The 113,209-nt window shown below is 58.7% G+C and carries 111 protein-coding genes, 5 tRNA genes and 3 rRNA genes (2 of these 119 only partly in view); 62 read left to right on the plus strand and 57 right to left on the minus strand.

Annotated elements, in window-relative coordinates:
• Positions 1-327 carry the end of a zinc-binding alcohol dehydrogenase family protein gene (locus tag AR456_RS18885; RefSeq protein WP_021817737.1) on the plus strand. 741 nt of this gene lie to the left of the window's left edge, so only the last 327 of its 1,068 coding nucleotides appear in the window; the start codon falls outside the window, past its left edge; the stop codon is at positions 325-327.
• 150 nt (positions 328-477) lie between these two features.
• Positions 478-702: a hypothetical protein gene (locus AR456_RS18890; protein WP_021817736.1), complete on the plus strand. Its 225-nt coding sequence runs from the start codon at positions 478-480 to the stop codon at positions 700-702.
• A 297-nt stretch (positions 703-999) separates the two neighbouring features.
• Here the strand turns inward: AR456_RS18890 and AR456_RS18895 are convergent, their stop codons facing one another.
• Positions 1,000-1,860, minus strand: coding sequence for a LysR family transcriptional regulator (locus AR456_RS18895; RefSeq protein WP_021817735.1), 861 nt, complete (start codon positions 1,858-1,860; stop codon positions 1,000-1,002).
• A 158-nt stretch (positions 1,861-2,018) separates the two neighbouring features.
• Between AR456_RS18895 and AR456_RS18900 the strand changes: the two genes are divergently transcribed.
• Both AR456_RS18900 and AR456_RS18905 read left to right on the plus strand, forming a co-directional pair.
• The gene (locus tag AR456_RS18900; protein WP_021817734.1) at positions 2,019-2,603 is read left to right on the plus strand and encodes an isochorismatase family protein; all 585 of its coding nucleotides are present in this window, start codon (positions 2,019-2,021) and stop codon (positions 2,601-2,603) included.
• Positions 2,604-2,646: 43 nt separating this feature from the next.
• Entirely contained in the window at positions 2,647-3,258 is a 612-nt protein-coding gene (locus AR456_RS18905; RefSeq protein WP_021817733.1) for a glutathione S-transferase family protein, read from the plus strand.
• Between the two features lie 335 nt (positions 3,259-3,593).
• Here the strand turns inward: AR456_RS18905 and AR456_RS18910 are convergent, their stop codons facing one another.
• The 26 genes from AR456_RS18910 to AR456_RS19030 all read right to left on the minus strand — a co-directional run bounded on the left by AR456_RS18910 (position 3,594) and on the right by AR456_RS19030 (position 24,717).
• Positions 3,594-3,869, minus strand: coding sequence for a hypothetical protein (locus AR456_RS18910; RefSeq protein ID WP_021817732.1), 276 nt, complete (start codon positions 3,867-3,869; stop codon positions 3,594-3,596).
• Between the two features lie 163 nt (positions 3,870-4,032).
• Positions 4,033-4,587, minus strand: a complete 555-nt coding sequence (locus AR456_RS18915) for an STY4534 family ICE replication protein (RefSeq protein ID WP_021817731.1) — start codon at positions 4,585-4,587, stop codon at positions 4,033-4,035.
• 850 nt (positions 4,588-5,437) lie between these two features.
• The gene (locus AR456_RS18920; RefSeq protein ID WP_021817730.1) at positions 5,438-7,483 is read right to left on the minus strand and encodes a DNA topoisomerase III; all 2,046 of its coding nucleotides are present in this window, start codon (positions 7,481-7,483) and stop codon (positions 5,438-5,440) included.
• 109 nt (positions 7,484-7,592) lie between these two features.
• Complete coding sequence (locus AR456_RS21845) at positions 7,593-7,814, minus strand: TraR/DksA C4-type zinc finger protein (RefSeq protein ID WP_031207164.1); 222 nt, start codon at positions 7,812-7,814, stop codon at positions 7,593-7,595.
• 38 nt (positions 7,815-7,852) lie between these two features.
• Complete coding sequence (locus AR456_RS18925) at positions 7,853-8,425, minus strand: hypothetical protein (protein WP_021817729.1); 573 nt, start codon at positions 8,423-8,425, stop codon at positions 7,853-7,855.
• Between the two features lie 53 nt (positions 8,426-8,478).
• Positions 8,479-9,066, minus strand: coding sequence for a PH domain-containing protein (locus AR456_RS18930; RefSeq protein WP_021817728.1), 588 nt, complete (start codon positions 9,064-9,066; stop codon positions 8,479-8,481).
• 89 nt (positions 9,067-9,155) lie between these two features.
• Positions 9,156-9,656, minus strand: coding sequence for a single-stranded DNA-binding protein (locus AR456_RS18935; protein WP_021817727.1), 501 nt, complete (start codon positions 9,654-9,656; stop codon positions 9,156-9,158).
• Positions 9,657-9,771: 115 nt separating this feature from the next.
• Positions 9,772-10,224, minus strand: coding sequence for a DUF3158 family protein (locus AR456_RS18940; protein WP_021817726.1), 453 nt, complete (start codon positions 10,222-10,224; stop codon positions 9,772-9,774).
• Between the two features lie 243 nt (positions 10,225-10,467).
• Complete coding sequence (locus tag AR456_RS18945; protein WP_021817725.1) at positions 10,468-11,229, minus strand: PFL_4669 family integrating conjugative element protein; 762 nt, start codon at positions 11,227-11,229, stop codon at positions 10,468-10,470.
• Positions 11,230-11,324: 95 nt separating this feature from the next.
• Positions 11,325-12,581: an STY4528 family pathogenicity island replication protein gene (locus AR456_RS18950; protein WP_021817724.1), complete on the minus strand. Its 1,257-nt coding sequence runs from the start codon at positions 12,579-12,581 to the stop codon at positions 11,325-11,327.
• Positions 12,581-13,192 (minus strand): DUF2857 domain-containing protein, encoded by a 612-nt coding sequence (locus tag AR456_RS18955; protein WP_021817723.1) that lies wholly within the window; start codon positions 13,190-13,192, stop codon positions 12,581-12,583. The genes AR456_RS18950 and AR456_RS18955 overlap by 1 nt, the downstream gene beginning before the upstream one ends.
• On the minus strand, positions 13,189-15,228 hold the full coding sequence (locus tag AR456_RS18960; RefSeq protein ID WP_021817722.1) for a ParB family protein: 2,040 nt from the start codon (positions 15,226-15,228) through the stop codon (positions 13,189-13,191). The genes AR456_RS18955 and AR456_RS18960 overlap by 4 nt, the downstream gene beginning before the upstream one ends.
• Positions 15,225-15,731: a hypothetical protein gene (locus AR456_RS18965; protein WP_021817721.1), complete on the minus strand. Its 507-nt coding sequence runs from the start codon at positions 15,729-15,731 to the stop codon at positions 15,225-15,227. Before AR456_RS18965 ends, AR456_RS18960 begins: the two co-directional genes overlap by 4 nt.
• Positions 15,724-16,431, minus strand: coding sequence for a DUF2786 domain-containing protein (locus AR456_RS18970; RefSeq protein WP_021817720.1), 708 nt, complete (start codon positions 16,429-16,431; stop codon positions 15,724-15,726). Before AR456_RS18970 ends, AR456_RS18965 begins: the two co-directional genes overlap by 8 nt.
• Positions 16,428-16,649, minus strand: coding sequence for a type II toxin-antitoxin system HicA family toxin (locus tag AR456_RS18975; protein WP_021817719.1), 222 nt, complete (start codon positions 16,647-16,649; stop codon positions 16,428-16,430). Before AR456_RS18975 ends, AR456_RS18970 begins: the two co-directional genes overlap by 4 nt.
• Positions 16,642-16,842: a hypothetical protein gene (locus AR456_RS18980; protein WP_021817718.1), complete on the minus strand. Its 201-nt coding sequence runs from the start codon at positions 16,840-16,842 to the stop codon at positions 16,642-16,644. The genes AR456_RS18975 and AR456_RS18980 overlap by 8 nt, the downstream gene beginning before the upstream one ends.
• A complete protein-coding gene (locus tag AR456_RS18985; RefSeq protein WP_021817717.1) occupies positions 16,842-17,621 on the minus strand; it encodes a hypothetical protein in 780 nt (259 codons plus the stop codon). Before AR456_RS18985 ends, AR456_RS18980 begins: the two co-directional genes overlap by 1 nt.
• Entirely contained in the window at positions 17,618-19,027 is a 1,410-nt protein-coding gene (gene dnaB, locus AR456_RS18990; protein WP_021817716.1) for a replicative DNA helicase, read from the minus strand. Before dnaB ends, AR456_RS18985 begins: the two co-directional genes overlap by 4 nt.
• Entirely contained in the window at positions 19,017-19,907 is an 891-nt protein-coding gene (locus AR456_RS18995) for a ParA family protein (RefSeq protein WP_021817715.1), read from the minus strand. Before AR456_RS18995 ends, dnaB begins: the two co-directional genes overlap by 11 nt.
• Positions 19,908-20,048: 141 nt before the next feature.
• Positions 20,049-20,124 (minus strand) — tRNA-Thr (locus AR456_RS19000).
• Positions 20,125-20,196: 72 nt separating this feature from the next.
• A tRNA-Gln gene (locus tag AR456_RS19005) sits at positions 20,197-20,271 on the minus strand.
• A 7-nt stretch (positions 20,272-20,278) separates the two neighbouring features.
• Positions 20,279-20,354 (minus strand) — tRNA-Phe (locus AR456_RS19010).
• A gap of 95 nt (positions 20,355-20,449) precedes the next feature.
• Positions 20,450-20,722: an oxidative damage protection protein gene (locus tag AR456_RS19015; RefSeq protein ID WP_021819011.1), complete on the minus strand. Its 273-nt coding sequence runs from the start codon at positions 20,720-20,722 to the stop codon at positions 20,450-20,452.
• A gap of 28 nt (positions 20,723-20,750) precedes the next feature.
• A complete protein-coding gene (gene mutY / locus AR456_RS19020; RefSeq protein WP_021819012.1) occupies positions 20,751-21,854 on the minus strand; it encodes an A/G-specific adenine glycosylase in 1,104 nt (367 codons plus the stop codon).
• A gap of 98 nt (positions 21,855-21,952) precedes the next feature.
• Positions 21,953-24,274: an AsmA family protein gene (locus tag AR456_RS19025; protein ID WP_021819013.1), complete on the minus strand. Its 2,322-nt coding sequence runs from the start codon at positions 24,272-24,274 to the stop codon at positions 21,953-21,955.
• Positions 24,271-24,717: an acetyl-CoA sensor PanZ family protein gene (locus AR456_RS19030; RefSeq protein ID WP_021819014.1), complete on the minus strand. Its 447-nt coding sequence runs from the start codon at positions 24,715-24,717 to the stop codon at positions 24,271-24,273. The genes AR456_RS19025 and AR456_RS19030 overlap by 4 nt, the downstream gene beginning before the upstream one ends.
• Positions 24,718-24,935: 218 nt before the next feature.
• Between AR456_RS19030 and hisB the strand changes: the two genes are divergently transcribed.
• From hisB to AR456_RS19055, 5 genes are all read left to right on the plus strand, one after another.
• On the plus strand, positions 24,936-25,529 hold the full coding sequence (gene hisB, locus AR456_RS19035) for an imidazoleglycerol-phosphate dehydratase HisB (RefSeq protein WP_021819015.1): 594 nt from the start codon (positions 24,936-24,938) through the stop codon (positions 25,527-25,529).
• 83 nt (positions 25,530-25,612) lie between these two features.
• Complete coding sequence (gene hisH / locus AR456_RS19040; protein ID WP_021819016.1) at positions 25,613-26,251, plus strand: imidazole glycerol phosphate synthase subunit HisH; 639 nt, start codon at positions 25,613-25,615, stop codon at positions 26,249-26,251.
• Positions 26,252-26,346: 95 nt separating this feature from the next.
• On the plus strand, positions 26,347-27,090 hold the full coding sequence (gene hisA, locus AR456_RS19045; protein ID WP_021819017.1) for a 1-(5-phosphoribosyl)-5-[(5-phosphoribosylamino)methylideneamino]imidazole-4-carboxamide isomerase: 744 nt from the start codon (positions 26,347-26,349) through the stop codon (positions 27,088-27,090).
• Positions 27,091-27,103: 13 nt separating this feature from the next.
• Positions 27,104-27,877: an imidazole glycerol phosphate synthase subunit HisF gene (hisF, locus tag AR456_RS19050; protein ID WP_021819018.1), complete on the plus strand. Its 774-nt coding sequence runs from the start codon at positions 27,104-27,106 to the stop codon at positions 27,875-27,877.
• Between the two features lie 26 nt (positions 27,878-27,903).
• A complete protein-coding gene (locus AR456_RS19055) occupies positions 27,904-28,410 on the plus strand; it encodes a hypothetical protein (RefSeq protein ID WP_021819019.1) in 507 nt (168 codons plus the stop codon).
• Positions 28,411-28,422: 12 nt separating this feature from the next.
• Here the strand turns inward: AR456_RS19055 and AR456_RS19060 are convergent, their stop codons facing one another.
• Together AR456_RS19060 and AR456_RS19065 are read right to left on the minus strand one after the other, a co-directional pair.
• Positions 28,423-29,007 (minus strand): YjaG family protein, encoded by a 585-nt coding sequence (locus AR456_RS19060; protein WP_021819020.1) that lies wholly within the window; start codon positions 29,005-29,007, stop codon positions 28,423-28,425.
• A 79-nt stretch (positions 29,008-29,086) separates the two neighbouring features.
• Positions 29,087-29,380: an MGMT family protein gene (locus AR456_RS19065; protein WP_021819021.1), complete on the minus strand. Its 294-nt coding sequence runs from the start codon at positions 29,378-29,380 to the stop codon at positions 29,087-29,089.
• A 55-nt stretch (positions 29,381-29,435) separates the two neighbouring features.
• Here AR456_RS19065 and AR456_RS19070 point away from each other — a divergent pair, with 55 nt between their 5' ends.
• Positions 29,436-30,143 (plus strand): type 1 glutamine amidotransferase, encoded by a 708-nt coding sequence (locus AR456_RS19070; protein ID WP_021819022.1) that lies wholly within the window; start codon positions 29,436-29,438, stop codon positions 30,141-30,143.
• Here AR456_RS19070 and mnmH read toward each other — a convergent pair.
• The 5 genes from mnmH to AR456_RS19095 form a co-directional block, all read right to left on the minus strand.
• Positions 30,113-31,249: a tRNA 2-selenouridine(34) synthase MnmH gene (mnmH, locus tag AR456_RS19075; protein ID WP_021819023.1), complete on the minus strand. Its 1,137-nt coding sequence runs from the start codon at positions 31,247-31,249 to the stop codon at positions 30,113-30,115. The two genes, AR456_RS19070 and mnmH, sit on opposite strands and share 31 nt — an antisense overlap.
• On the minus strand, positions 31,246-32,283 hold the full coding sequence (selD, locus tag AR456_RS19080; protein WP_021819024.1) for a selenide, water dikinase SelD: 1,038 nt from the start codon (positions 32,281-32,283) through the stop codon (positions 31,246-31,248). The genes mnmH and selD overlap by 4 nt, the downstream gene beginning before the upstream one ends.
• 79 nt (positions 32,284-32,362) lie before the next feature.
• Positions 32,363-33,733 (minus strand): DNA repair protein RadA, encoded by a 1,371-nt coding sequence (gene radA / locus AR456_RS19085; RefSeq protein WP_021819025.1) that lies wholly within the window; start codon positions 33,731-33,733, stop codon positions 32,363-32,365.
• A 218-nt stretch (positions 33,734-33,951) separates the two neighbouring features.
• Positions 33,952-34,404, minus strand: a complete 453-nt coding sequence (locus AR456_RS19090; RefSeq protein ID WP_021819026.1) for a copper resistance protein NlpE N-terminal domain-containing protein — start codon at positions 34,402-34,404, stop codon at positions 33,952-33,954.
• A 91-nt stretch (positions 34,405-34,495) separates the two neighbouring features.
• Positions 34,496-35,392, minus strand: a complete 897-nt coding sequence (locus AR456_RS19095; protein WP_021819027.1) for an AEC family transporter — start codon at positions 35,390-35,392, stop codon at positions 34,496-34,498.
• A gap of 172 nt (positions 35,393-35,564) precedes the next feature.
• Between AR456_RS19095 and hisC the strand changes: the two genes are divergently transcribed.
• The 3 genes from hisC to AR456_RS19110 all read left to right on the plus strand — a co-directional run bounded on the left by hisC (position 35,565) and on the right by AR456_RS19110 (position 38,168).
• Positions 35,565-36,620, plus strand: coding sequence for a histidinol-phosphate transaminase (gene hisC, locus AR456_RS19100; RefSeq protein WP_021819028.1), 1,056 nt, complete (start codon positions 35,565-35,567; stop codon positions 36,618-36,620).
• A 62-nt stretch (positions 36,621-36,682) separates the two neighbouring features.
• On the plus strand, positions 36,683-37,087 hold the full coding sequence (gloA2, locus tag AR456_RS19105; RefSeq protein WP_021819029.1) for an SMU1112c/YaeR family gloxylase I-like metalloprotein: 405 nt from the start codon (positions 36,683-36,685) through the stop codon (positions 37,085-37,087).
• A 103-nt stretch (positions 37,088-37,190) separates the two neighbouring features.
• A complete protein-coding gene (locus tag AR456_RS19110) occupies positions 37,191-38,168 on the plus strand; it encodes a 2-hydroxyacid dehydrogenase (protein WP_021819030.1) in 978 nt (325 codons plus the stop codon).
• Positions 38,169-38,174: 6 nt separating this feature from the next.
• Here the strand turns inward: AR456_RS19110 and AR456_RS19115 are convergent, their stop codons facing one another.
• Entirely contained in the window at positions 38,175-38,882 is a 708-nt protein-coding gene (locus AR456_RS19115; protein WP_021819031.1) for an ArsR/SmtB family transcription factor, read from the minus strand.
• A 79-nt stretch (positions 38,883-38,961) separates the two neighbouring features.
• On the opposite strand from AR456_RS19115, the gene AR456_RS19120 reads away from it, so the two are divergent.
• Positions 38,962-40,179, plus strand: a complete 1,218-nt coding sequence (locus tag AR456_RS19120) for a cytochrome P450 (RefSeq protein ID WP_021819032.1) — start codon at positions 38,962-38,964, stop codon at positions 40,177-40,179.
• Entirely contained in the window at positions 40,176-40,520 is a 345-nt protein-coding gene (locus tag AR456_RS19125) for an antibiotic biosynthesis monooxygenase family protein (protein ID WP_021819033.1), read from the plus strand. The genes AR456_RS19120 and AR456_RS19125 overlap by 4 nt, the downstream gene beginning before the upstream one ends.
• Before the next feature lie 544 nt (positions 40,521-41,064).
• Here the strand turns inward: AR456_RS19125 and rrf are convergent.
• The 6 genes from rrf to tyrS all read right to left on the minus strand — a co-directional run bounded on the left by rrf (position 41,065) and on the right by tyrS (position 48,387).
• Positions 41,065-41,180, minus strand: a 5S ribosomal RNA gene (rrf, locus tag AR456_RS19130).
• A 93-nt stretch (positions 41,181-41,273) separates the two neighbouring features.
• A 23S ribosomal RNA gene (locus AR456_RS19135) occupies positions 41,274-44,174 on the minus strand.
• Positions 44,175-44,578: 404 nt separating this feature from the next.
• Positions 44,579-44,654: transfer RNA gene (locus AR456_RS19140), tRNA-Ala, on the minus strand.
• A gap of 94 nt (positions 44,655-44,748) precedes the next feature.
• A tRNA-Ile gene (locus AR456_RS19145) sits at positions 44,749-44,825 on the minus strand.
• A gap of 178 nt (positions 44,826-45,003) precedes the next feature.
• Positions 45,004-46,543: ribosomal RNA gene (locus tag AR456_RS19150) — 16S ribosomal RNA — on the minus strand.
• The 16S, 23S and 5S rRNA genes sit together here with 2 tRNA genes alongside, the layout of an rRNA operon.
• 644 nt (positions 46,544-47,187) lie before the next feature.
• The gene (gene tyrS / locus AR456_RS19155; protein WP_021819201.1) at positions 47,188-48,387 is read right to left on the minus strand and encodes a tyrosine--tRNA ligase; all 1,200 of its coding nucleotides are present in this window, start codon (positions 48,385-48,387) and stop codon (positions 47,188-47,190) included.
• Positions 48,388-48,536: 149 nt separating this feature from the next.
• Here tyrS and AR456_RS19160 point away from each other — a divergent pair, with 149 nt between their 5' ends.
• The 8 genes from AR456_RS19160 (at position 48,537) to AR456_RS19195 (ending at position 55,779) form a co-directional block, all read left to right on the plus strand.
• Complete coding sequence (locus AR456_RS19160; protein ID WP_021819202.1) at positions 48,537-49,667, plus strand: anhydro-N-acetylmuramic acid kinase; 1,131 nt, start codon at positions 48,537-48,539, stop codon at positions 49,665-49,667.
• A 158-nt stretch (positions 49,668-49,825) separates the two neighbouring features.
• The gene (locus AR456_RS19165; RefSeq protein ID WP_021819203.1) at positions 49,826-50,521 is read left to right on the plus strand and encodes a YggS family pyridoxal phosphate-dependent enzyme; all 696 of its coding nucleotides are present in this window, start codon (positions 49,826-49,828) and stop codon (positions 50,519-50,521) included.
• Positions 50,522-50,607: 86 nt separating this feature from the next.
• Positions 50,608-51,432, plus strand: coding sequence for a pyrroline-5-carboxylate reductase (gene proC, locus AR456_RS19170; protein ID WP_021819204.1), 825 nt, complete (start codon positions 50,608-50,610; stop codon positions 51,430-51,432).
• 20 nt (positions 51,433-51,452) lie between these two features.
• Positions 51,453-52,052 (plus strand): YggT family protein, encoded by a 600-nt coding sequence (locus tag AR456_RS19175; RefSeq protein WP_021819205.1) that lies wholly within the window; start codon positions 51,453-51,455, stop codon positions 52,050-52,052.
• A gap of 81 nt (positions 52,053-52,133) precedes the next feature.
• Positions 52,134-53,315, plus strand: a complete 1,182-nt coding sequence (gene metX / locus AR456_RS19180) for a homoserine O-succinyltransferase MetX (RefSeq protein ID WP_021819206.1) — start codon at positions 52,134-52,136, stop codon at positions 53,313-53,315.
• The gene (metW, locus tag AR456_RS19185; protein ID WP_021819207.1) at positions 53,305-53,901 is read left to right on the plus strand and encodes a methionine biosynthesis protein MetW; all 597 of its coding nucleotides are present in this window, start codon (positions 53,305-53,307) and stop codon (positions 53,899-53,901) included. The genes metX and metW overlap by 11 nt, the downstream gene beginning before the upstream one ends.
• A gap of 128 nt (positions 53,902-54,029) precedes the next feature.
• Positions 54,030-54,464, plus strand: coding sequence for a DUF4426 domain-containing protein (locus AR456_RS19190; RefSeq protein WP_021819208.1), 435 nt, complete (start codon positions 54,030-54,032; stop codon positions 54,462-54,464).
• Positions 54,454-55,779, plus strand: a complete 1,326-nt coding sequence (locus AR456_RS19195) for a hypothetical protein (RefSeq protein WP_162148481.1) — start codon at positions 54,454-54,456, stop codon at positions 55,777-55,779. Before AR456_RS19190 ends, AR456_RS19195 begins: the two co-directional genes overlap by 11 nt.
• Positions 55,780-55,817: 38 nt before the next feature.
• Here the strand turns inward: AR456_RS19195 and sfsA are convergent, their stop codons facing one another.
• Both sfsA and AR456_RS19205 read right to left on the minus strand, forming a co-directional pair.
• The gene (gene sfsA / locus AR456_RS19200) at positions 55,818-56,561 is read right to left on the minus strand and encodes a DNA/RNA nuclease SfsA (RefSeq protein WP_021819210.1); all 744 of its coding nucleotides are present in this window, start codon (positions 56,559-56,561) and stop codon (positions 55,818-55,820) included.
• A gap of 8 nt (positions 56,562-56,569) precedes the next feature.
• A complete protein-coding gene (locus AR456_RS19205; RefSeq protein WP_021819211.1) occupies positions 56,570-57,733 on the minus strand; it encodes an aminotransferase class I/II-fold pyridoxal phosphate-dependent enzyme in 1,164 nt (387 codons plus the stop codon).
• Positions 57,734-57,970: 237 nt separating this feature from the next.
• On the opposite strand from AR456_RS19205, the gene dksA reads away from it, so the two are divergent.
• The 8 genes from dksA (at position 57,971) to AR456_RS19245 (ending at position 66,047) form a co-directional block, all read left to right on the plus strand.
• Positions 57,971-58,408, plus strand: a complete 438-nt coding sequence (gene dksA / locus AR456_RS19210; RefSeq protein WP_021819212.1) for an RNA polymerase-binding protein DksA — start codon at positions 57,971-57,973, stop codon at positions 58,406-58,408.
• A gap of 90 nt (positions 58,409-58,498) precedes the next feature.
• Entirely contained in the window at positions 58,499-59,437 is a 939-nt protein-coding gene (gluQRS, locus tag AR456_RS19215) for a tRNA glutamyl-Q(34) synthetase GluQRS (protein WP_021819213.1), read from the plus strand.
• Between the two features lie 108 nt (positions 59,438-59,545).
• On the plus strand, positions 59,546-60,946 hold the full coding sequence (locus AR456_RS19220) for a sigma-54-dependent transcriptional regulator (RefSeq protein WP_021819214.1): 1,401 nt from the start codon (positions 59,546-59,548) through the stop codon (positions 60,944-60,946).
• 941 nt (positions 60,947-61,887) lie between these two features.
• The gene (gene pcnB, locus AR456_RS19225) at positions 61,888-63,297 is read left to right on the plus strand and encodes a polynucleotide adenylyltransferase PcnB (protein WP_021819215.1); all 1,410 of its coding nucleotides are present in this window, start codon (positions 61,888-61,890) and stop codon (positions 63,295-63,297) included.
• Positions 63,298-63,331: 34 nt separating this feature from the next.
• Complete coding sequence (gene folK, locus AR456_RS19230; protein WP_021819216.1) at positions 63,332-63,832, plus strand: 2-amino-4-hydroxy-6-hydroxymethyldihydropteridine diphosphokinase; 501 nt, start codon at positions 63,332-63,334, stop codon at positions 63,830-63,832.
• 165 nt (positions 63,833-63,997) lie between these two features.
• Positions 63,998-64,795, plus strand: a complete 798-nt coding sequence (gene panB, locus AR456_RS19235; RefSeq protein WP_021819217.1) for a 3-methyl-2-oxobutanoate hydroxymethyltransferase — start codon at positions 63,998-64,000, stop codon at positions 64,793-64,795.
• Between the two features lie 3 nt (positions 64,796-64,798).
• A complete protein-coding gene (gene panC, locus AR456_RS19240) occupies positions 64,799-65,647 on the plus strand; it encodes a pantoate--beta-alanine ligase (RefSeq protein ID WP_021819218.1) in 849 nt (282 codons plus the stop codon).
• A gap of 25 nt (positions 65,648-65,672) precedes the next feature.
• A complete protein-coding gene (locus AR456_RS19245; RefSeq protein WP_021819219.1) occupies positions 65,673-66,047 on the plus strand; it encodes a translation initiation factor Sui1 in 375 nt (124 codons plus the stop codon).
• A 15-nt stretch (positions 66,048-66,062) separates the two neighbouring features.
• On the opposite strand, the gene AR456_RS19250 is transcribed toward AR456_RS19245, so the two are convergent.
• Positions 66,063-66,908 carry an NAD-dependent protein deacetylase gene (locus AR456_RS19250; RefSeq protein ID WP_021819220.1) on the minus strand — a complete coding sequence of 282 codons (846 nt, stop codon included), beginning with the start codon at positions 66,906-66,908 and terminating at the stop codon, positions 66,063-66,065.
• Between the two features lie 103 nt (positions 66,909-67,011).
• Between AR456_RS19250 and AR456_RS19255 the strand changes: the two genes are divergently transcribed.
• The gene (locus AR456_RS19255) at positions 67,012-67,920 is read left to right on the plus strand and encodes a nuclease-related domain-containing protein (protein ID WP_021819221.1); all 909 of its coding nucleotides are present in this window, start codon (positions 67,012-67,014) and stop codon (positions 67,918-67,920) included.
• 13 nt (positions 67,921-67,933) lie between these two features.
• On the opposite strand, the gene AR456_RS19260 is transcribed toward AR456_RS19255, so the two are convergent.
• The 5 genes from AR456_RS19260 to AR456_RS19280 form a co-directional block, all read right to left on the minus strand.
• On the minus strand, positions 67,934-68,731 hold the full coding sequence (locus tag AR456_RS19260) for a ribonuclease T2 family protein (RefSeq protein ID WP_236995585.1): 798 nt from the start codon (positions 68,729-68,731) through the stop codon (positions 67,934-67,936).
• Between the two features lie 103 nt (positions 68,732-68,834).
• Complete coding sequence (locus AR456_RS19265) at positions 68,835-70,172, minus strand: deoxyguanosinetriphosphate triphosphohydrolase (RefSeq protein WP_031207975.1); 1,338 nt, start codon at positions 70,170-70,172, stop codon at positions 68,835-68,837.
• A 218-nt stretch (positions 70,173-70,390) separates the two neighbouring features.
• A complete protein-coding gene (locus AR456_RS19270; protein ID WP_021819224.1) occupies positions 70,391-71,887 on the minus strand; it encodes a tripartite tricarboxylate transporter permease in 1,497 nt (498 codons plus the stop codon).
• A gap of 1 nt (position 71,888) precedes the next feature.
• The gene (locus tag AR456_RS19275; RefSeq protein WP_021819225.1) at positions 71,889-72,374 is read right to left on the minus strand and encodes a tripartite tricarboxylate transporter TctB family protein; all 486 of its coding nucleotides are present in this window, start codon (positions 72,372-72,374) and stop codon (positions 71,889-71,891) included.
• A complete protein-coding gene (locus AR456_RS19280; RefSeq protein ID WP_021819226.1) occupies positions 72,371-73,372 on the minus strand; it encodes a Bug family tripartite tricarboxylate transporter substrate binding protein in 1,002 nt (333 codons plus the stop codon). The genes AR456_RS19275 and AR456_RS19280 overlap by 4 nt, the downstream gene beginning before the upstream one ends.
• Positions 73,373-73,749: 377 nt before the next feature.
• Here AR456_RS19280 and AR456_RS19285 point away from each other — a divergent pair, with 377 nt between their 5' ends.
• A complete protein-coding gene (locus AR456_RS19285) occupies positions 73,750-75,558 on the plus strand; it encodes an aminopeptidase P family protein (RefSeq protein ID WP_021819228.1) in 1,809 nt (602 codons plus the stop codon).
• Positions 75,559-75,720: 162 nt separating this feature from the next.
• Here AR456_RS19285 and ntrC read toward each other — a convergent pair whose 3' ends face one another.
• From ntrC to glnA, 3 genes are all read right to left on the minus strand, one after another.
• The gene (gene ntrC / locus AR456_RS19290; RefSeq protein WP_021819229.1) at positions 75,721-77,127 is read right to left on the minus strand and encodes a nitrogen regulation protein NR(I); all 1,407 of its coding nucleotides are present in this window, start codon (positions 77,125-77,127) and stop codon (positions 75,721-75,723) included.
• Positions 77,120-78,169 carry a nitrogen regulation protein NR(II) gene (gene glnL / locus AR456_RS19295; protein ID WP_031207982.1) on the minus strand — a complete coding sequence of 350 codons (1,050 nt, stop codon included), beginning with the start codon at positions 78,167-78,169 and terminating at the stop codon, positions 77,120-77,122. The genes ntrC and glnL overlap by 8 nt, the downstream gene beginning before the upstream one ends.
• Before the next feature lie 509 nt (positions 78,170-78,678).
• A complete protein-coding gene (gene glnA, locus AR456_RS19300; protein ID WP_021819231.1) occupies positions 78,679-80,085 on the minus strand; it encodes a glutamate--ammonia ligase in 1,407 nt (468 codons plus the stop codon).
• A gap of 515 nt (positions 80,086-80,600) precedes the next feature.
• Between glnA and AR456_RS21390 the strand changes: the two genes are divergently transcribed.
• The 8 genes from AR456_RS21390 (at position 80,601) to AR456_RS19345 (ending at position 89,554) form a co-directional block, all read left to right on the plus strand.
• Positions 80,601-81,155, plus strand: coding sequence for a glycosyltransferase family protein (locus AR456_RS21390; RefSeq protein WP_155829277.1), 555 nt, complete (start codon positions 80,601-80,603; stop codon positions 81,153-81,155).
• A gap of 327 nt (positions 81,156-81,482) precedes the next feature.
• Positions 81,483-83,309 (plus strand): translational GTPase TypA, encoded by a 1,827-nt coding sequence (gene typA / locus AR456_RS19315; protein ID WP_031207983.1) that lies wholly within the window; start codon positions 81,483-81,485, stop codon positions 83,307-83,309.
• Between the two features lie 154 nt (positions 83,310-83,463).
• Positions 83,464-83,766: a hypothetical protein gene (locus AR456_RS19320; RefSeq protein ID WP_021819235.1), complete on the plus strand. Its 303-nt coding sequence runs from the start codon at positions 83,464-83,466 to the stop codon at positions 83,764-83,766.
• Positions 83,767-84,098: 332 nt separating this feature from the next.
• Positions 84,099-85,547, plus strand: coding sequence for a sodium-dependent transporter (locus tag AR456_RS19325; RefSeq protein WP_021819236.1), 1,449 nt, complete (start codon positions 84,099-84,101; stop codon positions 85,545-85,547).
• Between the two features lie 68 nt (positions 85,548-85,615).
• Positions 85,616-86,386 carry an ABC transporter ATP-binding protein gene (locus tag AR456_RS19330; RefSeq protein WP_021819237.1) on the plus strand — a complete coding sequence of 257 codons (771 nt, stop codon included), beginning with the start codon at positions 85,616-85,618 and terminating at the stop codon, positions 86,384-86,386.
• A gap of 115 nt (positions 86,387-86,501) precedes the next feature.
• The gene (locus tag AR456_RS19335; RefSeq protein ID WP_021819238.1) at positions 86,502-87,206 is read left to right on the plus strand and encodes an ABC transporter ATP-binding protein; all 705 of its coding nucleotides are present in this window, start codon (positions 86,502-86,504) and stop codon (positions 87,204-87,206) included.
• A gap of 30 nt (positions 87,207-87,236) precedes the next feature.
• Positions 87,237-88,241, plus strand: a complete 1,005-nt coding sequence (locus AR456_RS19340) for a branched-chain amino acid ABC transporter permease (protein WP_021819239.1) — start codon at positions 87,237-87,239, stop codon at positions 88,239-88,241.
• The gene (locus tag AR456_RS19345) at positions 88,241-89,554 is read left to right on the plus strand and encodes a branched-chain amino acid ABC transporter permease (protein ID WP_021819240.1); all 1,314 of its coding nucleotides are present in this window, start codon (positions 88,241-88,243) and stop codon (positions 89,552-89,554) included. The genes AR456_RS19340 and AR456_RS19345 overlap by 1 nt, the downstream gene beginning before the upstream one ends.
• A 95-nt stretch (positions 89,555-89,649) precedes the next feature.
• On the opposite strand, the gene AR456_RS19350 is transcribed toward AR456_RS19345, so the two are convergent.
• Complete coding sequence (locus AR456_RS19350) at positions 89,650-90,864, minus strand: ABC transporter substrate-binding protein (RefSeq protein ID WP_035588575.1); 1,215 nt, start codon at positions 90,862-90,864, stop codon at positions 89,650-89,652.
• Between the two features lie 274 nt (positions 90,865-91,138).
• On the opposite strand from AR456_RS19350, the gene AR456_RS19355 reads away from it, so the two are divergent.
• From AR456_RS19355 to AR456_RS19365, 3 genes are all read left to right on the plus strand, one after another.
• Positions 91,139-91,906 carry a dienelactone hydrolase family protein gene (locus tag AR456_RS19355; protein ID WP_021819242.1) on the plus strand — a complete coding sequence of 256 codons (768 nt, stop codon included), beginning with the start codon at positions 91,139-91,141 and terminating at the stop codon, positions 91,904-91,906.
• A 233-nt stretch (positions 91,907-92,139) separates the two neighbouring features.
• The gene (locus AR456_RS19360) at positions 92,140-93,399 is read left to right on the plus strand and encodes a dicarboxylate/amino acid:cation symporter (protein WP_021819243.1); all 1,260 of its coding nucleotides are present in this window, start codon (positions 92,140-92,142) and stop codon (positions 93,397-93,399) included.
• A 173-nt stretch (positions 93,400-93,572) separates the two neighbouring features.
• Positions 93,573-94,619 carry a C45 family autoproteolytic acyltransferase/hydolase gene (locus tag AR456_RS19365; protein WP_021819244.1) on the plus strand — a complete coding sequence of 349 codons (1,047 nt, stop codon included), beginning with the start codon at positions 93,573-93,575 and terminating at the stop codon, positions 94,617-94,619.
• On the opposite strand, the gene AR456_RS19370 is transcribed toward AR456_RS19365, so the two are convergent.
• Positions 94,599-94,898 carry a hypothetical protein gene (locus tag AR456_RS19370; protein WP_021819245.1) on the minus strand — a complete coding sequence of 100 codons (300 nt, stop codon included), beginning with the start codon at positions 94,896-94,898 and terminating at the stop codon, positions 94,599-94,601. The genes AR456_RS19365 and AR456_RS19370 overlap by 21 nt on opposite strands.
• Positions 94,899-95,249: 351 nt before the next feature.
• Between AR456_RS19370 and hemP the strand changes: the two genes are divergently transcribed.
• The 7 genes from hemP (at position 95,250) to AR456_RS19405 (ending at position 102,882) form a co-directional block, all read left to right on the plus strand.
• Positions 95,250-95,453, plus strand: a complete 204-nt coding sequence (hemP, locus tag AR456_RS19375; protein ID WP_236995522.1) for a hemin uptake protein HemP — start codon at positions 95,250-95,252, stop codon at positions 95,451-95,453.
• A 77-nt stretch (positions 95,454-95,530) separates the two neighbouring features.
• Complete coding sequence (locus tag AR456_RS19380; RefSeq protein WP_031207993.1) at positions 95,531-97,549, plus strand: TonB-dependent hemoglobin/transferrin/lactoferrin family receptor; 2,019 nt, start codon at positions 95,531-95,533, stop codon at positions 97,547-97,549.
• An 11-nt stretch (positions 97,550-97,560) separates the two neighbouring features.
• Positions 97,561-98,604, plus strand: a complete 1,044-nt coding sequence (locus AR456_RS19385) for a ChuX/HutX family heme-like substrate-binding protein (protein WP_021819248.1) — start codon at positions 97,561-97,563, stop codon at positions 98,602-98,604.
• Complete coding sequence (locus tag AR456_RS19390) at positions 98,601-99,497, plus strand: heme/hemin ABC transporter substrate-binding protein (protein WP_021819249.1); 897 nt, start codon at positions 98,601-98,603, stop codon at positions 99,495-99,497. Before AR456_RS19385 ends, AR456_RS19390 begins: the two co-directional genes overlap by 4 nt.
• Positions 99,494-100,531, plus strand: coding sequence for a FecCD family ABC transporter permease (locus AR456_RS19395; RefSeq protein WP_021819250.1), 1,038 nt, complete (start codon positions 99,494-99,496; stop codon positions 100,529-100,531). Before AR456_RS19390 ends, AR456_RS19395 begins: the two co-directional genes overlap by 4 nt.
• Positions 100,525-101,274: an ATP-binding cassette domain-containing protein gene (locus AR456_RS19400; RefSeq protein ID WP_021819251.1), complete on the plus strand. Its 750-nt coding sequence runs from the start codon at positions 100,525-100,527 to the stop codon at positions 101,272-101,274. The genes AR456_RS19395 and AR456_RS19400 overlap by 7 nt, the downstream gene beginning before the upstream one ends.
• 105 nt (positions 101,275-101,379) lie before the next feature.
• Positions 101,380-102,882 carry a hypothetical protein gene (locus AR456_RS19405; protein ID WP_021819252.1) on the plus strand — a complete coding sequence of 501 codons (1,503 nt, stop codon included), beginning with the start codon at positions 101,380-101,382 and terminating at the stop codon, positions 102,880-102,882.
• A gap of 15 nt (positions 102,883-102,897) precedes the next feature.
• Here AR456_RS19405 and AR456_RS19410 read toward each other — a convergent pair whose 3' ends face one another.
• The gene (locus tag AR456_RS19410; protein WP_021819253.1) at positions 102,898-103,491 is read right to left on the minus strand and encodes a DUF4202 domain-containing protein; all 594 of its coding nucleotides are present in this window, start codon (positions 103,489-103,491) and stop codon (positions 102,898-102,900) included.
• Between the two features lie 253 nt (positions 103,492-103,744).
• Complete coding sequence (locus AR456_RS19415; protein ID WP_021819254.1) at positions 103,745-104,299, minus strand: outer membrane beta-barrel protein; 555 nt, start codon at positions 104,297-104,299, stop codon at positions 103,745-103,747.
• 469 nt (positions 104,300-104,768) lie between these two features.
• Between AR456_RS19415 and AR456_RS19420 the strand changes: the two genes are divergently transcribed.
• The 11 genes from AR456_RS19420 to AR456_RS19470 all read left to right on the plus strand — a co-directional run bounded on the left by AR456_RS19420 (position 104,769) and on the right by AR456_RS19470 (position 113,040).
• On the plus strand, positions 104,769-105,485 hold the full coding sequence (locus tag AR456_RS19420) for a metal ABC transporter ATP-binding protein (protein ID WP_035588578.1): 717 nt from the start codon (positions 104,769-104,771) through the stop codon (positions 105,483-105,485).
• The gene (locus AR456_RS19425) at positions 105,486-106,388 is read left to right on the plus strand and encodes a metal ABC transporter permease (protein WP_021819256.1); all 903 of its coding nucleotides are present in this window, start codon (positions 105,486-105,488) and stop codon (positions 106,386-106,388) included. It abuts the gene before it with no gap.
• Between the two features lie 26 nt (positions 106,389-106,414).
• A complete protein-coding gene (locus AR456_RS19430; RefSeq protein WP_021819257.1) occupies positions 106,415-107,506 on the plus strand; it encodes a metal ABC transporter solute-binding protein, Zn/Mn family in 1,092 nt (363 codons plus the stop codon).
• Between the two features lie 190 nt (positions 107,507-107,696).
• Positions 107,697-108,041 (plus strand): hypothetical protein, encoded by a 345-nt coding sequence (locus tag AR456_RS19435; RefSeq protein WP_021819258.1) that lies wholly within the window; start codon positions 107,697-107,699, stop codon positions 108,039-108,041.
• Between the two features lie 108 nt (positions 108,042-108,149).
• Positions 108,150-108,638, plus strand: coding sequence for a C40 family peptidase (locus AR456_RS19440; RefSeq protein WP_021819259.1), 489 nt, complete (start codon positions 108,150-108,152; stop codon positions 108,636-108,638).
• 230 nt (positions 108,639-108,868) lie between these two features.
• Complete coding sequence (locus AR456_RS19445) at positions 108,869-109,507, plus strand: peroxiredoxin (protein ID WP_021819260.1); 639 nt, start codon at positions 108,869-108,871, stop codon at positions 109,505-109,507.
• 238 nt (positions 109,508-109,745) lie between these two features.
• Complete coding sequence (locus AR456_RS19450) at positions 109,746-110,021, plus strand: hypothetical protein (protein WP_021819262.1); 276 nt, start codon at positions 109,746-109,748, stop codon at positions 110,019-110,021.
• A gap of 312 nt (positions 110,022-110,333) precedes the next feature.
• Positions 110,334-111,158 (plus strand): hydroxyethylthiazole kinase, encoded by an 825-nt coding sequence (gene thiM / locus AR456_RS19455; protein ID WP_236995523.1) that lies wholly within the window; start codon positions 110,334-110,336, stop codon positions 111,156-111,158.
• On the plus strand, positions 111,148-111,795 hold the full coding sequence (thiE, locus tag AR456_RS19460) for a thiamine phosphate synthase (protein ID WP_021819264.1): 648 nt from the start codon (positions 111,148-111,150) through the stop codon (positions 111,793-111,795). The genes thiM and thiE overlap by 11 nt, the downstream gene beginning before the upstream one ends.
• Positions 111,796-111,868: 73 nt before the next feature.
• Positions 111,869-112,186, plus strand: a complete 318-nt coding sequence (locus AR456_RS21190) for a transposase (RefSeq protein ID WP_021818783.1) — start codon at positions 111,869-111,871, stop codon at positions 112,184-112,186.
• An 11-nt stretch (positions 112,187-112,197) separates the two neighbouring features.
• Entirely contained in the window at positions 112,198-113,040 is an 843-nt protein-coding gene (locus AR456_RS19470; protein WP_236995560.1) for an IS3 family transposase, read from the plus strand.
• A gap of 102 nt (positions 113,041-113,142) precedes the next feature.
• On the opposite strand, the gene AR456_RS19475 is transcribed toward AR456_RS19470, so the two are convergent.
• Positions 113,143-113,209: the end of a DMT family transporter gene (locus AR456_RS19475; protein WP_021819266.1), read on the minus strand. 809 nt of this gene lie beyond the right edge of the window; the window shows 67 of its 876 coding nt (coding positions 810-876); its start codon lies beyond the right edge, outside the window; its stop codon occupies positions 113,143-113,145.

The raw sequence follows: 113,209 nt of genomic DNA on the forward strand, positions 1-113,209 counted from the left end.
CAAGGAAGGCTCGCCATCATTACCGACCACGACACGCTGGATGCAGTGCCGTTCAAAGCCAAGAGCGTGTCGCTGCATTGGGAAATGGTGTTCACGCGCCCGCTGTTCGGCACGCCGGACATGGTTGCGCAGCATCGCATCCTCGACGAAGTGACCGCGCTAGTCGATGCCTGCGTGCTGCGCTCGACCGCCAACCGCGTGCTCTATCCCCTCGACGCCGCCCGTTTGCGTGAGGCGCATCGGCTGCTGGAAAACGGCGGCATGACCGGCAAGGTCGTGGTAGCCCGCTCTGCAGACGATGCAGTGAGGGCGGTCGTGGCAGACTAATACAAGAACACTAAGTGATGGAGCTTCGCCATCTTCGCTGCTTCCTGACTGTGGCCAAAGAACTCCATTTCGCCCCCCGCGAGGCGGAGAAGCTGCACATTGACCAGTCGCCACTATCACGGGCAACCTAGGAGCTGGAAGAAGGCCTGAGTGTCCGGACTGCTCGAAGAGCTTTACGATGTGGGATTCGCGCAGTCCGGCGATGTAGGCGACGGCCTGCTGGCAGTGCTCGCTTGTCATGACCCGCTGGTGGTCGCAGTGCTGACCATCCATTCCTGTGTCAGTGCGCGGGCCTGCTCGACGGTCAAAAAAAGGACCGACATCAAGCCTTTCGTGCAAATTACGCAAGGCTTGAAAGCATATACAGCGCAATAAGTTAGCTCTGTTTCGGGCCGATGGGCGAAAGCGCGGCGTTGTGGGCTGAGAGCCACATAAGAGCCTTGAGAAAGCAAGCTGGGTCGCGCTGCAGCGGTGACGATTGCCAAAGACCGCAAGCTTATCCGTAGATCTGAGTCTGCTCCCTCTACAATTGCTGTGAGCGCGCGCATTGAACTGCGCGGTTGGCGAATTGGATTGTTGATCATCGCACGTTTGGGAAGGCAATCGTTCCCGTCCGTATTCCTGCCGCTAATCCCCGGCGGGTCGTTTCGAAGCGGGCACAGCTCGTGCTGCCTACTGTGCCAAGTGCTCTTTCAGATACTCGATGAAGCGCTGGACCTTCGCTGGCAGCAGGCGGGTTTCAGTGAGCGCATGCACTTCAATGGGAGTTGCCTGCCAGTCAGGCAATACCTGCCGAAGGCGCTGGGTGCCCCTCCCTGCGGTATCTGACACGCTCGGCGGCGCGAGCAGCGCGATGCCCAAGCCATCTGCGGCCAGGCGCTGCATCATGCCGACATTGTTGAGATGAAACCTGCCGTCCACGGCGACTTGGCACTTGGCTCCGTCACGCAGCAGTGTCCAATGGGTCTCGTTCGGAAAAAGAAGACATTCATGTTGCGATAGCTCGTCTGGCGTCCCTGGTTCGCCATGTGCATCCAGATAGGACGGCGATGCATAGAGACAGCGCGGCACATGCGCAATCTTGTGGCCGACAAGGTGAGAATCCGTCAGCGCCCCCATGCGGATCGCCACATCGAAAGGTTCCGCGACGAGATCGACGCGGCGCGGCGTCAGATCGAATTCGAACGCGATACCGGGATAACGGTGGCAGAACTCTGGCAGGCGGGGGGTGAGGAACACGATGGCGAAGTCCACCGGCAAGGACACGCGAAGCACACCGCGTGGCTGCGACACCAGTTCGTCGAGCTGTTCGTGTGCCAGCCGCGCTTCCTCGACGATGCCCCGACTGCGCTCGAAATAGAGTTGTCCAGCTTCGGTCAGCTCGATGCGGCGCGTTGTGCGATGCAGCAGACGCAAGCCGATCGCCCTCTCCAATGCCTGTATCCGGCGCGACAGCGTCGAGCTTGGCATGCCCAGTGCCTCTGCCGCGCGGCGAAAGCTCTTAGCTCGAGCCACTTCGACGAACAGGCTCATGTCCCGCAAATGGTCGGTAGCGTGGTTTACTTTCATTGCGCCAAAAATGGGATTCTTAAATGAGATTCTCTATATTTACACCAAATATGATTCATTGGATAGTGTGATCATGGCCGGGTGACACCTCAGAGCCCACCTTGCGTATCTGGAGAATTGCAATGACAGACAACCGTGCTTCCTGGCGTGACGCCGCTGTCCTGCTCATCGACCATCAGGTCGGCACGATGAGCTGGGTGAAATCGATCTCTTTCGAGGAAATGAAGCGCAACGCGCTGATGCTCGCCCAAACCGCTCGCATCCTGAAGTTGCCTGTAGTCCTGACATCTAGCATGGAAGACCATGCCCAAGGTCCGCTGTTGAGCGAACTCGCAGAGATACTGCCCCAGCAGTTCCAGTCGCGCATCCAGCGCGCGGGCATCGTCAATGCCATGCATGACGACCAGTTCGCTGCGGCCGTGAAGGCGACCGGGCGCAGAACGTTCATCGTCGCCGGAGTCACGAATGACGTGTGTACGGTGTTTCCAGTGCTGACCCTGCTGGAGGCTGGCTATGAAGTGCTAGTCGTAGCCGATGCCGGAGGTTCACCCGGCAAGATGGCCGATGAGCTGTCGCTTGATCGGATGCAACATGCGGGTGCCACGCTGTTGGGCACGAATCAGTTGCTGGCAGGTTTGGCGGGGGACTGGTCGACACCGGAAGGTGGCCAGATCGTCGAAGTGATCGGCCAGGCCTTGCAGGCCTGATCGCAGAACGGGCTGGCCGAGCAACACTGGGAGGAATAGAGCCATGAAGCTTTACTACGCGCCTGGCACCTGTGCCGTCGCCTGCTGGATCGCCCTGGAATGGGCCGGTGCCGACTTTGAGGCCGTACGGGCTGACTCTGCTTCGGAGACCTTCCGTCGCATCAACCCGCTGGCCATGGTGCCTGCGCTTGACATCGGTGGGCCACGGGCAATGACACAGGCTGATGCGATTCTGGCGTACATCGCAGAGATGTATCCTGATGCGCAACTCGGCCCAGACGCTGATGCGCAAGGCCGTTTTGAGTTTGCCGAGAGCATGGCTTTCCTGACGGGTGATTTTCACCCCGCGTTCTGGCCTTTCTTCGCGCCACAGCGCTTCACCACGGACCACACACCCCACGCGCTTGACCAGGTTCGCGCAGCATCTTACGTTCGTATCGATCGCGTCATGCAGCATCTCGACCGACTAATCGGGCAAGGTAGCCACGTGTACCGGGAGCGTCGTACCGTCGCCGACGCCTATGCCTACATCATGGTGAGATGGACGGCCAAGCTGCCCAGAACCTGGAAGGATTATCCAAACATTGCACGCTTCCATGTGCGCATGGACCAGGATCCGACCGTACAGGACGTACTGGGCCGTTCGACCGCATGATTTGATTTGTCCCGGCGAGGCATCGTGGCGATCGCGGCTCACAGGGTCGTCTGCGATGTTCAGACCGCTTTGCATTGAGCAGCATTCTTTGCAGCAAGCACGGCACGCAACAAACTCCATAGTGCTCAGACCAACTTGTGCTGGCTACCCCGTGATCCGGTGCCCTTCCTGACCCCTCAATCTCCTGCCATGAAGGCTTCAAGCATGTGCGGAATCAGATCTTCGGCAGCAAGCTGATGGTTCAGATAATCACTCATGGGATCGCTCCAATATGTTGACGGAACCACCCCTCCAGGGCGTGGCCCCGGTTGGGTGATTTGGTTCAGTTGGATGAACTACAGCGGCTCAAGACGATGGAAGAGTTGCCATGAAGGGCGATCAGCAAAGGCTTCCAGGGCCGCTTCGGGCGTCTCGCCACTGAAAGGGCGTGACTGTCGATCAAACGCGATCCATTCAGCGTGCCCATCATCGACTTCGACAGAGTAGGCGCGCCTGATATGACCAATCGGAAGAGCCGGCCAAGCGGGATTGCCCTCATAAATGGCATATGAGACGCGGTAAGCCTCTTCCGCGTGCTCATGGTATTTCGTCACCAGGCAGTAGAGACGCATCAAATTGACTCCATGGTTGAGATGAAGCCATCCCACCGGGGAATGGCCCCGGAAAGGAGAGGAAATGCTAAATCGCGACATGGGTATTTGAGAGGGGTACGAACATCAACCTCCATCCAACCGGGAATGCCCCGGTTGAATGGATGGTTGGAAGTGCAGAGATTCAGTGCATCGCCGGTGAATCAAAGGATCCAGCGGCTTCACCTGAATGGACGGCAGCGTAGCTGCTGGGAACCGGTGATGCCTCGGGGGCACTACTGGACTCCTGAGCGGCTTCGGACTGCTGGTCCTGTGATTCAGCAGCCTCTGCCTGATCATTGTCGCGACGAGGGGCCTGATAGACCATTTCGCCATCGATCTTGATCCAGCTTATGAAGAGCAGACGGGCTTTCAAACTGACGCCTGTTTGCCCAGCACGATCACCTTTTGAGTAGGTGAAAGTGTCGGTCCACAGATCGCCAAGCTTGAAGCTGATCAACACCTTCTTCTTCATGTTGACCGCCTGTTCACACTTCTTGACCAGCTTCTCTGCTTCACGACCGCTTACGCGGCAGTCAAAGCGGGTATAGCTGACGTCATCGGAAGGACCGTTGAGCGCCGCTATGTCGCAGGCCCAGAAAGCGTTACCGCGTTTCGGCGTCACCTCACGAACACGATTGAGGTAGCCGACGCCAGTGATGTGAAGATCGAAGAATTGCTTATCGGTGGAAGTCGTCATGGTGATTCTCCTGGAGTTGAGACATACGAATCCGGGAGATACACCATCCCCATCGGGGAAGTGTTTCCCCGGATGGGTGGTTCGGCAAAGTGCCGAGATTTAGAAGTCTGCATCCAACCCGTCAGGGTGCCGTCTCTCGGGATGCGTTACGGCTTTGGGAGGTGCCCCGAAGGGCAAAGGGCGCTGTTGTTACCGTCAACAGCCAACGTCTGACACCTTTAGGATTGCGCTACTCACGTAATACGTCAACCCTGAAATTCGATCGTCAATCTCAAGCCGGGGCCGCGAGGACTTGCCTCGCCGCCTCGCCTTGGGATTGAGGACCAATACCGCAAGTCGAATCAGCTACCGGATACCGGTGCGGGTAGCGTGTGAAGATTGCCATTATGCCGGCCATCAATCGTCATGCCCCTCGTAGTCATGCGATCGAATCTGCCTCTGCATCCCGTCCCGTTTCATGGCGTTGGACAGGTAGGTTTGTGCGCGGATCCCCGCACAAAGGGAGCCGGGGGGTCAGGCGACCGGCACCGCCAGGGTGAAGCTCAGTCCAACCGGCCAGCAAGAAACCCAGTAGAGGGCATCTTGCTGGCTGGTCAAACCTGACTAAAGGAGGTGGTCGACGACCGGTCGACCTGAAACATAAGGAACCTGGAACCCGATACATGCCAATGTAATGCAAAGAGTCTTTGCGGGTGGGTGCGCGTTTTCGCCAGGTGTTCGCGCTTTGGGATCAGACCCATGGAGAGTCCAAAGGGACCAACTGATAACCGTCAGTTGGCAACGGGGTATGGCCCCAATTATCAAGCAGTGTTGCCATTATGGCAAGGAAGACGCCGGTGACTGCACCATCTCATGATGTACTACCACTGGCCCCCTTTCTGGATCTCGATTTTCGAGCACCCGATTTCCCCTTCTTCTTGCCGATCGCCTTCGTGCCCTTGCACTCGGGATACCGGCTACAGCCCCAGAATGGCCCATCATCCCCGTTCCTCTTGCGCATCTTGGCCTGACACAGCGGACAGCTCTCGCTCGGCATTTCCGGGAGATTCAAGCGGGGTTGCTGGAGCGCCAGGCCGATGAGCTTGTCGAGCAGGACGTTCTGACGTTGCATGAAGTCATCCAGCGACAAGGATCCTTCTTCGACCTGATCCAGCGCCTGCTCCCACAGTGCTGTCATTCCGGGGTTACTGATTTGCGGCGGGAGCGCCGCAATCAATGCCTGCCCCAGCGGAGTGGACACGATCGTGCGCCCCTTCTTGCACAGGAATCCTCGAGCCAGCAGCGTCTCGATGATCCCGGATCGTGTCGCTTCGGTGCCAATGCCCGCGCTCTCACGCAATCGCGCCTTCAGGCGCTCATCCGTCACGAATCGCGCCGCATTGGTCATGGCTGAGATAAGCGTACCTTCCGAGAAGGGCTTCGGGGGTTGTGTCTGACGATCCTTGAGCTGGATCGCCTGCACAGAACAACTCTCCCCCTGACGAAGTGGCGGGAGCGCCTGCGCTCCAGCGGTTTCGTCGTCATCCGCATCACTGTCGTCCTGCCCTTTGCTCTTCCCACGAGGAAACAGCGCTTTCCACCCCTCGACCTGCACCTGTCGACCCGAGGCCACGAAACGCTCCCCGTCCAGATCCAATTGCACGTCGGTCTGATCGTACTCATGCGCAGGAAGAAACTGGGCGAGGTAGTGACGCCGAATGAGCTCATAGACCTGACGTTCGGCTTCGCTCATCCGCGAGATGTCACAGGTGGAGGTGGTGGGGATGATGCCATGGTGAGCCGTTATCTTGCTGTCGTTCCACACACGGCTCTGTAGATTCATATCCAGACGCTCGATGACCGGTGAGAGCGAGGCATCCGAATGCAGGAGCGCCTTCACGACTACCCCGACTTCGGACAGCATCGATGTCGGTAGGTATCGGCAGTCAGTACGAGGATAGGTTGTCGCTTTATGGGTCTCGTAGAGCGACTGCGCGATATCGAGAACCTTCTGCGCCCCGAACCCGAATCGTCGAGAGCACTCCTGCTGCAGCGTGCCGAGGCTCATCACCAGTGGTGCAGCTTCACGTTTCCGTTTGGTCTCGACCGTTACCACGCTCGCCTGTCCGCTCTGCCCTCGCAAGGCTACTGCTTGCGCGGCCTCACGATTGATGCAGCGTCCTTCCTCATCGAGCCAGGAATCGTTGCTCGGTACCCACTTGGCCTGGAAGGCACCACCTTGAGCCTGCAAGTTGGCCAGCACCTCCCAGAAGGGTTTGGGGACGAAATTGGCGATCTCCTGGTCACGCCGGACGACAATCCCCAATACCGGTGTCTGTACCCGGCCCACCGACAGCACGCCATCGAAGCCCTGCTGACGGGCCAGCACCGTGAACGCTCGCGTCAGGTTCATGCCCACCAGCCAATCCGCACGCGAGCGCCCCAGTCCTGCCTGATACAGCGAGACGGTCGATGCTCCGGGACGAATGCTTGCCAGCCCCTTGCGAATCGACGTTTCGTCCAGCGCAGACAACCACAGTCGAGATACCTGCCCCCGGTAGCGACAGGCATCAAGGATCTCACGCCCAATCACTTCTCCCTCGCGGTCTGCATCCGTGGCCACCACCACCTCGCTGCACTGCTTCAGCAGGCCCTGGATGACCTTGAACTGTTTGGCCGCATCCTTGCGTACGACAGTTTTCCACTGGACCGGTCGGATCGGGAGCGAGTCCAACGACCAGCGCTTGAGCGCGGGGTCATAGGCATCAGGAGGAGCTTGCTCGAGCAGGTGGCCGACAGCCCAGGTGACAGTGACGTCATCACCATGAAGGCATCCGTTTCCACGGCGGGTGGCACCCAACACCTTGCCGATGTCACGCGCCTGGTTGGGTTTTTCGCAGAGAAATAATCGAGACATAAATCTGGGCCTCACAAGAAGTATGAGGCCCAGCGTGCAGGGATAGAGCAGTGGAATCAGTCTGAAACGTTAATTACGTCGATGTAAGTACTCGCCATAGTCCTCAAGGTTATCGACGATACTGCATAGAGGCTTTTTCCTGGGTTTCCTGACAGGTCAAGCAAAGCGTTGCCCATGGAGCGGCTTTTCGACGTGCTGCAGGAATTTCGTCTCCACAATCTTCACAGTGAGTATTATCTGAGACTGTATTCACACTTTGCAGTAGACCACCGACACGCATGCTAACCCAGTGGTCAGCAATTTCTGATGCAACATCAGCTTCATCTGCCATAGTGCCAACTCCCTATCCGTTCCGCTTACGATGACTCCTTACTGCAATGCAGCGTTCAATCGCTGCGTCAGAGCAGACTCCATCGCAGCCCCATCATAGGGAATCCGCTTGTCCGCCGGTGCCCAGCTATAGTGGATCCGCGAGCCGGAGCCACTCTTCTCGATTTGAACACGCTGCAGGATGGAGTAGCGGGTGCCGCCAACCGTCTGGCGACCATAGTCCCCGAGGTTGTAGTAGGCACCCGGGGTGCGGTCATGCTTCCAGGCGACATCGCCCATCTGCATTTTTGCAGTGGTACTCTCGGGGCTCTCGAAGTCATTCGGCGAACGGAATCCCATGGACGACTTGATGCGAGCATAGGCGGTATCCACGTCGACGGGGGAATCGATATCGACCGACCCACGCTGACTGCCCAGATTGCTGACATCGACGGTCTCGCCTTGTGCGTTCGTCGCCACCCGTTGCGGCGTTTCGTTGGGGTCGTAGTTCACTGGCTCCCCGGTGAGCGGGTTATTGATGCACGTCACACACACACCCTGAGAGTAGTAATGGTCCTGTGCCGCACACCCTGTCAGGGCCAGTAGCCCTGCAGCTATCAATACACGTTTCATTTCTACATCCTTATTGATTCAGGCATTCAGTCAACCGAGCGAGGCAAGTTGCGTCAGAGCCCCTGAGTTCCTTCGTACTCCCGATATCCAAGTCGCTGGCGTTCTGCAGCATTCAGCCTATGCAGCCAATCACTGAGCCCATATACATTGAGTTGGGCTTCAATTCTGAATTCGGGGTGAGAACGGTCAACCGTATCCAGGATAACGGTGCCAATGCCTAATAGCCGATCCATCAGCGTTCGATTCGATGTGATATCTCGAATCCGCACCAACTCTAGCTGATCTCGACGACGATGTAGAATGCCCCGGGTATATTCCAGACGCTGAGTCGTAAGTGAATAAGTGACCGTTTTCAGAACCAGAAATTTGTATAAAAGCGGAATCAAGCACACAGCCCAGATGAGGCCCAGGAGCAATGCCAGGCGTGCTCCAGGCAAGACCACCAGATCCGGTCGCTGAACCATGGCAAATATCAATAATGCCGTGAATGACATGGCCAGAAGAATCCAGCCTATCGCTGTAGGGATCGCTGCCCTGGTTGAAGGCTTGAACACGGCAACATGATCTTCCTTCTGGTTGCTCGGTGAATCTTTACCTGGTACAGGTCTGCCCTCGTTGGGGTCCATCAGACTTGGGTCCATGACACTCTCTCCCGTGCAACGCTCTAGATAGCTATCTTATGTCTCGGTGCAGAGCTCACCTCTACACCGAGTGTCGTCCTCAATGCTTTCTAGAAATTGGAATCACCTGTCCCGGTCGGGTTATCCCACTCACCGTCTGGCCCAGCGGCCTTGGAATAGGCTCCACTCCGGTTCTGGTTTCCCGGAGCTGGTTGTTGAGCGGGCTGTTGCTGTGCGTTATTGGCAGGTTCAAGTACGACCTGCGAAACTCGGTACGGCAGGATGCCAATACGCACCGCTTGCACCTTGAACTGCGAACGGTCTTCTCCGGTTTCCCGGTCCTTCCACTCGTCGAGCACCATCCGGCCGGACACCATGACGCGCATGCCTTTCTGATAGAGGCGAGCCCAGCTCTCGACGTTGCGGTCCCAGAGTTCCACATTGGCCCAGAATCCGCCGCGGTCGACATTGCCGTTTTCCGTGGGTACTGGATTGTCGAAGCGGACGTTCAAACGCATCACGCCACGCGGTGGCTGATTACCATTGGTAGGGAACATCTTGATCTCTGGATCTGTGCCGATGTTCCCCTCGCCCATGAAATGCGTGCTCATATGGTGAAACTCCTGAATCGAATGAATGTCCGGCCACTCTCCCTATTCAAGGGAAGGGATGTCAGTGGGAAACGTTAATGCAATGCCAGACTTATTCCCGGCTCACTGACAGCATTCAGACCATTGCCTCAATCTCATCAAGGTCCTTGATCAACTTGTTCAGCCGATCCACCTGGCGAGTCGCTGCCGCGATCTTTGCATTGAAGATGGCCCGCTCGGTTTCGATCTCGACCAGTTGACGTTTCATACCCTGCGGAACATCTCCATACTGCAAAACCGCTTCAAGCAAGCGTCGCCCCATTTGGCTCTGCGCTTTATCACGCCACTGCACAGCACGAACTCGTCCTCCGCTGTGACTGTGAGGTTTGAGCCACAGTCCTGCCTGGACCACCGTTCGGTTGTATCGGTTGGCAAAGTCCGCTGCTTCCTGATACAGCCGACGACACTCGACATCCAACTCATCCCTGAAACGGAGAATCTCTCCCTTACCCTTAAAGGGTTTTAAAAGGCCCTTTGCGTACTGATTCAGTGCAAAGTCTTGACGCTGATCCAGTGCAGTCGCAGTCATGGTCGAGTCCTGTAGTCATTACTGAAAAAATCTTGCTGCCCCAGCCACCCTGGTGGAAGTGATTCCGGGGGAATCTCCCGGATCCCACCTTCACGGAGTGATTCCGGGGGAATCACCCCAGCCACCCTGGTGGAAGTGATTCCGGGGGAATCACCCGGATCCCACCTTCCTGGACTGTTTCCGGGGGAAACACCCCAGCCACCCTGGTGGAAGTGATGCCAGTGGCATCACCTGAAGGAGGGTTCAGTCTTTGGTTTCGTCGCTATGGGGCATTATCTGATCGCTATCGAGATCCACACCTTCCAATCCCTCACCATCAGCGGTCGACACTGTTCCATCACGTCGAATCGACGGTGCAAATTCGCTGCGGCGTGTCCCTTCCAGAATGTCCTGAGGCAACTCACCAAACTTCTCCCTGGCCGCTCTGGCCTTGGCGTTGTTCGCCGCGAAGTCATCACGCCCGGCACCGCTGAAGCCAGGAAACTTGACGGGGGCATAGCACAGTGAGCGTATGGCGTGCCCGCCTTGATCCCGAATCATCGACGCACGCTGCTTGTTGCCCAGCAGTCCGATGTGATGGGCCAGCAGCACATCTCGCACAATCCCGTCGTATTCCATCAGCAGCATGACGGCCTGCCAGCCCATCTGGCCTCCGGTGAACACCGGCGTCACGAAGGGTTGCTGACTGACGTTACGACTGACATCCAGCCCCTCGGGGATAGCGTCGAGAACGGTGCTTACCCGTTGTTTGAGCTGCTGCAGCGACTGCCGTGTTTCGTGAACCTTACCCTCGAGCGTCAACAGCCAGCTGTCGGCATAGGGATCATCCTTCGCCGCGGCCTGCTGAATCCGCCCGGTCAGAAACAGAAACTGCTTCAGCCCCACGACCTGAGGTTTGCCACTCTCGACTCCCCGCCCATGCCATGCCAGAACGGCAGGGTAGGTGTGCAGAGTCATTTCAATCCGGCTTCTTAGCTGCCCTACACGGGGCTCTGCACTGGCCATACTTACTCCTGAGTCAATGCACTGGATGGGATCCCATCATCAATGCTTCTCGCATATCACCCCACCGAAAACGTTAAAGGCGATGTCATATGTTTCTAGCTGGGCCGTATCCCCAGACGTTTCAGCATGTTCTCTCGCGCCCTCTGGGTTTCCGCAGAGATCGGTTGAGGATCCTTGTTAACCCGTGAGTCAGCAGATCGGGGGGCAGGTGGGGCATAGGGTTCCTCAGGAGAAGACTGGGTCGATGCCTGTACAGTTTGCCCATTACGCTTGTCAGCAATGCCTCGCCCAAAGTGGGTGACCTGGAATTGGTTCGATGCGGCGCGTTTGGCCAGGGTATGCAGGAATCCCTTGGGGGATTTCACCTTGCCGGCCTCGAGCCGTCCGGCTGCCTCATCAATCACTGCTTGCTGAACATCGTTCGGCAGACCGGTCAACATGACCGCCACCGACTCCCGTTCCTCACTGGTCAACTCGAGTGGCCATGACCAGGTCAGTGGTGACGGGGAATCCTCGCGCGCGGTGGTTTTACATACAGAGTTTGTATAACTACGTACTGTAGTAAGGGCGTTCTCACTGGAAACTGTGCTGTAAGCTGCTGATTCTGGACTGAGTTTCCGCTGGAAACTGGGTGGTTCGTTGCCTGGAAACTGCCCTGGTTTCCTCTGGAAACTGGGTGATATTGCCTGAGTTTTCATAGGAAACTGGGAGTCAGATGCCTGAGTTTCCCCTGGAAACTCGGTCTCCCGTTGTTGTCTGGCACGCTGCTCGATGACGTCCAGCCTCGTCGGGACTTCGAGCACACCACTTTCGGCCAGCTCGTCTCTGACCAGTCGAGCGACAGTGGCCACGGCCTTGTTGCTGTGCTTCATACAGCGAATCACATACTCGATGTAGTCCTGGTCCAGGGACAGTGACTCGGCAGGAGCCAACGGTTCGTCATGCAACACATAGACGTTTCCAATCATGCGCCCATTGGTGGTATTACGCGCCTTCATCCCAAGGGTCATCCAGCGCGTCAGTCGCAGGATCGCAATCACTCGGGCAACGGTCTTGCGCGAGGCTTTCTGACCGGCCCCTGATCGCAGCAGCGGCTCAAGTTCGTCATAGGTCGGAAACGCCGTCGTACGGTCAGAATTCGACAACAAGCGGATCGTCTGCCAACCCAGTATATCGACAGCGCCCAGCCGCTGATCCAGCAGTAAAGCTCGAGGTACTGTTTCATGGGGGTTTCCCATGAAGAGCAGCCCGTCGAGTGAGTCATCCTCAACGGCCGACGCCGAGGCATTATTGCCTCGGCGTTGGGTCAGGGATGATGCCGCGCGCCCGACGAGCGCGTCATAATTCTTCATCACGCCACCCCTGCACGCATCACGCCCTCATCTTCCCCCGGCAGGCTTTCCTGACGTGGTTGCTCCGGCGTCGTCCATTGCTTGATCAGTGTCCAGATCACGGCGAGCGGCAACTCGACTTCCTCTGCCAGTACCAACATGCCTTTGATGTCTTCGGCGGCTGATGGGCTGGACGGATCGTCACTGATGGTCTGCCAGCGGTGCCATGCGTCTACTTCAATAGCCTCTTCCGGCATGGGCAGACGCCCCTGACGACTGGGCACCCCGAGCAGGGTGCGCCGTGCTGAGCAGTCGTTCGGTGTCAGGCCAAAGAAGGTGGCCAACATCTGAACGCTGGCCCCGTGTCGAATACAGTGATCGACGAGACTGTCGCGATCCTGATCACGATCAATTCGCCGAAGCGCAGCCTTGAAGGTGTTGTGATCCAGTTCGAATCGTGCGACCCCAGGAAACTCGTTGATCAGGCTCTCGATCTCACTGGCCCGCAGTCGACTCAGGCGCTGCAGCTCTTCATTGTTGAACCCCAGTGCACGCGCCCGCCGCATATCGCCCTCACGGATCAGCACCAGTGCCTGGTTGAAAAGTGCATGGTTGAGTTGTGGCGTCGTCATTGCGGATCCCCCTCTGCAAGACCTTCACGCAGTACACGAATCAGACGGGTCAGCCAGAACACACGGATGAACAGACCATCCGGCAGGCAGACATCGCTGTCGGTGCCATGGCTGCCAACCAGCTCCCCGAATAATGAGATTTCAGCAGGCAACATCGGGTCGATGTCGCCCTGCAGACCGGCGAGCAACTGCCAGATGAGTTGAGCGCGGCGTCCCGGGTTGTCACCCAGCGGATCGAGTTCATACCCCAGTCCTTCACGAGCGTTGAGTCGGATGGTCTCGGTGGTGCCAGAGACCTCGATGCCAGCCCAATCAGCCAGTGCCTGGACTACTTCACCGATCTGCATCCGAAGATCGCGAGCATTCCGGCGCCAGGCCGGGACGTGCCAGAGATCGGTAATCGGGGCGACAGGGCCGCCCGACATCAGTGGAACGGACTTGAGGGCGGCAGCTTCGAAGTCGATGGCTTCTTCACCATGCTCTTTCGCTTGCCAGTGGCGTAACTGCCGATGTCCTTCACTCTCGTCATAGGGAGAGAGGGTCAGGTCATCGACCAGAGTTTCCTGTTCCTCGAGCGACCGGGTCGGGTGTGGGTTGTGCTCCTGCATGAACCCATCAGAGTCCAGTAGACCACTAAGCTCATCGCCACTGGACTCTCTGGAGCCAGGCGCTTGTGGGGCTACCAGAGGTTTCAGAGATCCTGCCTCGAGTTCGGCATTCCGTTGCTCGAGCTGGGCGAGTTGAGCCCGCATCTCTTTCATCTGGGCGGACTCATCAACCCCACCCGAGGTAGGAACGCCCCGCTCGCTGGCTTTGGGCGTGGGGGTCGGTGACAGATTGGTCTGGCCTTCTTCAAAGGTCAGATCATCCTGGTCGCCATCGCCCTCCCTCTCGCTGTGACCGGTTTCATCGGCATCCTGCGATGCATTTCCAGACGCCAAGGTTTGAGTCGGTGTCGCTGTGGTCTTGCTCCCCTTGCTGGAATCCTCTATCGGCGGATAGAGGTGGCGTTCCTGGGGATGACGCAGCCGCTCCAGCTCACTGTCGACGGTGGTCCATATATCAGATTTCTCTTCCTCACTGGCTGCCCTCGCGTACTTACGTACCGTGAACCAGTTCTTCCATGCCATATCGATCGGGTTGAAGTGCAAGCCGGTATGGTCGTGCAGCATCCCCTTGAGCCTGTCCTCGACGATGTTCCAGCGGAACTCCGTCTGTCCTTCATGATCGAGTTGGGCCATCTCGTCGTGCCATGCCTGGGCGAAGTCACCATCGACAACGCTGGTAGCCCACTGCTCACCCTCACCGAGATCATCGGCATGGGCTTCCCAGTAGGCACAGCACCGCTCCCAGCACTCCTCGCAGAACTGACGATACGAGATAAGTTTCTCTACCTGTCCCTTACCCATCCCACTATCCAGTGTCAGTGGAATCGTGGGCAGGAAATGCTCGATGGTGTAGAGCATTTTTGAGATATGGCTTTGGCCGATTGTGTAACCAAGCTCTCTGAGTCTACGGGTGAGCTCTCTCTGCGAAATTTCCTCCCCAAGATTTTCTTCGATCATTCGCTTGGCCTCGGAGATACCCCGTCCCCGCTCGATCCAGCTGAGCTGTCCACGGTTATCGTTTTCGGCCAGATGCCCGGCGAGGACATTGATTTCGCCCTGCCAGGGAATGAAATGGCAGTCCTGGTAGTAGAAGCGCTCTTCACCGGTTTCCTCATGTAATTCCTTGAGGATGGTCAGCCGCGTGTTTCCGCCATCGGAGATCATGTAGCGATCATCCCCCGGACGCTGGGTGACCGTCAGCTTCTGCTTGAGGCCCACTGCCCGGATACTTTCCTTGATCTCGTCGTACTTGGGATTCTGTTGGGTACGCGGATTGCGATCATAGGGACGCAGCTGATCCAGCGTCAGGGTCATCGCCTGCTCGGTCGTCGGTGCCGGCAGCCGATCGGCGGGTTTGGTGCTCAGTTTCGGGCCAGGCTGGGTCAGCTTGGCCGCAATTTGATCAGGTGTGATGGCTGTCTTGCTCATGATGTCCACTCCGGCTGCCGCGAGTCGGAAAACTCAGTCTCGAAAAGACGTTCCAGTTGCTGGTACAGGTGATCCATGCCCTGAACAAGACCGAACAGGACAAGGTCGCTGCGTGCTTCAGGGGGATACCTCTGGCTCAATTCATTCACTCCGCTTCGCAGATCGATCAAGTTGTCGCTGACGATCACCAACAGCTCGATATCACTCAGCTGGTGATACTGGAGCTGCGCCCAGCGCAAGCTGTGGTGCGGCTGCATGTCCAGCTGACTGGTTTGGTCACAAGCCATGTGGAATACCAACCAGGTGTCGGCAAGCAGCGAGCGGAGAGACTCGTTGCGATTGGTTCGTGCCTGGGGATGCTCACCAAACCAGCTGTCCAGCGTTTCAACCCAACTGGCGAAGGGATCGATCAGGCCCAGTGCTAGACATTCACGTCCCATCAGATAACGCTCCATGCCGTGGTCATGTGCTGCTCGCACGGGAAAGTTCAGGATCTCAGCCATGGGTCAGCTCCTCCCGACGTTCCTGCTCCACACCGGAATGAAGTTGAACATGACGTCCTGCCGCAAAGCCCTCGCGAACGGCAGTGAAGTCGTGATGTCGTAGCTTTCCGCGCTGACGAGGTGTCAGAGCTTTCAGATCCCCGCCAAACCGCCTGGCGGTGTATGCCTCCAACACCGCCACCGCCTCCTCCGACATTTCCATCGGGATAATCGACGCGCGTGCGCCCATCACCCATGCCTCGGCATAGGCATCTCCCCGGCGAATCCGGGTAGCACGCTTGATGCGCTTGTTGAGGCCTTGCTGGAACGCCTTGCGATCGCGAATCAGTTGACGCTGCAGAACTTCATAGGCATAGGCGGCAACCTGACTCGCGCCATCTGTCCCCAGGAACCGCCACTGGCCGAGCCAACGAATTAGATGGCTATGCTCATCCAGAGACACGGAGTACACGGCCTGCGTGCCAAATGCGGCGTTGATCAACGTCGCCAGGGCCTCGAGGTAGCGGGGAGGCGTCTTGCCGGCCTGGGCCGAAACGGAATGCTCGGTGACGGATGCAATGGCAACGTCCTGTTCACTCAGGCCGTTGGCTGCCATGAGGCGCTGTGCCTGCCGAAGCGCAATCCCTGCCTCGTGGGCATTGGCACTCTGGGATAAGGCCAGGCACCGCTCGATCTTGCGCATAATGCGATCTGGAATCATGACTCCCTCCTTACGCCAGAGCTTCTCTGCACACGGCGAAGCAGGGCGATGGCATTTCGCTGCGAACGGGCATCGCTTGGTGAGTAGCTGGTGAAGACGGGAGGCATCCCGGGCTTGGTCAACTTGATATGCCCGCCGCGCGTGCGCTCGATATGCCAGTTATGAGCCTCTGCGAAGCGAACAACCTTCTGCAGCCCCTTGCCATACTGTTTAGCCATGACGCACCTCCTTGAGCAGAAGGTGGCTGTTGGCCACCTGATCCATGAACAGGTCGAGCTGTCCTTCCAGCACCTGAATCAACTGCTGCTTCTGGGCTTGGAGTGCATGGATATCCTTCTCCAGCTGACGATATTCGGCACGACGCTCAGCCAGCATGTCATCCAACTGTTGAAGCTGTGTCCTGGGTGTCATCAGGCTTCCTCCCGTTGCGCAATGAGCTCCTCGAGGCGCAGCCCCCATACCATTTCCGCCAGTTGGGGAGACCAGGGCTCGATAGGATCCACTAGGGGCTCGACTCCCTCGAGGCAGGGCCACTCCTGTGGTGACTCGGGAAGGAGATCACGGCGCTCGGTGGCGAGCAGCTGCAGGTCGGCTTGCTTGACGCTGTTTGGCATCACCGGATCCACGCCAAAGCGCTTGGCAATGGCTACCCAGACTCGTTGCTCGATGAGGCGATACGCCGGTAACAGAGTCTTGAGCGGGGAGATCATGTCCCCGATGTAGGCTTCCGTCGCGTCGTGTAACAGGGCAGCAAGAGCGTCCTCAGCCGGAACGAGCTGGCTGGCCAGTACGCAGTGCTGGGCGACACTGTAGAATTGGCAGGTGTGGCCATTGAATCGCGGGATTCTCGACAGTGCCTGGGCGATGTCCTGGTCATCAACCAGCCGCCAGGATGGGTAGGTGAGCGATTGAGAGATGCCGGATCCGGTCAGGATCGTAGGCGAGGTATCAAGGATACCGCCCAGTTCCTTCTCCGACTGCCGCCGCTCTATCGCGTCAATGGCCTGATCACGCAGAGCACGTGCATCGTATCGGCCTTCATTATTCGGCTCAGCGACAATCCCCAGCATTTCCGTGATGCGATGTAGAGCCGTTTCGGCGCTCGACAACCGCTTAGCCTCACTCTCTGGAAGTTGAATGACACTCCGTGCCTGATCGCGTATAGCGCGTATAGATTCGATCGGTTTCATGACCAGCCTCCTTGCGTCTGCTTCCACTCCAGCGATTCAAAGCGTGTCTGGGCACCCAGAAATGCCAGATGGACGACACCCGTAGGACCATTACGCTGTTTGCCGATGATGAACTCGGCCAACCCCTTCACATCGGGGTTTTCCGGCTGGTAGACCTCATCCCGATAGACAAACCCGATCACATCCGCATCCTGCTCGATCGCTCCCGAGTCACGTAGGTCCGCCATGCAGGGGCGCTTGTTGGGACGATTCTCGAGGGTGCGGTTCAACTGAGAGAGTGCGATGACCGGACACTGCAGGTCCTTGGCCATCGCCTTGAGGATCCGCGAGATCGTCGAGATCTCGTTGTTACGGTTCTCGCAGCCAGGCTCGCTGAGCAGTTGGAGATAATCGATCAGGATCAGCGCCGGTTTGCCGTGGCGGCGCATCAAACGGCGGGCGCGTGATTTGAGTGACGTGGCGGAAATGCCACTGGAGTCATCGATGAACAGACGATCCTCGAACTCGAGGATGCGATTGGTAGCCGCGGTCAGCTTTTCCCAACCACCATCGTCCAACTCCCCGGAGCGCAGCTGACTCGCGTCCAATCGACCGATGCTGGACATGAGGCGCAGCATCAACTGCTCCTCGGGCATTTCCAGCGAGAAGACGAACACGGGTGAGTCAGCCAGCTCTGCACGGTCGGCGGTGGCAATCAGCGCATTTTCGACCAGGTTCATGCCCAGGGTGGTCTTGCCCATCGAGGGACGTCCGGCGATGACAATCAGATCAGAGCTCTGCCAACCACACGTCAGGTCATCGAGATCCTTATAGCCAGTCGGCGTACCGGTGATGCCATCCTTGGCATTGAACGCGCGATCGATGGTGTCGATTGCCGATGACAGCGCGGAGCGAATTCCCGCAGATTGAGATTGGCGATCTTCGGCCAGCTCGAACAGCTGACGCTCGGCCGCTTCGATTATCGCCTTGCTGAGGTGGTTACCCTCAAGCGCCTGCTGACTGAGGTCACGCCCCATGCAGGAGAGCTGTCGGCGGAGCTGATGCTCGCGCACGATGTCGGCATACGCCGCGATGTTGGTCGCCGACGGCGTGTTGCGAGCAATTTCCGCCAGGAAGGCCAGCCCACCCATGGACTCAAGGTTCCCGTCGCGCTCCAGAAGCTCCGAGATCGTCACCACATCCATCGGCTTCTCGCCCTGGGCGAGTTCGCGCATGGCCTTGAAGATCAGGCGATGGGGATAGTAGTAGAACGCCTCGGCATCAACGATTTCGCAGATGTCGTCCCACTTGCTGTTATCCAGCATGAGTGCACCGAGCGTCGACTGTTCCGCTTCGATACTGTGCGGTGGGACGAGTCCCATGGCTTCAACGTCATCAGGCGCGAGGGTTTGGGTTTCAGTGAACATGACCCACCCCCGATTTACCTGACCCCGGCCTGCCCTGGGGCTTGGACGCACCAACTGCGCGAATAGCATCGGCCCATTCGGGATAGAGATCGGCAGCAATGGCCTTGATCTGATCGGCACAGGCCGGAGCCTTACGGCCAGAGGGCTTGCGAGGCTCGACGCGATGCACCGGCAGGCTTTGAAGCGCTGCCGAGCGATACGCAGAGAGATTGACCAACGGCGTGTCGAGCACACGAATGCCATGATCCTCGACTTCGGCGTACATGCTGCGGATGCTGTCCGAAATATCGCGGGCATCCTTCAGCTGGTCAGTCATCTTGTTGAGAAGGATCGAGACGGGAGGGACTTCGAAGCGGGTGTACTGCGTGAGCTCGCGCATCTCGTTGAGCATGCCCTGTGTGCCGCGCACGAACTCACGGGCAGTCAGCAACTCGGGGACGATGGGCGATACGAGATGATCAGCAGCGAGAACAGCCATCTCGAGCAGGATGGAGCGAGCTCCCTGAGTATCGATGAGGATGGCGTCGTAGCGATCTGAGAAGCGGTCGAGTAACCCGATCAGGCGGAACCGGCCATTGGGGGCGTTGAGCAACAGCTGCTGCAACTGATTCCGATAGTCGTTGGAGACCACGATATCGAGATTGGGAATCGCGGTCTTGGATATGATCTGGTCGAGATCCACCAGATCTGTCGCGAGCAGCTCGTACACTCCGCCGGGTGCAGGCTGGGACAGCTCATAATAGGAGGAAAGGGTAGGCTGGGAGTCCAGGTCAATGAGGAGCACCCTGAACCCGGCATCAGCCAGCAGGCCGCCCAGGTTGGCCGTTGAGGTCGTCTTGCCGACGCCGCCCTTGGAACAAACTGTTGCAGAAACACGCATTTAGCTGCACCTCATCCAAATTGAAAGGAATGAGTGCAAGACTGAGCGCTAGGCCGAAGGAGAGATTTTACAAGCACAATCGCCGCCCTAGAAGGCGGCGATGATGTAAAGCAAGCTTTTGATTTTCAACCATCGAGTAGATGGTGCCGACACCAGGAGTCGAACCCGGGACCTACTGATTACAAGTCAGTTGCTCTACCAACTGAGCTATGTCGGCTCTACTCGACCTATAGGTCACTTGCTGCTTTGGCGTTTCACACTTCGCGCTACGCCGAAAAGAGAGTTGGCGTGGCTGGGGTAGGAGGACTCGAACCTCCGAATGCCGATACCAAAAACCGGTGCCTTACCACTTGGCTATACCCCAGCATAGTTGGTGGCCAGAGACGGAATCGAACCGCCGACACGGGGATTTTCAATCCCCTGCTCTACCAACTGAGCTATCTGGCCCCTTGCCAACGCGACGTATTAAACCGTAACACCCGCCTTCCGTCAACCCTTTTTCTTTCAAAAAGATGGAGCTGGGATGACAGGCCCGGCGCGAGTCACTGATCGCGGGGCACGTACCCTTCTGCCTGGTCGGTAGCCTCGTTATCCAGAAAGCGCTCCATCTGCTCCATCAGGTATTCGCGTGATGCGGGCTCAAGCATGTTGAGGTGCTTCTCGTTGATCAAACGTGTCTGAAGCGCCTGCCACTCTTCCCAAGCCTGACGGGATACCGTCGCCTGGATCTCCTGCCCCTTCTTGCCGGGCAGGGGCGGGAACGGTAAGGCGTCCATCTCCTTCTGATACTTGCGACAGAAAACGGTCTGGCTCATGGGGCGAGCTCCTTGTTGAAGCGGATAATCAAGGTCCTTCAGGTGGACTCAGGGTAAAGGGCGTCAGCGCCTGCAGCAATTTCTTCACCGGAGCGGCAAGGCCAACGGAGTCTGGAGACGACGGGGCATACCAGCGCCAGCCTTCTGCCACGCTATCCAAACGCTCAACACGCGCCGGAACAGGTGTAATCTCGAGGCGGAAGTGACTGAATACATGTGTGAAGCTGGCCTGGGGCTCGCTACGCCTGGCGGCTGGCGCGTGCTGGTCAAGCCACAGTGCCATATCTCGATCCGTATCGAACTGGGGAAGGCTCCAGAGGCCGCCCCAGAGGCCTGAGGATGGTCGCTGCTCCAGCAGTACTCTGCCTTCGTCGTCACGCAGCACCAGCATACGCGTAGTGCGCACTGGTGTGGCCTTTTTCGGCTTCGATTCCGGGAAACGACGCTGCTCTCCTCGAGCACGCGCGACGCAGACATCCTCGAATGGACAGTGGTCACAATCGGGTTGGCCACGGCGACACAAGGTTGCCCCCAGGTCCATCATCGCCTGAGTAAAGTCGACAACCCGCTGATCCGGGGTGAAGTGCTCGGCAAGACTCCAGAGTTCACGCTCCACTGCGGGTCGTCCCGGCCAACCCTCGACCGCCTGTAGACGCGTCAGTACACGCTTGACGTTACCGTCGAGAATTACCGCGCGCTGCCCTGTACTCTGCGCAATGATCGCGCCAGCCGTGGAACGGCCGATACCCGGCAGAGACGCCATCGCCTCCTGGCTCTCGACGGGAAAGCGACCCTCGTGCTCCGCCATGACCACCTGAGCAGCCTTGTGCAGGTTCCGGCCACGAGCGTAGTAACCGAGACCTGTCCACAGGTGCAGAACCTCGTCCTGGCTGGCACCTGCAAGGCTGGCAACGTCGGGAAAGCGCGCCATGAAGCGCTCGAAGTAGGGAATCACTGTCGCGACCTGGGTCTGCTGCAACATGATTTCCGATACCCACACTCGATAGGGGGTACGGTCCTGCTGCCAGGGTAGGTCATGACGACCGTAGCGGTCATACCATTCCAGCAACCGTTTAGAGAAGATTTCACGCTCCAGAACGGGCGTAGTCACTGCCGTAGCGTCAAGGTCCATTGCTTTCATTATCAGTTGGTTATTGGCCAGATATTGGTTTCATGCACATAAAAAAGCGCCGACACGGTGGTCGGCGCAGGGACTGGCTTACTTGATGCTCAATTGAATAGACCACGCAGAGCATCACGAAGTTCCTCACCAGCTTCATCTCCGAGATGTTTATTGATTTCCTTGCCCAGGCGCTCATCCACTTCTTCCTGCAACTGGCCTCGGGCTTCATCCCCTGCCAGCTCGCTCAGATTGCGGCTGAAGGCGCGTACGTCAAAAGAGCACCATTCACTACTGTCGGAGTCCAGGCTGCCTTCACAACGCGCCGGGAACGCCACACGCTGCAGACGCGGATTGACCTTGCAGGCCGCATCAGCGGTATCGAGGAAGCGTGCGGCACCTTTGGCTTCAAAGGCTCTGGTCGCCAGTTCGAGGCGTCCCTCGCCGGTCATTTCGATCCCCGGCAGGGTAATCAACAGGTCCTCGTTATGGGCAACGCCATCACGAATCTGGAAGGTACCGCGAATCTCGTCAAAACGAGTATCCTCGGCCCACTCACGGGTGGCCTGTTCGCCTTCGAAGCGCGCCACCACAGAGCACAACTGCTGAGAGATATTGTTGCCGGGGATACTGCCATCGTTGACTTTGGCATCGATTGTGCCATTGAGGTTGTTCAGCAACGCATCGCGGCTGTTGCCGTGCGACGTCAAATCACCTTGCGCATCGAGTGAGCCAACCATCGGCGCCGGGTCTTCTCCCAGCGACACCAACAGCGCATCAAGCCGTACTCCTTGCACCCTGGGAGCCAACTGCCATTCCATCGGAGAAGTGCTCGCATCCAGCTGGCCATCGGCCTGCAGGCGCCCTTCATGGAAGCCCGCGTCGAAGCTGGACAGACGGTGCTTGCCATCCTCACCTTGAAGTTCGAGCGCTACATCCTGGAATTGCTGGCCGCCCAGCGTCAGCTCGCTCAGTTTCAAGGCCACTGTTTCATCGAGCTGTGCCAGCCAACTGGCAGGGAGCAGCGCAGGCGCCTCCTCCTGCGCCACGGCAGCGGTGATGCCCGGCAGTGAAGCGCTGGCCTTCTGTGCATCATCCGACGGTAGATACTGATCGAGATCCAGTTGGTCGCCCTCCAGGGCGATATCCACTCGCTGGCCATCGAAGCGAGCTCCGGCATTGCCGGAGAAAGTGCTGTCATCCAGCACGAGTGTCAGCCCATCGAGGCGGAGCTGTTCGAGATCACCACTTACCGGAGTGGTCAGGGAAACGTCGGAGAGCGAGGAAGTACCTGCCATGCTCGGCAGTACATGCAATCGATCCAGCCAGGGGCGCAGAGACATCTGTTCAAGGCGCAACTGGCCTTCGTACTGCGGCGCTGTCGCCAGCTCTCGCAACGTGAGATTGCCCTTGAGCGACAGACTGTCCGGTCCCGTCAGGGTAACGTCGCGCAGTTGAGCGGTATGGTCAGCGAGGCTCGACTCCAGCTCGAAGCCCAGCGACAACGGCAAGCGCTTGTCGCCAATACGCGGGTCAAGCAGGCTGACATCCAACTTGCTGGGGGCCATGTGCAGACGCTGCTGAGTGAGGTCGAGGACCAGTTCGTCGCTACTCAGCGTGGCCTGCTGACTCTCACTGATACCGGCCATCTGGGTGTTGGTCTCGAGTACCATCTTGCTCAGCACGTGGCGCTGATCGGCCAGCCCCAGCTGCACCTGACTGTTGAATTTGATATCGCTGTGCAGCGCGGTAACACGATCACCTTCCAGCTTGTCGAAGCGCTTGAGCGAGAAAGTGGCCGATAGAGGGAACGCTGTGGCTGGATTGACGTTACTGCCGGAGACCTTGAGTGACTCCGCCAGCCATTCCTGATCAGCCTGATGATCCACCAGCCTCAGGGTGCTGTTGGTCGCCTCGACACTGGCGATGTTCAGCGCCACCGACAGTCCTCCGCTATCATCCAGGTTGGGACCCGCACTGGCTGGTGCCAGAGCCTTCTCGGCATCGGGACCTCGTCCCTCCAGGCGTTCCAGCAGACTTTCCCAGTTACCTTCTCCGTCGGCATTGCGCACCAGATTCAGAGAAACACCATCCAGTGTCAGCCCATCAATGGCGATCTCGCCTTTCAGCAACGGTGTAAAGGCGAGGCTGACCGAAGCATGACCGAAGGATGCAAAGGGTACCGCGTCGTCCGGCTGCTCCGGCAGCCAGGCTTCGGCCTCGGCCACACTGACACCAATACGTGGATAGAAGGACCAGGACAGAGCGCCCTCGAGCGCCAGTTCGAGGCCAGTATGTTCCTTGACCACCTCCACCAACCGTGGCTTCAGATCCTCGGGGTTGAAGAAAGTGGTGACATACACCACCGCTCCTACGGTCACGAGCGCCAACACACCAACCACTGCCAACAAGGTTCTCACAAGACGTTTCATTGACCGCTGTCTCCTGACAGGTCGAGTTGAAAGTAGTCGCCATCACGGGTCAGGCAATATCCCAACCGCTGCAGCAGCATCTGGTCCGCGAGTTCCAGTTGTGATGCCGGTACCCTGAGCACCAGGCCAAACTGGCTGGCTTCAGCACTAACCAGCGCCAACAACCGCGAACCGATCCCGCGCCGCCGTGCAGTCTTGCGCACACACAAGTCAAGCAAGCGCCAGCCTTGCTCATCAGGTGATACTGCCACAGCCCCGAGCAATCGGTCGTTGAATTGCGCCGCCCAGAAGAAACCTTGACTGAGATGAGTCAGGATATAGGCTCCAGGAGGCATCTGAATGCGCTCCTCGGGGGCATCACTATAGATGCGGGCCAGATCGATGCGCACCTGCTCATCGGCATCCCAGATATCCTGATCAATGCGATAGAGGGTCACCGGCATGGGCAATCTCCCTGACGTTCCGGTTACGGATGACAGCGTGACACCTGTCCCGAGAATTGTCGCGGCCCAGAACTACATGAATGGCCGCGTGAATGGCCGCATTGTAGCGAATCGGGCCGCCGATTCTCTATAATGGATGCCTTGTGTGCGTCATACACCAACAAGCAGCATACGGCTCTCAGCCCTATTTCGATATGCGCCAAGGCGCAGGAGACGACATGTCCGAGCGTATTGCCACGGTCAGCCGTGACACCAGCGAGACCCAGATCACTGTGACCCTGAATCTCGACGGTCAGGGTCACCTCAACGGTGAAACTGGCGTCCCTTTCTTCGATCATATGCTCGATCAGGTCGCTCGCCACGGTATGATCGACCTTGATCTCAAGGTCAATGGCGACCTACACATCGACGATCACCACACCGTCGAGGACCTGGGCATCACCCTCGGTCAGGCCTTCGACAAGGCCATCGGCGACAAGCGCGGCATCGTGCGTTACGGTCATGCCTATGTGCCGCTCGACGAGGCGCTGTCACGTGTGGTGCTCGATTTTTCAGGACGCCCGGGGCTATCGATGAACGTCGAGTTCACTCGTGCCACCATTGGTCGTTTTGACACTCAATTGTTCTGGGAATTCTTCCAGGGGTTCGTCAATCACGCTCGCGTGACACTACACATCGACAACCTCAAGGGGTTCAATGCCCACCATCAGGCCGAAACCATCTTCAAGGCGTTTGGTCGCGCCCTGCGTATGGCTGCCGCTGAAGACCCCCGCATGGCCGGCAAGATGCCCTCTACCAAGGGTAGCCTCTAGTATCGCAACCAGGTATATGCCATGAGTGGACATTTCCCCGCAGCAAAGCGCCAACAACGCTGCCCGAGTAGAAGGAGCATTCCATGACCATCGCCGTCATCGACTACGGGATGGGCAATCTGCATTCCGTCGCCAAGGCCCTTGAGCACGTGACTCATGAGAACGTCATGATCACGCGAGACGCCCGCTCGATCCAGGGAGCCACACGCCTGGTCCTGCCCGGCCAGGGTGCCATGCGCGATTGCATGGGAGAATTGGAGCGCACCGAGCTGACCGGTCTGGTACTCGAGCTGCTCAAGGAACAGTCCAAACCGCTGCTGGGCATCTGCGTCGGTCAACAGATGCTGATGGATCGCAGCGATGAAAATGGAGGCATTGACTGCCTCGGCTTTCTCGCTGGCCAGGTCAAGCGCTTCCCTGCCGACATGCTCGATGGCGATGCTCGCCTGAAGGTGCCGCATATGGGTTGGAACCTTGTGCGTCAGCCGCAATCACACCCCTTATGGGATGGAATTGACCAGGATGAGCACTTCTATTTCGTGCACAGCTACTATGTGGCCGCCGAGCACCAGGCCAATGTTTTCGGCACGACCGACTACGGCAGTATCACGGCTCATGTAGCCACCGGCAGTGACGCCACCTTTGCCGTGCAGTTCCATCCGGAAAAGAGCTCACGCGCGGGCTTGCGTCTGCTCGAGAATTTCGTGCACTGGACACCCTGAACGTCCAGGCACCGCCGCCACGCAAGCTACACGACTATTATCATAATCAGGGCGCTGTTGATGCAAAGCAGGCCTATGGGTCCCGAGGACACAACATGCTGGTAATCCCCGCCATCGATCTCAAGGACGGCAAGTGCGTCCGTCTCAAGCAAGGCCGCATGGAAGACGCCACCACCTACGGTGATGACCCCGTTGCCATGGCGGCACGCTGGGTTGAGGCCGGTGCACGCCGCCTGCATCTGGTTGACCTCAACGGCGCTTTCGAAGGCCGCCCGGTCAACGGAGAGGCGGTCACCGCCATCGCCCGCCAATATCCAGACCTGCCGATCCAGATTGGCGGCGGCATTCGCAACGCCGAAACCATCGAACACTACCTCGCAGCAGGGGTTTCACACGTCATCATCGGCACCAAGGCGGTCAAGGAACCCCAGTTCGTCACCGAGATGTGCCGTGCATTTCCCGGTCATGTGATCGTCGGCCTCGATGCCCACTCCGGTCGCGTGGCCACCGATGGCTGGGCTGAGGTCTCCGAGGTACTGGCCGTGGATCTGGCCAGGCGCTTTGCCGATGACGGCGTTTCCAGCATCGTCTACACCGATATCGCCCGCGACGGCATGATGAACGGCGTCAATGTCGAAGCCACTGCTGAACTGGCTCGCGAGGGAGGGTTACCGGTCATTGCCTCCGGCGGTGTGACCAACCTCGACGATTTGCGGGCATTGATCGCCGCTGGCGAACCCGGCATTCTCGGCGCCATCACTGGTCGCGCCATCTATGAAGGCAGTCTGGACGTGGCCGAGGGCCAGCGTCTGTGTGACGAGCTGACCCAGCAGTCGTAACCCGAGGGATACCATGGCACTTTCCAAGCGCATCATCCCCTGTCTCGATGTCGACGCCGGTCGTGTCGTCAAGGGTGTCAACTTTGTCGGCATCCGCGACGCCGGTGATCCGGTCGAGATCGCCCAGCGCTACAACCAGCAGGGCGCCGACGAGATCACCTTTCTCGATATCACCGCCAGTCACGAGGGCCGCGATACCACGGTAGAGATGGTCGAGCGTATTGCCGGTGAAGTCTTTATCCCACTAACCGTGGGTGGCGGTATCCGTACCTGTGACGATATTCGCACCATGCTCAATGCCGGTGCTGACAAGGTATCGATCAATACTGCAGCGGTGACCAACCCGGAGTTCGTGCGCGAAGCCGCCGAGCGCTTCGGCAGTCAGTGCATCGTGGTAGCCATTGATGCCAAGCGAGTCAGTGCTGACGATGAGGCGCCACGCTGGGAAATATTCACCCATGGCGGACGCCGCCCCACAGGGCTGGATGCCGTAGAGTGGGCGCGCAAGATGGTTGACTATGGTGCCGGCGAATTGCTGCTGACCAGCATGGACCGTGACGGCACCAAGGCCGGATTCGACCTCGGCGTGACTCGAGCCATCAGTGATGCGGTCAGCGTGCCAGTCATCGCATCAGGCGGTGTCGGCAACCTCGATCACCTGGTGGAAGGGGTGACCGAAGGCCACGCCGATGCGGTCCTTGCCGCCAGTATCTTCCACTTCGCCGAGTACACGATTCCCGAGGCCAAACGATATATGGCAGAACGCGGAATCGAAATGCGCCTGTGAAGAGTCATCAGCCAATCAGGGAATTCATGCAGTCACCATGGAAGGCATCGGCCAGCATCCTCATGGCATTGGCGCTGGCTCCTGCCAGCGCCAATGCGTCATCATCGTGGCCACCCTCGACGGAGCTGGATCATGTGTTGGTACAGACCAGCCTCTATACCCGTCACTATGAGCCAGACCCGGAGCACAACAACCACCAGAGCCTGGTCAGCGTGGAGCTGCATAATCCCCAGCGCTGGCTCACGGGAGCCGGATGGTTCAAGAACTCCTATGACCAGCCCACCTGGTACTGGTATGCCGGTCGCGAGTTTCCCTTGTGGCGACCCACCGAGAACACTCTGGTACGCGGCAAGCTGACTGGCGGTCTGTTACGCGGTTACAAGGATGAGTATCGCGACAAGATCCCCTTCAACCACTCCGGTATCGCCCCCGCGATACTGCCCAGCATCGGCGTACAATGGGGCCGCATGGAGTCGGACTTGATCCTGTTTGGCTCCGCAGGCCTGATGGTCACTGGCGGTATGAGCTTCTAAGCTGGGACAGAATCAATCCAGAGTTAACCCAAGATTGCTGATGCCCCCGTTGCGCCCCAATTTGCGCAATGCCTTGATGTCCTCACGCTGGAAGTCGCCTTCGACGCCTTCCAGCACCGCATCCTGGAAGTCATTCTCGTCCTCCATCAGCGGATGTTGCTTGACCATTCTTGCCAGTGTCTCGCCATCTTCTTCACCCTCGGTAAGCTCGATGAAGGCACGCACCGCGGCTCTTGATACCCGGCTGACCTCAAGCACCGCGTCCGGAGCCTCGCCACGCAAGGTATCGAGGATCGCTGATATTGCCACCACTGCATCTGTCGCACGGCGTGCGCCAAAGCTATCGTCTTCCGCCGGAGGCTCCATCTCGGCAAGCTTCTCCACCTGACGCTCGAAATCGATCTTCGCCCCCTTGACCAGCAACTGCTCCCACACCAGGTCGAGAATGGCGCGTATTCCGCCAGGGTCACCCTGGCCGGTGGTATCGTTGTACAGTGCGTAGTTGGGCAGCATGCGTTCCGTCAGCGCCGCCATGAAGGCCTGCTGGCGGGACAGTGACAACGCTTGCAGGCGTTCGTGAAATCCACGCTTGGTCATGACAGTACCTGTTTTATGGAAAAGCCTGTTTTCGAAGAAGTCTGTGCCTGGGAAAACCTGTCCTCGCAAACGGCAGCCCTCAGGGCCAGAAACGTTCTGCGGCGATGCGTCCGCGCTGATCGAAGACAACGCCCTCATCCATCAGCAGCCGGCGCTGTTCATCGGCACCACCGTGGTCGGCGAGTTTTCGCGACGCGGTAACGACGCGAAACCAGGGTAACTCATGGCCATCCGGCAGCTCGCGCAGGGCTCTGGCCACCATTCTGGCACTCGCACCATCGGTCATCCGGGCGATACGGCCATAGCTGGTGACCCGTCCCTGCGGTATCGCCGCGATGATGGTCAGGATCTGTTCTCGGACAAGAGAATTCATGTAACCTTTCGCTATTGCAGCATTTTCACTCGGGCCGGCCTGGATGCCGCCTGACATGACACGCGAGGCCCATATGCATATTCACATGCTTCAGCATCAACCTCATCAGGGCCCTGCACGCATCGCCGACTGGCTGACCAGCATGGGTCACAGCTACACCATCTTCCACCTTCACCAGAGAGAGCTGGTACCACGCATCAGTGACTGTGATGCTCTGATCGTACTCGATGATCACGAGGACAACGAACAGCAGTCCTGGTCGCGTGCCGAGCGCAAGCTGATCGACCAGGCACTGGACGGTCAGAAACCACTGCTGGGCATCGGCACAGGGGCATTACGCATTGCCGAGCTGCTCGGCGCTCCTGTCGGCCATGGCACCAATGCCGAAGTCGGCTGGCAGCATATCAACCTCGCCAGCGATAGTTCCTTTGACCTTCCCGACGACTTTACTGCGCTGCTGTGGCATCGGCAGGTCTTCGGGCTTCCCGATGATGCCCTGCCACTGGGTGGCAGTGAAACCAGTCCGGTGCTGGGCTTTGCCTGGGACGCGGGGCGAGTGGTCGGTCTGGCCTGCCAACTACACCATCATCGCCAGAGCCTCGCCGCGCAGGTGGAATCAGTACCGGCACCAGCAGGATATGACGACAGTCCGTGGGTGCAGTCCTCCGAAGCCATTCTCGCCGAGGCCCATCACGTCGACGAACTCGCACCGTTGCTCGATCGTGTGCTCAGTCAGTGGCTACGCACCGCAGCTGCGACCTGACCCCGAACTTCAGGCTGGCAATGCTCATCACTCCATTGGCGAGCAGCCACCAGGCAGCTGTCCCAGTCTCCGACATGCAGAAAATGCTGCTCTGCATGTTTCTCGAGCTGGTAACGATACATGGGGTCATAGTATTCGGTGAGTAGTGGCGCCAGCCAGGCTTCATGGGCCTGGCGGTTGCCGCGCTCATGCTCACGGAAGGCAAGCTGCTGCAGGCGATTCAGGCGCGCCAGCCGCTCACTGCCCAGACGTTTCCGGAGCCTTCCCAATGCACTGGAAAGCTGCTTGCGCATCAGGGTCCAGCCCAGCCAGTCACCAAACTGCTGGCGGTAGATGGTCCACAGGTCGTCGATATAATCCTTGTGAATCTGCTGCAGTCGCCAATCCAGCGGCATCTCGACCCGAATTCGAGGCGCGCGTTCCATGGCCCGCCAGAATGTCAGGGGAATGTTGGAGCTGCCGATCTGGCGCGACTCATCCTCGACCACCAGCGGCCCAGATAGCGACAACAGACGCTGCCCCATGTCATGCTCGAAATCGATCTGTGCCGGCGCGACCAGTGGATGACGACCGAAGGCCGAGCCCTTGTGTCGAGCACAGCCTTCCAGATCCAGGCCGCCGTCCAGGGTCTGAACCAACGATGTCTTGGCACATCCGGTCAAACCGCCCACCACCAACAACGGCTGAGCGGCGGCTGCATCGATATGCGCCAGCAGCCCCTGGCGCATGGCCTTCCAGCCCCCCTGGATGCGTGGTCGTTCGATACCGCTATCCAGCAGCCACTGTTGAGCGATCTGCGAGCGCAGCCCACCCCGGAAGCAATAGATGATGGCATCTGGAGTCTTCTCCAACTGCTCGCGCCAGGCAGCAACCCGCGCAGCCTTGATCTCTCCGCTGACCAGCGACTCACCGAGGCGGATCGCTGACGCCTGGCCATGCTCCTTGTAAGCGATACCGACTCGACGCCGCTCCTCGTTCTCCATCAAAGGAAGGTTGATGGCACCCGGTAGACCACCCTGTGCGAACTCAACCGGAGCCCGGACATCGATCAGTGGGTGCCCTTCCCGCAACAGCGCGAGATCCGCAGGAACCAGCGGTAGACTCATCCATGCACCTCGATGAGCGCCTTGCCGTCGGCCTTGACCACTTCGCCGAAGGGGGCCAGCGCTATGCCATGCTCGCGGCCGATACGCTCGACATCATCCTGCCAGGAAGGGTGTACCGAGAGCAGCAGACCACCGGAAGTCTGTGGGTCACACAGCCACTGCCAGTGGGCATCGTCCATCGGCGGCAGGCTAGCGCCCAGCGCCTGGCGATTACGCCGCGTGCCCCCCGGCACCGCACCCTGACGACGATAAGCCTCGGCTTCGGCAAGGCGCGGTAGGCGACGGAAATCGACCCGAGCCGCTACGCCACTGGCCGCACAGACCTCACTCAGATGCCCGGCAAGACCGAAGCCGGTGACATCAGTCATGGCGTGCACCCCTTCGACTCTAGCCATCGCAGCGCCAATACGGTTGGAAATCAGCATGGTCTCGCGCGCCAGACCTTGATGGCCGGCTTCCAGCAATCCCTGCTTTTCTGCGGTCGTCAGCAGGCCAACCCCCAACGGCTTGGTCAGATAGAGCAGATCGCCGGGCATGGCGCCCTTGTTGAGTTTGAGATGCTTGAGTTCCACCAGTCCGTTGACCGACAGGCCAAAGATCGGCTCCGGCGCATCAATCGAGTGCCCACCAGCCAACGCCAGCCCCAGCTCACGACACACCGCCTGAGCACCTGCCACTACGTCACCGGCCACCTCGGGCCCAAGCTTGTCCAGCGGCCAACCGAGGATAGCCAATGCCATCACCGGATCGCCGCCCATGGCGTAGACATCACTGATAGCGTTGGTTGCCGCGATACGTCCGAAATCGAAGGGATCATCGACAATCGGCATGAAGAAGTCGGTGGTCGAAATCATGCCGCGGCCATCGCCCAGATCGAATACCGCAGCGTCCTCACGGCCCTGATTACCGACAATCAAGCTGGAATGGCTCGCCCCAGGACCGGCCTTGGCGAGAATGCTGTCGAGAACATCGGGAGCAATCTTGCAACCACAACCGGCACCATGGCTGTATTGCGTCAGGCGGATCGCGCTCATGAAAATCTCCTTGCAGTGATTGTCGCCATTCTACACCAGCGAGGCCGTCCGAGCGGCGTGTCCGACGCGGTCTCGTGATCTACAGTGCGTCCAGTGCATCCGCCAGCTTGTCCACCGCCACCACATCCATGCCTGCGGGCGTCGTCTTGGGAACATTGCCGCGTGGCACAATGGCACGTGTGAAACCATGCTTGGCCGCCTCGATGATCCGCTCCTGACCACTGGGTACCGGACGGATCTCACCGGACAGCCCCACCTCACCGAACACCACCAGCTCACGCGCCAGCGGTCGTCCCTGAAGACTGGAGACCACTGCCAGCAACACCGCGAGGTCAGCACTGGTCTCCAGCACCTTGACGCCGCCCACCACGTTGAGGAACACATCCTGATCCCCGGTGAACAGGCCACCATGACGGTGCAGCACCGCCAACAGCATCGACAGCCGGTTGGTATCCAGACCTACTGCGATGCGACGCGGATTGCCCAGAGCCGACTCATCGAGCAGCGCCTGGACCTCGACCAGAATCGGCCGAGTCCCTTCCCAGACCACCATCACCAGGCTGCCCGGAGCCTGCTCCTGCTGGCGCGACAGAAAGATAGCGCTCGGGTTCTTCACTTCCTTCATGCCATGTTCGAGCATGGCGAACACACCCAACTCGTTGACCGCCCCAAAGCGATTCTTCTGGCCGCGTAGGGTCCGAAAGCGTGAGTCCGCGCCCCCTTCAAGCAGCAGCGACGCATCGATCATGTGTTCCAGCACCTTGGGGCCGGCCAGAGTGCCATCCTTGGTGACGTGCCCCACCAGCAGCAACACCGTGTTGCTCTGCTTGGCAAAGCGGGTCAGCGCTGCCGCAGATTCGCGCACCTGAGCCACACCACCAGGCGCCGAGGAAATATCTTCCAGGTGCATGGTCTGGATGGAATCAATGACCAGAATTTCCGGGCGCTCACGCTCGGCGACGGCAAGAATGGTTTCGACACTGGTCTCGGCCAGCATCTTGAGCCCCTGGGTCGGCAACTGCAGGCGGTGGGCACGCATGGCGACCTGTGACAGCGATTCCTCACCGGTGACATACAGCACACGACGCTGCTGCGCCAGTTTGCAGGCCGTCTGCAGCAACAACGTCGACTTGCCGGCACCGGGGTTGCCGCCCAGCAGTACAGCAGAGCCAGGCACCAGACCACCACCGAGGACACGATCGAACTCCGCAAACGTCGACGACAGGCGCGGCACCTCGGAAAGGTCGACATTGGCGAGATCAACTACCTCGCGTGACAGACTGCCGCTATAACCTGCCCGTGTAGTGGCGGCTCCAGATCCATGTGAGGCTGCCGACAACCGTACCTCGCTCAGAGTGTTCCACTCCTGGCAGCTGGTGCACTGGCCCTGCCACTTACGATATTCCGCACCACACTCGGTACAGACGAAGGCGTTCCTGGCCTTGGCCATCGACAGGTTTCTCCTGGACTGGTAACTGGAATTGGACGCTTGAGTACGAGCCCCTCGTTGCCGAAAGGCTGGCCCGGGACATCAGTCGTTTCAAGCCTACACTGTCCCCCTGCTGCGTCCAGTGCGACTCTCCCTACAGGGGTAGATACCCGCGCCCCAGACCCGAAAAGACACAGGGCGGCCCGCTGGGCCGCCCTGTGTCTGATCTGCGCCGGGAATTACTGGCGAGTCAGTTGCAACATGCTGTTGTTCTGGAAACGACGACGCTGCGGATCGATCAGCTCCAGAGTCTGCGGATCAAGGCGCAGGAAGTAATAGGTCTGACCTTCTCCACTCGGAGTCAGCTCGTAGACCGTCGCATCGGGGTTGTCCGCTGAACCAGTGAGCACTTCCCAGTTACCGCTATACGTCTCGGTCGGCGGGTTCTGCGGATGGTTACGATAGGCTGCGGATAGGTCGAAAGTACGATCCGTAGCCGAGCTCTGCTCTTCGCCTTCCATGGCAACGGTCAAATCAATACCGTCACAATTACGGCACGGCAGTGTTCCCTTGTAGGTCACGGCACTGGCTTCCATGGCCTCACCAGTGCTGGCCGTATCGCTCGGGCCAGACGCACAGCCTGCCAAAAGGGCGAGCATGGCCGATCCAGCCAGCAATGTCCTGAGTTGCATACGAGTCCTCCTAACCATTGAGCATGGAGCCGCGCATTACGGCAGCCTGGCGGACAGCATAACCTTCCTGTCGGCTCTCGCCCAGCCCCGACTATCCGATGGATGGCATCACATGCGCGAAAATCAGCCCCAATACCACCGGCATGATGATCAAACTACCCAGGTTGCCGATCAGCACCAGCGACGCCACCGATTGTGGTTGCTGGCGGTACTGCTCCGCGACCAGGTAATTGAGCACCGCCGGAGGCAAGGCGGCAAATACCCAGAGTGAGGCTGCCTTGAGGCCCTCAAGCTCGAATATCATGACCAGAGGCCATGCCAGCACCAGCCCCGACAACGGGCAGAGCACAGCACCCAGCAATCCTGTCTTCCAGTCACCGAAATCAATATCGAGCATCCGCACGCCCAACGCAAACAGCAGCAGTGGGATACAGACACCACCCAGCATGTGCAACGCCTCCAGCAACCAACCCGGCAAGGCGATACCGCTGAGGTTGACCACCAGCCCGGCAAAGCTGGCCAGCAGAATCGGCATCCGCAGCAGCCGCCACAGCGGAGTATGCGGGCTGAGCATCTTCACGCCCAGCGAGAAATGCAGCAGCATCTCGACAATGAACAACACGATGGCCGCCGGTAGCGCCTGCTCCCCGAAGGCAAGCACCAGCAGTGGAACTCCCATGTTGCCGGAATTGTTGAACATCATCGGTGGCACGAAAGTTCCTGGCTCGAGTTTGAGCCACTTCACCACCGGCCACACCAGCAGCCCTGAACCCAGCACGATGATGGCTGCCGACAACGCCAACAAACCATATTCCGCCAACGGCGCCTGACCGTCGGCCAGCACCGCAAATACCAGCAGCGGCACGAACAATTCCATGTTCAGGGTATTGAGACTGCGAATATCCGGGCGACGGAAATAGCCATACAGGGTACCGGCACCGGAAATCAGGAATACCGGCAGCAGGGTGGCGAGAATCTTGGCGATCATCCAGTGACTCACTTGTTATTGAAAAGCATTTTCTTGAAGCCAAATTCCGGCAACGTAAGAAGAAAAATCAATTGGTTATGCAGGCACAATATGTCGATGACTTGCGCCCTGCAGCAGCGCACGTCACCATGCCGATAGACAGACTTCCCCCACCCCCTGCAAGCGAGTGCCCATGAGCAAGTTGTGGAGTCCCGCCGTACGGGAGCTGACGCCCTATGTCCCGGGCGAGCAGCCTCGTGAACGGTTGATCAAGCTGAATACCAACGAGAACCCCTACCCACCATCGCCTGGCGTCGAGAAGGTGTTGCGTGAATTCAGTGCCGACCACCTGCGCCTCTACCCGGACCCCACATCCACGGCACTACGCCAGGCACTCGCGCGGACGCTGGATACCGAGGTTGAGCGGGTATTCGTCGGCAATGGGTCGGATGAAGTCCTTGCGCTGGCCTTTCAGGCCTTCTTTCGCCAGCAGAAACCACTGGCTATTCCGGACATATCCTACAGCTTCTATCCAGTTTACTGTCGCATGTACGGCATCGATAGTCAGGTCCACCCTCTCGATGAACGCTGGCAAGTCAATCTCGAGGCTCTGAGTGCCGATAGCGGCGGTGTGGTCTTCGCCAATCCCAATGCCCCCACCGGCCACGGCCACGGCCGTGAAGCCATTGCCGCGCTGCTCGACAAGGTCACCGATCGTGTGGTTCTGGTTGATGAGGCCTATGTCGACTTCGGTGGTGAAAGCGCGGTGCCGCTGGTGGAGCGTTATCCCAACCTGCTGGTTACCGGCACCTTCTCCAAATCACGCAGCCTCGCGGGACTGCGTCTTGGCTATGCGGTCGGCTCACCGGAGCTTATCGAAGGCATGGTTCGGGTCAAGGACTCGTTCAATTCCTATCCCGTGGATGCGCTCGCCAGCGCCATTGGTATTGCAGCACTGGAAGACGAGGATTACTTCAACGCCACACGCCAGGCCGTGATGGCTACCCGTGAGCGCGCACGGCTGCGCCTGACCGAGCTGGGCTTCCAGGTGTTGCCATCGCAGACCAACTTCCTGCTGGCCACTCACTCCGATCAAGACGTGGCACAGCTGTTCGTCGAACTGCGCGAGCGAGGCATTCTGGTGCGCCACTTCAATACCGAGGCATTGCGGGATTACCTGCGCATCACTGTCGGTACCGATGATGAAATGGACAGTTTGATCGAGGTCCTCACGGAACTCCTGCCCTGATCACGACCCCATCAACCGGGGGAGTCCACCAACTCCCCCGGGAACTGACAGCTGGAGTATTCATGACATCCCCTTTGCCTCTAAGCCATATCCATCACGTGGCTCTGATTACCGCGGACTATCTACGCTCTCGGCATTTCTATGTGGAAATCCTCGGCGCCAATGTTCTCAACGAGGTCTATCGTGAGGAGCGTGACAGCTACAAGCTCGACCTGGCGCTCCCTGGCGGCATACAACTGGAGCTGTTCTCCTTTCCGTCTCCACCTCCTCGCCCCAGTTATCCTGAAGCCTGTGGCCTGCGACATCTCGCACTGGCCACGACAGATCTGGATCGTTGCGTCGAACTGTTGGCCTCACGAGGTGTTGAGCTGGAGCCGATTCGCACCGATGAGTTCACCGGTGCACGCTTCACCTTCTTCGCCGACCCCGATGGCACCCCCATCGAGCTCTATGCGACAACACCCTGACTCAGCACATGAACAAACGATCAGCGCTGACCTGAATTCACCGAGCTGTGGTATCCAGTAACCGGTAACGAGATCTCTCAAAGCCATCACCGGGGCGATAATCATGATCAAGGTGGGATTCTTCAGTTCGCAGAAGTACGAGCGCGCCTTCTTTCCGCAGCAGGCCCGCGCTGACGTCAATATTACCCATTTCGAACAGACGCTGACGCCGCGCACGGTCACGCTATGCCAGGGCCTCGATGCGGTCTGCGTGTTCGTCAACGACGAGCTCAACCGCACCGTGCTGGAGCGCCTGGCCGTGGTCGGTGTGCGTCTGGTGGCACTGCGCTGTGCGGGGTTCAACAATGTTGACCTGGAGACCGCGCGGCGACTGGGCATCCAGGTCTGTCGAGTGCCAGCCTATAGCCCCGAAGCTGTCGCTGAGCATTGCGTAGCGCTGATCCTGACCCTGAGCCGCAGGACCCACAAGGCCTACAATCGTGTGCGAGAGGACAATTTCGATCTCAATGGCTTGCTGGGCTTCAACCTGTACGGCAAGACCGCCGGCATCATCGGTGGTGGCCAGATCGGCCGAGCTCTGGCGAAGATACTGGTAGGGTTTGGTTGCCGTGTACTGGTCAGCGATACTCAGCCACAGCAAGGGGATTTCGAACAGGTCGAGCTGGCCCAGCTACTCGCGGAAAGCGATATCATCTCTCTGCATTGCCCGTTGAACGATGCCACCTTCCACCTCATCGGTGAGGCGCAGTTCGCGCAGATGAAGGACGGTGTGATGTTGATCAACACCAGCCGCGGCGCACTTATCGATACCCACGCCTGTATCGAGGCCCTCAAGAGCCGTAAGCTTGGCTACCTGGGCCTCGACGTCTACGAACAGGAATCGGAGCTGTTCTTTCGCGACCTGAGCGACAGCATCCAGTTGGATGATGTCTTCGCCCGCTTGATCAGCTTTCCCAATGTGCTGGTTACCGGTCACCAGGGCTTCTTTACCCGCGAAGCGCTGCAGGAAATTGCCAACACCACCCTCGACAGCCTCGAGGCCTTTGCCGAGGGCCGTCCACTGGACAACAAGGCTCTCTAGAATTCGCTACTGCCACTCACGCGTATCACACCCCAGATGACGGGCGAAGGCCTGCCGCCCTGCTCGAGTTACGCTGAGCCCCCGCCCCTCCAGGTCACGCCTCATCCACTGGCGTTTGATTGCCATATCCAGTATCGCTGCCCCCAACGCACCGCCGAGATGCATGCGACGCATACTCCAGTCCAGGCAGGGATACGCGAATTTTCGTCTTGCCTCGCGCAACCGCGGTACATCAATACCCAACTCGGCCAGGCCACGCTCACCGCATTCACCAAGGCAATAATCCTGCCCCTGCTGCTCACGCCACCAGCCCAACTGCACTCCTGCATCATGGATATCCACGGCAACACGTCCGGCCATATGGTCATAGCAGGTGCGCGCCAGGCGCAGGCGTGACGGCGCGTTGGAAGTAAAGGTTGGACGCTGATCCTGCCCAATGACCATCAACCCCTCCAGCACCGTTGCCACCCGGCGATCCGCCAGCGAATAGTAGCGGTGTCGCCCCTGCACATGCAGATTCACCAATGTCAGCGACTTTAGTCTGGCGAGGTGGGCACTCGCGGTTGAGGGGCTGACCTCGGCAATTGCCGCCAGCTCGGTGCTGGTACGAGCATGCCCATCCATCAGCGCGCACAGCATTCTGGTGCGTGCCGGTTCAGCAATGGCTGCCGCGACTTTCGAGACACCGATATCGCCAGACTCTATTGCATCCATATTTCGCTCCACATCGAAGTGTGCAGGTCACAAACCCAGTATACCTGGGGCATCGTCATTCACCACCGAGGATATGCACATGATGCCAATGGATGCCCCCGGTCATGCCAACCCCTATCCGTGGTACGCCAGCCTCCGCCAGCAAGGCGACCTGATATATCACCGGCCCAGCCGCTGCTGGACAGGAACTACTGCCCATGCCGTGACCATGCTACTCACCCATTCCCAGAGCCGAGTTCGCCCCCTCGATCAGCCCACTCCCCCGCCACTGGGACAAGGGCCAGCAGCGATACTCTTCTCGCTGTTGATGCGCATGAATGAGGGTCTCGATCATCGGTGCCCACGACAGGCACTGGCACCATCGCTTCAAGATTGTTCAGCCCTGGAAATCAGTAGGGAAACTCGTCGAGTCTGCACTGCAGTACTGGAAGCAGATGGCCACCTCGAGCTGGACAGAGCAATGTTCCATGTACCAGTAGCCGTGGTCGCTCGCCTGCTCGGAGTCCGCCCGAATCTCGGTCATCGGCTACCGACACTCACCGCAGACCTGGCCGCAGGCATGGCGATGGAAGCCGACGGCCCTGCGATTCAGCGTGCTCACCTGGCGGCTCAGGAACTGATGTGGATATTTACGCAGCAGTTGAGCACTCAACAGGAGCCCGAGCCACTCATCCGACCCGATACCAATCGGGAAGCTGGCTCCCGTATCGCTACACCAAAGATGGCAGCCAACCTGGCCGGGCTTCTGCTGCAAAGCCACGAAGCAACAGCAGGGCTCGTCGGCAATACCCTGGTCACTCTGGCACAGCGTCCAGCGCTGCTGAAGCGAGTGCGACAAGGGCATGTAGCATTGGGAGAAGTAGTGGATGAAGTGGCCCGTTTCGACGCGCCAATACAGCTCACACGGCGCTTTATTGCCGAGGAGTGTGAACTGTTGGGAAACAGGCTCCGCAGCGGAGACACTGTCATTCTGTTGCTGGCATCCGCCAATCGCGATAGTGAAGCCAATGAGGACGGTGAACGCTTTATCCTCGGGCGGACGGAACGCCGCTGTTTCAGTTTTGGTATTGGCCCTCATCAATGTCCCGGTGAGAGCGTTGCCACAATCATCGCGACGACTACCGCGCAACTGCTGCTCCAGTTCGGCAGGATCCAGCCGGAGCAGCTGCAGTGGCACTACCAGGCCTCACCCAATGCCCGTATCCCGTTATTCCGTCAATCTCACCGTCTGGTGTCCGCGAGACAGGCGCACCAGGCGCCGGTGACACCATCCCACACTTCTCAGGAGGCGCCATGATCGCCGTCATCTTCGAGGCACAACCGCACCCCCAGCGCCGACAGCAGTACTTCGATATTGCCGCCGAGCTGAAGCCGCTGTTGAGTGAGATCGATGGTTTCATTTCCATCGAACGTTTCGAGAGCCTGACATCCCCCGGCAAGGTGCTGTCATTGTCGTTCTGGCGTGACGAGCAAGCCATTCAACAATGGCGTTGTCTGGAACAGCATCGAGCAGCGCAGAATCAGGGGCGAAGAAGAGTCTTCACCGACTACCGGCTGCGAGTCGCTCAAGTGCTACGCGACTATGGACTTGCACAGCGCGACCAGGCACCACCGGACAGTCGGCAGATACATGAGTAGAGCCTGCTATGGCAGGAGCACTCCTACGCAGACATCGGAAATATCCGATGGCGGCCCCCTCATCAAGAAAGTAATGTGTCCCGCGATGAGTCTCTGTTTTAGCCCCGGCCTGTGCCGGGGCTTTTTTCATCCATATTCCGTCCCTCTGGCGCACTTCGGATGCACCGGAGCAGGTCTCCAAGAGCTACGAGCTACGAGCTACGAGCTACGAGCTACGAGCTACGAGCTACGAGCTACGAGCTACGAGCTACGAGCAGCATGGTGATCGCCATGCTGCAATGCCAACCCCGGATACGAAGAACCCCGATCATCTCTCGATAATCGGGGTTCTTCGTGAGTACGGTTTGCTGTATCAATGCATGCTCTCACATGGGGGTGAGACCACCCGGGGGTTCGCAGCACGGCTGCGAGGGTGGGCGAACGCCGCGAGGCTTGCCTCGTGGCCGGACCGCGCTTGCGCGGCCCCACCTATAAAAAGCGGGGTCTCCCCATGGATGCGAAAAACCCCGATCATCTCTCGATAATCGGGGTCCTTCTAATAAATGCCTGACGATGACCTACTCTCACATGGGGAGACCCCACACTACCATCGGCGCTGAGCGGTTTCACTACTGAGTTCGGCAAGGGATCAGGTGGTTCACACTCGCTATGGTCGTCAGGCGAAAAGGGTGTAGATCATGCCGATCTGATACGTCTCGTCGTATCCGTCAATGTCCTGTCGTGCGTCATCGACCAAAACCACTTGGGTGTTATATGGTCAAGCCTCACGGACCATTAGTACCGGTTAGCTCAACGCCTTGCAGCGCTTCCACACCCGGCCTATCAACCAGCTGGTCTTGCTGGGTCCTTCAGGAGGCTCAAGGCCTCAGGGAGATCTCATCTTGAAGGGGGCTTCCCGCTTAGATGCTTTCAGCGGTTATCCCGTCCGTACATAGCTACCCGGCGATGCCACTGGCGTGACAACCGGAACACCAGAGGTACGTCCACTCCGGTCCTCTCGTACTAGGAGCAGCACTTCTCAAATCTCCAACGCCCACGGCAGATAGGGACCGAACTGTCTCACGACGTTCTAAACCCAGCTCGCGTACCACTTTAAATGGCGAACAGCCATACCCTTGGGACCGACTTCAGCCCCAGGATGTGATGAGCCGACATCGAGGTGCCAAACACCGCCGTCGATGTGAACTCTTGGGCGGTATCAGCCTGTTATCCCCGGAGTACCTTTTATCCGTTGAGCGATGGCCCTTCCATACAGAACCACCGGATCACTAGAACCTACTTTCGTACCTGCTCGACGTGTCTGTCTCGCAGTCAAGCACCCTTATGCTCTTGCACTCAATGCACGATTTCCAACCGTGCTGAGGGTACCTTCGTGCTCCTCCGTTACTCTTTGGGAGGAGACCGCCCCAGTCAAACTACCCACCACACACGGTCCTCGAACCGGATAACGGTCCTGAGTTAGAACGCCAATGATGCCAGGCTGGTATTTCAAGGTTGGCTCCACCCCATCTAGCGACAGGGTTTCAAAGCCTCCCAGCTATCCTACACAGGCAACATCAGCGTCCAGTGTGAAGCTGTAGTAAAGGTTCACGGGGTCTTTCCGTCTAGCCGCGGGTACACAGCATCTTCACTGCGATTTCAATTTCACTGAGTCTCGGGTGGAGACAGCGTGGCCATCATTACGCCATTCGTGCAGGTCGGAACTTACCCGACAAGGAATTTCGCTACCTTAGGACCGTTATAGTTACGGCCGCCGTTTACCGGGGCTTCGATCAGGAGCTTCGGCGAACCTAACACCATCACTTAACCTTCCGGCACCGGGCAGGCGTCACACCCTATACGTCCGCTTGCGCGTTTGCAGAGTGCTGTGTTTTTAATAAACAGTTGCAGCCACCTGGTATCTTCGACCGCTTCGGGCTCCGGAAGCAAGTTCCTTCACCCTGATGCGGCGTGCCTTCTCCCGAAGTTACGGCACCATTTTGCCTAGTTCCTTCACCCGAGTTCTCTCAAGCGCCTTGGTATTCTCTACCTGACCACCTGTGTCGGTTTGGGGTACGGTCCCACAGTATCTGAAGCTTAGAGGCTTTTCCTGGAAGCGTGGCATCGATGACTTCCTGACCGTAGTCAGTTCGTCTCGCTTCTCGGCCTTCTCCATGAAGAGAGTGATCCGGATTTACCTGAATCACTGGCCTACAAGCTTTCACCAGGACAACCAACGCCTGGCTCACCTAGCCTTCTTCGTCCCCCCATCGCAATACTGTGAGGTACGGGAATATTGACCCGTTTCCCATCGACTACGCCTTTCGGCCTCGCCTTAGGGGCCGACTCACTCTGCTCCGATTAGCGTCGAACAGAAACCCTTGGTCTTCCGGCGGGGGAGTTTTTCACTCCCCTTGTCGTTACTCATGTCAGCATTCGCACTCGTGATACCTCCAGCAGACTTCTCAATCCACCTTCATCGGCTTACACGACGCTCCTCTACCGCTCGCCATTCGGCGAACCCGTAGCTTCGGCACCTGGTTTGAGCCCCGTTACATCTTCCGCGCAGGCCGACTCGACTAGTGAGCTATTACGCTTTCTTTAAAGGATGGCTGCTTCTAAGCCAACCTCCTAGCTGTCTAAGCCTTCCCACATCGTTTCCCACTTAACCAGGATTTCGGGGCCTTAGCTGACGGTCTGGGTTGTTTCCCTTTTCACAACGGACGTTAGCACCCGCTGTGTGTCTCCCACGCTTGCACTCACCGGTATTCGGAGTTTGCCTCGGGTTGGTAAGTCGGGATGACCCCCTAGCCGAAACAGTGCTCTACCCCCGGCGGTGATACGTGAGGCGCTACCTAAATAGCTTTCGAGGAGAACCAGCTATCTCCGGGCTTGATTAGCCTTTCACTCCGATCCACAAGTCATCCAAATCTTTTTCAACAGATCCTGGTTCGGTCCTCCAGTTGATGTTACTCAACCTTCAACCTGCTCATGGATAGATCGCCCGGTTTCGGGTCTATTTCCAGCGACTGGTCGCCCAGTTAAGACTCGGTTTCCCTACGCCTCCCCTATACGGTTAAGCTCGCCACTGAAAATAAGTCGCTGACCCATTATACAAAAGGTACGCGGTCACAGAACGAGTCTGCTCCCACTGCTTGTACGCATACGGTTTCAGGATCTATTTCACTCCCCTCTCCGGGGTTCTTTTCGCCTTTCCCTCACGGTACTGGTTCACTATCGGTCAGTCAGGAGTATTTAGCCTTGGAGGATGGTCCCCCCATGTTCAGTCAAGGTTTCACGTGCCTCGACCTACTCGATTTCACAACACTCGGGTTTCGGTTACGGGGCTATCACCCACTATGGCCAGACTTCCCAGTCTGTTCACCTACCGGTCGTGTTGCTTAAGGGCTGGTCCCCGGTCGCTCGCCGCTACTGGGGGAATCTCGGTTGATTTCTTTTCCTCGGGGTACTTAGATGTTTCAGTTCCCCCGGTTCGCCTCCCAACACCTATGTATTCAGTGTGGGATACCCAACTTGTGTTGGGTGGGTTTCCCCATTCAGAAATGTCCGGGTCACAGGTTGTTTGCCACCTCGCCGAACCTTATCGCAGGCTTCCACGTCTTTCATCGCCTCTGACTGCCTAGGCATCCACCGTATGCGCTTCATCGCTTGACCATATAACCCCAAGGGGTCTGTCAATCGATGATGCACGACAATTGCCGGATACGCTTGAGACGTATCACTTGCCCTTTTCCGAAGAAAAGGGACTTGTCAGCATGATCTACATTGTTAAAGAGCAATAGAGCCGAAACTCTAAGTGGTAGGCTTTATGCAAAGCACACAACTTAGAATTCACTACAATGACTGTTGATCAGGTAAATCTTTCTGTCGCACGACGAAGATTCACGACGTTTATTTTCATAAACGAGTGAGGCTTCAACACGGCGATCAGGAAGATTTTGGTGGAGCCAAGCGGGATCGAAGTCGTGCGCGACCCCGGCGCGACCTCCTGCGTGCAAGGCAGGCGCTCTCCCAGCTAAACTCTTCACCCCAACAGAATGTTACTTCTGATGGAAATTTGGTGGAGCCAAGCGGGATCGAACCGCTGACCTCCTGCGTGCAAGGCAGGCGCTCTCCCAGCTGAGCTATGGCCCCATGGGCAAGGGTAATTTCGTTGAAGACCAGGCGCAGCGATACGCCGCATAGCTCACTATGCAAGCATCGGTGCAACGCAGTATTTCGACGAAATTGGTGGGTCTGGGCAGATTTGAACTGCCGACCTCACCCTTATCAGGGGTGCGCTCTAACCAACTGAGCTACAGACCCGGCACCTTGATGATCACCAAGCCTGCTTTCGTGTCGGCTTGCCGACCTTACCCTCCTTTCCATACAAGGTCAGGGGGGCACGCTCCAACCAACCGAGCTACAGACCCAAACAATCATTGCTCTATCTTGATCAGGTAATTCATTGTGAGCACTTACCGACAGTCAGTGACTTGTCGATTAAGGAGGTGATCCAGCCGCAGGTTCCCCTACGGCTACCTTGTTACGACTTCACCCCAGTCATGAACCACACCGTGGTGATCGCTCCCCCGAAGGTTAAGCTAACCACTTCTGGTGCAGTCCACTCCCATGGTGTGACGGGCGGTGTGTACAAGGCCCGGGAACGTATTCACCGTGACATTCTGATTCACGATTACTAGCGATTCCGACTTCACGGAGTCGAGTTGCAGACTCCGATCCGGACTGAGACCGGCTTTTCGGGATTAGCTCCACCTCGCGGCTTCGCAACCCTTTGTACCGGCCATTGTAGCACGTGTGTAGCCCTACCCGTAAGGGCCATGATGACTTGACGTCGTCCCCACCTTCCTCCGGTTTGTCACCGGCAGTCTCCCTAGAGTTCCCGACCGAATCGCTGGCAAATAGGGACAAGGGTTGCGCTCGTTACGGGACTTAACCCAACATTTCACAACACGAGCTGACGACAGCCATGCAGCACCTGTCTGAGAGTTCCCGAAGGCACCAATCCATCTCTGGAAAGTTCTCTCGATGTCAAGGGTAGGTAAGGTTCTTCGCGTTGCATCGAATTAAACCACATGCTCCACCGCTTGTGCGGGCCCCCGTCAATTCATTTGAGTTTTAACCTTGCGGCCGTACTCCCCAGGCGGTCGACTTATCGCGTTAACTGCGCCACAAAGCTCTCAAGGAGCCCAACGGCTAGTCGACATCGTTTACGGCGTGGACTACCAGGGTATCTAATCCTGTTTGCTACCCACGCTTTCGCACCTCAGTGTCAGTGTCAGTCCAGAAGGCCGCCTTCGCCACTGGTATTCCTCCCGATCTCTACGCATTTCACCGCTACACCGGGAATTCTACCTTCCTCTCCTGCACTCTAGCCTGACAGTTCCGGATGCCGTTCCCAGGTTGAGCCCGGGGCTTTCACAACCGGCTTATCAAGCCACCTACGCGCGCTTTACGCCCAGTAATTCCGATTAACGCTCGCACCCTCCGTATTACCGCGGCTGCTGGCACGGAGTTAGCCGGTGCTTCTTCTGTGAGTGATGTCTTTCCTCCAGAGTATTAATCCAGAGGCGTTCTTCCTCACTGAAAGTGCTTTACAACCCGAAAGCCTTCTTCACACACGCGGCATGGCTGGATCAGGCTTTCGCCCATTGTCCAATATTCCCCACTGCTGCCTCCCGTAGGAGTTCGGGCCGTGTCTCAGTCCCGATGTGGCTGATCATCCTCTCAGACCAGCTACGGATCGTCGCCTTGGTAGGCCATTACCCCACCAACAAGCTAATCCGACATAGGCTCATCCGATAGCGCAAGGTCCGAAGATCCCCTGCTTTCTCCCGTAGGACGTATGCGGTATTAGCCTGAGTTTCCCCAGGTTATCCCCCACTATCGGGCAGATTCCTATGCATTACTCACCCGTCCGCCGCTCGACGCCTGGAAGCAAGCTTCCATCGTTTCCGCTCGACTTGCATGTGTTAGGCCTGCCGCCAGCGTTCAATCTGAGCCATGATCAAACTCTTCAGTTGAAAAATCTGATAGTGCATTGGCTGCACCAAACCTGGCTCAAGGTTCAAACGTTCTCAAAAAGATCCTAAGACCTTTGACGAGTCGCTTGCCTTGATATTTCAGTGACTACATCACTGACTCATCGGCAAGCGCCCACATGAATTACCTGATCAATTTTTTAAAGAGCGGCTCCGGACTCTCGAAGAGTGGAGCGTCTCGCTGTCTTGCGACTTACTTCGCTGACCTTGAAGACCGAAGCGAAGTGCCCTGCGAGGAAGGCGTATTCTACAGAACCGGTGGATTTCGTCAACCTCTTTTTTCCGTTCGATCCTGATGCCCACTGGACAACCAGGCCTCGAACCCGAGGTGCGATCCGTGATCGCTCGATGCGACTGAGTGATCCCGATTCGATGGAGGCGCATTCTACCGAATCCGGTGAGAATGTCAAGCAGCGATTTTCAAAAAGTCTTTTCAAATCAGCTACTTCTACCCCTCTTCACCGCTTGCGACGTTTGCTCGTCGCCAGCAGCGGATGCGTACTTTACGGATTTGGACCGAGGTCTGCAAGAGGCTTCTGTAAAAAAGTTTCAGAAACTTCCGAAAGCCACGAACGATGGGCGGCGAGCACCGCAGAGCCGCCCTCTTTCCTCTTGCAGCTCGTAGCTTATTTAACCATCACTCGGGCGTAGCGCTTCTTGCCCGCCTGAATAACGTAGCTCTGACCAGCAGTCAGCATATGATCCTTGGCAATCACTACACCATCGACCTTGACCCGACCGTTACCCAGCATGTCCTTGGCCTGGGCACTATTGTTGGCCAGGCCTGACCGATTGAGCACTGCAGCGATGGGGGCCTGTTCGGCACCTTCGAAGTCGACCTCCACTTCCGGCAGGTCTTCCGGAAGCTCACCCTCGGCCAGCTGGTTGCCAGCGCTGCGGTGAGCATTCTCGGCAGCGTCTTCGCCGTGGTAACGAGCAATCAGTTCGCGCGCCAGTTCCATCTTGATATCACGAGGGTTGTCACCACGCCCGATGCGCTGCTTGAGGTCCTCGATCTCGTCATTGCCCTTGAGCGACAGCAGTTCGAAGTAACGCCACATCAAGGAGTCCGGCATCGAGACCAGCTTGTTGAACATCACACCCGGGGCATCGTCGACACCTATATAGTTGCCCAACGACTTGGACATCTTCTGCACACCGTCGAGACCTTCGAGCAATGGCATAGTAATGACAACCTGCGCCTCCTGACCAAAGTGCTTCTGCACCTCACGCCCCATCAACAGGTTGAACTTCTGATCGGTGCCGCCCAGCTCCACGTCGGCTTCCAGCGCCACGGAGTCATAGCCCTGGACCAGCGGATAGAGAAACTCATGCAACGATATCGGCTGACTACTTCTATAGCGCTTCTCGAAGTCGTCGCGCTCAAGCATACGCGCCACGGTCGTCTGACCAGCCAATTCAATCATGTCAGCGGCACTCATCTTCGAGAACCACTCGGCGTTGAAGCGCACTTCGGTCTTGTCGGGATCGAGGATCTTGAACACCTGCTCCCTGTAGGTCTGGGCATTGGCCTTGACCTCTTCCTCGGTCAACGGTTTGCGGGTGACATTCTTACCGGTGGGGTCACCAATACGGCCGGTAAAGTCTCCGATCAGGAAGATCACTTGATGACCAAGGTCCTGAAACTGACGCATTTTAGTCAACAGCACGCTGTGACCGAGGTGCAAGTCAGGCGCGGTGGGGTCGAAGCCCGCCTTGATACGCAGTTTGCGCCCGGACTCGAGCTTCTTCTTCAGCTCGTCCTCGAGCAGAATTTCGTGGGTTCCGCGCTGAATCAGCGCCAGGGCATCAGCCACATCAGTCATGGTATTCACTCCAGTCCTTGCAGGCACAGCCCGGCAGGGTCACGCCGATCGCCGAGACGAAGGAGCAGCGCGAACAGAGCAGGCTGGGGCATATAAAGAATGGCCGGGATGTTACCATGAACTTTTCCCTCGGTTGAAAGGGCAGCCTCATGCAGCGCTATATCGGTCTCATGTCAGGAACCAGTCTGGATGGCATCGATGCCGCCCTGGTCAGCTTCGACGATTTCGGCACGCCCTGGCTTGAAGCGACCCACGGCGAAGAACTGCCCGCTGAACTGCGCCGGATACTGTGGCAACTCTGTCACCAGAATGAAGTGGCATTTGCCGACCTGGCCTATGCAGAGGAAGCATTCAGCCAGTGCCAGGCGCATGCGGTAGAAGTACTGCTGGAACACCGGTCGCTAAGCCCAGACCAGATCACCGCCATTGGCAGCCATGGGCAAACCATCGAGCATGCGCCCTACGGTCATGACGGTGGCCCCGCCTATACCCTTCAACTGGACAATCCCAGCCGCCTTGCTGAATTGACCGGCTGTTGCGTGGTCGCGGACTTTCGCCGCCGCGACCTTGCCGCCGGAGGCCAGGCCGCGCCGCTGGCACCTATATTCCATCAGGCGGTCTTCAGCCAACATGGCAACTGGCGTGCAGTGCTGAATCTTGGCGGCTTTGCCAATCTGACCCTGTTGCCTCCCAGCGAAGCTTCTTCCTCCGCACTCGGGTTCGATACCGGCCCGGCCAACGCTCTACTCGATGCCTGGCACGAGCGTCACCGCAAGGGTCGCTTCGACGCTGATGGCGCCTGGGCAGCCGGCGGCCATGTCGACCAGGCATTACTCGCCCGACTACTGAGCGAACCCTTCTTCCATCTACCGCCACCGCGTAGCACCGGCCGTGAGCTATTCCACCTCGATTGGCTGCAGCGCTCCTTGAGCGGCGATGAATCTCCTCAGGATGTGCAGGCCACCCTGGCCGAGTTGACGGCGGTGAGTATCGCTATGGGGCTCAAGATGGCCAGCGAACAAATGGACGCTCCCCCGCAACTGGAGTTGATCCCCTGTGGTGGCGGTGCGCGCAACCGTGACTTACTGCGCCGTCTGAGCAACCAGCTCCCTGACGCCAACCTGCTGGATAGTGAAAGCCTCGGCTGGCCTGCCGATTGGCTGGAAGCTGCTGCTTTTGCCTGGCTGGCTCGCCAACGGCTACTGGAGCATCCCGGGAACTTGCCTACAGTAACCGGCGCAGCAGGCCCTAGAGTGCTGGGAGGAGTCTACGCCAGCTAACCATTGGCCCGAGGAGAGTAGCCTCTGGACACCCTCCTCGGGGCAGACCTCGGTTTACTTTGCCGACAGTCCTGTCTGTTCGGTAATATCCTATCGTTTCTCGACCTGTCCCTGGTCTCAGGGAAGCAGGCAAGCTTGACCAAAGGACACCCAGGCCGATGACCACCATGATCGCCGATGCTCTGACATCTGCCCGGCAGCGCCTCTCGCGCGCATTGCAGGATGCTGGACGCAACTCGGATGACGCGTCCCTGCTGGCAGTGAGCAAGACCAAGCCTGCCGAGCTGGTGCGTGAGGCCTGGCAGAATGGGCAACGCGAGTTCGGCGAGAACTACGTTCAGGAAGCGCTCGACAAGCAACAGCAGCTCAGTGATCTCGACGACATCATCTGGCATTTCATTGGCCCATTGCAGTCGAACAAGACTCGCGAGGTCGCCAATCATTTTCACTGGGTCCATAGCGTCAATCGCGAGAAGATCGCTCGCCGCCTCTCCGACCAGCGCGAGGATTCACTGGGCCCACTGCAGGTCTGTCTGCAGGTCAATATCAGCGGCGAGTCTTCCAAGTCAGGGGTGAGTCTTGACGAGCTGCCACAGCTGGCTGAACTGGTTACCTCGCTACCACGTCTGGAGCTGCGGGGCTTGATGGCGATCCCTGCTCCCTGCGACGATCCGCAGCGCCAACGTGAGCCCTTCGCTATCCTGCGTGGTGCACTGGAGCAGTTGCGCTCGACACTGCCGCACGCTCAACTCGACACACTGTCAATGGGCATGAGCGGTGATCTCGAAGCCGCAGTGTTCGAGGGTGCCACCATGGTTCGCCTGGGAACTGCTATCTTCGGCGCCCGCCACTAACAATTCGATCGCCACATGAAACTCGACCACCACAGGCAATCCGCCCGCCAACGGGCGCCGACGAACTGAAAGGAAAGGAGCCCAGCATGGCCAGCAACGTAACCTTCATTGGCGCCGGCAATATGGCCGGCGCGATCATGGCCGGCATGGTCCAGAGCGGCTACCCCGCCGCATCCATAACCGCCACAGCAACTCGTGAGTCGACACTCCAGCCTCTGCACGAAAAGTTGGGGATCAATACCAGTACCGATAATCTGGCCGCCATCGCCGTCGCCGATGTCGTTGTACTATCGGTCAAGCCCCAGATCATGCGCCAGGTCTGTGAGAGTCTCCGCGATACGATTCAAGGATCACGCCCGCTGATCATTTCCATCGCTGCCGGGCTTTCGGCGGAATCTCTGGAACATTGGCTGGGCGGTGACCTACCGGTGATCCGCTGTATGCCCAACACGCCTTCGCTGGTGGGGGCCGGTGCTTGCGGACTGTTTGCCAATGCCAATGTCAACGGCACGCAGCGCGAGCTGGCTACTCAACTGATGGAAAGCGTCGGCATTGCGGCCTGGGTCGAGGAGGAGTCGCTTATTGATGCTGTCACTGCAGTTTCAGGCAGTGCACCGGCCTACTTCTTCCTGATGTTCGAGGCCATGGAAGAAGCCGGTGTAAAGCTGGGGCTGGATGCAGAGACTGCACGACGGCTGGCCATGCAGACTGCCTTGGGTGCGGCCACCATGGCCCTGCACAGCGACAAGTCGCCAGCAGACCTTAAACGCAATGTAATGTCACCAGGCGGTACCACAGAAAGGGCAGTTGCCCATCTGGAACAGGCCGGGCTGCGTGACACTCTGGATGGGGCCATGCAGGCCTGCGCCAATCGGGCTCGCGAAATGTCTGCCGAACTCGGCAAGAGTTAATCAACGACGGAGGAGCCCACATGGGCAGTCACCTGGGAAACACCGGCCTCGACCTGGTCAACACGCTGGTCAATATCTACCTGTTCCTGATGATGCTGCGTTTTCTGCTACAGGCTTCACAGGCAGACTATTACAATCCTCTGAGCCAGTCAGTGGTGAAAATCACCCAGCCTGTCGTGCGTCCTTTCCAGAGCGTACTGGGTCCCGTGATGGGGCGCTTTGATCTCGCGACATTGGCCGCCGGATTTGTACTCAAGGTGCTGGTCATGGTGGCGCTACTGCAGCTGGCCGGTGCCGGCATGCCGCGTATCGACAGCCTGGCGATTGCAGGCGTCACCTTCCTGGCCAGCACCATCCTCGACATCTATTTCTACGCGCTGATCATCATGATCATCCTCAGTTGGGTGGCGCCGCGAGCCAGTCATCCCGGGGCATTGCTGGTCATGCAACTGGTGGAACCGATCATGTCACCGGTGCGTCGCATCATCCCACCGCTGGGTATGCTGGACCTGTCACCGATCGTGGTGTTCATCGGCATCAACCTGATCGATGGTATTGTGGTCGGATCGCTGATCCGCACGGTGGCCTCAGGTACACCAGCGCTACTGGCGGTATTTTGACACCTCTCAGGCCCATCGCCACCGAGAGCCAAGACAACATTCAATGACAACATTGAACTCTGACTGGACGAATACAGACTGATGCCCGAGCAGCCTCGCGATTCGGTTGGTCTGGTGAGGCCGCAGAAGGCCCACTTCGACGACCCTCTGCCCCTGGCCTGCGGCAGAACGTTGCCGGCCTATGACCTTGTCTATGAGACCTACGGCACGCTCAACGCCGAGCGCAGTAATGCCGTACTCATCTGTCATGCATTGTCCGGCCATCACCACGCCGCCGGCTACCACGACGAGGGTGATCGCAAACCTGGCTGGTGGGATGCGCATATCGGCCCGGGCAAGTCCATCGACACCGAGCGTTTCTTCGTTGTCTCACTCAACAACCTGGGGGGCTGTCACGGCTCCACCGGCCCATCGAGCATCAACCCCGAGAGCGGCCGCCTCTGGGGACCGGACTTCCCGATGGTGACAGTTGTCGATTGGGTCGACAGCCAGGCTCGCCTGGCGGACCACCTGGGGATCGAGCGTTTTGCTGCGGTGATCGGTGGCAGTCTTGGTGGCATGCAGGCACTGCAGTGGACGCTGTCCTATCCACAACGCGTTGCCAATGCTGCTGTCATCGCGGCGACACCCAAGCTGTCGGCACAGAATATCGCTTTCAACGAAGTGGCACGCCAGGCGATTCGCTCCGACACCGAGTTTCATGCTGGCCACTATGCCAATCACGACACTCTACCGCGCCAGGGGCTGAAACTGGCGCGCATGGTGGGGCATATCACCTACCTGTCCGAAGACGCGATGGGCACCAAGTTCGGCCGCGACCTGCGCAGTGATGACCTCAACTTCGGTTTTGGCGTCGAATTCCAGGTCGAGTCCTATCTGCGCTATCAAGGAGATACCTTTTCCAACTCCTTTGATGCCAATACCTATCTGTTGATGACCAAGGCGCTGGATTACTTCGACCCTGCAGCCGAGCACCAGGGCGATCTATCCATGGCGCTCGCGCCAGCCCAGTGTCCGTTCCTGGTGGTGAGCTTCACTACGGATTGGCGCTTCCCGCCATTGCGCTCACGCGAGTTGGTCAATGCACTGATTCGCGCAGGAAAATCCGTAAGCTATGCCAATATCGAGTCTCCTCATGGGCACGACGCTTTCTTGATGCCCGAGCCACGTTATCAGGACGTCTTTGCCGGCTTCATGCGCCGTGTTGCGGATGACCTTGGCCTGTCAGCCATATCGACCGAGGAAACCGCCCATGCGCTCTGATCTGACACTGATACATCAATGGGTGCCAGCCAACTCTCGCGTGCTCGATCTGGGTTGCGGCGACGGCACCCTGCTGCATTCTCTGGCCCGCGACAAGAACGTGCAGGGCTACGGGCTGGAAATCGACCCGGATGGCATCACCGCTTGCATCCGCAAGGGAGTCAGCGTTATCGAACAGAACCTCGACGAAGGCCTTGCCAACTTCGAGGATGACGCTTGTGACCTGGTGATCATGACCCAGGCGCTACAGGCACTGCGGCGCCCGGATCGTATGCTTGACGAGATGCTACGCGTAGCGAGGGAGTGCATCATTACCTTCCCCAACTTCGCCTACTGGCGGCACCGCGTACATTTAGGAATGCGCGGCTATATGCCAGTGTCGAAGTCACTGCCACACGCCTGGTACGATACACCCAATATCCACCTATCGACGTTCAATGACTTCGAGGCGTTATGCCGTGACAAGGGCCTGACCATTGTTGACCGGGCCGTAGGTATCAAGAATCACGAAGGGCGGCTGATGTCACGACTATGGCCGAACCTGTTTGGTGAAATCGCGATCTTTCGTGTCACTCGCCAGGACTGAGTACCGCACAGGAGAATGGTGGCAGATGCACGGCAGCAAACTTGAGAGGCACCAGCATGACATTCTTCCGCGGGCCTGATCCTGCAGTAACTGGTGTCACGTCACCGCAAGGCAGGAGGCGATGCCCATTGGCACGGGGTCTCCTCCCTGGCCTGCTACTGTTGTTGCTTGTCAGCGCCGCTGCTTCTGCCCAGCAGTCAGAGCGTGCAGGTTCCAGTGAGATCCATTACAACGCCATCGAGACGACCTTCATTCCAGAAGAAGTCTCCGCACGCCTCGGACTTGAGCGTGCCCCAGGGCTAGGCATGGTGACAATCAGCGTACTCAACGCCCATGGCGAGTCCCGCAATGTCGCGGTCAATGGCAATCTGAGTACATTGACGGGGTCACCGCAGCCACTGGCGTTTCGCCGTGTTCGCGAGGCCAGTGGAGGTGTCTCGTCGATTGCTACCTTTCCGATAGACTACACTGGTCCAATGCGCTTCCGTCTCGATGTGCAGCTGGAGCGCAATGCGGCTCCCCACTCTGTCAGCTTTATCCAGCGGTTCTATCGTGACGAATAATGCGTCAACAGCAGTCGTGTGCGCGGACCTGGCAGACGCGCTCAATGCCTGTGCCGACGGTACTCTGGCAGGGCTCAAGACCCTGGCTATGCAAGCCCTGCCCGGCCTGGTGGCGGTGACACAACAGTATGTCGAAGCGCACGAGGAAGTTGAAGATATCGTCCACGACACACTTTATCTTGCCTGGCAGAATGCCTGGCGTTTCGATGCAGCGGAGGAGCTACCGGGCCACTGGCTGATGCATATCCTTGGCAATCGTCTGAACAGCCAACTCAGCGCCCCATACCGCGAAGCCTTCGATCCCGAGGCATCCGGGTATAACCACCTGGAGCCTGTCGAACTACCGCCGCCGATGGAGCGCCATGAAACGCTGGCCACTCACCGGCTATGGAACCTTGCCGAATGCCTGACGCCCGGTAAGGTCAGCGATCGGTTGAGAACACGTCTGACCGAAGCATTCGAGGTGCTGTCAGTACAGTCTCAGATGCCACTGACGCCCAGCGGCGAAAACGCTGATCCCAGACTGTTTGACCCGATTCTGGCACCGCGCATGCGCCTGTCACGCCTTTCCCTACGTACCAAACAGCATGTCGACCAGTATGTAGTACAGCCGCTTGCCAACTCGATGCTGACCATCTGGATGCATCAGCTACCTGGCGCGCAACACATCGAACGATGGGGGCTCCCGCGGCATAGTGTTGAAGCGCGTTTCCAGCAGGCACTGGATATCGAAGTTACGCCCCGCGACCTGGTACGCAACATGAACTATCCGCGCTCCTTCCCCGACCGGCGAGTTCGGCATGGTATCAACAAACGACTGTTGTGGGACGGAGACTGGGATCAGCGCCTGGAGTACTTCCGTGCCAGTCGACGTATGCACTTCATCACCGATATCTGGGAACACCGTCGCAATCTATGCAACAGCCGCAGCTACCATCAATTGGCAGAGCGTCTTGCACACGGCAACCCAATCGCTTCGCACTCCGATGGCATCATGCTGGATCGCCCCGAACGGATCCATGCCTATCTGCGTCGATATGTGCTGTATATGGAGTCAATGGCCTGCTTTGGTTTCGACAACCAGCTGGGAAAGGACCCACTGGCTGCAGCGGTCGACCGCAACGGCGGGCTGGTAAAGATCAACAAGGGACTACACCGCCTGGCCATGGCTCAGGTGTTGGGTATACCGCGCATCACCATTCGTGTACGCGGCATCCACCATCTCTGGTGGCAACAGGTCACCGCCGGCACGACTGGCATCGCGGCCATGGAACGCATGCTCGCAGCCCTGCCGAATTGCCCCCCCTCTCGCTAGACTCTCGCTGGATCACCCAGCAAGGAACACCAGCCACCTCAGGCACCATCGGGAATCTGTACAGCTAGTTCAGGACCCATACGGATGCGGGCCGGAGCGGATGCGGCATCACGGTCGACCTCGATACCACAGGCCATCACTTCAACCCCCTGGCCCACTACTCGCGCCAGCGTTTCGCTATAGGCAGGGTCGATGTGTGCGGCGGGCGCTACATCGGCAATGCCTTCGTGGGCAACCAGAAACAGCAGCACTGCTCGATTACCTTGCGCGACCAATTCGGCAAGACACTCCAGGTGCTTGCGACCACGCACGCTTACCGCATCAGGGAAATAGCCGTGACCATCGGCCTCACGTAACGTGACCTGCTTGACCTCCACGTAGCAACGTCCGCGATCCTCATCTTCCAGGCAGAAGTCGAGTCGCGACTCTCCAGCCTTCACTTCACGCGCCAGACGTGCATAGCCTCGCAACGCCTCCGGCGCCCGTGCGCCACCCAATGCTTCCTCGACAATGCGATTGGCGCGCCCGGTATGCACCGAGGCCAACGCAAGGCTGCCATCCGGCTGCTCCAGCTCGACCAACTCCCAGGTCCACTGGAGCTTGCGGGCCGGGTTATCACTGGCCGCCAACCATACCCGGCTGCCCGGCACATTCACGGCACGCATTGAACCGGTATTGGGGCAGTGCGCCACCACCTCACGTCCATCATCCAGGCGGACATCGGCGAAGAAACGCTTGTAGCGCTGCAGCAGGGTACCGCTGACCAGTTGTGGATAATCCATGCTGTAACTTACCCCTGCTCGGCGATAAAGCGCTGCAGACGCTCGAGGGCTTCCTCGAGGCGCGGCACCGAAGTGGTGAAGGCTATGCGAACATGATGCTCGCCCCCCTGAACAGCAAAATCGGTCCCCGGGGTAATCGCCACATTGTGCTGCTCCAGCAATCGGCGGCAGAAGACTTCGCTGTCGGTGCTCAGAGCCGAGATATCCAACCACACATAGAAGGCTCCCTGAGGCGCCAGAGTTGGAGCAAGCCCTAGCCTTGCAAGGCCTTCGAGCAAGGCATTGCGACGCGCCTCCAGCTCCTTGCGGCGAGCCTCGAGTAACTCTCGACACTCCGGGGTGAACGCCGCCAGCGCAGCGTACTGGGCCGGAGTCGACGGCGCCAGGAACATGTTCTGTGCCAGGCGCGTCAATGGCTCCACAGCCTCCTCAGGGGCCAATAGCCAGCCCAGCCGCCAACCCGTCATGCCGAAGTACTTGGAGAAACTGTTGACGACAAAGGCGCTATCGCTCATCGAAGCCACCGACAGCGGCGCCATACCAAAGTTGAGTCCCTGGTAGATCTCATCGACCAGCAGATGCCCACCTCGCGCCTTGACGCTGTTGACCACCTTACCCAACTCATCAGCCGCGAGAACGTGCCCGGTAGGGTTGGAAGGAGAGGCCAGCATCGCCAGGCGTGTGTCATCCTGCCAATGCTGCTCGATCAGTTCGGCGGTGAGCTGCCAACCACTTTCCGCGCTGACCGACACCGCATCCACACTGGCACCCGCCAGCGCCATGAAATGGCGATTGCATGGGTAATTGGGATCGGCCATCAACACGCGATCCCCCGCGCCCACCAGCAATTGACTGGCCAGCATCAGGGCGCCAGAGGCTCCCGGAGTCACAATGATGCGCTGCGGATCAACCTCGGCGGAGAAATGCTGGCGATAGTGACCGGCGATGGCCTCACGCAGAGGAGCAATCCCGGTGGCGGGAGTGTAACGTGTCCGGCCTTGAGCGAGCGCCTGTTGAGCTGCCGCAACAACAGAAGGCGGCGAGGCAAAGTCTGGTTCGCCCACCTCAAGATGGATCACATCATGGCCCTCGGATTCGCGCTGCTGGGCCATTTCCAGCAAGCTCATGACACGAAAGGGGGCAACGCCCTCCACTCTTGCATTCCAGGCCATCACCTTCTCCAGAGACGGATGATATAAATCAATATAACCAACACCTTAACGTATTCTACTACCCCCGACACCGGGTAACCTTCCAAGCTAAGACTTTTGTGGGGTTAACGTAGACAAGACGCACATAGGTATTGCATTACGGCTAAAATTTCGCTAAACAAGCTTCCCTTTGGCGTGAGATACCTTGGCCTTGTGTGGGGTATTGATCAGCAGTCACTAAAGTAATGAGGCAGTCCCATGCCAGTAGCAGAAAAGAAGCCGGAAGCGCCCCGGAAATTCACCCCGTATGAACCGGCTGTGGGTGAAGAATACATGAACGAGAAGCAGCTTGAGCACTTCCGGCAGATCCTGCTGGGCTGGAAGCAGGAGCTGATGGAGGAAGTCGATCGCACCGTTCGCCACCTCCAGGAAGAAGCCAATAACTATGCTGACCCGGCTGACCGGGCCACTCAGGAAGAAGGTTTCAGTCTTGAGCTGCGCACACGCGACCGCGAGCGCAAGCTGCTGAAGAAGATCAACGAGACCCTCGAGATGATCGACGAGGACGACTACGGCTTCTGTGAAGCCTGCGGCGTGGAAATCGGTATCCGCCGCCTCGAAGCTCGCCCAACCGCCACCCTGTGTGTGGACTGCAAGACCCTTGCTGAACTCAAGGAAAAGCAACTGGGCGGCTGATCACCGTCATCAGGTAACCCACCTGACCGCACTGCACTTCACGGGCACCCCTGGGTGCCCGTTTGCGACTTCAGGAGACACCGCACCACAATGACCGTGCCCCACGGCCGCTTTGCCCCGACTCCCTCCGGCCCTCTGCACGCAGGGTCTCTGCTTGCCGCACTGGCCAGCTACCTGGATGCACGTAGTGCAGGCGGCCGTTGGAGTGTGCGCATCGAGGATGTGGACCCCCCACGCTGCCCAAAAGGCACCAGCGCGACCATCCTCCGCCAGCTTGAAGCCTTTGGCCTGCACTGGGATGGTGAAGTCAGCTATCAAAGCCTTCATCACGACGCCTATCAGGCCGCACTGCAGCGTCTGGTCGACCGGGGCCTCGCCTATCCCTGCAGTTGCTCACGCAAGGACTGGAACGAGTACGCTGTCTACCCGGGTTGGTGCCGTAAAGGAGTGTGCCGCCCGGAATCGCCTGTCGCCTGGCGCCTGCGCAGCGACCTGGGGCCCCGTCCGGTCATCTGGCACGACCGTGTTCATGGTCCGCAGCGTCATGATCCAGCAGCGCTGGGTGATGTGGTGCTGAAACGCAAGGATGCATTATGGGCCTATCAGTTGGCCGTGGTAGTGGATGATGCCGGCCAGAGCATCACCGATGTGGTACGCGGTACCGACCTGCTGGATAACACTCCCTGGCAGATTCAACTGCAACAGGCGCTTGGTTATGCCACACCGCGCTATCTGCATTTGCCGCTGGTGATGGGGGGCGATGGTCAGAAGTTGTCAAAACAGAATCTGGCCAAACCGCTACCGACCGACCCCGCCGCGATTCGTAACATGCTTCATGCGGCACTTCAGGCACTTGGCCAGACGCCAGCAGCCGAACTGCTGGGTGCCGAGGTTGGTGTCCAACTCAGGGAAGCCATTCGCTACTGGAATCCTCTTGCAGTGACCACGACGCCCTTGAGTCCAGCGCAGTTGGGCATTGAGGAGCCGCCAGAATCCGTCAGCGTCCAATCACCTGGGTCTTGTGACTGAACTGCAGGCATGACTGGCCTAACCCATCGTTGCAGAGCATCATGGCAATATCGAGGGAGCGGCCAGGGGCACGGAGTGACGCCGCCACCAGATACAACCGGGGGCAAGATGTCTGTTCACACCAGTCGAATACTGATTGTTGATGATGACCCCATCAGTCGTAGCAACATAAAACGTCTGCTGGAGCGCCACGAACATGACGTGGTGGAAGCGGACTGCGTGGATGAGGCTAGCCAGCATGACCTCGATAGCTTCGACCTGGTTATCAGTGACCTGAGCCTACCCGACGAGCCCGGCACTGTGCTGGTGCAGCTCGCCCGCCCCATACCGGTATTGATCACCACCAGCCATGCCAGCATGCGTTCGGCGGTCGATGCCCTGAAGCTTGGCGCTGTGGACTATGTGGCCAAGCCTCCTGACCCGGATGAACTACTGGAAACGGTGTCACGCATACTCCATCAACAGGCCGCCCGCCATAGCAAACCACCCGCAATCGCCGATGACGGTGGCAGCCGTCGCACCATGATTGGCAATTGCCCAGCCATGCAGGTGGTCTATACCCGCATTCGCAAGACCGCCCCGGCAAATGTCACCGTCCTCATCCAGGGAGAATCCGGGACCGGCAAGGAACTGGTGGCCAAAGCGCTGCATCAGCAAAGCGGACGCGCTCATCGTTCGCTGATCTGCGTCAACTGTGCCGCCATCCCGGAAACCTTGATCGAGTCCGAACTCTTCGGCCACGAGAGAGGGGCATTCACAGGTGCAACCACCACCCGTACCGGTCTTGTAGAAGCTGCGGATGGCGGCACCCTGTTTCTCGATGAAATCGGCGAACTTCCACTGGACGCCCAGGCCCGGCTGCTGCGCGTACTACAGGAAGGTGAGATTCGGCGCATAGGCTCAGTGGATACCCGCCACGTGGACGTACGTCTGATCGCTGCCACACATCGTGACCTACGAGCCTTATCACGCAGTGGCGAGTTTCGACTCGATCTCTACTACCGCCTCAATGTCATGCAGATCGACCTGCCACCGCTGCGCGAGCGGGATGAAGACATTCTTGAGATTGCTGATGTGCTGCTGCAGAAGGCCTGCCAGCGTCATGGCCGCGAACAGTTACAGTTGTCCAGAGCCACCCGCCAGCACATTCGCGACTATCCATGGCCCGGCAACGTCCGTGAACTGGAGAATGCACTGGAGCGCGGCGTGATTCTTGCTGAAGGCCACCTGATTCACCCAGACGATCTGGGTATCAGTCCAGCTCCTGCGTCACGTATCATCCCGTCTGCGACAGGCATGGCCAGCAGCAACGAGCCAGCGCGCGACAATGACAACGAAGAAGACCTCTCACTCGAAGACTACTTCCAGCATTTCGTGCTTGAGCATCAGGATCAGATGAGTGAAACAGAACTGGCACACAAGCTTGGCATCTCGCGCAAGTGCTTGTGGGAAAGGCGTCAACGTCTTGGGATACCGAGGCGCAAGCCACCGCGTCGCAACACGCAATAGCCGCTCCCCGCCAACGTCTCGGCAATACTCAATACGCCTGATGGGCGGCTCGATCGCAGTTCCCTGCCAGAGATCCGCCCCCGAAAACTCCCCCTCCTTTGGTTCATACGACCATGGTGCAAGTGCCTGTAATCCGAAATACAGGCATTGTAGGCCCTGCACGCCAGCTCCCTGTCTTGCACCAGTTGTTACCATCTCACACAGCCGGTGCTCCAGATTGGGTAGCAAGAGGTAACACAAATGCCCCGGCTGCTTGCTTCACCCCAAACACAACGAGGCAAGCAGCTGAAATAAAAGAAAAAAATCAAAGTAGGCACGAGAACTGCAGTTAGTCTTGGCAAGAACAACAAATTCCGGAGATCGCGGGCAGTCAACAACAACAATATCTGATAACCGCGATCAGACCTGACTGAACAACAAGAACAAGAACAGTGCAGGTCACATGACTGCACACCCAGCGCCGACAACAACAATAAGCGGCAGGTGTGGCTCCTTCGTCGAACAATAACAATACGACGAAGCCGGTGTACCAGGACGCGACGCGCCAGAAGCGACCGACCAACAACATCAACAAGGTCGCTGGAGCGCACTCCCGGCAACAATGCCAATAATCCGGGAGGAGGCATGTTACCCCATGCCGTCGTGGTTGGATTATTGTTTTGAATACGAGACGGTCGCCCTCAGAAGCGCCAATAAAGACAAGAACACCGCTTGCCTGATCTCTCTTGGTGACTGTGGTGCGTATTCAAGGCGATGCGCCATCACGAAGAAGAATCAGCAGCACGGACGCTGCAACCTGCTTTGACGGGGGAGGCCAGAATTGGTCTCCCCCTTCTCATGTCTGGCTCTTTCATGAGACCTTCTATCCGGATGCGCTTTGCAAGGCGTAAGGCGTCCGCTACACTCATCACCTTTCCGTAGCCGCGAGTCGATATCGCCGCATGATCAAAGGATTTACCCGCTTTCTACAAAGCCCCAGCGAGCACTTTCGTTCTCTGTTCGGGCCGCAGGAAGCAGCAGCTGGCCCTCCGACACCTCGCGTCATTCATCGCGACGAACACCCGATATCGCGCAGTCAGTTCAGTGACGCTGCGCTCAAGGTACTGTATCGCCTGCACAATTCTGGCTATGATGCTTTTCTGGTGGGTGGCTGTTTGCGCGACTCCCTGCTGGGCATGACGCCCAAGGATTTTGATGTCGCCACCAATGCCACCCCCGAACAGGTCAAGCAGCTGTTTCGCAATTCACGAATCATCGGACGTCGTTTCCGCATTGTTCACGTGCGCTTCGGTCGTGAAGTGATCGAGGTCACCACCTTCCGTGGCAAACCCAGCGACGATCATGCTGACCATATTGCCGCTCAGTCCGATGCCGGCCTGCTGCTGCGCGACAACGTGTGGGGCAATATCGAGGAAGATGCGCTTCGTCGGGACTTCACCATCAATGCGCTGTACTACAGCATTGCCGACTTCAGCATTCATGACTTTGCCGGCGGCCTCGACGATATCGAGTCGCGGACCCTGCGCCTGATCGGTGATCCGGCAACTCGCTACAGGGAAGACCCGGTACGCATGCTGCGGGCGATTCGCTTCGCCGCCAAGCTGGACTTCAATCTCGCGCCGGCAACCGAAGCACCGATTCACGATCTCGCACCACTGCTGCTGCAGATTCCACCAGCACGCCTGTTCGATGAACTGCTCAAGCTGTTCCTCTCCGGTGACGGTCTGGCAACCTACCGACTGCTGCGTGAGTACGGCCTGTTTGCCATGCTGTTTCCGGAAGCTGACGAGTGTATCGATGAACTGCCCTGGTTCGAGAGCCTCATCGAGCAGGCGCTGACCAGTACCGACCAACGCATTCGTGACGACCGCCCCGTGACTCCGGCATTCCTGCTGGCCGCGTTCATGTGGGGACCAGTACAACGCCGTCAAGCCGATATCGAGGCCGATGGCATGCCTTCGGTACCTGCGCTGCAAGCCGCCGCACAGCAGGTGATCAGCCGCGAGCTGAAGCATGTTTCGATTCCCAAACGCTTCAGCATGCCGATGCGCGATATCTGGGATCTGCAGCAGCGTCTTCCGCAGCGCCGCGGAAAACGCGCTTTCCAGACACGGGAACACCCCCGTTTTCGTGCCGCCTATGATTTTCTGTTGCTGCGCGAGGCCGCTGGAGAGCTCGAACCGGGCTTGGGTGACTGGTGGACCGCCTTCCAGCAGGCCGATGATCATGAGCAACGTCGCCTACTGGGAAAAGTCGGCGTAGACCCAGCCAGTAGTCCTGGCCCACGCAAGCGACGCAGGCGTCGGCGCAAGCCTCGCTCGGACTCTTCAACACCACCGAGCTCAGAATAATCCGTCGTGAATCGCCAGCCATGAGCAACCCGCCATGACCGAAGCACGTGCCTGGATCGGGTTGGGCAGTAACCTCTGCTCACCCCACCAGCAAATCCTCGATGCGTTGGCAGAGCTGGACCAGTTGCCCTTATGCCGGCTCGAAATCGCCTCACAACGCTATATCACTCGACCCGTCGGCCCTCAGGACCAGCCGGATTTCGTCAACGCGGTAGCACAGGTTCATACTCGACTGTCGCCACTGGCTCTGCTGGATCAGCTCCAGGCCCTGGAGCAGCGCCATCGACGCGTGCGCCAACGTCATTGGGGACCACGCACCCTCGACCTTGACCTATTGTTGTTCGAGAATCAGGACTGGCATCATCCGCGCTTGACGCTTCCCCACCCTCACATGCACCAGCGCGCCTTTGTGATATTGCCACTGTCCGAGATAGCACCTGAACTTGAGTTGCCGAATGGGCGCCGCGTTGCGGCATTGGCAGCCGAACTCGCCAGGGACCTGGCCAATGACGAGGTACGTCCGGTAACGACCTGAGCGCAGCCAGCGCGACAGGTGCTACCTATCGACACACTTTCATTGATCAGTAACAATCCGTGGTAACAACTTTTCCAATAACACCGTTTTTCGGTAACACCGCCTTCTGTAACACCTGGCGGCGGGCACCATGCCTGCCACACCGTTCAGGAGCAGGAACACGCCATGACCTCCGTAACCTTGAGTTCGCTGAGAGCTCGCAAACAAGCCGGTGACGCATTCAGTTGCCTGACGGCCTACGACGCTTCCTTTGCCGCTGCGGCCGGCCGTGCCGGCATCGATGTACTGCTGGTCGGAGATTCGCTGGGTATGGTCCTGCAAGGCCATGACAGCACCCTACCGGTGACGATCGATGACATCGTCTATCACACCCGTTGCGTGGCACGTGGCAAGGGCGACAGCCTGCTGATGGTTGATCTGCCCTTCATGGGCAATCCGAGTCGCGAGAAGCTGCTCGAGAACGCCGCCGAACTGATGCGAGCCGGTGCCGAACTGGTCAAGGTTGAAGGTGAAGGCTGGATGGCCGACGACATTCGTGAGCTGACTCGCCGTGGCGTACCAATCTGCGCCCATCTCGGCCTCACACCGCAGACTGTCCACCAATTGGGAGGCTACAAGGTACAGGGCCGTGAGTCCGAAGCCGCACAGCGCATCATCGATGACGCCCAATTGCTGGTTGAAGCCGGCGCTTCCGTCATTCTACTCGAATGTGTACCTGCCTCCCTCGGCAAGGCAGTAACCGAGGCTCTGGACGTTCCGGTCATCGGTATCGGTGCCGGCCCCGACACCGATGGTCAGATTCTGGTCATGCACGATGTGCTCGGTGTCACGCATGGACGCACTCCTCGCTTCGTGAAGAACTTCCTCGAAGGTGCCGACGGCATCACTGATGCGTTTCACCGCTATCACGAGGATGTACTCGCCCGGCGCTTCCCTGCTGCCGAACACTGCTTCCAGGACTGACCCATGAATATCCACGCCAGTATTCAGGACCTGCGTGAGGCATTACTGCCCCACCGCCGTGCCGGACGCCGCATCGGGTTGGTGCCCACCATGGGCAACTTGCATCGTGGCCACCTGGCATTGGTGGAAGCTGCACGTGCCCAGTGCGATGTGGTGGTCACCTCGATCTTCGTCAACCCGCTGCAGTTCGGGCCCAACGAGGATCTCGACAACTATCCGCGAACCCTCGATGACGACCTGACCAAACTGCGCGAGGGCGGTTGCGATCTAGTGTTCACCCCAACACCGGCCCTCATGTACCCACGCGGCATGGCAAATCAGACCCTGGTACAGGTTCCCGAAGTCAGCGAAGGCCTTTGCGGGGGCTCGCGTCCGGGCCACTTCGACGGCGTCTCGACGGTGGTGAACATGCTGTTCAACATCGTCCAGCCCGACGTTGCCTGTTTCGGCGAGAAGGATTATCAGCAGCTGGCAGTGATTCGTCGCATGGTCCAGGACTTGCACCTGCCCATCGATATTCTGGGCGTGCCCACGGTACGCGAGGCTTCCGGCCTGGCCCTGTCGTCGCGTAATGGTTATCTGAGTGATGAACAACGCGCCACTGCCGCTCGTCTGCAGGGTACTCTGGCGGAACTGCGTACGGCACTGGAAGCCGGTGCCGATATCGATACGCAACTGCATCAAGGTCTGGAGAGTCTGCGTCGCGCCGGTTTCGAGCCTGACTATCTGGAACTACGTGCCCTTGATCTGAGTAACGTCACGGCGACCACTCATGATGCCATTCTGCTCGCTGCTGCACGACTCGGTACCACACGCCTGATCGACAACCTGGCACTGACGCTTGCGCGCTGAGCGTGGCGTCATTGAGGAGATAACGATGGCTTCGCTCAAGGATCAACTCAGTGGCCTGGTATATTCCACTGAACATGGCGATATCTGTCCCGAATGTCGCGAGCCGCGCGATGCCTGTATTTGTGCCGAGCACGCCGATGCCGAACGCCTCGCCAGCCTCGACGGCATCGTGCGTATCCGGCGCGAAACCAGTGGACGCAAGGGCAAAGGGGTCACAACCATCAGCGGTATACCGCTGGCCGAGGCTGAGTTGAAGGAACTTGCCAAGACGCTGAAGAAGCGCTGTGGTACCGGTGGTGCACTGAAGGACGGCGTGATCGAGATTCAGGGCGATCACCGCGATACGCTCAAGGCGGAACTCGAACGTCAGGGCTTCAAGGTCAAACTGGCGGGTGGCTGATCATCGCCGGCTGGCTCAATCTCCAAGCAGTGTGGGCAACACGTCCTCAGCGGCGGCATCGATCTTCAGGGCAAGCAGGTCATCGGCACGAGTACGACCGCGATTGATACAGGCCACGGGTTGCCCTGCCTTCACACTGGCTCGCACGAAACGAAATCCCGAATAGACCATCAACGACGAGCCAACCACCAGCAACGCCGAGCTCTCCTGCAGTAACCGATGAGCGCTGGCGCTCACCGCTGCCGGCACATTGTCGCCGAAGAACACTACGTCCGGCTTCCAGATACCATCACCACAGCGACCACAACCCGGTACCTCGAAGGACGAGAAGTCCGTCTCCAGGTCGGCGTCACCATCCGGCGCGGCCCGAGCTGGGCTAGCCTTACTACACCAACCGGGATTGCGGAGTGACAGTTCCTCATGCAGAGCGTGGCGCATCTGACGGGCACCGCAGCTCATGCAGATCACTTGATCGGCACGTCCATGCAGGTCCACCACGCGTCCAGCACCAGCTCGTTGGTGCAGCCCATCCACGTTCTGGGTAATGATGCCACTGACCAGCTGCTGACGTTCCAGCTCCGCCAATGCCCAATGAGCAGCATTGGGACGGGCATCCGCCAGGGTACGAAAGCCAATCAGGGCACGCGCCCAATAGCGCTGTCGAGCCATATGGCTAGTCATGAAGGCACGATGCTGAATCGGTGGCGAACGCTTCCAATCACCCTGTTCATCGCGATAGTCAGGGATACCGCTGGCCGTACTGATGCCAGCACCCGTCAACACCGCCAGCGGAGCATGACGCTCGACAAACTCACGCAGGTCCGCGACTATCGAGTGCTGCTGATCCATTTGTTCTGCCATGCACCTCTCCAGTATTGCTCTTTTCCCGCAAAGCGTGGCCCCATGGCCCTGTGGTTGTCTACAATAGTCGCGACCCTAACCCCGATATCGGCAAGGAGTGCCAATGGCCTGGCTCGACTACGTGCTGCCACTGTTCTTCCTCTTTCCGCTCGCCGCGGCTGCCGTGGTAGTAGTGGCTTTGCGTAGCCTGCATGATGCCCGTGTACGCTCTCCCCTCGACGCTCAGCCGATGTGCGAACCAGGGCAGGGCCTACGCGACCGCCTCGACCGTGCCTTTGCCACTCTGTTCCTCAATGCCTCGCTGGGCCCTATCCTGACGCTGGCCCCGTTGGTCTATGGCATGGGCCGCATGGTGTTCTCCGAGCAGCAGAACTGGTTGGAGTGGGCTCTCTACGGCGCCCTATGCACCTTGCTTGCCCTGCTGGTGAGCCTGCGCTTGATTCGAGATTACCAACGCATCCAACGCCTCAAGCTGGGGCTCGCCTGCGAACTGGCCATCGGTCAGGAACTGGAACGCCTGATACGTCCCGAGGCCCATCCCTACTACGTTTTCCATGATGTACCCGCTGACACCTTCATCATCGATCATGTCGCCATCACTCCATATGCCGTGTTCGTGATTGAAGTCCGTGCACGCACTCCTGTCATGGCACCCAGCGGCGAGATTCTCGATAGCGTGACGGTCGAGCACGAACGGCTGCGTTTCCCGGGCTGGAAAGAACGCAAGCCACAACGCAAGGCACGCCAGGCTACCAGTTGGGTACGTGCCTGGCTGAGTCGCGAGCTGGGCCAACAGGTGCCGGTCCACGGCATTCTGGCCCTGCCTGGCTGGAAAGTGGTCAGGGAAGTGCAGAGTGCTGACCTCGATGTGGTCGATGGCGTCGGTCTGGCCGACAGTATCAACCAACTCCGTAGCGGTGCATCGCTGCCCAGCGAAATTCACGACCGACTGATCGTGGCACTGCGCAAGCGTGCTCAGCATGGCGGCTCGCCGCTGGCGAACGACATCTAAGCCTCCATCTGCCTCAGCGGAAGGAGCGTATCTCGATATAGCGCGGGCAACGTCCGTGCGGTTGATCGACAAGGCTGGATGCTGATGGAAAGTCATCGACTCGCTCGGCATCGATGCCGATACGAATCTCGGTAAGAAAACGATCACTGGGCCCTCCGCACTGCAACGAGAGCGCTGAGCCGGTGCCATCTCCAAAGGCATCCTCGAAGGCTGTGATCAATGCATTGCGGCTGACCTCCTCGCCACGGTGCGCGAGCATGAAATCGCCCAGCGCACTGGCATTGACGATTTCCGCCAGTGCTATCGCCCCCTCGAAGAAGTCCTCTTCGTTCACCCCCGTACAGGCACCATGCTTGGCGTACTCGTAACGATCCAGGCAACTGGCGCGACCCGGCATCGAAGCATTCAAGGCATTCTCCAGCTCAGTATCGAACTCGATGGGCGGTCCCATCTCACAGAAACCACCTCGGGGGCGCCGATGCTCGACGAAACAGCCTTCACGATGCCAGGTATCGATATCCAGCCCCTCGTCGATCAGGCGGTCTGGTCGTGACGGCCAGAGGCCATGAATAACGAAGCCGTCATCCGCCGCAGCCATCAACACCGGATCGCGACACTCGCGAGGCGGTTGGCGGCGCGTGGCACAGAACCCGGGGTGCCAGGTCAGCGCCAGGGTATAGCTGTCGAAGTGCTTGCGCTCAAGATCGTCCAGCGCCTGCTGCTGTTCGCGATCTGACAACAGCTGCTGCGCACTGACCAGAGGTGAGCCCAGCAACAGGCCAACCATCAGCACCATGCAGCCACATAGCACTGCTTTCAAGACGCTCCTGTTCAGCCTGAACATGAGTCCTCCCTCCGTGGATGGTAGCCAGCGTGCCAACCGCTCATGGCATTTTCATGACCGTAGCCATGCATTACGACGTCTTGAGCTTACCGCCCATTTCCTGGGCAAGGTCCACTGCATAGTGGTCGGTCATGCCGCCAATGAAGTCGAGCATGCGGCGATAACTGTCATACAGTGACCAGGAAGGCAACGGCGTATTTTCGCCGATCAGCGCCAGCACACGCTGATGCTTGAAGCTCGAGTGGCCAGTGTAGTGCAGCTCATGGGCGGCACCGATGAAGGCCTCAAGCAGGATACCCAAGGTGGTGTAGGCACCGATCTCCAGCTTGGCCTTGCGCGTGTTGCAGAAGATCCGCTTGCGCGCCAGTTCCTTGGCCAGCTTGACCCCCCAGTCCAGGTCCGGGTGACACAGCTCGAGCAGGTCGTCGCGCAAGGTGCCATGCAACAGCTCGTGCTCATGCTCGACAAATACTCGACCGACATCATTTACCGCTCGCTCCATGGCCGCACCACGCAGCGCCGCGATGCGGCGCCGCTGAGACACACCAGCCTCCTGCATCTCGCGGTAATCGGCTGGCTCGCCGCCGGCAATCTGGGTGAGGATCTGGGCGACTTCATCGAAGGCGAGGATATCCATCTCCACACCATCCTCGAGGTCGAGCAGCGCATAGCAGATGTCGTCCGCCGCCTCGACCAGCCACGCCAACGGGTGACGACACCAGCGATGTGGCCCCTGGGGAAGCAACCCCAGGTGATCAGCAACCTGTTCCAGCAGGGCAAGTTCACTCTGATAGCAGCTGAACTTGCCGCTCTGGCCACCATGGCTAGCCGTCCAGGGGTACTTGAGCAGTGTACCGAGCGTTGCAGCGGTAAGGCGCATGCCGCCGCGAAACTGGTTGTATTCAATCTGGGTAACGATACGGAAGCCCTGCGCGTTACCCTCATAGGTCAACAGATCCCTGCGCTCGAGCTCAGACAATCCATCAAGCAATCCGGTACCCCGTACTTCAGCCGATTTGAACCAGTCGCGAATAGCATATTCGCCGGCATGGCCGAAGGGCGGATTACCGATATCGTGCCCAAGACAGGCCGCTTGAACGATCACACCGAGATCCGCCGACGTGATCCCGACCGGTAGCCGATCACCAAGTAACTCTCCAACACTCATACCCAGTGAACGCCCCACACAGCCGACTTCCAGCGAATGAGTCAGACGGGTATGGATATGATCGTTGTCCGCCAGAGGATGAACCTGGGTCTTGCGGCCAAGGCGACGGAAGGAGCCGGAGAAGACGATACGATCATGATCCTTGTGGAAGGGACTACGCCCCACCTCATCACGTGCCGTGCCACGTGTATCATGCAGGCGAACCGGATCCAGCAGTCGCTCCCAGGTCATTGACTTCATCGGCAGCGCTCCTTGTGCAACCAGCCCATCAAAGAACACCATTCTGGCACCCGGTTATACGCTTGACCACAATCGGTCACTACCTGCCACGTGCCAAGACGCCAATACCTGGCCTCTACAGCAGCTGGCACCTGGTAAAAGCCTCTACTCCTGAGTGATCGCTGGCGATGAATCCGGTTGCTGAGGCGCGACTGTCGCTGGTCACCGCAGCGGATAGTTCAACCGAGGCGCCGCCTGAGCAACAGCGAGTACACCAGCCCAGCCACCAATAGTGTCGCGGCAAAGGCATAGATGCCGATGGAGATTCCGCTGTTGATCAGAATGCTCCAGTCTCCACCACTGATCGACATTGCGCGGCGTAGGTTGAACTCCATCTGCCCCCCGAGCAGTAGCCCCAACACCACCGGTACAGTGGGTATCTCCAGTTTGCGCAGTACATAGCCGAGCACACCAAACGCCAGCATCATGTACAGATCGAAGGGGCTATTGTTCAGCGAATAAACGCCAACGAAGGCAATCAATACCACCATCGGCATCAGAAACCACCTCGGAGCCTGCAGCACTCGCGCAAACAGCCCGACCAGCGGCACATTGAGAATCAGCAACATGACATTGCCGATGAACAGCGCCGCCACCAGCCCCCAGACCATGTCCGGTTGCTGGGCAAACAGCAACGGGCCGGGAGTGATATTCATCGACAGCAACAATGCCAACAGAATGGCGGTAGTGCCGCTCCCGGGAATCCCCAGCGACAGCATCGGGATCAATGCGCCCCCGGCTGCGGCATTGTTGCCCGCTTCCGGTGCTGCGACACCGCGTGGATCGCCGTTACCGAAATTACCCTTGCGGCCCAACCAACGCTTCTCGAGCATGTAGGCAAGGAAACTGCCCAGCGACGCCCCGGCACCCGGCAACACGCCTGCCACGAAACCGATTACCGAACCACGGCCGATGGTACCGGCACACGGCAGCGACGCCTTCATTCCCGGCCAGGCGGACCCCAGCCGCATGTGCGGCTTATCAGCATCATGCCGCGTTTCGAGAAACAGCAAACACTCGGAGATCGCAAACAACCCGACCAACGCAACGATGAAGTCGATACCGTCATACAGTTCGTAGGTGCCGAAAGTGAAACGCGCCACTCCCGCCACCGGTTCAACGCCGACGGTGCCCAGTAACAGGCCCAGACAGGCGGCGATAAAGCTCTTGGCAAAACTGCCGCTGGTCACTCCGCCAATGGTCACGAAGGCCAACATGAACAGCGCGAAGTATTCCGCGGGCCCGAACTTGATCGCTACCGCAACCAGCAGCGGCGCAAACAGCGTCAATCCGATGGTGGCCAGAGTCGCTCCGACGAAGGAGGCCACTGCCGACAACCCCAGCGCCTCGCCTCCGCGCCCCTTGAGCGCCATGGGGTAACCATCCAGAGTGGTCATCATCGCCGGTTCATCACCGGGAATATTGAGCACAATCGAGCTGATGCGCCCACCATACATGCAGCCATAGTAGACGCTGACCAGCAGGATCAACGCCGCCGTAGGCGCGAGGCCGAAATTGAAGGCCAGTGGAATCATCAAGGCGACGCCGTTGACGGGCCCCAGGCCGGGCAAGGCACCAATCAGAGTGCCCACCGCGCAACCAATCAACGCCAGCAATAGATGCTCGGGCTGAGTGGCGACGGCAAAGCCATGGGCGAGAAAATCCAGAGTCTCCATATCACTCGCCTCCCAGCCAGGGCATATCCGGTAGCGGAATGCCGAGGGCATACTCGAAAAGCAGATACAGTCCTATGGACAGCCCTATGCCAGCCATCAATGCCTGACGCCAATCGGCACCAAACAATCGCACCAACAGAACGGTTCCCACTAGCGATACCGGTATAAAACCAAACGGCTCCAACAAAGCGGCATATGCAACCAACAACACCAGTACTGCCAGCTGACGCGCCAGTCCGGCCTTGTCTGGCCATCGCTCATTGAAGCCAGGCCTCAACAGCAGATAGCCTGACAGCACCGCCAACGGCACGCTGACCAGGCGTGGAAAGACCCCGGGGCCCACCGGCTGCATGAAGCCAGTGACAAAGGCATGGGAATGCCACCAGGCGGCGACCGCCAGAACCAGCAGCACAGTACCGGCAATGCGATCGCCGACCGGAGCCGACCGGCGATTCTGTTGAGCGTCGGGGTGACCCAGCTCACTCATTGGATAACCCCGATATCACGGGAGATCTCCTCGACGCGATCAATCGACTCCTGCACAAAGTTCGAGAACTCGTCCCCACCACGCCATAGTGGCACCAGTCCGTTCTGCGCTGCGACGTCCTTCCACTCGGAGCTGTCATACAACTGTTGGAGTGTATCGACCATGGCCGCGTAATCCTCATCGGAAACCTCGCCCCCGGTGTAGAACCCGCGCCAGTTGTAGCCGGTCACGTCATACCCCTGTTCGATCGCAGTGGGCAATTCATCGAAAGGCGCCGGTAGCGGTTCCTCGGACAGGACAGCCAGTACCCGAACATCACCGGACTCGATGAAACCGGCCACTTCTCCCAGGTCGGTGGACACCACATCCACATGATTGCCCATCATCTGGGTCACGGCGGGGCCGCCCCCGTCGAACTGCACCCAACGCAGCTGACCGATCTGTTCACTCGCCAGTCCAGCAGCTTCGGCCAGCATCAACGCGCGGATATGGTCCCAACCACCGGCACCGCTGGAGCCAGCCACGGCCAGAGCACTCGGATCTTCGACAATATCCTGGAGGAGTTCTTCGAGGTCCTGATAAGGGCTCTGGTCATCGACCAGAATCACTCCGACATCGGTGCCCAACATACCCAGCCAGCGCATGGTATCGGCATCTCCCGGATAACGCCCTTGCGCGATCTGGGTCATCCCAACGGTACTGGTGGCAACGATCAAGTTACTATCAGCGGCACGCTTGCCGGCGACATTGGAAAATGCCACGGCTCCCACGCCACCGGGCATGTTGGTAACCTGTACAGACCCATCCGTCAGCTCGAGATCCGTCAGCAACTTACCGACGCTACGGCAAGTGAAATCCCAACCACCACCAGGATCAGCAGGTGCGATGCACTCGTCAATAGGTAACGCCAGACCAGGAGTGGAAACCGCGAGCCCCGCGGCCACCAGTGGCAGGCTGAGATAACGCTTGAGATAGCTCCTGGGAAACATAGCTGGCATGTCGTTCTCCTTGTTCCGCTGGTGAGCGGTATTGTTGTGAGGAGCGGAAAGCCTATCGCCGCGGTTGTGATCATGTTGTTTTTCAAACCGCTGATTCAGAGTAGATAATTCCGCAATATATCGCCTACTGCTGTATTCCCCATGAACCTTTCCGCGGACATGCCTTACTGGCTACCAGGGCCAGCTTCATGTGCCTCAAGCGCCGATAGTGAGCTGGTGATGGCGCTGATCTACCGCCACAACGCTGGTGATCCTTGCCGCCCTCCCGATGTTGCTCGTTCCAGTGTTCAAGCGCATGCTGACGCACAACCGTATAATCGACCCCGCGCCACCAATGAAGGCGGCGTCGAAGCCACAGTCTGATCCGGAGTTTGAGCATGTCACCTGCACCTGTAGCAGCCAGCCGTCTCGCAGCCCTGCGTGAAGCCATGCAACGCCATGGCATCGATGCCTGGTGGTTGCCTTCCAGTGATCCCCATCACAGTGAATACCTGCCAGAGCACTGGTCCGGTCGCGAGTGGTTATCAGGCTTCGACGGCTCGGTGGGCACACTGGTGATCACACAGCAGGACGCCGGCGTATGGGTCGACAGCCGTTACTTCGTGCAGGCTGAAACCCAACTGGCCGGTTCTGGCATCGCAATGATGAAGCTGACCCAGGGCCAGGCAGCCGCGCCGATTCAATGGCTGGCAGAGCAGTTGCCTGCTGGCGCCACGATCGGCTACGACGCCCAGGTCGTGTCGCTGGCCCATGCTCGTCAAATGGACGAGATTCTCGGTGGTGCCGGCATCAAGCAACGCGGCGACCTCGACCTCCTCGATGAGATCTGGGGCGAGCGCCCGGCACTGCCTACCGCCAGCATCCAGCCGCATGCTGCTCAGTACCTGGACGAATCCCGCGCCCAGCGCCTGAGCGGAGTGCGTGACGCCATCGCGGAGCATGGCGCCGACTGGCACCTGATTTCGACACTCGACGATATTGCCTGGCTGACCCAACTACGGGGCGCCGACGTCGGCTTCAATCCGGTATTTCTAGCGCACATGCTGATCGGTCGCGACACTGCCACACTATTCGTCGCCCCTGGCAAGATCGACCCAACTCTGAGCGAGGCATTGGCCAGAGACGGCATTCAGATCGCCGACTACAGCGACTGGTCCAGCGCCCTGGCGGCACTGCCGACCAGCCAGAGAATACTGCTCGATCCGGCACGCCTGTCAGTCGGCACTCGCCAGGCACTGCCCGACGCCATGCCGGTGGTCGAGGCCTTCCAGCCCAGCACCCTGGCCAAAGGCTGCAAGACTGACCATGAGCTGAGCTGGGTACGCCAGACCATGGAGATCGATGGTATCGCGCTGTGCCGCTTCTTCGCCTGGTTGGAAAAAAGCCTGGCCGCAGGAGAAAAAGTCACCGAACTGACCATCGACGAGCGTCTTCGTGAACAGCGCCAGCGCGCCGAAAGCTTTTTCTGCGAGAGCTTCAATACCATTGCCGCTTTCAATGCCAATGGTGCCCTGCCTCACTACCATGCCACCGAAGAAGCACATTCGGTGATCGAGGGTGACGGCCTACTGCTGATCGACTCTGGTGGTCAATACTACGGCGGTACCACCGACATCACGCGCATGGTGCCTGTAGGCCAGGTTTCCGCCGCCCAACGCGAGGATTGCAGCCTGGTGCTCAAGGGCATGATTGCCCTGTCTCGTGCGCGCTTCCCGCTGGGGATCGCCGCCCCGCGCCTCGATGCGATTGCCCGTGCGCCGCTATGGGCCACCGGCCGCGACTATGGCCACGGTACCGGCCATGGTGTCGGCTATTTCCTCAACGTCCACGAAGGACCACAGGTGATCAGCTCCGGGGCATCGGTCGCCGCACATACTGCCATGCAGCCGGGCATGATCACCTCCAACGAACCCGGCGTCTATCGTCCCGGCCAGTGGGGCGTGCGCATCGAGAACCTGGTGGCCAACCGCGCCGCTCCCGAGAGTGAGTTCGGCGACTTCCTGGAGTTCGAGACACTGACGCTCTGCCCCATCGATACTCGCTGCCTGGACCTGGCATTGCTGGATGCCGGCGAAATCGAGTGGCTCAACGGCTATCACGCCGAAGTTCGCCAGCGCCTTGCGCCTCATCTCGACGGTGATGCACTGGAGTGGCTGAAGGAACGGACGGAGGCGGTCGACAGGTAAGGGCAAGGAGAAGGTAGAAAAGGGAAGGTAGAAGAGAGAAGACACACCCCAAACCTCGAGTAGCGAACCACGAGGCTACTCCAGTGCTCACAGTCTGGAAACTCGGGGGGGTTGGGGTACTTCTTCCCTCTTCCTTCTTGCTTCTTTTCTCTCGCCTCTCGTTCAATCCTCCGCCAGCGAGGGCAGCAATACCTTGAGCTTTCGGGTCAGGGTATTGCGGCCCCAGCCCAGTAACTCGGCGGCTTCACCCTTGCGGCCTCCGGTGTGCTTGAGCGCTGTCTCGATCAGGATACGCTCGAAGTCGGGTACGGCTTCCTCGAGCAGATGAGTGTGGCCGGCGGCCAGGGCATGATCGGCCCAGTCGCGGAAGGCTTCTCGCCAATCTCCGGTAGCAATACTGCTTTCCCCGCCCAACAACTCCGGCGGTAGATCTTCGACGAGGATCTCACGACCGGATGCCATCACCGTCAGCCAGCGGCAGGTGTTCTCCAACTGCCGTACATTACCGGGCCAGTCGACGCGCGTCAGGTGAGCTTCCGCTTCAGGGGTCAATACCTTGACGTCAGTTGCCAGCTCACGAGCGGCCTCGGCAAGGAAGTGCCGAGTCAGCCGTGGAATGTCCTCACGCCGCTGGGATAGACGCGGTAAGTGAACCCGAATCACATTAAGACGATGGAAAAGATCCTCACGGAAACGTCCGTCGTCGACCAGGGTTTCGAGGTTCTGATGGGTTGCGGCGATGATGCGCACGTCAACCTTGACCGGAGTATGTCCACCGACGCGATAGAATTCGCCATCTGCCAGCACACGCAACAAGCGAGTCTGGGTCTCGGCAGGCATGTCACCAATCTCGTCGAGAAACAGGGTACCGCCATTGGCCTGCTCGAAACGTCCCTGACGCTGCGCCGCAGCACCGGTAAAGGCTCCCTTCTCATGACCGAAGAGTTCCGACTCGATCAAGTCACGGGGAATTGCCGCCATGTTCAGGGCAATGAAGGGCTGCCCTGCACGAGGACTGTGCTGGTGCAGTGCTCGCGCTACACGCTCCTTACCGGTGCCGGACTCACCATTGATCAGCACCGTGATATGCGAATGGGCAAGGCGACCGATGGCTCGGAAGACCTCCTGCATCGCCGGCGCTTCACCGATGATCTCGGTATCCATACCTTCTGGAACAGACACCGGGCGCTGACGCTCGCGAGCATGTGCCACCGCGCGACGTACCAACGCCAGCGCTTCATCGACATCGAACGGCTTTGGCAGGTACTCGAACGCTCCGCCTTGATAGGATGCGACGGCGCTATCCAGATCCGAGTGCGCGGTCATGACAATCACCGGCAGCTCAGGGTGCACCTCCTGTACTCGCGACAACAGATCGAGGCCATCGATCCCGGGCATACGAATATCGGTCACCAGCACATCAGGCGGGTCCTGCAACAAGCGGTCGAGAACACGATCGGCACGATCAATGGTTTCTACATCGAGATCGGGCTGCGCCAGGGCGCGCTCCAGCACCCAGCGAATGGCACGATCATCATCGACGATTACAATGCGTGCAGCATCAGTCATGACGCTTCTCCAGCGGAATCAGCAGTCGGAATTCGGTGCGCCCGGGCTCGGATTCGCACTCGATGAGGCCCTGGTGTTGATGCAGGATCGATTGAGCAATGGACAATCCCAGTCCACTGCCCTCTGCACGGCCTGACACCATGGGGTAGAAAAGGGTTTCGCGCAGCTCCTGCGGAATGCCGGGACCGTTATCGATCACGCTCAGCTCACAGACAAGGCGATGACGGCGGCTGCCAAGGGTAAACTGGCGCCGCGCACGCGTGCGCAGTTGCAGCGTTGGTTGCGGCGTCTCGGACTCGGTGATCGCCTGCACCGCGTTGCGCGCTACATTGAGCACCGCTTGAATCAGTTGTGCTTCATCACCGTGCAGTTCAGGCAGGCTAGGATCGTAGTCGCGCTCCATGGTCACACCGGGCTGCTCGACCAACAGCAACGAACGCACTCGTTCCAGCACACGGTGGATATTGAGTGGCTCATTGCGACTGATGCGATTGGGCCCCAACATCGAATCCACCAGGTCGCGCAGACGATCGACCTCTTCGATGATGATGCGGGTGAACTCCTTCAGTTGAGGCTCACCCTCAAGGTCACGCTCGAGTAGCTGGGCCGCACCACGAATGCCTCCCAGCGGATTCTTGACTTCATGAGCCAACCCTCGCGCCAGCACCTTCATGGTTTCCTGACGCGACTGCAGGGCTTCCTCGCGTGAAATGCGCAGCAGGCGGTCACGCGGCTCCATTTCCAACAGCAATTCGTCTTCCGATAGCGGTGTTACGGTGTAATCAACCGTCATCGGTTCGCCGCCGTTCAGGCAAATTCGGGCTTCGCGCTGAGTATAGGGGTGCAGCGCATCACGTGCCCTGGACAACACCTCCGCGATGTCTTCCTCACCGCCCAGCAACTCGGGCAGGCTGCGACCATCCATGCGCGTCAGACTGATCGCCAACAGTGACTCAGCCGCGGGATTCATCCACGTCAATTTGAGCTCTCTGTCGAGCAACAGTACAGCGGTAGTGAGGTGTTCAGTGATGCCTTGCGTCATGTTGATTCCCGTCAGGTGACAACCCAGCCGACTCATTGCCTTCCATGCCGTGGCCAAGCCTTCAGATGTCACGTCTCTGTAGCGGAGATAACACTGCAAGAAGTGGGCCATGCTTGCCAGAACAGACTCGACGAGCCTTCAAAACCACAACCAGGCGCATCAACACCCCAGACAAGCGCCCTGACCTTCTCTACGGCAGAACACCAGCACGGCGTACAGAGCGTTATACGCACCATCTTAGTGCACTCATATGGTGCAGCGCGAGAGCCACCGTACTGCTCTGGGGCAACAGAACTGTACCTCAGGAGCTGGACCACGCTGACACGGCACCAGTGTCGAGCACCCGTGCTGATACTGGTGACGATCGGCAATGGTCGCGAACACCAGTCGCCAACCCCCTGTCGCTAACCCCTGTCGCTAGCCTCAAACGCAAACCGGCCCCGCCTATCTGGCGGGGCCGGTTTGCAGGACTGTTGCCGCAGAGCGCTCCCTAAAGGAGCGCAAACGGATCAGCAGCTGTAGTACATATCGAACTCGATCGGGTGAGTCGCCATGCGAATACGCTCGACATCCTCGAACTTGAGTTCGATGTAGGCATCGATCATATCGTCGGTGAACACACCACCTTCGGTCAGGAAGGCACGATCCGCATCCAGCGCCGCCAGAGCCTGGTCCAGGCTCTCGGCCACGGTCGGCACGGCCTTGCCTTCTTCCGGAGGCAGGTCATACAGATTCTTGTCCATGGCATCGCCGGGATGAATCTTGTTCTTGATGCCGTCGATACCCGCCATCAGCAGCGCCGCGAAACACAGGTAAGGGTTGGCAGTCGGGTCCGGGAAACGGGCTTCAACACGCTTGGCCTTGGGGCTGGAGGTATACGGAATACGGATGGAGGCAGAGCGGTTACGGGCACTGTAGGCCAGCATAACCGGTGCTTCGAAGCCCGGCACCAGACGCTTGTAGGAGTTGGTCGAGGCATTGGTGAAGGCGTTCAGGGCACGAGCGTGCTTGATCACACCACCGATGTAGTACAGCGCCATGTCCGACAGGCCGGCATACTGGTCGCCAGCGAACTGGTTGACACCATCCTTCCAGAACGACTGGTGGACATGCATGCCACTACCATTATCGCCAACCAGCGGCTTGGGCATGAAAGTCGCGGTCTTGCCATAGGCGTGGGCCACGTTATGCACGACGTACTTCAGGGCCTGAACCTCGTCGGCCTTCTTGACCAGAGTGTTGAAGGCAACACCGATCTCATTCTGCCCCGCGTTGCCCACCTCATGGTGGTGCACTTCGACCTTCTGGCCAACGGCCTCGAGGGTATTACACATCGCGCCACGCATATCGTGGAAGCTGTCGACCGGCGGAACCGGGAAGTAGCCACCCTTGACGCGCGGACGGTGCGCGAGGTTACCACCTTCGATGGTACGGTCGGTCGCCCAGGCACCTTCCTCGGACGAAATCTTGTACATCGCGCCTTCAACGTCGGACTTCCAGTGCACTTCATCAAAGATGAAGAATTCAGGCTCTGGACCAAAGAAGGCGGTATCGCCCAGACCAGCGGACTGCAGGAAGGCCTCGGCACGCTTGGCAATGGAGCGCGGATCACGCTCATAGCCCTGCATGGTCGCTGGCTCGATGATGTCACAGACCAGCACGACGGTGGAATCTTCGGTGAACGGATCCAGGTAAGCAGTACCGTCTTCCGGGCGCAGGATCATGTCGGATTCGTTGATGCCCTTCCAACCGGAAATCGACGAGCCATCGAACATCTGGCCATTCTCGAAAAACTCCTCATCCACGTCACGAGCGGGGATGGTGACATGGTGCTCTTTACCGCGAGTATCTGTGAAGCGCAGATCAACCCACTTCACATCATGTTCTTCAATCAGGGCAAGCGTCTTATCTGACATGTGGTCCTCCACGTTGAACTTGTGTCGTAACTCGAGTCTTGCGACGAATCGGCAATAACATGTCACCGACTCCAGAGTAGGGATATTCCCTGCTTCTTTCGGGGTACTGGAACTGTTGTAGCACGCCCCCGGGCGACTGCCCACGGCGACATGCGCGACACGATGACACTGACAGTCATAATGCAGGCACCATGCCAAGTCTGCACCATCGTGAAGACAATAATCAGCAATTCGATGATTTTCATGAAAAAATTACTATGGCCAAAATTGCTCCACAATGGTTCATATGGCAGATAGGTCCAATTTACGGTGTCGAACACCCGACAATCTGCACCAATATAGTGCCTCGCCCCCTATGTCGCACCAATGTAGTGCTATCGACACTTCCGCGTATTCCGAATGTAAACTATCTCTTGTCGTGCTCTCGACTGGCACCAAACGCAACACAAGGATACACTTCATTACGTAACATCCGATCATCCCGGTGGCCGACCCGGCCAGCTCGGAGCGTCATCTTGAAAACAAGCCTGATCATCGATGCGAGGTCCACGGGAAGTGCGCTTTCCTCGATACTCGCCAGTATTACCCGCCTTTCTTCTGACCATGGCAGAAGCGAGATACTGCTGGTAGACGATGGCGTTCTTGATCAGCACAATCATGACCTGATCGGCAGCGACGTCCGAGTTGTTCGCTGCCGACACACGACACTTGGCCAACGCCTGAATATGGGCGCGTCCCATAGTCAAGGACATATGCTCGGCTTCTGCCAGAATACCCTTGATTCCTGCTGGGTAGCGCGGATGCTGGCTGCAGCAGAGGAACGCGCCGATCTTGCTGAGTGCATGAACTCGATCAACGGCAATCCATTGATCGAAATGCACCCACTACAACGCCGACTGGCCAACTGGCTACGCTGGCACTCTCACCACTCAGCCCGGGCACTGGGGGTAGAGCGAACCTGGTTTGACCGCCTGGGTGGCTTCGACCCGAAGCTGGAAGATGACGCCATGGAGGATCTCGCCATGCGCCTGAAGGCGTGCCGAGCCAATATCGTTACCCAAGGCATATAGCCGAACAGAAAGAATGAACTGACAAGTGGAAAGAAAGAACTGCAGAAAAAACTGCAAGCACCTGCAGATGGCGCTCAAACTCGATACCATGTGACGCTGATTGGTCCGCCCTCACACTTCCCCATATTGACAGAAACGGATGCCTTCGCTACTCGAAGGAGCCAAAAAGCGACCATTCGCGACATTTATCGCGTTTTCAGTTTCCATGTAGTCCGCTGAATCCATTGATAGTTCTGGATTCCCGCAAAAATGAGCCACTATAGAACTGGTAGCCGTAACGGCCCAGGCACTATAATGCTGCCCCAATTTTCCCAGCAGGATCGCGTCGTGATCGAGAATCTTCGCAACATAGCCATCATCGCTCACGTCGACCACGGCAAAACTACCCTGGTCGACAAGCTGCTCAGTCAGTCCGGCACCCTCGACCGCAAGGCCGAAGGTCAAGAGCGGATCATGGACTCCAATGACCAGGAAAAGGAACGTGGCATCACCATCCTGGCCAAGAACACCGCGATCCGCTGGAGCTCTCCTGACGGTCAGGACTACCACATCAATATCGTCGACACCCCCGGGCACGCCGACTTCGGTGGTGAGGTCGAGCGTGTGATGTCGATGGTCGACTCGGTTCTACTGTTGGTCGATGCCGTTGATGGTCCCATGCCGCAGACCCGTTTCGTCACTCAGAAGGCCTTCGACCAGGGCCTGCGCCCGATCGTGGTCGTCAACAAGATTGATCGCCCCGGCGCTCGCCCTGACTGGGTCATCGACCAGATTTTCGACCTGTTCGATAACCTCGGTGCTTCCGATGAGCAGCTCGATTTTCCGATCATCTACTGCTCTGCCCTCAATGGCATCGCTGGTCCCGAGCCTGATCAACTGGCCGAGGACATGTCTCCGATGTTCCAGTCGATCGTCGATATCGTCGAGCCGCCGAAGGTTGAGCTCGATGGCCCGCTGCAGATGCAGATCTCGGCACTGGACTACTCCAGCTATGTCGGCGTTATCGGTCTTGGCCGCATCTCTCGCGGCGCCATGTCGACCAACCAGCAGGTCGTGGTCGTCAACAAGGAAGGCCAGTCTCGCCGTGGCAAGATTGGTCAGGTCATGACCCATATGGGGCTCGAGCGGGTTCCGACCCAGCAGGCCACTGCAGGGGATATCGTCTGCATCACGGGTATTGATGATCTGGCCATCTCGGACACCATCTGTGACCCTGCCGCCGTCGAAGCCCTACCGCCGTTGACTGTCGATGAGCCGACCGTGTCCATGACCTTCCAGGTCAATGACTCTCCCTTCGCCGGCAAGGATGGCAAGTTCGTCACCAGCCGCAATATCAAGGACCGTCTCGATCAGGAGCTGATCCACAACGTTGCACTGCGCGTTGAGCAAGGCGATTCACCGGAGAAGTTCATTGTCTCGGGACGTGGTGAGCTTCACCTCTCGGTATTGATCGAAGGCATGCGTCGTGAAGGCTTCGAGTTGGCCGTTGGCCGCCCTGAAGTCATCATCCGTGAAATCGACGGTCAGAAGCAGGAGCCGTACGAAGAAGTCATCATCGACTGCGAGGAGCAGCACCAAGGCTCGATCATGGAAGAGCTCGGCTACCGCAAGGGTGAGCTCAAGAACATGAACCCGGATGGCAAGGGACGCGTGCGTCTCGACTTCATCATCCCGGCACGCGGTCTGATCGGCTTCCGTGGTCAGTTCCTGACCCTGACATCCGGTACCGGCATCCTTACCAGCCGCTTTGTTCACTATGGCGCCCTGCGTCCCGAGGCATCCATCGAGCGTCGCAACGGAGTGCTGGTGTCCATGGTTCCCGGCAAGGCCCTGGCCTATGCACTGTATGCCCTGCAGGAGCGTGGCAAGCTGATCATCGATCACGGCACCGAGGTCTACGAAGGCATGCTGGTTGGCATCAACAACCGTGCCAACGATATGGTCGTCAATCCGACCAAGGGCAAGAAGCTGGATAACATGCGCGCCTCTGGTAACGATGAAAACATCGTGCTCACGCCGCCGGTCCGCTTCACCCTTGAGCAGGCCATCGAGTTCCTTGATGATGACGAACTGGTCGAGATCACTCCCAACCATATCCGTCTGCGCAAGAAGTTCCTGACCGAGAACGAACGCAAGCGCGCCGGCAAGAAGTAACGCCTCGCTCCCGTCCAGCGTTCCGGTTGCGTTGGACGGGAAGTCTCGTGGGAAGGATGCACGATGCACAGCAACACGTGTGGCTTGGGGCTATGCTTATGACATACTTGGTCATTGACCGAGCCTGATCATTGAAAAACAAGGAGCATCCTGCATGCACAAGCATGTCGAATGGGACGACCCAGGCGCAGACAGCGTCGAGAAGTACTTCGCTGACAAGCCCGACGAGTATCCGACTGCACATATCGGCAGCATCATTGCTGGCCGTTATCACGGCTACTCCGTACGTGTCCGCGTCGAAGCCCGTGTCGAGGATGTCAGTATCGGCAATGTCGTAGCATTGATTTCGGTACGCACTGGCGAGCGTACCAAGAATACCGGAGAGCTGGGCATCGGTGATACGGTGCGTCTCCCTGACAACCTGCGGGCACTTGCTCCTCACGTCGCCGGCAAATAATCCCCTCCGCCCTATCTCGAATCACTGGCCACCCCCTGTGGCCGGTGATCCAGTTGTGCTCTTTCCATGCAGACCTGAGCCGTCTTCACTCAGCCCTGGGGTGCCAGCACCATGCCGGACACCCCGCCCGGCTCTCCCCTCTCGAAAAATCCGACGTCATCACAGCCAATACCACCAGCCCCCTCCGCCAACGAGGGCTTAACGCTCCACGACTAGCCATATAGCGTGCAGTTGTCGCAAAGTGGGGGCATCCGAGTATTGTACCCGGACAATTGGCGAGCCAGACTCAAACAAGAAGGACTGGCACGTTTATCACGCCAACGGACCCAGCAATGAGTACCGATAACGTCTGGACGCACAAGGGCACCTTTCTGCTCGCTGCCGTGGGATCGGCGGTAGGGCTGGGTAACCTATGGCGCTTCCCGTATCTGGTTGGCGAACATGGCGGCGGAGCCTTCATCGCGGTCTATCTCATCTGTATCCTGACCATCGGCACCCCGATTCTGATCGCCGAAATACTGCTTGGGCGCAGCAGTCGGCGAAGTCCGATCATGGGTATGCGCTTTCTGACACGCTGCCACGGTACTTCACGTGGCTGGGAGTCGATTGGCTGGCTGAGTGCCTTTTCAGCGATTCTGGTACTGAGCTTCTACTCAGTGATCAGCGGCTGGGCACTGCATTACCTGGCTGAAATGCTCACAGGCACTCTACGCAACAGTACCAGTACCAGCCTGCAACGGGACTTTGCAGCGCTACTCACCTCTCCGGCTCTACTGACGCTGTATCACACCCTGTTCATCGCCGGTTGCGCGCTTATCGTGGCGCGAGGCATTCACCGGGGCCTGGAAAACGCTCTTCGATTGGTGATGCCACTGCTGTTGGTCATCCTGCTGCTGATTCTGTTCTACGCCAATTCGGTCGGAGACATGTCTGCCGCAGCGCAGTTCATGCTGTCCTTCAACTTCGACCAGTTGAGCCTGACAGGCTGGCTGGAAGCCCTGGGTCAGTCCTTCTTCACCCTGAGCCTCGGTATGGGCGCGATCATGGCCTATGGCGCGTACATGTCCAGCGAGTCATCACTGACGGTGACCGCGCTCAGTATCGCTCTGATCGACACCCTCATCGCGATACTCGCCGGTCTGGCCATCTTCGCGCTGGTGTTCGGAGCAGGCCTGCCCCCTGACGCAGGCCCGGGACTGATGTTCATCTCGCTGCCACTGGCCTTCTCCGCCATGCCTTATGGTGCTCTGCTCGGCAGCCTGTTCTTCGTACTGGTGCTGGGGGCTGCCGCCAGTTCCGCAGTGTCGCTTATCGAGCCGGTCGCTGCCTGGCTGGTCGAACGTTTCGAGCTGGCCCGACCTCTCGCTACCGGCCTGGTGGTGACACTGGCCTGGTTACTGGGGCTGGCCACGGTGTTCAGCTTCAATCTGTGGAAAACCGATAGCCTCTTCCACCAGTGGTTCGGCTCTTCCGCATTCCACGTCTTCGAAATGACCAGTCATGTCACGCTGCCGCTATGTGGGCTACTGACAGCCCTGTTCGCCGGCTGGGCACTAACCCCAACCGAATCGACCAGGGAGATGCATACTCATTCGCACTGGTTGCGCCTGTGGCGACTACTGATCCGCTTCGTCGCCCCCACCGGTGTAGCTTTCGTATTTCTGCGGGCGCTGCCATGGATTGAGGGTTATCTGTTGCCGACATTGGGAGCGATAATCATCGTCGGAGCCTTTGCCGCAAGCCGTATTCTTGCCAGTCCCAGGGGAGCGAGTGGAACATGAATTGACCAACTGATCGGCACCTGGGCACTCACACAACCAACAACAATATTTCAGGACTGATGGACGCTATGACTCCCATAATCGATGTGCGTCATGTCAACAAGGCCTTCGGTGGCCTGCATGTCATCAACGACTGTTCGATTCAGGTCGAACAAGGCTCGGTTACCGGGTTGATCGGCCCCAATGGTGCAGGCAAGTCGACGCTGTTCAATATCATCGCTGGTTCACTGCCACTCGATAGCGGTCAGGTGCTGCTGGACGGTGAGGACATTACCAACCGTCCGGCCAACGAGCTTTTCCACAAGGGCCTGTTACGCACCTTCCAGATCGCTCATGAATTCTCGAACCTGACGGCGCTGGAAAACCTGATGATGGTCCCGCCGAACCAGGCGGGCGAATCGCTCAAGAGTGTCTGGCTTGCGCCACATCGTGTGCGCGAACAGGAAAGCGAGATCAAGCAGCGCGCGCTGGAAGTGATCGAGTTCATCGGTCTCAATCATGTACGTAATGAGTTGGCGGGAAACCTCTCGGGTGGCCAGAAGAAGCTCCTCGAACTGGGCCGAACCATGATGACCGATGCACGTGTGGTACTACTCGATGAGATCGCCGCGGGGGTCAATCGCACTCTGCTCGGCGACCTGGTGGGCAACATTGAGCGTCTTAACCGCGAGCTCGGCTACACCTTCCTGGTGATCGAACACGATATGGATATGATCGCCAGGCTCTGCGACCCGGTCATCGTATTGGCGCAGGGCTCGGTCATGGTTGAAGGTTCGATCGAGGAAATCCAGAACAACCCCGAAGTCATTGAGGCCTATTTCGGAGCCGGAGCCGCCTGAGCCAACCGGCTCCGTTCACAACAAATGACGACTAACGTCACAACAAGGCTAACGTCACAACAACAAGCGGAACCTACCCACGAGGGCGGTTCCCGATAACGCAGAGACAACAACCATGCCTCTACTTGATGCACAGGCCGTGCAAGGTGGCTATGGCGGCATGAACATCCTCAACGGGGTGGACATGACCATCGATGCCAACGAGATCGGCGTTATTGTCGGCCCCAACGGGGCGGGCAAGTCGACCATGCTCAAGGCCATCTTCGGCCTGCTACACGTCACACAAGGAACCATCCTCTTCCATGACCAACCCATCCATAACCTCGCGACCAACCGACTGGTCGAGCTGGGGATGGGCTTCGTCCCTCAGGAACACAATGTGTTCCCGAGCCTGACAGTGAAGGAAAACCTCGAGATGGGCGCCTTTCTCAAGGCATCCAATACTCGACGCATGCTGCAGAATATCTACGAGTTCTTTCCCCCACTTTACGAGAAGCGCCATCAGCCTGCTGGAGAGCTATCCGGCGGACAACGCCAGATGGTGGCGATGGGCCGCGCCTTGATGGCTGAACCGAAGCTACTGCTGCTCGACGAACCCACGGCCGGGTTGTCGCCCAAGTACATGCAGGAAATTTTCGACCGTGTGAAGCAAATCAATGCCACCGGCGTCGGGATCTTGATGGTGGAGCAGAATGCTCGCCAGGCGCTGGGCATCGCCGACAAGGGCTTTGTGCTTGCCGCAGGCCAGAACCGCTTCACCGATACCGGCCAGGCCCTGCTGGCAGATCCGGATGTCGCCCGCAGCTTCCTCGGCGGCTGATGCTGCCCTCCTCTGAGCGGAGATTTCGCCTTGAACGAGTTCGTCTTCTTCATCAACAACGTAGTGATCGCCGGCAGTGTCACCGGCTCGATCTATGCGATTGGCGCGGTGGGCATTACGCTGGTGTTCAGCATCATGCGTTTTGCCCATTTTGCCCACGCCGATATGATGACCTTTGGCGCCTTCATGGTGCTACTACTGACCACCATGTTCCCTGGTGCCGGGGCAGCGTTGGGGATCCCCACGGCGATTATCATGCTGCCACTGGCGATCATACTCACGGCCCTGTTGGCAGTAACCATCGACCGTATCTTCTATCGCCCACTGCGTGCTCATGGCGTCAAGCCGATAGTGATGGTGATTGGGTCGCTGGGAGTGACGTTGATTCTGCAGGGGCTGATTCGCCTGTTCGCCGGCACTGGAGGCCAGAGCCTGTACGTCGATGACCGCAAGGAGATCTTCCGCATCGCCGTGCCCATTGAAGGGGTGAGGATGCCAGTGGTAATCACTGAGCCTCAGCTCTATCTGTTTGCACTGACCATCCTCGCGGTTATCGGCCTGCACCTGTTTCTGTCGCGCTCCCGGCTGGGCAAGGCCATGCGCGCGATGTCCGATAACCCGGACCTGGCCCGCGCCTCCGGTATCAACACCAACATGATTGTTGCCGTCACCTGGATACTCGCGGGCGGCCTGGCCGCGATCGCCGGAACCCTGCTGGCCATGGATGTCACCTTCAAGCCGGACCTGAGCTTCCACATCCTGCTACCGATCTTTGCCGCTGCCATCGTCGGAGGCGTCGGCCAACCGTTTGGTGCCATCGCCGGAGGCTTTGTGGTCGGCTTCGCCGAAACGCTGGCGGTCTTCAACTGGAATGTGCTGCTGCGTCCCTTCCGCGACAGCATGCCGACATGGCTGGAACTGCCCAGCAATCTGGCGTTCGTCGGTACCGAATACAAGATCGTAGTGCCGTTCTTCATTCTCGTCGCCATCCTGGTGTGGCGTCCGACCGGTATCTTCAAGGGCAAGGTGATCTGATGAGCAACCAGAATCTTCACCGCCGCGAGGCAGTCAATGAGACGACCAGCACCTTCCCGTTCCGCGAGCTGATCATGCTGACCGCGGTGGCACTCGCCGTGGGAGCCGTCTTCCTGTTCATGGGGCCGGCCTACAGTACACGCATGATGGTAGAAGCCAGCTGCTACGCCATTCTTGCCCTCGGCCTGACCATTCAATGGGGCTATGGCGGCCAGTTCAATGCGGGTGTCATGGGCTTCGTGGCATTGGGTGGCTTTTCGGCAATGACTTTTACCGTGCCGGTCAATCAGGCCTTCTGGGATAGCGACCTGCCGGGACAACTGGGTATGGCTCTGCTGTGGATCATCATCGCCATCGCGGTGGTCATCGGCGCATCACGCCTGCATCGTATCGGCATTCCCAAACGCCTGCGGACCGTAATCACCGTGGTACTGGGCATCGTGCTGTACATGGTGGCCATCACCCACTTCCGTGAAGTGGCCGATCAGATCGAGAGTCAGGCTGGTTTCATCGGCGGCTTCGGGCTGCCGGTCTGGGTCGGCTGGGTCATCGGTGGCGCGCTGGCCGGAGGGGTCGGCTACTTCATCGGGCATATCTGTCTCGGGCTGCGTAGCGACTACCTCGCTATCGCCACCCTCGGTATTGCCGAGATCATCAAGGCCTTTCTCAAGAATGCCGACTGGCTGACGCGTGGTACTGCGACCGTATCCCCGCTTCCCTGGCCGGTCCCCGGCCCCGCCGAGTTGGGATTCACCCTGGCGAGGGCAGCCTACCTGTCCGTCACCGCGCTGATGATTGTGGCGTTCTTCATCCTACTGCAGCGCGCCCATAACTCCCCCTGGGGCAGGATGATTCGCGCCATTCGTGATAACGAAGTTTCGTCTGCGGCAATGGGCAAGAACATCAACCGCCGCCGTCTCGAGATCTTTGTGCTGGGCTGCATCCTGATCGGCATCGGCGGTGCCGCCCTCGGCAGCTTCAACAGCATCTTCGATCCTCAGGGCTTCCTGCCCCTCAACCATACCTTCCTGGTGCTGGTGATGGTGATTCTCGGCGGTCCCGGTAACAACTTCGGTACCATTCTCGGCGCCGTGGCGGTGTATATCATCTGGGTGATGTCCGAGCCGCTGGCCCTGTGGCTGATGGAGATCATGGCTAACGTCGGCCACAACAACTTCGGCTGGGAATTACCCAGTAACCTCGAAAGCCGCGCCCTCCAGGCCCGGGTACTGGTGATCGGGCTACTGATCACCATCGTGCTGCGTGTCGCACCCAAGGGATTGCTACCGGAGAAGGTCAAGCATCATGGTTGATGTGAAGCTACGAGCGACGAGCTGCACTGTGCAGCTCGTCGCTCGTGAGGTTGATGCCCAATCAGCCCCTTGCTGGGGCTGGCTGGGCTTGTCCATCAGGCATCAGGCTCGACAAAGCCCTTGACGGTAAAGGAGCCGTTCTCGATCACCATTTCCTCGACGACGCCGGGTACATCACCGCTCTCGTCGAAGTCCTGGGTCCCGGCAGCGCCTTCATAGTTGATGTCCTTGCCATCGGCGAGCAAGCCAATGGCCTTCTCCCATTCACCAGGCAAGATTACTTCACCCGGTGGTGACGACACGCTGCGCAGGGCTTCCGACACCCCCTCACGATCGGCGCTGCCGTTCTTCTGGATAGCCAACGCCAGCAGGAAGGCGGCATCGTATGCCTGAGGCGCAAACACCGCGCTGGGATCGTAACCGGCAGCCCTGGCCTGCTCGGCGTAAAGGTCAGTGCCTGGAAGGTCCGGGCTGCCTGGGCGTGTGGCGATCATTCCATCCAGCACATCAGCACCGATTGCCTCGACAATGCTGTCGCTGACCATGCCATCGGCGCCTACATACTGAGTGAAGACACCACTCTCGTAGGCCTGGCGCAGTACGGTCTGTCCAGAAGTGTCAGCGTAGGCCAGAACAACAAGAGTCGGAGCACCGGTGGCGGACAGCGTGCCCAGTTCACCACGGTAACTGGCGCGGTTTTCCTCGTGGGCGAGGTTTTCCAGTACCGAGCCACCACCATCTTCAAAGGCGGCGCTGAAGGCTTCGGAAAGCCCCTTTCCGTAGTCATTGTTGACGTAGGTGACCGCCACTTCCGTGATGTCCTTGTCGAGCAGCAACTTGGCCAGCATCTGCCCCTGATAGGCATCGGACGTCACCGTGCGGAAGACCAGATCGTTGTCGTCGAGCTCAGTCACTGCCGGCGCTGTCGAGGCCGGAGAAACCATGGTTACACCACCGGGAATACCGGCATTGTTGGCTGCCGCGATGGTTGCGCCGGTACAGAGCGCACCGACAATCGCCGTCACCTGCTCAGTGTTGACCATGCGATCGGCCGCGTTGGATGCCGCCGATGCATCGGCGCAGGTGGTATCACCCGTGGGCATCACCAGCTTCTGTCCATCGAGGATTCCGCCTTGCTCGTTGACCTGGGCAGCTGCCAACTCGGCACCATCGAAGATACCCGGCGTCATTGACTCGATACCGCCGGTAAAGCCACCAAGAAAGCCGATCTTCACATCGGCCTGTGCCATCGAACTGACTGCCAACGTCGTCGCCGCTACGGCAGTCACCAGTACGCGCTTTTTCATGATTGTTGGTCTCGCTCTGATTGTACTGAGTCTGAATGTTCTGAGACTGAATGTTCTGAGGTCGTTCTCTGCATGAGTTGTATGTTGCCTCACCCATTAATCTGGAAGGGGAGCGGATAAAACTCAAGTTGGCCCCGCCAACGTTCACATACGCCATCGGCGTGTTCGCGGCGTGTGCGGATTGCTTCCTATACTGCAGAGGATCATCTGTGCAGGAGCCAACAGCGGACCTGCGCAACACTCACGACCCCAGCATTCCCCGCGAAAGGAGGTCCTGATGCGTCCTGCACTCTGCACTGTCACCGCACTGGCAAGTGTTCTCTTTACCGCCAGTAGCCAGGCCGGCGAGAACGTTGACTACCGTGTCGCCGACGAGGATTTCACTGGCTACCTTGCAGCAGCCGAAGGCGAACCACGGGGCACGGTCCTGATCGTTCACGATTGGGATGGGCTGACCGGCTACGAACGTCAACGCGCCGACATGCTGGCTGCAGCAGGCTACGATGCCTTTGCCATCGACCTGTACGGTAGCGGCAATCGCCCAGTGGAAACCGCCGCGAGGAAGGCGGAAACGGCAGCACTCTACGAGGACCGAGAGCGAATGAGAGAGCTGACCCTGGCGGGTCTGGCACAGGCCAGAACCTCGGGAGTAGCCGAACCCACCGTGGTCATGGGCTACTGCTTCGGAGGGGCGGTAATACTCGAACTGGCCCGCTCGGGACTCGCGGACCAGGTAGTCGGCTACGCCACCTTTCATGGTGGACTCGATACCCCGGAGGGACAGAGCTATTCCAGTGGTACTCCCCCTATACTGATTGCCCACGGCGGAGCAGACAGTTCGATCGACATGGACCAGGTCGCTGCATTGTCCAAAGAGCTCGAAGCAGCCGAGGTACCCTATCAAATCGAAGTCTACTCCGGTGCACCTCATGCCTTTACGGTCTTCGGCAGCGACAGGTACCGCGAGCAAGCGGATCAGGCATCCTGGTCAGCCTTCCAGGACCTGCTCATGCAAACCCTTGGGCCAGCCGCACCAGAGGCCTGATCCTCACCGGTACCCCCTGAAATCGCATGCATCGGCCAGCCAGCTCGCGGAGAGAGATCCAAACGGCTCAAGCATGAAAGTTATTGATGGTCATTTTCTGTAGAATGCCCGCCGGCAAACTGCTCGAAGACAGCAAATGAGTCGCTCCAGCGGGGCACTCGTGCGCTTGCTGTCTTCGGTAGTTGGCATGACCTCCCGATCAATAACAGTTCCACCAATTCGGATCTTCCGCCATGACCCAAACTGCTCCTGATCAACGTCCCAACCTGTGGCGGCGTATCCCGCTTTGGCAAAAGATCCTCGTCGGCCTGGTTCTCGGTGTTATCACCGGTAGCGTGATGGGCGAGAACGCGAGCATCTTCAAACCTCTGGGTGATATCTTCATCAACGCCATCAAGATGCTGATCGTGCCGTTGGTGTTCTCTACACTGGTAGTGGGTATAACTGCCATGCGCGACCCACAGAAAATGGGCCGCATCGGTGCACGAACCATTGCGCTGTATCTGCTGACAACGGCTTTCGCGATTTCAATTGGCCTGCTGGCTTCCTGGCTGTTCCAGCCCGGTGTCGGCCTGGACATGACCTTCGAGCCCAATCCTGATGCCGGTCAGGAAGCCCCAAGCCTGGTCGAGATTCTGGTCGGACTGGTGCCGCAGAACCCGATCGACGCCCTGGCGACAGGCAACATTCTGCAGATCATCGTATTTGCCATCGGTCTCGGTATCTCGCTGACCCTGATTGGCGAAAAGGGCGAGCCGGTCGTGCGTGTGTTCGAGAGCTTTGCCGAAGCCATGGTCAAATTGACCAGTCTGGTGATGGCCATTGCTCCCTTCGGTGTCTTTGGCTTGATCGCCCACGTGGCCGGCAGCTACGGACCAGAAGTGTTGCTGCCGCTGGTCAAGGTCATCGGTGTCGCCTATCTGGCGAGTATCCTGCACGTCGTAGTGGTCTACTCGGGGTTCCTGGCCCTGCTCGGCCGTCTCAACCCCGTGCGCTACCTGCAGGGAATTCTCGACGCACTGGTCGTCGCCTATTCCTCGGCATCGTCATCCGGCACCCTGCCGGTCTCACTACGCTGCGCTACCCGCAACCTGGGGGTTTCCGAAGGTGTGGCTGGCTTCGTGCTGCCGGTTGGCGCGACCATCAATATGGACGGTACCGCCATCTACCAGGGCGTGGTTGCAGTATTCATCGCTCAGTTGATCGGTGTCGACCTGAGTCTCGCCGACTACGGCATGATCATTGTCACCGGAACACTGGCCTCGATCGGCACAGCAGGAGTGCCCGGAGCCGGCCTGGTAATGCTGTCCATCGTCATGGCGCAGATTGGTCTGCCACTGGAAGCTCTTGCCGTGGTTGCCGGTATCGACCGCATCCTCGATATGGCACGTACCAGCGTCAATGTTGCAGGTGATCTGATGGTGACCACCCTGGTCGGCAAGAGCGAAGGCGAGCTCGACGAGAAGATCTACAACTCCACACACAAGTCGTAGGCTTTGCGAACGCCACATTCTCGGTAGTGTCCTTCCTCTCTGAGGTTATATGCGCCAGCCTGACGGCTGGCGCATTGCGTTCCACAACGGCCCGCCACCAGGTGGACCGTAGAACTGCTACAGTGACAGTTAGCACCAACGCCGTTGGACGCTTCTGCATAGTGAGGGCCAGCATGCAACTTACCGAGCTTTCGGGCAGTCGTTTCGAGATCGGTCAAGGCCATGCCCGCCAGCACCGTCAGGCGATCATTGCCAGCATCGATGTCTATGACCGGTTGTTCCATGACATGGCCGGCCTGCGCTGGCACGAGGCGAGGCGCGATGCCGAGGCATTTCTGCCGATGATCGAAAAGCGCTTCCCGGAGATCATTGAGGAAATGAGTGGAATGGCTGAGGAAATCGGTGGCGACTTAAGCGATATCCTCACGCTCAACTGCCGCAGTGAAATCTCCCTGACCCGCGCCAGCGGAGGCTGCTCAGCACTATCACTGCTCAACCACGGCCATCAATGGCTGGCCCAGAACTGGGACTGGCGTGCCGACCAGGCCAATCACCTGGTGGCACTGCGCATCAGCGCTCCCGGAGTACCACGCCTGTTGACTATCGGCGAAGCCGGTATGGTAGGCAAGATAGGGCTCAATGAATGCGGGATCGGCGTTGCACTCAATGCCATTCGCTCCGCAACCTGTGGCGAGGGCCTCCCGATACATGTTGCTTTGCGCCGGATTCTGGAGTGCCGCAGCTTCGAGCAGGCCGAGGCAGTTGCCGAAGATGGCGTCTGCGCCCCTGCGCACTTCCTGATTGCCGATGGCGAAGGGCATGCGCAGGGCTATGAAGTCCATTCAGGCACGCCGGGCCGTATTCCGCCTCGTGATGACCTGATCACCCATACCAACCATCTCGTTAGTGATACAGCGACTCATTGGGTCGAGGATTTTCCCAAACCGGATTCCTGGGCACGTCAGGCACGACTGGATTCTCTCGCGGAAAGGCTGCGTGACGAGTGCGGAGAGGAGCTGGTGGCTGCTCGAGTATTCGAATTGCTCGGCGACCATACCGATGGCGAAGAGTCACTCTGCCGTCATTACAATGCTCAGCTACCTGCTGATGAGCAGATGGAAACTCTGTTCAGCGTGGTCATGGACCTCAGCGAGAAAACTCTCTGGCTTCGTCACGACAAACCCTGCCAGATGCATGATTCAATGCGCTTGCATCCTTGATTTACCCTTTCCTCGCCCTTGATTGGGTGGTTCCTGGCAAGTCAGTTCCGGATGGGGCATTTCACCCTTGAGATACTGCTCGGTAGTGAGCAGAAACAGGCGCCGAAACAGTTCGTGGATGGCTTCCTCACGTCGCAGGGCCAATATTTCCGGGTCATTCTCGGCATCCTCGGTCACCTTGGGGTACTCCCAGGCCATGCGCATTGACCCTGAAGATACGTCAAAGATTTCCAGCGTCGGATTGGCACCGTGCAAAGCGGTCTTGATGCGATAGGACATGACAACCTCCTGATGGCAGACCATGGGGACATCCCATATTGGGGTATTCCATCCAAGGGCATTCCGTCTCTAGAGCATTCCGTCTCTGGAGCATTCCATTGAATGACTGGAATCCCATAGAACAAATCAATGATAATCATTGTCATTTGCAATATGGTCGCATATCCCGATGATGTCAAGTTGTGGAAGTCATCGCTTCCGCTGACTACCCCAGGGAGGAGAGGCATTGTTGCGAGGATAAATGGTAGGTGTTATCTTTTGATAATACTTATCAATAACATTTCAAGCAAAGCGGCTTCATCCGAGCGTCGTCACTCGCCCTGGTTCAGCCGTGCTTGATGACATACGCAGATGGATCCTTCTCGCATGGTTACCTCTCCCGATACTCCTCAGCCTTCATCACAGCCCACCAATCACGGGCCACGCCCCAGGTGGCCGACGGTCATTTCGAGTAGCGAACTATTGGGTGATGATGATCAGCTCATCATCGAGCATAACGGCCAGCACTATCGACTGCGCCGCACACGGCAGAACAAACTGATCTTGACGCTCTGACCCTTCACTACCACCACATTTTCAGCCAGCCAGGGCGCCAGCCCAAGCCAGCCAGACAATAGCGGAAGCCAACAGCAATGAAACGCATGCTCCATACTGGCAACTGGCTGGCCCTGGCGCTCGGGTCCACTCTCGCCCCCACAGCCCTTGCCCAGAACGACTCTTCCCCTGACATGGCAGACAGTACCGCGCATAGCGATGTCGAAACCATGCTGGTTACCGAAACACGTCTGCCGGGTGATTTTCAGCGTGCCCCACTGATCATCGACGTCATTACTCGCGATGATCCAGCGCTGGCCACGGCTACACGCTGGGAAGATGTCATCTCCCAGCAACCCGGTGTTCACGTCAGCGGCAGCGGACGGCGCAATGGCCAGTTCGTGAGCATGCGAGGCTTCGACAACCAGGGGGTATTGATTCGCCTCGACGGTGTGCGTCAGGACATTACTACCGGACACCTCGGCAGCTTTTTCATCGACCCCGGGCTGCTCAAGGAAGTACAGATTGCGCGCGGCGCCTTGTCGAGCCTGTACGGCAGCAACGCCATGGGCGGCGTCATCAACCTGACCACCGTCGATGCGGAAGACCTGCTGGCACCCGGCGAGGACAGCGGGGCGCGTGTCTCGGTATCCGCCGCAACGGGCAACCACGAACTTGGTACCAATCTGAGCCTCTTCGGTCGTAGCGGAGAAGGTACCGGCAGTCTGGATGGTCTGGTATCACTGGGCTACAGCGAGTCCGGCGATATTCGCCGGGCCGGTGGGGAAGATGCCGAAGACGATGCGCAACTGGACAGTCTGCTGGCTAGGGGTGGTTGGCAGGTGGCCAATGACCACCGGCTGACAGCCAGTTGGCAACACTACCAGGAAGACAGCCGGCAGCCATCCAACCCTCAGCAGCTTACCGCCTCGGCCAGCAACCCTGAAGTTGACCGCGATGTCACCAGCGACAACGTCCAGATTGCTCACCACTGGACACCGGATGCGGAGACCTCGCTGCAGACTCGCCTGACACTGAGCCGCCAGGACATCGATGACAACGATTCACGAACCCTGACACGCTACGGGCTGCAGAGCGATGGTGTCACACGACTGGATCACGGTTGGCTCAGTCAGACGCTGGTATTCGGCTTCGAGGTCGAACAGGCCGAGCAGAACGCCAGTGCTGGTGCATCAGGCTTCCCCGATGCCGACATCGATACCAGCGCCGTCTATGTCGATGACACCCTGACCGTCGGCCGCTATCTGGCAGATGGCGGGGCCGGTGAGTTCGACCTTGGCCTGGGGCTGCGTTATGACAACTACCAGGCCTCCAATCAGGATGGCGACAACAGCAATCACGATGAGCTGTCACCGCGGCTACGCTTCGCCTGGCGGCCCACCTCAGACTTGATGCTCTACAGCGGGTACGCTGAAGCCTTCCGCGCACCAACGCTGACCGAGCTGTATACCACCGACCGTCACTTCGCAGGCTTCTGCGCCGGCCCATTCTTCTGTGTGCCGGACAACTTCTGGGTGCCCAACCCTGAGCTATCCCCGGAAACCAGCCATACCTGGGAAAGCGGTTTCAACTGGCAACTGGGCGAGCTCTCACTTCGCGGTAGCTACTTCGATACCCATGCGGATGACTTCATCGACACCGAAGTCGACATCCTTGCCGGCACCACTCAAGCGATCAACGTCTCCCGTGCTCACCTGTGGGGCTATGACCTGCGCCTTGGCTACCAGCCCAATGCACTGCCGGAACTGGATACTTTCGCGGCGCTGTCTGAGGTCTCCGGCCGCGACCGCGACAGTGGCGAGGAACTGGGCAGCCAGACACCCCTTGAAGCCACGCTAGGTGCCGATTGGCACTTTTCCGGTAACAACCTGAGCCTGGGTTGGCGCGGGCGATTCGCCCAATCTTTCGACGGTACCGAAGACGGTACTCAACTGCCTGGCTATGGCCTCAACGACCTGCAACTGGCATGGCAACCTGGTGCACAGCTTTCAACCTCCCTGCGTCTGGCCAATGCCGGCGACAAGGAGTGGTACCGCCCGGACGGCAGCCTCGGCGATGGCCGCAGCCTGCTGGCCAATATCAGCTACCAATGGTAGGAGGTCCAACCATGAGCGATGATCAGCGTAACGCCATCCTCGACGCCTTTCGCGCGCTGCGTGAATCCAGCCCTCGCACGCCTGCCATCACCCTTGCCGAGCGCCTGGGCGTCAGCGAAGGAACCCTGCAGGCCGCACGTCTGGGTGAGGATGTCACCACCCTACCCTATGCCCCACATACTCTAGCGGCGATGTTCCACAAACTGGGGCCCGTCAAGGCCCTGACACGCTCGAGCCTGGCCGTGCTGGAGCAAACAGGTATCTATCCGCGGGCCAGCGGTAGTGGCCATGCTGGTCTGCTGCTCGACCCCGGTGGCCTGGACTTGCGCCTGATCTACCGGCAGTGGCATTGGGCTTGCCTGATTCGGGATGAACTTCCCGAAGGTATCCGCTTCAGCGTGCAGATCTTTGATCGTAATGGGCGTGCGGTGCACAAGGCCTTCTGCCAATCTCCCGCTCACCACGATTACTGGCAGGCGATTGCAGATGAAGGCAGCGATGACGCGCCCTGCTTCGTGGGACTTGGCGAGCCGGCCGCCAGTGAGCCCCCATCCGTATCGCCCACCAGCCTCGGTGAGGAGTGGGCGAAGATGAGTGACGTGCACCAGTTCTTTGGTCTGCTGCACCGCCATCAACTGCGTCGACGCGATGCCAACGCGATGATGGAAGGACGCTTTACTCGCGCCCTGACCAGTAGTTGCGTAGAGCAGTTGCTGCATGATGCCGCCGCCACGGAGCAGAGTGTGATGATCTTTGTCGCGAGCCCCGGCTGTGTACAGATCCGTAGCGGAGTGATTCCGCAGCCGGAGCGCAAACGCGGTTGGCTCAATCTGTTCGCCGCAGACGCGACTCTTCACCTCGACGACACCGCCATCGCCGAAGTCTGGGAGGTCTTCAAGCCCAACCGTGATGGCGGCGTCACCAGCCTTGAAGCCTTCGATGCCACCGGCGAATTGGTCCTGCAGTTATATGGGGAGCGCCGCGAAGGTCAGCAGGAAGCTGCAGGCTGGCGCCGTCTACTGCAAAGCCTTCAGCAGCGAGGCTCTGCAGCATGATGAGCATCGGCAACGCCTGGGGCGTCTGCATGGTCAAGGCCCAGCGCATTCTTCCAGCGGTCATGGTGGCAATGATGGCCAGCGGATTCAGTCACTCCAGCGATGCCTCTACACGCACCCTGGTACTGGGCCCGGACGTCGCCGAGATCGTCGCGGCGCTCGGCGAGAGTGATAGCGTGATCGGGCGCGATGATACCGTCGATTGGCCCACTGAGCTGGCCGAGTTGCCATCCCTTGGCTATCTACGCCAACTGTCCGGCGAGAGTGTGCTGAGCTTGTCGCCTCAGCGAGTGATTGCCGCCCATGCCGCTGGCCCTCGAGAGGTTCTGGCATTGATCGAAGCCAGTGGCATCGAGTTGATTCACTTCGACGAGGCCTCCCACCTGGACAACCTCGACGAGCGCATTGCGACCATTGCCAAGGCATACGACAAGCCGCTCGAGGGCCAGATGCTGATTGATGAGATGGACGCCAGACACCAACGGGCCGCCTCCCTGCCACCACTGAGCGACCTACGCGTCATGTTCATTCTCCACCATGGCAGCACCACCCCGATGGTCGCCGGTCGCGGCACCCTGGCACAGCAACTCATCGAGATGCTGGGAGCGACCAACGCCTTTGCCGAGATGCAGGGCTATCGTCCGATATCTGCTGAAGGGCTGGTGCCAGCAGCACCCGATGTGGTGGTCCTGCCTGAAGCAGGCCTCACAGCACTGGGAGGTCCCGACAGACTCTGGCAGCTCCCCGGCCTGGCACTGACACCGGCCGGCAAGGCTCATCACTACGTAACCATCGACAGTAGCGCACTACTCGGCATGGGGCTGCGTACCGCCGATGCATTGGTGGAGTTGCATGGCGAGCTGGCCGCGCTGAATGACGACGACTCTCCATGAACATATCTGCCCTTGCGCGCCATGAGCGCCCTTCCAGCCGCCCCAACCAGCGCTCACGACGATTGTGGTGGCTGATGCTACTGTTGGTGCTGGCTCTGGTATGGGCGGCCTGTAGTGGTCCACTCGGCCTCAGCTGGCAGATGCTGCACAACAGTGAGGCCAACGGCAGTTGGCAGGTCTGGTGGCAATTGCGCGTACCGCGCCTATTGCTCGGACTAGGGGTAGGCATGCTGCTGGCGGGAACCGGTACCGCCATGCAGGGCCTGTTCCGCAATCCACTGGCTGACCCGACCTTGCTGGGCATGGCCAGTGGCGCCGGCTGCGCAGTAGCCTTGTGGATTGTCCTGCTGGATGGCAGTCACAGTGCACTGGGTTTGTACGGCCAATTCTTCGCCGGCTTCATCGGTGCTTTTCTGGTCGGTCTGCTGGTCTTCAGTCTCGGCAGTGCGCGCCAGGGCAGCGCGGCCCTGTTTACACTGCTGCTCGCTGGCCTGGCTATCAACACCCTTGCTGGCGCCGGTGGAGGACTATTGGCCTTCGTCGCCAACGATCAGCAATTGCGTCAACTCAGCCTGTGGGGCATGGGTAGCCTGGCCAATGCCCTGTGGCCAGCAGTCATCGGCCTGTGGCTCGCGACTCCCGTTGCCCTTGGCATACTGCTGCGTAGTCGCAACGATCTCGATCTACTGCAACTCGGGGATCTCACCGCGCATGCGGCAGGACTGGATATTCCACAACTTCGTCGTCGTGTGATCCTCGCCTGCGCTCTGGGAGTAGGAGTCAGCGTCGCGCTGGCCGGCATCATCGGCTTTATCGGTCTGTTGATACCCCACTGCCTACGACTATGGCTGGGCCCGGGGCACCGCCTGCTGATGCCGGCATCGATGCTTGGTGGCGCTCTCTTGCTGATCCTTGCCGATGGCCTGGCACGCATTCTGGCCTCACCGGCCGAGATACCGGTGGGACTCCTCACCAGCCTTATCGGTGGGCCCTATTTCCTGTGGTTGCTGCTGAGGGAGAGCCCACGATGCTGACTCTGGATACGGCAGGGTTCGACAGCATGCCCTGGCTGGCCCCCATCGATGATCAAGTCCGCCCCGGGGAGCTGTTGGCCATCGTCGGCCCCAATGGCGCCGGAAAGAGCACGCTACTGCGGCTGCTGAGCGGCTTCCAGACTCCTGATCAGGGACGAGTGATGCTGGACGGTCTGCAGTTAAGGCAATGGTCTGTGGCGAGTCTGGCGAAAAGGCGCGCGCTGGTCGCCCAACAGGAGCGTCCGGCCTTTGCCTGGCCTGTCAGAGAGCTGGTGGCACTGGGTGCCCAGTGTGGTGACGATGAAGTTGCTGACACCCTGCGCGAACTGGAGTTGGATCAACTGGCGTCACGCAGTGTACTGACCCTGTCCGGTGGCGAACTACAGCGAGTCATGATCGCCCGCGCCCTCTGTCAGCTGAAAAGCGCAGAGAAAGGAGCACGCTACCTGCTGCTTGATGAACCAACCAGCGCGCTCGACATCGGCCAACAACAGAACCTGATGCGCCTGCTCCATCGCCAAACCCGCCATTCCGAGCTGGCAGTGGTCTGCGTACTGCACGACCTCAACCTCGCTAGCCGCTTCGCCGACCGAGTGTGGTTGATGCATCAGGGCTACCGCATCGATGCGGGTCACCCCGGCGATGTGCTGCGTGCCGAGCTCCTGGCGCCGATCTATCGCGCCGAATTGGATGATATTGCCTGTGGCGACGGTGAAGGCGCACTGCTGGCGATTCGTCGCTAGCGTATCGATGGTATCCCCAGCACACCACAGAACCAGAAATATCAGCACTCGTGGAGATGGCCGACCGCTATATTCAAGTGGAAACCTTTTGCGTAGGTAGACACTATGATGCCCCTCCGCTACCCGCTCCTCACCAGCACTATCGTGGCCTTGGTGGTGTTGCTGTCCGCGCCGGTCATGGCACAGTCCCTCGAGTCACCCGAGTTGACGGCGATGTCCCATCTCGAGCGGTATGACAATGTTATTGTTCTCGATAACGACGAAGCTGCTCACTTCTTTCAGGGTATTCGTTCCCACGAATCAACAGCCGCCGGTTTCAGGATACAGGTCGAGAAGGAATTCGTTATTGACCGTATCAGATATGCACCGCCTGGTAGCGTCATCGTTGCCGCCGACGGCATCACGACCGGCGAAATCCCCACCGATCCACGATGTGGATACCTCGAAACCGAGTGTGGCCTTATGGCAACGCTCAAGGAAACGCTCGAAGCCCCTCTCTATCTCAGTGAAGATTGCCTGGAGACAGGGGGAAACTGCCTGGAGTTCGTGTTTGCCAACGCAGGGCTTGTCGATGTCATCAAGAGCGGGCAACTGAGGATCACTGCTCCTGTAGCGATTCATGCGGATGACCACTGCTTTTCGGATAGTATGGCAACGGCCATCGACTCTGATTCCGATGTTTTCAGCAGGCAGATCATGGAGCTGGACTGCGCAGGCTCTGGCCCCCCTGGCGCCTTCCCCCTCGCCCCATCAGCAACGGATGCCATAGCGTCAATGTCATCCTTTCATATGCAGCATTCCAACATGCTGGACCTCACTGCCCGGCATGATGGCCTTTGCGAGGCACCGCGCGGCCATTGGTCGGGAGTGCTGAACCCGAAAACCCGCACTCTGACGCCATACGAGGGTGTCGAGTTGGACATTGACTATCGAGCCATGCTCTTGCTGATTCAGGATCTGCATTTCGATAATGGGAGCGTCAAAGGCGAAATGTCGCTGGCCGCCTGTCAATCGGGGGAAGTCGCTCTCAACGTTGAGGCACAGCCTGATACGGCTATGATCCCGATCTGGGCAAGAGCCAGTGGGCCTCGCCTGATGGTGTTGGGCGGTTGGCTACCGCTCGTCTATTCCACCACCGCACGTCTGGACCTAGGGCTGGCCAGCAGTGCCAATATCAATCTGAATCCCTTGCTGTCATTTGCCAGCGTCGAACGATATGGCGTCAACTTTTCAGCATGGGGTCCAGATACCAATACAGAGACAACCCGGCATTTTGCCATTGAGCTCGGCGATTGGAATCATGTCACCACTACGCTCAATACCAGCGTTCGATTACTTCCCGCACTCCAGATCAATTTCTACGGTGCTGCTGGTCCCTTTGCTGGAGCGGAGCTGGCACTACAAGGCAGACTCAGTGCCCGAGGCGGCAACAGCACTATCGGAACAGCGCTGCGTTCCTCTCTCAACGCGGGAATCGATGCGCGCATTATCGACCAGCGCTTTACGCATAGCTGGCCGCTGAGCCAATGTGGCATGGGAGGCAGCATCAGTGAAACCGTCCCCTCCTGTCGTGACTCAGAGCATAATGAAGCAGGACGCAGCCTTTGAAATTTGACGGCTGTCTCAACCAGTCCCAGCCAGCGCTTCCTCGACTACGGCTCTGGCGCTATCGGACATCGGTAGAGCCAGTGCCAATTCATGAGCCTGAGGAGACATCTTGCGCCAGGTCTTCTGAACGATGCGTACCAGGTGAGCATGATCGACCTGCTGCGAGAAATCGGCGAAGTAGTTCTCGAGGAATACCAGACAGGCGCAGTCTTCGACCGCCTGAGTGCCAGGATCTCGCCCCAATCCCTGTTTGCGTATCATACGCGCGCTGTCATCAGCATCGCCGTCGGCGTATCCCGCCTCACGCATGATCTCCGCCGTCAGTTCACCCGCACGCTGCCCCTGATCTCGGCGCCAGGTCAGATAGCCGACGCGACCTTCCGGATAGTCGTCACGCGGGACTTCCCAACGCTTGAGATGCTGAGCACGCACGGCGAGTCGCAGGCATTCACCAGGCTCGTCGACCAATCGCTCCAGCCAGGCACTCATGCGTCCGGCATGCCACAGTTCGAGGGGCTGTGATTCCTCATCAACAGTTACCCGACGCGGATCTTCGGCATGTAAGCTATCCAACGCCTGTAGCGCCTTGTGGTAGGGCGTCTCGTTCATGGTCTCTCCGGATTCACGGTCGTCAATCCTTCATGGTAGCGCCTGACATCGTGACATGCTGCTGTGGATTACCGATCCATGGCCTGCCTCAAGAGTCGGCGTATGATTCAGCGCAGCAGGAAGGGATTCCACCTAACTTCAGCATTTATCGATATCAGCAGGCGCCAACCACTGTGCTGCTTGCGACCAGTGCCTGAAAATGCAGAAGCCGGCGTTAAAACGCCGGCTTCTGCGGAGTGTCTGGCTATCACGATCAGAACGTGTAGACCACGCTACCGGTCAGGCTGTCGATATTGCCGATATCACCGGTATCAATACGCTCAACCTCAAGGCGACCCGTGACATCAAACAACTTCAGACGTGCGCCGATACCATAGACAGGATCAGTACCATCGAAGTTACGATCCAGATCACCAGCCCCTCTACGCTCAGCATCCCAATCAGCAAAGCCTGCCTTGCCATAAACACCGAAGGGACCGAAGCTCAGTCCGGCAATTCCCATTGCCTGCCAGCTGTCGATTTCCAGTGACGCTGAATGCCCATCGATATGGTCATGCAGTTCGCTGCCGTTCATATAGGAAAGCTCTGCGCCCAGATCCAGGAATGGCAACCAGCCGAAGTTGTAGCCGGCAAATACCTTGCCCAACCCGGCCTCGTCGTCGAAGTCCTTGTCGCCCTGGAGCTGGCCCGCGCCAGCACCCAGATAGAAACCGGTATTACCACCGGCCAGGCAGTGGGAAGACATCAACAACAGGATTGCGCTCAGGCTTGCGGCCCAGAACGTTCCGCGACGCACGATCAGTGACATCGGACAAACTCCATTTGAGATCCCTCGACCTGCGCAGAAGCACTTACAGGTAACAACATTAAAGTCTATCGCGGGATAACTGTTCTTGCAGTGGGAATTTTTCTTCTACGCCAGAAAAAGTAGCACTGCGCTCCACTCCCCGGCGGCGGATATTTTGCAGAATCAAACACCTATAGGCAAGTACACGCTACATAACTGTTTCCGCATCTCACAGCAGACCGCCACAGCATAGAATAACTCCGTTTCCTTCGATGCTATCGCCGCATTCTGACGTAGCCTTGAACAGTATTGTTATGTTATAACTTTTTTCATCGTAGTGGAGTCTGTTTATGTCACATCGTCATCGCCCCGAGGGGCCTTGCCACTTTTCCCTGATGTCATTGTCGATCTGGCGACGTCTCGCCTTGGTCTCGGTACCGCTGGTGGCGCTGTGGACAGCAGTCGCCTGGTCTTCCGGGTGGTGGCACTGATGTCTTGCCTGCAACTCAAGGATCTGCAACTGGCACGCAGCGGACGCACCGTTCTGGAGCACCTCGATGGTCACTTCCAGGCAGCGGCAATTACCGCGCTGATTGGTGCCAATGGTGCCGGCAAGAGCACTCTGATCCAGGCCATCATGGGCACACTGACGCCAGTCAGCGGCAGTGTCGAATGCCAGGTGCCCGCCGCGCGCCGCGCCTGGTTGCCACAACAACTCGCCCTTGATCTCAGTTTCCCGATGAGTGTCGAGGAACTGATCATGACCGGCACTTGGCCAAGTCACGGTGCCTTCAAGGGCTATTGTGGCGCTCATTACCGACGCGGCCGCGAGATCATGCAACGCCTGGGCATATCCCATCTCGCCCACCGCCCTCTCGGCGAACTGTCCGGAGGCCAACGCCAGCGCGCACTGATCGGACGCACACTGATGCAGGAAGCCGAACTGCTGCTGCTCGACGAGCCGTTCGCCAATGTCGACGTCGATACGGTCGAGATATTGATGGACGTGCTGCGCGAAATGGCTCGTAAAGGTGCGACGATCATCATCGTGCTGCATGACATGAATCAGTTGGCGAAGCTTGCCGATGACGTGTTGATCCTGACCGAGGGCCACGGCCGCTGGGCAACACCGGATGCACTGGCCGACCGCCAGACCGGCCTGTCACGACCACCACGCCTGCCGCTGACATTCCCGGGATCTGTCTGAATGCTCGAGTTGATTACTACCACACTTCACAGCTGGCTGATCGCACCTTTCAGCTACAGCTTCATGGAACGCGCGCTGGTTGCCAGCCTGGCGTTGTCGCTCGCGGCGCCGCCGTTAGGAGTGTTCCTGATGCTGCGCGGCATGAGCCTGATCGGCGATGCCATGTCACACGCCATTTTGCCGGGCGTGGCACTGGGCTTCCTCATGGCCGGCTTCTCACTACCCGCCATGAGCCTGGGCGGCATGCTGTCCGGACTATTGGTAGCGGTGCTGGCCGGCAGCGTTTCACAGCTCACAGGGCATCGTGAAGACTCGGCCATGGCAAGTTTTTTCCTGATTTCGCTCGCAGGCGGAGTCATGTTGGTGTCGTTCGGCGGCAGTAGTGTCGATCTAACCCACGTGCTGTTCGGTTCTATCCTCGCTGTGGATTCCACCGCGCTGTTGCTGATCGCGGCCATCAGCACGCTGATCGTCATCACCCTCGCCATTATCTTCCGAGCCCTGGTTGTCGAGTGCCTCGACCCACTGTTCCTGCGCGGCCAGGGGGTAAAGGGTGGTCTGGTCCATGGCGTATTCCTGGCACTGGTAGTGCTCAACCTGACCGCCGGCTTCCAGACGCTTGGCACGTTGATGGCGGTTGGTCTGATGATGCTGCCCGCCACTACGGCGCGCTTCTGGAGTACACGCCTTGAAGGTCTGATGGTGCTGTCAGTCGTTATCGCACTGTTTGCCAGTATCGGCGGCCTGCTGCTGTCCTACCACCTCAGCCTCCCCTCCGGCCCGGCAATCATTCTACTGGCCGGCTGTGCCTACCTGCTTTCCGCGCTGTTCGGACGTCATCACAGCCTGACCGCAAGACTGCGTCGTCGGGCGACACCGCTGTCCAACAGTATTGACCACTAGTCGTTCCCGCCACCGGAGTTGTCTTGATGCTGCCACACACCTTCCGTCGTCGCTCTACCCAGCTGTTGGCCGCCATGCTGCCAGCCCTTGGACTTGCCAGCACGGCCCAGGCCGATGAGCCTGTTGAAGTCGTCACCAGCTTCAGCGTCCTCGCGGATATTACGCGCCAGGTGGGCGGCGATCACGTCGAAGTGACCTCGCTGGTCGGCCCCGATAGCGACCCTCACGTCTACAGCCCTCGCCCCAGCGACGCTCGCTCGCTGGCCGAAGCCGATCTGGTGGTCCTCAACGGCCTGCAGTTTGAAGGCTGGATGACCCGCCTGATCGACTCCAGTGGCTATAGCGGAGAGACGGTGGTGGCCACCGATGGTATCGAGCCGCTGCCTTATCATGGTCACTCCATCGGCGATGCCGGACACGAACATGCAGCTGATGAGCATGAGCATGCAGCGGATGAGCACGGCCATGAACATGACCATGACCACGCGCCCCATGACCATGAGGAAGACACCCACGCTGGGCACGAAGGCCACCACCATGGCGAATTCGACCCTCATGCCTGGCTGGATCTGGCAGCAGGTCAGGTCTATGCCGCCAATATTCGCGACGGTTTGATCGCCGTCGACCCGGAACATGAAGCCGATTACCGCGAGCAGGCTGAAGACTATATTGAACAGCTGGTCGCCGCCGACGAGAAGATTCATACCCTGTTTGCCGACGTCCCCACCAACGCCGAGGTCATCGTTAACCATGATGCCTTCGGTCATTTCTCACGCGCCTATGGCGTTCGGTTCCTGTCACCAGTTGGTCTATCCACAGAGGCCGAGCCTTCAGCGGCAGATATCGCCAAACTGATCGGAGTGGTCGACGAGCATCAGATTCCAGCTCTTTACCTGGAGAGTATGTCCAGCCCACGCCTGATCCAGCAGTTATCCGACGAGACGGGAGTCCCGATTGTCGGCACGCTCTACACCGGCGCGCTTTCGGTATCCGGCGATACCTCCAGCTATCTGGGTATGGTGATGCATAATGCCGAGATACTGCATGAAGGGCTGGTGGGTGCCGGCGACCACGACCACGACCACGACCACGACCACGACCACGACCACGACCATTGAGTCCAGTCGTTGACATCCGGCACGTCAAGGCCAGTGACTGAGGGCCGCCACTGCAGCCCTCTCCAGGGCCACCATTATCAATGGTCGTCTTTCCCGGTCCATCGCAGTCCTGCGATGGACCTTTCTTTTGCCGGATCGAACAACCTGAGCCACGCTGGTAGAGGGATTTACCTACCTACGAGGCCACATCATGGCTGACATTGACTACAGTCTGGACCGGCATATAACGCTCAAGGCACTGGCTCACGCCCTATCTCATGGTTTCTCACCGATCGTGGAAGTCGAGTCCATGGATGGTATCTATACCGTGCGCTTTCACCATGCCAATGGTGCTACTGAGCTGAGCGATGACGCCGGGATGACCCGCACCTTCCTCGGCACCGGTGAGATTCGCGAAATGTTGGGAGACCTGGGGCTGACCCATGGTGTGCTGACCTGGTCGGATCAGTGTGGTGACGAAATGATCGGTGTTGAAGGGCATGCCATGACGCCTGAAGAGATGCTGGCCCATGGCACCCGAATCTCCTTTCGGTAATCTGGTGCCGACATGGCGTAGTACAGAAGTCATTGGCACTTGGCGCGGTGTGCGGTTATGTCTACCTTTTGGGGATGACCTGATTCATCACCGCATGGACCCGCCTCGATGAACCACACCCTGCCCTGCTTTGCCTTATGTCGTCTGCTGATGTCCTGCCTACTGCTGTCAGTACTGGCCGGCTGTGCTGGCCCGCAACTTTCGACCACCGACGGCAAGGGCCTGTCAATGGAACGCACACTGGTTCTCCAGCAAGCTCGCAGCGCCCTGGGGACTCCCTACCGCTATGGAGGCAGCGACGCCCAGGGCCTGGACTGCTCCGGACTGGTACAGATGGCCTACCTCCAGGCCGGCATTTCTCTGCCCCGCTCATCCAGCGATCAATACCAGCAGCTGCCGCACATCAAGTCAGCACGCCCCGGCGACCTGTTGTTCTTTGCTACCGGTTCAGGGTCCTCGGTCAGCCATGTCGGCATCTACATGGGTAATGACACCATGATCCATGCTCCGGGCAGCGGTCGCACCGTCACCACCACCTCGCTGTCCAACGGTTACTGGCAGGAGCACTATGTCGGTGCTGCTGCACCTGCGCCATAGCGATCAGAACTTCAGGACCAATACCTTCAGAACCATAGACCTTCAGAACCATAGACCTTCAGAACCATAGCACGCCGGGATCATTGAACAGCCCGAGAAGATCAAGAAATGATGATATGCAAAGCGGTTGTTGGCGGTTAACCATACACCATGCAAGACTGGGGGCTCGCTGTTCAAGACAGTACCAACACCTGTAGCGATCTCACCCCCTACCATTTGAGGAGAACGCCATGACACTGAGACTGGGAGACACCGCTCCGGACTTCACTCAGGACAGTACAGCAGGTCCCATCAGCTTCCATGAATGGGCAGGAGACAACTGGGTCATCCTGTTTTCCCATCCCAAGGACTTTACGCCGGTCTGCACCACAGAGTTGGGTGAAGTTTCACGCCTCAAGCCGCAATTCGAGGCACGTAACACCAAAGCCATTGGCCTCTCGGTCGACCCTATCGAGGACCACCATGCCTGGGCAGGTGATATCGAAGACACCCAGGGGCATGGGCTCAACTTTCCACTGTTGGCGGATGGCGACCGCAAGGTCAGTGATCTCTATGGCATGATTCATCCCAATGCCAATGACACCCTGACAGTACGTAGCGTCTACATCATCGACCCAGCGAAAAAGGTTCGACTGACACTGACCTATCCGGCCAGTACCGGACGCAACTTTGCCGAAATCCTGCGTGTTCTCGATAGCCTCCAACTGACCGATAACCACAAGGTGGCCACGCCGGTGAACTGGCAGGATGGTGATCGCTGCATCATTGTGCCCGCGGTCAGCAACGAGGAAGCCACCAACATGTTTCCCGATGGCTGGGATGAGGTTCGCCCCTATCTGCGCTACGTGAAGCAGCCAAATCACTCCTGATGGCTTCCCGTCCACGACAACTCAGGCACTTGTTGCCTGAGTTGCCTGGCCTGATGTTCCGGGCCGGGTATACGGACTGAGCTGTTGCTGGGGCTACAGGTTGCAACAGGATCGTCACCGTTTCGTCACGGCGCTTGAATACAGCAACGCCTAAAGTAGCCAGCAGCTATCTCCAACAAGCAACATCTCGACGAGAAAGGCCTCCACAGCAAACGTCTCCACTGAAAGGTCCGGGTCCATGACAGTCACCAGCCAGCTCCGCCGGTATCGACTCACCAGCCTTGCCCTGAGTGTTACGCTCGCGCTTGCCGCCATCAGCCTGGTAGCACTCTGGCCCACCGGCCAACATACCCTCCTGCTGCTGAGCCTGACACTGCCTTGTCTGGCGACCTGGCAAAGTACTGGCTCCAGCTCCACAGCGGAGAAACACCGTTACTCCGGTCTCGCCGAAACCATCAACCATCTCACATTGGCAGGCCTTGGCACCTTCATCGTGCTGCAGCTACTCCATTAGACCCTGTCTCGAAAGTCGGTGAGTGGTAGTCAGACAAGGCAGGAATCAGTGAAAAGGTGAAGTTTACCAGGAGTAAATAAGCGCCTTGCAGCGGGTTTCAACGCCGTATGGGTGAGCGTGGACACTTCTCAGGCAGCACCTGGCCGGCCTTTACAGACCCCAACAAAGCAGGGATAGTGCCTCTCAACAACACCGCCCCAATGGTCAGCCAGCTGAGCCTCCCCGGCCTGTCGGCAACTTCTTGAAAGGCGGCGGAGGGCGTCGCGCTACCCACTTGCGGTCTTTCAGCACGCCTCCGCCCGGAGGCACTGAATGTCATCCAGCAATATGCATACAAGTCTTTCCCCTCAAGACAGCGCGATGCGCCTTGAGCAACTGCGTCACACCACGCCCTTGATCCACAACATCACCAACTATGTCGCCATGAACAGCATGGCCAATATCCTGTTGGCGCTGGGTGCATCGCCAGCGATGGTCCATGCACGCGAGGAAGTCGCCGAGTTCGCCAGCATTGCCCACGCCTTGACCATCAATATCGGGACCTTGTCAGCGGATTGGTTGGAAGCCATGCAACAGGCCGCACGAAGCGCCACACAGCACGGCAAGCCCTGGGTATTTGACCCAGTGGCAGTCGGCGCCACTCAGTATCGCCAGCAAGCTGGACGCCTACTGATTGCTGAGCGGCCCAGTGTCATTCGCGGCAATGCCTCGGAAATTCTCGCCCTGGCGCAGCAGGCAAGTACGGGGCGCGGTGTCGATTCGACCGCCGCCAGCGACGCGGCTCGTGATGCCGCCAGCGAGTTGGCGCGCGCGACTGGCGCCGTGGTCGCCGTGACGGGTGAGATCGACCTGGTGACCGATGGCAAACGCCTGGCACGGATCCACGGCGGACACCCAATGATGCCTCGCGTCACCACTCTTGGTTGCAGCCTGACGGGTGTGGTTGCCGCCTTCATTGCCACATCCGAGGATACGTTCCTCGCTACCTGCGCGGCTCTGGCCTGCTATGCCGAAGCCGGCCGTATTGCCGGGGCCGCATCCAGTGGTCCCGGTAGCTTTTCCAGCGCTTTTCTCGATGCTCTCTACCAGCTCGATGCCGGTTCCCTGCCCCCCGTGGAGATTACCCATGTCGAATGAACGCCACTTTCACCCAAGGCAATTGAGCGTATACCTGGTCACTGATCCGGGGCTCTGTGAAAGCTACGGACTGGAACGCACGGTCATGGATGCCGTACAGGGTGGCGCAACCTTGATACAGCTACGCGATAAACATGCTCCCGATAGCGAGTTGATCGACATCGCAACCCGCCTCAAGTCGGTCATGGCGGAGTCCGGCGTGCCGTTGGTGATCAATGATCGCGTCGCCGTCGCCGAGGCCAGTGGTGCCGATGGCGTGCATCTGGGGCAGGATGACGGAGATGTGGCCGACGCCCGCCGGCGCCTTGGCAATACAGCGATCATCGGTCTCTCCGTGCAGAACGTGGAGCAACTGCACACACTCGACACCACATCGCTCGACTATCTCGGTCTGGGTCCAGTGTTCGCCACCGCCACCAAGAGCGATCACGCAGCACCGCTGGGGTTCGAAGGACTCGCCCGACTGATTGCCGCCAGCCCGCTACCCAACGTCGCCATCGGCGGACTCAAGGCCGAACACGCCGCACAGATCCGCCAGGCGGGTGCCGATGGCATCGCCATCATCTCAGCCATCTGTGGCCAACCCGATCCGAAAGCGGCAACGCAGGAATTGGTTAGGGAGTGGGAAAGGTCGTAAGGAAAAAGAAGGAAGAAGGTGCTATGCCCCCGATTTTGTAGACACCTCCCTTTACAGGATGAGGAGAGGTGTCATGCTTCTACGTACACGTCGTCGGTATACGCCTGAATTCAAGCAGCATGTGGTTCAGTGCTCTCTGGAATCGGCGGATTCCCAAGCGGTCATTGCTGCCAGGTTCGACGTACCTACCAGTGTCCTTGAACGGTGGAGGAGAGAGCACGTGTCGACTCATGAGAAGGATCAGAAGCCACTGCCCAACCGGGGAGCCTCGAAGAGCCTGGCTGACCTCGAACGCGAGAACCGCCAGCTCCGCAAGCAGTTGGCACGCAAGGAGCTGGAGGTAGAGATCCTAAAAAAGGCCGAAGAGTACTTTGCCAAGGGCATGAAGTAAGGTTCCGCTTCATCCAGCGTTTTCATGGTGATCAATATCCGGTCGCCATGATGTGCAAAGTACTCGGAGTGTCTCGATCCGGCTTCTATCGCTGGGCGTCCAGGACGCCATCGAAGCGCTGCCAGGCCAATCAAGCACTGTCGATGTTTCTGCATCAGGAAGCTGAGCAGCAGCATGGGATTCCCGGCTACCGCAAGCTCTGGTATTCCGCAGTGCAGTCAGGCTTCATCTGCAGCCAGAACCGAGTCCAACGACTGCTTCAGCGCATGGGATATCGCTCTGTGACAGCTCCTCGCCCTGGTTGGCGCAAACCAAAGCCCGGTATCCCGGTACGCCCCAATCTGCTCAACAGAGGCTTCTGTGTCGACGAGCCTGACCGTGTCTGGGTATCGGACATCACTCAGGTTCGGTGTCAGGAAGGCTGGCTCTACATTGCTACGGTCATGGACCTGTACTCGCGTCGCGTGGTCGGTCATGCCTGCAGCCCTCAGGTGGATGCCACCCTGGTGAAAGAAGCTGTAGTGGAGGCGCTGAGCTGGCGGTCGATCACTGAGGGAGACAGCCTGTTCCACTCAGATCAGGGAGCTCAGTATCGCAGTGAGGACGTGCTGAAAACACTGAATGGGGCCGGCTTTACGATCAGCATGTCTCGGCGAGGGAACTGTTGGGACAACGCCTGTGCAGAGAGTTTCTTTTCTCTGATGAAGCGGGAGTGGCTGCATCATCTGGGGCTGGTGACGCGTGAGGAAATGAAGAAGGCGGTGAAATACTACATTGAAGAGTACTACGATGGAGTCCGCGCTCACGAGACCCTGGGCGGATTAACCCCCAGGGACTACGAGTTGGCGGCCTAAACCGAGGTGTCTACTTTTTCAGGGGCACACCAAAGGAAGAACCTTCCCTCTTCCTTCTTCCCTCTGCCCTCTGTCTTCTGTCTTCTGTCCTCTGTCCTCTTTCTAAGCCGTCGGCCGCCTCTTCAGCGATGTCCGCCCTTCCTGGTAGGCGATCAGCAGGCCGCTGCCG

Source organism: Halomonas huangheensis (assembly GCF_001431725.1).
GTDB classification, from domain to species: domain Bacteria; phylum Pseudomonadota; class Gammaproteobacteria; order Pseudomonadales; family Halomonadaceae; genus Halomonas; species Halomonas huangheensis.

What these genes read in the sequence shown, in the direction of transcription:
- AR456_RS18895 (WP_021817735.1), bottom strand. Translation starts at nt 1,860, where the DNA reads ATGAGCCTGTTCGTCGAAGTGGCTCGAGCTAAGAGCTTTCGCCGCGCG.
- AR456_RS18900 (WP_021817734.1), top strand. Translation starts at nt 2,019, where the DNA reads ATGACAGACAACCGTGCTTCCTGGCGTGACGCCGCTGTCCTGCTCATC.
- AR456_RS18905 (WP_021817733.1), top strand. Translation starts at nt 2,647, where the DNA reads ATGAAGCTTTACTACGCGCCTGGCACCTGTGCCGTCGCCTGCTGGATC.
- AR456_RS18910 (WP_021817732.1), bottom strand. Translation starts at nt 3,869, where the DNA reads ATGCGTCTCTACTGCCTGGTGACGAAATACCATGAGCACGCGGAAGAG.
- AR456_RS18915 (WP_021817731.1), bottom strand. Translation starts at nt 4,587, where the DNA reads ATGACGACTTCCACCGATAAGCAATTCTTCGATCTTCACATCACTGGC.
- AR456_RS18920 (WP_021817730.1), bottom strand. Translation starts at nt 7,483, where the DNA reads ATGTCTCGATTATTTCTCTGCGAAAAACCCAACCAGGCGCGTGACATC.
- AR456_RS21845 (WP_031207164.1), bottom strand. Translation starts at nt 7,814, where the DNA reads ATGGCAGATGAAGCTGATGTTGCATCAGAAATTGCTGACCACTGGGTT.
- AR456_RS18925 (WP_021817729.1), bottom strand. Translation starts at nt 8,425, where the DNA reads ATGAAACGTGTATTGATAGCTGCAGGGCTACTGGCCCTGACAGGGTGT.
- AR456_RS18930 (WP_021817728.1), bottom strand. Translation starts at nt 9,066, where the DNA reads ATGGACCCAAGTCTGATGGACCCCAACGAGGGCAGACCTGTACCAGGT.
- AR456_RS18935 (WP_021817727.1), bottom strand. Translation starts at nt 9,656, where the DNA reads ATGAGCACGCATTTCATGGGCGAGGGGAACATCGGCACAGATCCAGAG.
- AR456_RS18940 (WP_021817726.1), bottom strand. Translation starts at nt 10,224, where the DNA reads ATGACTGCGACTGCACTGGATCAGCGTCAAGACTTTGCACTGAATCAG.
- AR456_RS18945 (WP_021817725.1), bottom strand. Translation starts at nt 11,229, where the DNA reads ATGGCCAGTGCAGAGCCCCGTGTAGGGCAGCTAAGAAGCCGGATTGAA.
- AR456_RS18950 (WP_021817724.1), bottom strand. Translation starts at nt 12,581, where the DNA reads ATGAAGAATTATGACGCGCTCGTCGGGCGCGCGGCATCATCCCTGACC.
- AR456_RS18955 (WP_021817723.1), bottom strand. Translation starts at nt 13,192, where the DNA reads ATGACGACGCCACAACTCAACCATGCACTTTTCAACCAGGCACTGGTG.
- AR456_RS18960 (WP_021817722.1), bottom strand. Translation starts at nt 15,228, where the DNA reads ATGAGCAAGACAGCCATCACACCTGATCAAATTGCGGCCAAGCTGACC.
- AR456_RS18965 (WP_021817721.1), bottom strand. Translation starts at nt 15,731, where the DNA reads ATGGCTGAGATCCTGAACTTTCCCGTGCGAGCAGCACATGACCACGGC.
- AR456_RS18970 (WP_021817720.1), bottom strand. Translation starts at nt 16,431, where the DNA reads ATGATTCCAGATCGCATTATGCGCAAGATCGAGCGGTGCCTGGCCTTA.
- AR456_RS18975 (WP_021817719.1), bottom strand. Translation starts at nt 16,649, where the DNA reads ATGGCTAAACAGTATGGCAAGGGGCTGCAGAAGGTTGTTCGCTTCGCA.
- AR456_RS18980 (WP_021817718.1), bottom strand. Translation starts at nt 16,842, where the DNA reads ATGACACCCAGGACACAGCTTCAACAGTTGGATGACATGCTGGCTGAG.
- AR456_RS18985 (WP_021817717.1), bottom strand. Translation starts at nt 17,621, where the DNA reads ATGAAACCGATCGAATCTATACGCGCTATACGCGATCAGGCACGGAGT.
- dnaB (WP_021817716.1), bottom strand. Translation starts at nt 19,027, where the DNA reads ATGTTCACTGAAACCCAAACCCTCGCGCCTGATGACGTTGAAGCCATG.
- AR456_RS18995 (WP_021817715.1), bottom strand. Translation starts at nt 19,907, where the DNA reads ATGCGTGTTTCTGCAACAGTTTGTTCCAAGGGCGGCGTCGGCAAGACG.
- AR456_RS19015 (WP_021819011.1), bottom strand. Translation starts at nt 20,722, where the DNA reads ATGAGCCAGACCGTTTTCTGTCGCAAGTATCAGAAGGAGATGGACGCC.
- mutY (WP_021819012.1), bottom strand. Translation starts at nt 21,854, where the DNA reads ATGGACCTTGACGCTACGGCAGTGACTACGCCCGTTCTGGAGCGTGAA.
- AR456_RS19025 (WP_021819013.1), bottom strand. Translation starts at nt 24,274, where the DNA reads ATGAAACGTCTTGTGAGAACCTTGTTGGCAGTGGTTGGTGTGTTGGCG.
- AR456_RS19030 (WP_021819014.1), bottom strand. Translation starts at nt 24,717, where the DNA reads ATGCCGGTGACCCTCTATCGCATTGATCAGGATATCTGGGATGCCGAT.
- hisB (WP_021819015.1), top strand. Translation starts at nt 24,936, where the DNA reads ATGTCCGAGCGTATTGCCACGGTCAGCCGTGACACCAGCGAGACCCAG.
- hisH (WP_021819016.1), top strand. Translation starts at nt 25,613, where the DNA reads ATGACCATCGCCGTCATCGACTACGGGATGGGCAATCTGCATTCCGTC.
- hisA (WP_021819017.1), top strand. Translation starts at nt 26,347, where the DNA reads ATGCTGGTAATCCCCGCCATCGATCTCAAGGACGGCAAGTGCGTCCGT.
- hisF (WP_021819018.1), top strand. Translation starts at nt 27,104, where the DNA reads ATGGCACTTTCCAAGCGCATCATCCCCTGTCTCGATGTCGACGCCGGT.
- AR456_RS19055 (WP_021819019.1), top strand. Translation starts at nt 27,904, where the DNA reads ATGCAGTCACCATGGAAGGCATCGGCCAGCATCCTCATGGCATTGGCG.
- AR456_RS19060 (WP_021819020.1), bottom strand. Translation starts at nt 29,007, where the DNA reads ATGACCAAGCGTGGATTTCACGAACGCCTGCAAGCGTTGTCACTGTCC.
- AR456_RS19065 (WP_021819021.1), bottom strand. Translation starts at nt 29,380, where the DNA reads ATGAATTCTCTTGTCCGAGAACAGATCCTGACCATCATCGCGGCGATA.
- AR456_RS19070 (WP_021819022.1), top strand. Translation starts at nt 29,436, where the DNA reads ATGACACGCGAGGCCCATATGCATATTCACATGCTTCAGCATCAACCT.
- mnmH (WP_021819023.1), bottom strand. Translation starts at nt 31,249, where the DNA reads ATGAGTCTACCGCTGGTTCCTGCGGATCTCGCGCTGTTGCGGGAAGGG.
- selD (WP_021819024.1), bottom strand. Translation starts at nt 32,283, where the DNA reads ATGAGCGCGATCCGCCTGACGCAATACAGCCATGGTGCCGGTTGTGGT.
- radA (WP_021819025.1), bottom strand. Translation starts at nt 33,733, where the DNA reads ATGGCCAAGGCCAGGAACGCCTTCGTCTGTACCGAGTGTGGTGCGGAA.
- AR456_RS19090 (WP_021819026.1), bottom strand. Translation starts at nt 34,404, where the DNA reads ATGCAACTCAGGACATTGCTGGCTGGATCGGCCATGCTCGCCCTTTTG.
- AR456_RS19095 (WP_021819027.1), bottom strand. Translation starts at nt 35,392, where the DNA reads ATGATCGCCAAGATTCTCGCCACCCTGCTGCCGGTATTCCTGATTTCC.
- hisC (WP_021819028.1), top strand. Translation starts at nt 35,565, where the DNA reads ATGAGCAAGTTGTGGAGTCCCGCCGTACGGGAGCTGACGCCCTATGTC.
- gloA2 (WP_021819029.1), top strand. Translation starts at nt 36,683, where the DNA reads ATGACATCCCCTTTGCCTCTAAGCCATATCCATCACGTGGCTCTGATT.
- AR456_RS19110 (WP_021819030.1), top strand. Translation starts at nt 37,191, where the DNA reads ATGATCAAGGTGGGATTCTTCAGTTCGCAGAAGTACGAGCGCGCCTTC.
- AR456_RS19115 (WP_021819031.1), bottom strand. Translation starts at nt 38,882, where the DNA reads ATGGATGCAATAGAGTCTGGCGATATCGGTGTCTCGAAAGTCGCGGCA.
- AR456_RS19120 (WP_021819032.1), top strand. Translation starts at nt 38,962, where the DNA reads ATGATGCCAATGGATGCCCCCGGTCATGCCAACCCCTATCCGTGGTAC.
- AR456_RS19125 (WP_021819033.1), top strand. Translation starts at nt 40,176, where the DNA reads ATGATCGCCGTCATCTTCGAGGCACAACCGCACCCCCAGCGCCGACAG.
- tyrS (WP_021819201.1), bottom strand. Translation starts at nt 48,387, where the DNA reads ATGACTGATGTGGCTGATGCCCTGGCGCTGATTCAGCGCGGAACCCAC.
- AR456_RS19160 (WP_021819202.1), top strand. Translation starts at nt 48,537, where the DNA reads ATGCAGCGCTATATCGGTCTCATGTCAGGAACCAGTCTGGATGGCATC.
- AR456_RS19165 (WP_021819203.1), top strand. Translation starts at nt 49,826, where the DNA reads ATGACCACCATGATCGCCGATGCTCTGACATCTGCCCGGCAGCGCCTC.
- proC (WP_021819204.1), top strand. Translation starts at nt 50,608, where the DNA reads ATGGCCAGCAACGTAACCTTCATTGGCGCCGGCAATATGGCCGGCGCG.
- AR456_RS19175 (WP_021819205.1), top strand. Translation starts at nt 51,453, where the DNA reads ATGGGCAGTCACCTGGGAAACACCGGCCTCGACCTGGTCAACACGCTG.
- metX (WP_021819206.1), top strand. Translation starts at nt 52,134, where the DNA reads ATGCCCGAGCAGCCTCGCGATTCGGTTGGTCTGGTGAGGCCGCAGAAG.
- metW (WP_021819207.1), top strand. Translation starts at nt 53,305, where the DNA reads ATGCGCTCTGATCTGACACTGATACATCAATGGGTGCCAGCCAACTCT.
- sfsA (WP_021819210.1), bottom strand. Translation starts at nt 56,561, where the DNA reads ATGGATTATCCACAACTGGTCAGCGGTACCCTGCTGCAGCGCTACAAG.
- AR456_RS19205 (WP_021819211.1), bottom strand. Translation starts at nt 57,733, where the DNA reads ATGGCCTGGAATGCAAGAGTGGAGGGCGTTGCCCCCTTTCGTGTCATG.
- dksA (WP_021819212.1), top strand. Translation starts at nt 57,971, where the DNA reads ATGCCAGTAGCAGAAAAGAAGCCGGAAGCGCCCCGGAAATTCACCCCG.
- gluQRS (WP_021819213.1), top strand. Translation starts at nt 58,499, where the DNA reads ATGACCGTGCCCCACGGCCGCTTTGCCCCGACTCCCTCCGGCCCTCTG.
- AR456_RS19220 (WP_021819214.1), top strand. Translation starts at nt 59,546, where the DNA reads ATGTCTGTTCACACCAGTCGAATACTGATTGTTGATGATGACCCCATC.
- pcnB (WP_021819215.1), top strand. Translation starts at nt 61,888, where the DNA reads ATGATCAAAGGATTTACCCGCTTTCTACAAAGCCCCAGCGAGCACTTT.
- folK (WP_021819216.1), top strand. Translation starts at nt 63,332, where the DNA reads ATGACCGAAGCACGTGCCTGGATCGGGTTGGGCAGTAACCTCTGCTCA.
- panB (WP_021819217.1), top strand. Translation starts at nt 63,998, where the DNA reads ATGACCTCCGTAACCTTGAGTTCGCTGAGAGCTCGCAAACAAGCCGGT.
- panC (WP_021819218.1), top strand. Translation starts at nt 64,799, where the DNA reads ATGAATATCCACGCCAGTATTCAGGACCTGCGTGAGGCATTACTGCCC.
- AR456_RS19245 (WP_021819219.1), top strand. Translation starts at nt 65,673, where the DNA reads ATGGCTTCGCTCAAGGATCAACTCAGTGGCCTGGTATATTCCACTGAA.
- AR456_RS19250 (WP_021819220.1), bottom strand. Translation starts at nt 66,908, where the DNA reads ATGGCAGAACAAATGGATCAGCAGCACTCGATAGTCGCGGACCTGCGT.
- AR456_RS19255 (WP_021819221.1), top strand. Translation starts at nt 67,012, where the DNA reads ATGGCCTGGCTCGACTACGTGCTGCCACTGTTCTTCCTCTTTCCGCTC.
- AR456_RS19265 (WP_031207975.1), bottom strand. Translation starts at nt 70,172, where the DNA reads ATGAAGTCAATGACCTGGGAGCGACTGCTGGATCCGGTTCGCCTGCAT.
- AR456_RS19270 (WP_021819224.1), bottom strand. Translation starts at nt 71,887, where the DNA reads ATGGAGACTCTGGATTTTCTCGCCCATGGCTTTGCCGTCGCCACTCAG.
- AR456_RS19275 (WP_021819225.1), bottom strand. Translation starts at nt 72,374, where the DNA reads ATGAGTGAGCTGGGTCACCCCGACGCTCAACAGAATCGCCGGTCGGCT.
- AR456_RS19280 (WP_021819226.1), bottom strand. Translation starts at nt 73,372, where the DNA reads ATGCCAGCTATGTTTCCCAGGAGCTATCTCAAGCGTTATCTCAGCCTG.
- AR456_RS19285 (WP_021819228.1), top strand. Translation starts at nt 73,750, where the DNA reads ATGTCACCTGCACCTGTAGCAGCCAGCCGTCTCGCAGCCCTGCGTGAA.
- ntrC (WP_021819229.1), bottom strand. Translation starts at nt 77,127, where the DNA reads ATGACTGATGCTGCACGCATTGTAATCGTCGATGATGATCGTGCCATT.
- glnL (WP_031207982.1), bottom strand. Translation starts at nt 78,169, where the DNA reads ATGACGCAAGGCATCACTGAACACCTCACTACCGCTGTACTGTTGCTC.
- glnA (WP_021819231.1), bottom strand. Translation starts at nt 80,085, where the DNA reads ATGTCAGATAAGACGCTTGCCCTGATTGAAGAACATGATGTGAAGTGG.
- AR456_RS19320 (WP_021819235.1), top strand. Translation starts at nt 83,464, where the DNA reads ATGCACAAGCATGTCGAATGGGACGACCCAGGCGCAGACAGCGTCGAG.
- AR456_RS19325 (WP_021819236.1), top strand. Translation starts at nt 84,099, where the DNA reads ATGAGTACCGATAACGTCTGGACGCACAAGGGCACCTTTCTGCTCGCT.
- AR456_RS19330 (WP_021819237.1), top strand. Translation starts at nt 85,616, where the DNA reads ATGACTCCCATAATCGATGTGCGTCATGTCAACAAGGCCTTCGGTGGC.
- AR456_RS19335 (WP_021819238.1), top strand. Translation starts at nt 86,502, where the DNA reads ATGCCTCTACTTGATGCACAGGCCGTGCAAGGTGGCTATGGCGGCATG.
- AR456_RS19345 (WP_021819240.1), top strand. Translation starts at nt 88,241, where the DNA reads ATGAGCAACCAGAATCTTCACCGCCGCGAGGCAGTCAATGAGACGACC.
- AR456_RS19355 (WP_021819242.1), top strand. Translation starts at nt 91,139, where the DNA reads ATGCGTCCTGCACTCTGCACTGTCACCGCACTGGCAAGTGTTCTCTTT.
- AR456_RS19360 (WP_021819243.1), top strand. Translation starts at nt 92,140, where the DNA reads ATGACCCAAACTGCTCCTGATCAACGTCCCAACCTGTGGCGGCGTATC.
- AR456_RS19365 (WP_021819244.1), top strand. Translation starts at nt 93,573, where the DNA reads ATGCAACTTACCGAGCTTTCGGGCAGTCGTTTCGAGATCGGTCAAGGC.
- AR456_RS19370 (WP_021819245.1), bottom strand. Translation starts at nt 94,898, where the DNA reads ATGTCCTATCGCATCAAGACCGCTTTGCACGGTGCCAATCCGACGCTG.
- hemP (WP_236995522.1), top strand. Translation starts at nt 95,250, where the DNA reads ATGGATCCTTCTCGCATGGTTACCTCTCCCGATACTCCTCAGCCTTCA.
- AR456_RS19380 (WP_031207993.1), top strand. Translation starts at nt 95,531, where the DNA reads ATGAAACGCATGCTCCATACTGGCAACTGGCTGGCCCTGGCGCTCGGG.
- AR456_RS19385 (WP_021819248.1), top strand. Translation starts at nt 97,561, where the DNA reads ATGAGCGATGATCAGCGTAACGCCATCCTCGACGCCTTTCGCGCGCTG.
- AR456_RS19390 (WP_021819249.1), top strand. Translation starts at nt 98,601, where the DNA reads ATGATGAGCATCGGCAACGCCTGGGGCGTCTGCATGGTCAAGGCCCAG.
- AR456_RS19395 (WP_021819250.1), top strand. Translation starts at nt 99,494, where the DNA reads ATGAACATATCTGCCCTTGCGCGCCATGAGCGCCCTTCCAGCCGCCCC.
- AR456_RS19400 (WP_021819251.1), top strand. Translation starts at nt 100,525, where the DNA reads ATGCTGACTCTGGATACGGCAGGGTTCGACAGCATGCCCTGGCTGGCC.
- AR456_RS19405 (WP_021819252.1), top strand. Translation starts at nt 101,380, where the DNA reads ATGATGCCCCTCCGCTACCCGCTCCTCACCAGCACTATCGTGGCCTTG.
- AR456_RS19410 (WP_021819253.1), bottom strand. Translation starts at nt 103,491, where the DNA reads ATGAACGAGACGCCCTACCACAAGGCGCTACAGGCGTTGGATAGCTTA.
- AR456_RS19415 (WP_021819254.1), bottom strand. Translation starts at nt 104,299, where the DNA reads ATGTCACTGATCGTGCGTCGCGGAACGTTCTGGGCCGCAAGCCTGAGC.
- AR456_RS19420 (WP_035588578.1), top strand. Translation starts at nt 104,769, where the DNA reads ATGTCTTGCCTGCAACTCAAGGATCTGCAACTGGCACGCAGCGGACGC.
- AR456_RS19425 (WP_021819256.1), top strand. Translation starts at nt 105,486, where the DNA reads ATGCTCGAGTTGATTACTACCACACTTCACAGCTGGCTGATCGCACCT.
- AR456_RS19430 (WP_021819257.1), top strand. Translation starts at nt 106,415, where the DNA reads ATGCTGCCACACACCTTCCGTCGTCGCTCTACCCAGCTGTTGGCCGCC.
- AR456_RS19435 (WP_021819258.1), top strand. Translation starts at nt 107,697, where the DNA reads ATGGCTGACATTGACTACAGTCTGGACCGGCATATAACGCTCAAGGCA.
- AR456_RS19440 (WP_021819259.1), top strand. Translation starts at nt 108,150, where the DNA reads ATGAACCACACCCTGCCCTGCTTTGCCTTATGTCGTCTGCTGATGTCC.
- AR456_RS19445 (WP_021819260.1), top strand. Translation starts at nt 108,869, where the DNA reads ATGACACTGAGACTGGGAGACACCGCTCCGGACTTCACTCAGGACAGT.
- AR456_RS19450 (WP_021819262.1), top strand. Translation starts at nt 109,746, where the DNA reads ATGACAGTCACCAGCCAGCTCCGCCGGTATCGACTCACCAGCCTTGCC.
- thiM (WP_236995523.1), top strand. Translation starts at nt 110,334, where the DNA reads ATGTCATCCAGCAATATGCATACAAGTCTTTCCCCTCAAGACAGCGCG.
- thiE (WP_021819264.1), top strand. Translation starts at nt 111,148, where the DNA reads ATGTCGAATGAACGCCACTTTCACCCAAGGCAATTGAGCGTATACCTG.
- AR456_RS21190 (WP_021818783.1), top strand. Translation starts at nt 111,869, where the DNA reads ATGCTTCTACGTACACGTCGTCGGTATACGCCTGAATTCAAGCAGCAT.